The sequence below is a fragment of the Rhodococcus sp. T7 genome, assembly GCF_009872365.1.
Taxonomy (GTDB): domain Bacteria; phylum Actinomycetota; class Actinomycetes; order Mycobacteriales; family Mycobacteriaceae; genus Rhodococcus_F.
On the sequence record NZ_WXYH01000143.1, the window covers coordinates 1 to 97,117 of the forward strand.

89 protein-coding genes and 3 pseudogenes are annotated in these 97,117 nt (G+C 67.5%); 38 read left to right on the forward strand and 54 right to left on the reverse strand.

All coding sequences use genetic code 11. The features are described 5' to 3' along the window. Nucleotides 1-269 (reverse strand): helix-turn-helix domain-containing protein (locus MLGJGCBP_RS16065; protein ID WP_160096823.1); only part of this gene is annotated, 269 nt, incomplete at its 3' end. Nucleotides 270-677: 408 nt separating this feature from the next. On the opposite strand from MLGJGCBP_RS16065, the gene MLGJGCBP_RS16070 reads away from it, so the two are divergent. Further along, entirely contained in the window at nt 678-1,289 is a 612-nt protein-coding gene (locus MLGJGCBP_RS16070) for a GAF and ANTAR domain-containing protein (protein WP_236581126.1), read from the forward strand. Nucleotides 1,290-1,364: 75 nt separating this feature from the next. On the opposite strand, the gene MLGJGCBP_RS16075 is transcribed toward MLGJGCBP_RS16070, so the two are convergent. Beyond that, a complete protein-coding gene (locus tag MLGJGCBP_RS16075) occupies nt 1,365-3,503 on the reverse strand; it encodes a catalase (RefSeq protein WP_160096827.1) in 2,139 nt (712 codons plus the stop codon). 241 nt (nt 3,504-3,744) lie between these two features. Between MLGJGCBP_RS16075 and MLGJGCBP_RS16080 the strand changes: the two genes are divergently transcribed. From MLGJGCBP_RS16080 to MLGJGCBP_RS16105, 6 genes are all read left to right on the forward strand, one after another. Then, nucleotides 3,745-4,194 carry a hypothetical protein gene (locus MLGJGCBP_RS16080; protein ID WP_160096829.1) on the forward strand — a complete coding sequence of 150 codons (450 nt, stop codon included), beginning with the start codon at nt 3,745-3,747 and terminating at the stop codon, nt 4,192-4,194. Between the two features lie 344 nt (nt 4,195-4,538). Continuing rightward, a complete protein-coding gene (locus MLGJGCBP_RS16085) occupies nt 4,539-5,591 on the forward strand; it encodes a glycosyltransferase family 1 protein (protein WP_160096831.1) in 1,053 nt (350 codons plus the stop codon). After that, entirely contained in the window at nt 5,588-6,706 is a 1,119-nt protein-coding gene (locus MLGJGCBP_RS16090) for a glycosyltransferase (RefSeq protein WP_160096833.1), read from the forward strand. The genes MLGJGCBP_RS16085 and MLGJGCBP_RS16090 overlap by 4 nt, the downstream gene beginning before the upstream one ends. Then, nucleotides 6,703-7,707: a glycosyltransferase gene (locus MLGJGCBP_RS16095; RefSeq protein ID WP_160096835.1), complete on the forward strand. Its 1,005-nt coding sequence runs from the start codon at nt 6,703-6,705 to the stop codon at nt 7,705-7,707. Before MLGJGCBP_RS16090 ends, MLGJGCBP_RS16095 begins: the two co-directional genes overlap by 4 nt. Then, on the forward strand, nt 7,704-8,567 hold the full coding sequence (locus MLGJGCBP_RS16100) for a glycosyltransferase family 2 protein (protein ID WP_160096837.1): 864 nt from the start codon (nt 7,704-7,706) through the stop codon (nt 8,565-8,567). The genes MLGJGCBP_RS16095 and MLGJGCBP_RS16100 overlap by 4 nt, the downstream gene beginning before the upstream one ends. Nucleotides 8,568-8,602: 35 nt before the next feature. After that, the gene (locus MLGJGCBP_RS16105) at nt 8,603-9,274 is read left to right on the forward strand and encodes a hypothetical protein (RefSeq protein ID WP_160096958.1); all 672 of its coding nucleotides are present in this window, start codon (nt 8,603-8,605) and stop codon (nt 9,272-9,274) included. 12 nt (nt 9,275-9,286) lie between these two features. Here the strand turns inward: MLGJGCBP_RS16105 and MLGJGCBP_RS16110 are convergent, their stop codons facing one another. Together MLGJGCBP_RS16110 and MLGJGCBP_RS16115 are read right to left on the reverse strand one after the other, a co-directional pair. Further along, complete coding sequence (locus tag MLGJGCBP_RS16110; RefSeq protein ID WP_160096839.1) at nt 9,287-9,754, reverse strand: CinA family protein; 468 nt, start codon at nt 9,752-9,754, stop codon at nt 9,287-9,289. Between the two features lie 242 nt (nt 9,755-9,996). Next, nucleotides 9,997-11,154: a carboxylate-amine ligase gene (locus MLGJGCBP_RS16115; protein WP_160096841.1), complete on the reverse strand. Its 1,158-nt coding sequence runs from the start codon at nt 11,152-11,154 to the stop codon at nt 9,997-9,999. Between the two features lie 167 nt (nt 11,155-11,321). On the opposite strand from MLGJGCBP_RS16115, the gene MLGJGCBP_RS16120 reads away from it, so the two are divergent. After that, a complete protein-coding gene (locus tag MLGJGCBP_RS16120) occupies nt 11,322-12,134 on the forward strand; it encodes an SDR family NAD(P)-dependent oxidoreductase (protein WP_236581127.1) in 813 nt (270 codons plus the stop codon). A 17-nt stretch (nt 12,135-12,151) separates the two neighbouring features. Here MLGJGCBP_RS16120 and MLGJGCBP_RS16125 read toward each other — a convergent pair whose 3' ends face one another. Then, a complete protein-coding gene (locus MLGJGCBP_RS16125) occupies nt 12,152-13,210 on the reverse strand; it encodes a C45 family autoproteolytic acyltransferase/hydolase (protein WP_160096845.1) in 1,059 nt (352 codons plus the stop codon). A gap of 194 nt (nt 13,211-13,404) precedes the next feature. Between MLGJGCBP_RS16125 and MLGJGCBP_RS16130 the strand changes: the two genes are divergently transcribed. Beyond that, nucleotides 13,405-14,871 carry an aminotransferase class I/II-fold pyridoxal phosphate-dependent enzyme gene (locus MLGJGCBP_RS16130; protein WP_160096847.1) on the forward strand — a complete coding sequence of 489 codons (1,467 nt, stop codon included), beginning with the start codon at nt 13,405-13,407 and terminating at the stop codon, nt 14,869-14,871. A 2-nt stretch (nt 14,872-14,873) separates the two neighbouring features. Here the strand turns inward: MLGJGCBP_RS16130 and MLGJGCBP_RS16135 are convergent, their stop codons facing one another. Continuing rightward, entirely contained in the window at nt 14,874-15,983 is a 1,110-nt protein-coding gene (locus tag MLGJGCBP_RS16135; protein WP_236581128.1) for an NAD-dependent epimerase/dehydratase family protein, read from the reverse strand. Between the two features lie 38 nt (nt 15,984-16,021). Next, nucleotides 16,022-17,383: a cytochrome P450 gene (locus MLGJGCBP_RS16140; RefSeq protein ID WP_160096849.1), complete on the reverse strand. Its 1,362-nt coding sequence runs from the start codon at nt 17,381-17,383 to the stop codon at nt 16,022-16,024. 142 nt (nt 17,384-17,525) lie between these two features. Here MLGJGCBP_RS16140 and MLGJGCBP_RS53740 point away from each other — a divergent pair, with 142 nt between their 5' ends. Continuing rightward, entirely contained in the window at nt 17,526-18,992 is a 1,467-nt protein-coding gene (locus MLGJGCBP_RS53740; RefSeq protein WP_160096851.1) for an aminotransferase class I/II-fold pyridoxal phosphate-dependent enzyme, read from the forward strand. A 64-nt stretch (nt 18,993-19,056) separates the two neighbouring features. Here MLGJGCBP_RS53740 and MLGJGCBP_RS16150 read toward each other — a convergent pair whose 3' ends face one another. The 7 genes from MLGJGCBP_RS16150 to MLGJGCBP_RS16180 all read right to left on the reverse strand — a co-directional run bounded on the left by MLGJGCBP_RS16150 (nt 19,057) and on the right by MLGJGCBP_RS16180 (nt 25,368). Next, nucleotides 19,057-19,599: an STAS domain-containing protein gene (locus MLGJGCBP_RS16150; protein ID WP_236581129.1), complete on the reverse strand. Its 543-nt coding sequence runs from the start codon at nt 19,597-19,599 to the stop codon at nt 19,057-19,059. Between the two features lie 103 nt (nt 19,600-19,702). Continuing rightward, nucleotides 19,703-19,960: a DUF7218 family protein gene (locus tag MLGJGCBP_RS16155; RefSeq protein WP_087560625.1), complete on the reverse strand. Its 258-nt coding sequence runs from the start codon at nt 19,958-19,960 to the stop codon at nt 19,703-19,705. 210 nt (nt 19,961-20,170) lie between these two features. Beyond that, the gene (locus MLGJGCBP_RS16160; RefSeq protein ID WP_236581130.1) at nt 20,171-20,542 is read right to left on the reverse strand and encodes a type II toxin-antitoxin system VapC family toxin; all 372 of its coding nucleotides are present in this window, start codon (nt 20,540-20,542) and stop codon (nt 20,171-20,173) included. A 5-nt stretch (nt 20,543-20,547) separates the two neighbouring features. After that, a complete protein-coding gene (locus MLGJGCBP_RS16165) occupies nt 20,548-20,892 on the reverse strand; it encodes a type II toxin-antitoxin system Phd/YefM family antitoxin (RefSeq protein WP_236581131.1) in 345 nt (114 codons plus the stop codon). Nucleotides 20,893-21,122: 230 nt separating this feature from the next. Then, nucleotides 21,123-22,364, reverse strand: a complete 1,242-nt coding sequence (locus MLGJGCBP_RS16170; RefSeq protein WP_160096853.1) for a cation:proton antiporter — start codon at nt 22,362-22,364, stop codon at nt 21,123-21,125. Between the two features lie 128 nt (nt 22,365-22,492). Next, nucleotides 22,493-24,160: a 4Fe-4S binding protein gene (locus MLGJGCBP_RS16175; protein WP_160096854.1), complete on the reverse strand. Its 1,668-nt coding sequence runs from the start codon at nt 24,158-24,160 to the stop codon at nt 22,493-22,495. Between the two features lie 11 nt (nt 24,161-24,171). Next, nucleotides 24,172-25,368 (reverse strand): cytochrome P450, encoded by a 1,197-nt coding sequence (locus MLGJGCBP_RS16180; RefSeq protein WP_160096855.1) that lies wholly within the window; start codon nt 25,366-25,368, stop codon nt 24,172-24,174. 224 nt (nt 25,369-25,592) lie between these two features. Here MLGJGCBP_RS16180 and MLGJGCBP_RS16185 point away from each other — a divergent pair, with 224 nt between their 5' ends. The 4 genes from MLGJGCBP_RS16185 to MLGJGCBP_RS16205 all read left to right on the forward strand — a co-directional run bounded on the left by MLGJGCBP_RS16185 (nt 25,593) and on the right by MLGJGCBP_RS16205 (nt 29,566). Beyond that, nucleotides 25,593-26,588: an AraC family transcriptional regulator gene (locus MLGJGCBP_RS16185; RefSeq protein ID WP_160096856.1), complete on the forward strand. Its 996-nt coding sequence runs from the start codon at nt 25,593-25,595 to the stop codon at nt 26,586-26,588. Between the two features lie 84 nt (nt 26,589-26,672). Next, nucleotides 26,673-27,134 (forward strand): hypothetical protein, encoded by a 462-nt coding sequence (locus MLGJGCBP_RS16190; RefSeq protein ID WP_160096964.1) that lies wholly within the window; start codon nt 26,673-26,675, stop codon nt 27,132-27,134. Nucleotides 27,135-27,846: 712 nt separating this feature from the next. Continuing rightward, nucleotides 27,847-29,010 carry a Gfo/Idh/MocA family protein gene (locus tag MLGJGCBP_RS16200; protein WP_160096858.1) on the forward strand — a complete coding sequence of 388 codons (1,164 nt, stop codon included), beginning with the start codon at nt 27,847-27,849 and terminating at the stop codon, nt 29,008-29,010. Between the two features lie 85 nt (nt 29,011-29,095). Then, entirely contained in the window at nt 29,096-29,566 is a 471-nt protein-coding gene (locus tag MLGJGCBP_RS16205) for a DUF4440 domain-containing protein (RefSeq protein WP_160096860.1), read from the forward strand. Between the two features lie 56 nt (nt 29,567-29,622). Here MLGJGCBP_RS16205 and MLGJGCBP_RS16210 read toward each other — a convergent pair whose 3' ends face one another. Both MLGJGCBP_RS16210 and MLGJGCBP_RS16215 read right to left on the reverse strand, forming a co-directional pair. Continuing rightward, complete coding sequence (locus MLGJGCBP_RS16210; protein WP_160096862.1) at nt 29,623-31,029, reverse strand: guanine deaminase; 1,407 nt, start codon at nt 31,027-31,029, stop codon at nt 29,623-29,625. A 131-nt stretch (nt 31,030-31,160) separates the two neighbouring features. Beyond that, a complete protein-coding gene (locus MLGJGCBP_RS16215; RefSeq protein ID WP_160096864.1) occupies nt 31,161-31,928 on the reverse strand; it encodes a hypothetical protein in 768 nt (255 codons plus the stop codon). Nucleotides 31,929-32,070: 142 nt separating this feature from the next. On the opposite strand from MLGJGCBP_RS16215, the gene MLGJGCBP_RS16220 reads away from it, so the two are divergent. Continuing rightward, complete coding sequence (locus MLGJGCBP_RS16220) at nt 32,071-33,294, forward strand: cytochrome P450 (protein ID WP_160096866.1); 1,224 nt, start codon at nt 32,071-32,073, stop codon at nt 33,292-33,294. A gap of 9 nt (nt 33,295-33,303) precedes the next feature. Here the strand turns inward: MLGJGCBP_RS16220 and MLGJGCBP_RS51760 are convergent, their stop codons facing one another. From MLGJGCBP_RS51760 to MLGJGCBP_RS16245, 5 genes are all read right to left on the reverse strand, one after another. Further along, nucleotides 33,304-33,597, reverse strand: coding sequence for a hypothetical protein (locus tag MLGJGCBP_RS51760; protein ID WP_236581134.1), 294 nt, complete (start codon nt 33,595-33,597; stop codon nt 33,304-33,306). Nucleotides 33,598-33,891: 294 nt separating this feature from the next. Then, the gene (locus MLGJGCBP_RS16230) at nt 33,892-34,857 is read right to left on the reverse strand and encodes a sugar phosphate isomerase/epimerase family protein (protein ID WP_160096868.1); all 966 of its coding nucleotides are present in this window, start codon (nt 34,855-34,857) and stop codon (nt 33,892-33,894) included. A gap of 127 nt (nt 34,858-34,984) precedes the next feature. Next, nucleotides 34,985-35,449, reverse strand: a complete 465-nt coding sequence (locus tag MLGJGCBP_RS16235) for a nitroreductase family deazaflavin-dependent oxidoreductase (RefSeq protein ID WP_160096870.1) — start codon at nt 35,447-35,449, stop codon at nt 34,985-34,987. 165 nt (nt 35,450-35,614) lie between these two features. Beyond that, nucleotides 35,615-37,009, reverse strand: a complete 1,395-nt coding sequence (locus MLGJGCBP_RS16240) for an amidase (RefSeq protein WP_160096872.1) — start codon at nt 37,007-37,009, stop codon at nt 35,615-35,617. A 34-nt stretch (nt 37,010-37,043) separates the two neighbouring features. Continuing rightward, nucleotides 37,044-38,522, reverse strand: a complete 1,479-nt coding sequence (locus MLGJGCBP_RS16245; RefSeq protein ID WP_160096874.1) for an MFS transporter — start codon at nt 38,520-38,522, stop codon at nt 37,044-37,046. Nucleotides 38,523-38,655: 133 nt separating this feature from the next. Here MLGJGCBP_RS16245 and MLGJGCBP_RS16250 point away from each other — a divergent pair, with 133 nt between their 5' ends. Next, the gene (locus MLGJGCBP_RS16250; RefSeq protein WP_236581135.1) at nt 38,656-39,624 is read left to right on the forward strand and encodes an Lrp/AsnC family transcriptional regulator; all 969 of its coding nucleotides are present in this window, start codon (nt 38,656-38,658) and stop codon (nt 39,622-39,624) included. A 4-nt stretch (nt 39,625-39,628) separates the two neighbouring features. Here the strand turns inward: MLGJGCBP_RS16250 and MLGJGCBP_RS16255 are convergent, their stop codons facing one another. The 4 genes from MLGJGCBP_RS16255 to MLGJGCBP_RS16270 all read right to left on the reverse strand — a co-directional run bounded on the left by MLGJGCBP_RS16255 (nt 39,629) and on the right by MLGJGCBP_RS16270 (nt 41,846). After that, nucleotides 39,629-40,360 (reverse strand): alpha/beta fold hydrolase, encoded by a 732-nt coding sequence (locus MLGJGCBP_RS16255; protein WP_160096878.1) that lies wholly within the window; start codon nt 40,358-40,360, stop codon nt 39,629-39,631. Nucleotides 40,361-40,505: 145 nt separating this feature from the next. Continuing rightward, a complete protein-coding gene (locus tag MLGJGCBP_RS16260) occupies nt 40,506-40,796 on the reverse strand; it encodes a hypothetical protein (protein WP_160096880.1) in 291 nt (96 codons plus the stop codon). A 120-nt stretch (nt 40,797-40,916) separates the two neighbouring features. Continuing rightward, nucleotides 40,917-41,141: an anti-sigma factor family protein gene (locus tag MLGJGCBP_RS16265; protein WP_087562213.1), complete on the reverse strand. Its 225-nt coding sequence runs from the start codon at nt 41,139-41,141 to the stop codon at nt 40,917-40,919. Nucleotides 41,142-41,144: 3 nt separating this feature from the next. Further along, a complete protein-coding gene (locus tag MLGJGCBP_RS16270; protein WP_160096882.1) occupies nt 41,145-41,846 on the reverse strand; it encodes an RNA polymerase sigma factor in 702 nt (233 codons plus the stop codon). A gap of 201 nt (nt 41,847-42,047) precedes the next feature. On the opposite strand from MLGJGCBP_RS16270, the gene MLGJGCBP_RS50530 reads away from it, so the two are divergent. The 5 genes from MLGJGCBP_RS50530 (at nt 42,048) to MLGJGCBP_RS16290 (ending at nt 47,004) form a co-directional block, all read left to right on the forward strand. Continuing rightward, nucleotides 42,048-42,209, forward strand: a complete 162-nt coding sequence (locus MLGJGCBP_RS50530; RefSeq protein ID WP_179220503.1) for a hypothetical protein — start codon at nt 42,048-42,050, stop codon at nt 42,207-42,209. A gap of 33 nt (nt 42,210-42,242) precedes the next feature. After that, nucleotides 42,243-42,692: a helix-turn-helix transcriptional regulator gene (locus MLGJGCBP_RS16275; protein WP_160096884.1), complete on the forward strand. Its 450-nt coding sequence runs from the start codon at nt 42,243-42,245 to the stop codon at nt 42,690-42,692. 5 nt (nt 42,693-42,697) lie between these two features. Next, nucleotides 42,698-43,108 (forward strand): VOC family protein, encoded by a 411-nt coding sequence (locus tag MLGJGCBP_RS16280; protein ID WP_160096886.1) that lies wholly within the window; start codon nt 42,698-42,700, stop codon nt 43,106-43,108. A 79-nt stretch (nt 43,109-43,187) separates the two neighbouring features. Next, nucleotides 43,188-45,608: an ATP-binding cassette domain-containing protein gene (locus MLGJGCBP_RS16285; protein WP_160096888.1), complete on the forward strand. Its 2,421-nt coding sequence runs from the start codon at nt 43,188-43,190 to the stop codon at nt 45,606-45,608. A 193-nt stretch (nt 45,609-45,801) separates the two neighbouring features. Continuing rightward, on the forward strand, nt 45,802-47,004 hold the full coding sequence (locus tag MLGJGCBP_RS16290; RefSeq protein ID WP_160096890.1) for a serine hydrolase domain-containing protein: 1,203 nt from the start codon (nt 45,802-45,804) through the stop codon (nt 47,002-47,004). Here the strand turns inward: MLGJGCBP_RS16290 and MLGJGCBP_RS16295 are convergent. From MLGJGCBP_RS16295 to MLGJGCBP_RS16305, 3 genes and pseudogenes are all read right to left on the reverse strand, one after another. Beyond that, complete coding sequence (locus MLGJGCBP_RS16295) at nt 46,984-48,312, reverse strand: RNA polymerase sigma factor (protein WP_160096892.1); 1,329 nt, start codon at nt 48,310-48,312, stop codon at nt 46,984-46,986. The genes MLGJGCBP_RS16290 and MLGJGCBP_RS16295 overlap by 21 nt on opposite strands. Next, nucleotides 48,285-48,707 carry a YciI family protein gene (locus MLGJGCBP_RS16300; protein ID WP_160096894.1) on the reverse strand — a complete coding sequence of 141 codons (423 nt, stop codon included), beginning with the start codon at nt 48,705-48,707 and terminating at the stop codon, nt 48,285-48,287. Before MLGJGCBP_RS16300 ends, MLGJGCBP_RS16295 begins: the two co-directional genes overlap by 28 nt. A gap of 144 nt (nt 48,708-48,851) precedes the next feature. Continuing rightward, nucleotides 48,852-49,624 (reverse strand): annotated as a pseudogene (locus MLGJGCBP_RS16305) (SDR family NAD(P)-dependent oxidoreductase). A gap of 238 nt (nt 49,625-49,862) precedes the next feature. Between MLGJGCBP_RS16305 and MLGJGCBP_RS16310 the strand changes: the two are divergent. The 4 genes from MLGJGCBP_RS16310 (at nt 49,863) to MLGJGCBP_RS16325 (ending at nt 53,878) form a co-directional block, all read left to right on the forward strand. Beyond that, nucleotides 49,863-51,236, forward strand: a complete 1,374-nt coding sequence (locus tag MLGJGCBP_RS16310) for an MFS transporter (RefSeq protein WP_160096896.1) — start codon at nt 49,863-49,865, stop codon at nt 51,234-51,236. Further along, nucleotides 51,233-52,117 carry a transketolase gene (locus tag MLGJGCBP_RS16315; RefSeq protein ID WP_160096898.1) on the forward strand — a complete coding sequence of 295 codons (885 nt, stop codon included), beginning with the start codon at nt 51,233-51,235 and terminating at the stop codon, nt 52,115-52,117. The genes MLGJGCBP_RS16310 and MLGJGCBP_RS16315 overlap by 4 nt, the downstream gene beginning before the upstream one ends. Nucleotide 52,118: 1 nt before the next feature. Continuing rightward, nucleotides 52,119-53,111, forward strand: coding sequence for a transketolase family protein (locus tag MLGJGCBP_RS16320; protein ID WP_160096900.1), 993 nt, complete (start codon nt 52,119-52,121; stop codon nt 53,109-53,111). Between the two features lie 116 nt (nt 53,112-53,227). Further along, nucleotides 53,228-53,878, forward strand: coding sequence for a GntR family transcriptional regulator (locus MLGJGCBP_RS16325; RefSeq protein ID WP_160096902.1), 651 nt, complete (start codon nt 53,228-53,230; stop codon nt 53,876-53,878). A 56-nt stretch (nt 53,879-53,934) separates the two neighbouring features. On the opposite strand, the gene MLGJGCBP_RS16330 is transcribed toward MLGJGCBP_RS16325, so the two are convergent. Then, a complete protein-coding gene (locus MLGJGCBP_RS16330) occupies nt 53,935-55,035 on the reverse strand; it encodes a C45 family autoproteolytic acyltransferase/hydolase (protein ID WP_160096904.1) in 1,101 nt (366 codons plus the stop codon). Between the two features lie 49 nt (nt 55,036-55,084). Then, on the reverse strand, nt 55,085-56,515 hold the full coding sequence (locus tag MLGJGCBP_RS16335; RefSeq protein WP_160096906.1) for a purine-cytosine permease family protein: 1,431 nt from the start codon (nt 56,513-56,515) through the stop codon (nt 55,085-55,087). A 163-nt stretch (nt 56,516-56,678) separates the two neighbouring features. On the opposite strand from MLGJGCBP_RS16335, the gene MLGJGCBP_RS16340 reads away from it, so the two are divergent. Together MLGJGCBP_RS16340 and MLGJGCBP_RS16345 are read left to right on the forward strand one after the other, a co-directional pair. Beyond that, nucleotides 56,679-57,704 carry a LacI family DNA-binding transcriptional regulator gene (locus MLGJGCBP_RS16340; RefSeq protein WP_160096908.1) on the forward strand — a complete coding sequence of 342 codons (1,026 nt, stop codon included), beginning with the start codon at nt 56,679-56,681 and terminating at the stop codon, nt 57,702-57,704. Nucleotides 57,705-57,835: 131 nt separating this feature from the next. Continuing rightward, a complete protein-coding gene (locus MLGJGCBP_RS16345; RefSeq protein WP_160096910.1) occupies nt 57,836-61,090 on the forward strand; it encodes a protein kinase domain-containing protein in 3,255 nt (1,084 codons plus the stop codon). Here the strand turns inward: MLGJGCBP_RS16345 and MLGJGCBP_RS16350 are convergent. From MLGJGCBP_RS16350 to MLGJGCBP_RS16385, 8 genes and pseudogenes are all read right to left on the reverse strand, one after another. Beyond that, nucleotides 61,087-62,309: pseudogene (locus MLGJGCBP_RS16350) on the reverse strand (MFS transporter). The gene MLGJGCBP_RS16345 and the pseudogene MLGJGCBP_RS16350 sit on opposite strands and share 4 nt — an antisense overlap. A 111-nt stretch (nt 62,310-62,420) precedes the next feature. Then, a complete protein-coding gene (locus MLGJGCBP_RS16355) occupies nt 62,421-63,272 on the reverse strand; it encodes an amidohydrolase family protein (protein ID WP_160096912.1) in 852 nt (283 codons plus the stop codon). A 31-nt stretch (nt 63,273-63,303) separates the two neighbouring features. Next, nucleotides 63,304-64,284, reverse strand: coding sequence for a 4,5-dihydroxyphthalate decarboxylase (locus tag MLGJGCBP_RS16360; protein ID WP_160096914.1), 981 nt, complete (start codon nt 64,282-64,284; stop codon nt 63,304-63,306). A gap of 35 nt (nt 64,285-64,319) precedes the next feature. Next, nucleotides 64,320-65,201, reverse strand: a complete 882-nt coding sequence (locus MLGJGCBP_RS16365) for a hypothetical protein (RefSeq protein ID WP_160096916.1) — start codon at nt 65,199-65,201, stop codon at nt 64,320-64,322. A 43-nt stretch (nt 65,202-65,244) separates the two neighbouring features. Beyond that, on the reverse strand, nt 65,245-66,897 hold the full coding sequence (locus MLGJGCBP_RS16370; protein WP_160096918.1) for a thiamine pyrophosphate-binding protein: 1,653 nt from the start codon (nt 66,895-66,897) through the stop codon (nt 65,245-65,247). Further along, complete coding sequence (locus MLGJGCBP_RS16375; RefSeq protein ID WP_160096920.1) at nt 66,894-67,952, reverse strand: amidohydrolase family protein; 1,059 nt, start codon at nt 67,950-67,952, stop codon at nt 66,894-66,896. The genes MLGJGCBP_RS16370 and MLGJGCBP_RS16375 overlap by 4 nt, the downstream gene beginning before the upstream one ends. A 30-nt stretch (nt 67,953-67,982) precedes the next feature. Then, a complete protein-coding gene (locus MLGJGCBP_RS16380) occupies nt 67,983-68,837 on the reverse strand; it encodes an HpcH/HpaI aldolase family protein (RefSeq protein WP_087555248.1) in 855 nt (284 codons plus the stop codon). Then, nucleotides 68,821-69,393, reverse strand: coding sequence for an SRPBCC family protein (locus MLGJGCBP_RS16385; RefSeq protein ID WP_124391920.1), 573 nt, complete (start codon nt 69,391-69,393; stop codon nt 68,821-68,823). Before MLGJGCBP_RS16385 ends, MLGJGCBP_RS16380 begins: the two co-directional genes overlap by 17 nt. Nucleotides 69,394-69,979: 586 nt before the next feature. Here MLGJGCBP_RS16385 and MLGJGCBP_RS16390 point away from each other — a divergent pair. The 5 genes from MLGJGCBP_RS16390 to MLGJGCBP_RS16410 all read left to right on the forward strand — a co-directional run bounded on the left by MLGJGCBP_RS16390 (nt 69,980) and on the right by MLGJGCBP_RS16410 (nt 75,897). After that, nucleotides 69,980-70,885 (forward strand): hypothetical protein, encoded by a 906-nt coding sequence (locus MLGJGCBP_RS16390; RefSeq protein WP_160096921.1) that lies wholly within the window; start codon nt 69,980-69,982, stop codon nt 70,883-70,885. 54 nt (nt 70,886-70,939) lie between these two features. Next, a complete protein-coding gene (locus MLGJGCBP_RS16395; protein ID WP_087555251.1) occupies nt 70,940-71,824 on the forward strand; it encodes an amidohydrolase family protein in 885 nt (294 codons plus the stop codon). A gap of 5 nt (nt 71,825-71,829) precedes the next feature. Next, nucleotides 71,830-72,891, forward strand: coding sequence for an ABC transporter substrate-binding protein (locus MLGJGCBP_RS16400; RefSeq protein ID WP_236581136.1), 1,062 nt, complete (start codon nt 71,830-71,832; stop codon nt 72,889-72,891). Between the two features lie 72 nt (nt 72,892-72,963). Next, a complete protein-coding gene (locus MLGJGCBP_RS16405; protein WP_160096924.1) occupies nt 72,964-74,736 on the forward strand; it encodes an ABC transporter permease in 1,773 nt (590 codons plus the stop codon). 12 nt (nt 74,737-74,748) lie between these two features. Further along, a complete protein-coding gene (locus MLGJGCBP_RS16410) occupies nt 74,749-75,897 on the forward strand; it encodes an ABC transporter ATP-binding protein (RefSeq protein ID WP_236581137.1) in 1,149 nt (382 codons plus the stop codon). Between the two features lie 87 nt (nt 75,898-75,984). On the opposite strand, the gene rox is transcribed toward MLGJGCBP_RS16410, so the two are convergent. The 6 genes from rox to MLGJGCBP_RS16440 form a co-directional block, all read right to left on the reverse strand. Beyond that, nucleotides 75,985-77,424: a rifampin monooxygenase gene (gene rox / locus MLGJGCBP_RS16415; protein WP_160096928.1), complete on the reverse strand. Its 1,440-nt coding sequence runs from the start codon at nt 77,422-77,424 to the stop codon at nt 75,985-75,987. Between the two features lie 10 nt (nt 77,425-77,434). Next, nucleotides 77,435-78,154, reverse strand: coding sequence for a GntR family transcriptional regulator (locus MLGJGCBP_RS16420; RefSeq protein ID WP_160096930.1), 720 nt, complete (start codon nt 78,152-78,154; stop codon nt 77,435-77,437). Nucleotides 78,155-78,406: 252 nt separating this feature from the next. Then, nucleotides 78,407-78,931 (reverse strand): flavin reductase family protein, encoded by a 525-nt coding sequence (locus tag MLGJGCBP_RS16425; protein ID WP_160096932.1) that lies wholly within the window; start codon nt 78,929-78,931, stop codon nt 78,407-78,409. A gap of 7 nt (nt 78,932-78,938) precedes the next feature. After that, a complete protein-coding gene (locus tag MLGJGCBP_RS16430) occupies nt 78,939-79,286 on the reverse strand; it encodes a cupin domain-containing protein (protein ID WP_160096934.1) in 348 nt (115 codons plus the stop codon). Nucleotides 79,287-79,292: 6 nt separating this feature from the next. Continuing rightward, nucleotides 79,293-80,750, reverse strand: coding sequence for a pyrrole-2-carboxylate monooxygenase subunit (locus MLGJGCBP_RS16435; protein WP_160096936.1), 1,458 nt, complete (start codon nt 80,748-80,750; stop codon nt 79,293-79,295). A gap of 96 nt (nt 80,751-80,846) precedes the next feature. Beyond that, nucleotides 80,847-82,214, reverse strand: coding sequence for an MFS transporter (locus tag MLGJGCBP_RS16440; protein ID WP_160096938.1), 1,368 nt, complete (start codon nt 82,212-82,214; stop codon nt 80,847-80,849). Between the two features lie 469 nt (nt 82,215-82,683). Between MLGJGCBP_RS16440 and MLGJGCBP_RS16445 the strand changes: the two are divergent. Then, a pseudogene (locus MLGJGCBP_RS16445) lies at nt 82,684-84,152 on the forward strand (amidohydrolase). A 9-nt stretch (nt 84,153-84,161) separates the two neighbouring features. On the opposite strand, the gene MLGJGCBP_RS16450 reads toward MLGJGCBP_RS16445, so the two are convergent. Further along, nucleotides 84,162-84,791: a TetR/AcrR family transcriptional regulator gene (locus MLGJGCBP_RS16450; RefSeq protein WP_087555262.1), complete on the reverse strand. Its 630-nt coding sequence runs from the start codon at nt 84,789-84,791 to the stop codon at nt 84,162-84,164. 161 nt (nt 84,792-84,952) lie between these two features. Here MLGJGCBP_RS16450 and MLGJGCBP_RS16455 point away from each other — a divergent pair, with 161 nt between their 5' ends. Together MLGJGCBP_RS16455 and MLGJGCBP_RS16460 are read left to right on the forward strand one after the other, a co-directional pair. Continuing rightward, nucleotides 84,953-86,515 (forward strand): APC family permease, encoded by a 1,563-nt coding sequence (locus tag MLGJGCBP_RS16455; RefSeq protein WP_236581138.1) that lies wholly within the window; start codon nt 84,953-84,955, stop codon nt 86,513-86,515. Between the two features lie 140 nt (nt 86,516-86,655). Further along, nucleotides 86,656-87,279 (forward strand): nucleoside/nucleotide kinase family protein, encoded by a 624-nt coding sequence (locus tag MLGJGCBP_RS16460; protein ID WP_160096940.1) that lies wholly within the window; start codon nt 86,656-86,658, stop codon nt 87,277-87,279. 16 nt (nt 87,280-87,295) lie between these two features. Here MLGJGCBP_RS16460 and MLGJGCBP_RS16465 read toward each other — a convergent pair whose 3' ends face one another. From MLGJGCBP_RS16465 to MLGJGCBP_RS16480, 4 genes are read right to left on the reverse strand one after another with little or no spacing between them, the layout of a single operon-like run. Further along, nucleotides 87,296-88,297 carry a Gfo/Idh/MocA family protein gene (locus tag MLGJGCBP_RS16465; RefSeq protein WP_087555267.1) on the reverse strand — a complete coding sequence of 334 codons (1,002 nt, stop codon included), beginning with the start codon at nt 88,295-88,297 and terminating at the stop codon, nt 87,296-87,298. Nucleotide 88,298: 1 nt separating this feature from the next. Next, complete coding sequence (locus MLGJGCBP_RS16470; RefSeq protein ID WP_160096942.1) at nt 88,299-89,483, reverse strand: Gfo/Idh/MocA family protein; 1,185 nt, start codon at nt 89,481-89,483, stop codon at nt 88,299-88,301. An 8-nt stretch (nt 89,484-89,491) separates the two neighbouring features. Further along, nucleotides 89,492-89,851, reverse strand: coding sequence for a universal stress protein (locus MLGJGCBP_RS16475; protein ID WP_124391936.1), 360 nt, complete (start codon nt 89,849-89,851; stop codon nt 89,492-89,494). 36 nt (nt 89,852-89,887) lie between these two features. Then, the gene (locus MLGJGCBP_RS16480) at nt 89,888-91,330 is read right to left on the reverse strand and encodes a sugar porter family MFS transporter (protein WP_160096944.1); all 1,443 of its coding nucleotides are present in this window, start codon (nt 91,328-91,330) and stop codon (nt 89,888-89,890) included. A 153-nt stretch (nt 91,331-91,483) separates the two neighbouring features. Here MLGJGCBP_RS16480 and MLGJGCBP_RS16485 point away from each other — a divergent pair, with 153 nt between their 5' ends. Further along, the gene (locus MLGJGCBP_RS16485) at nt 91,484-92,119 is read left to right on the forward strand and encodes a TetR/AcrR family transcriptional regulator (RefSeq protein WP_160096946.1); all 636 of its coding nucleotides are present in this window, start codon (nt 91,484-91,486) and stop codon (nt 92,117-92,119) included. Then, nucleotides 92,119-92,781: an enoyl-CoA hydratase-related protein gene (locus tag MLGJGCBP_RS16490; protein ID WP_160096948.1), complete on the forward strand. Its 663-nt coding sequence runs from the start codon at nt 92,119-92,121 to the stop codon at nt 92,779-92,781. Before MLGJGCBP_RS16485 ends, MLGJGCBP_RS16490 begins: the two co-directional genes overlap by 1 nt. Nucleotides 92,782-92,817: 36 nt before the next feature. Here the strand turns inward: MLGJGCBP_RS16490 and MLGJGCBP_RS16495 are convergent, their stop codons facing one another. From MLGJGCBP_RS16495 to MLGJGCBP_RS16505, 3 genes are read right to left on the reverse strand one after another with little or no spacing between them, the layout of a single operon-like run. Further along, nucleotides 92,818-94,017 (reverse strand): acetyl-CoA C-acetyltransferase, encoded by a 1,200-nt coding sequence (locus tag MLGJGCBP_RS16495; protein WP_160096950.1) that lies wholly within the window; start codon nt 94,015-94,017, stop codon nt 92,818-92,820. A gap of 32 nt (nt 94,018-94,049) precedes the next feature. Then, on the reverse strand, nt 94,050-94,712 hold the full coding sequence (locus tag MLGJGCBP_RS16500; RefSeq protein WP_160096952.1) for a 3-oxoacid CoA-transferase subunit B: 663 nt from the start codon (nt 94,710-94,712) through the stop codon (nt 94,050-94,052). Further along, nucleotides 94,709-95,476 carry a CoA transferase subunit A gene (locus MLGJGCBP_RS16505; protein ID WP_160096954.1) on the reverse strand — a complete coding sequence of 256 codons (768 nt, stop codon included), beginning with the start codon at nt 95,474-95,476 and terminating at the stop codon, nt 94,709-94,711. Before MLGJGCBP_RS16505 ends, MLGJGCBP_RS16500 begins: the two co-directional genes overlap by 4 nt. Nucleotides 95,477-95,674: 198 nt before the next feature. Here MLGJGCBP_RS16505 and MLGJGCBP_RS16510 point away from each other — a divergent pair, with 198 nt between their 5' ends. After that, a complete protein-coding gene (locus MLGJGCBP_RS16510) occupies nt 95,675-96,457 on the forward strand; it encodes an IclR family transcriptional regulator (protein WP_072949581.1) in 783 nt (260 codons plus the stop codon). A gap of 18 nt (nt 96,458-96,475) precedes the next feature. Here MLGJGCBP_RS16510 and MLGJGCBP_RS16515 read toward each other — a convergent pair whose 3' ends face one another. Both MLGJGCBP_RS16515 and MLGJGCBP_RS16520 read right to left on the reverse strand, forming a co-directional pair. After that, the gene (locus MLGJGCBP_RS16515) at nt 96,476-96,712 is read right to left on the reverse strand and encodes a hypothetical protein (protein ID WP_160096956.1); all 237 of its coding nucleotides are present in this window, start codon (nt 96,710-96,712) and stop codon (nt 96,476-96,478) included. Beyond that, nucleotides 96,699-96,938 (reverse strand): DUF6400 family protein, encoded by a 240-nt coding sequence (locus tag MLGJGCBP_RS16520; RefSeq protein WP_087555278.1) that lies wholly within the window; start codon nt 96,936-96,938, stop codon nt 96,699-96,701. Before MLGJGCBP_RS16520 ends, MLGJGCBP_RS16515 begins: the two co-directional genes overlap by 14 nt. Nucleotides 96,939-97,117: the final 179 nt, after the last annotated feature.

Here is a 97,117-nt window from a genome sequence, read left to right on the forward strand (position 1 = left end):
TGCAATTGCCGCAGCGATTCCTGCAACGGCCCCTTCGACGGCTCCGCCAACCACGCGGTCTCGGCATCGCGCTTCCATCCGGTGAGCATCGTCGAGGTGTCGCTGTACGTGATCCGGCGTTGCTCCTGCGACCAGGCCCGCGTCCGCTCCGCCAATGCCCGGTTGTAGACATACCGGGTGCTCCCGAACGTCCGCGCGAGCTGTTCCGCCTGCACCGCAGTCGGATAGAAACGGTACTTGAACGCCCGCTTCACCACCCTCCCCACCATGACCCAGACCATAACCCCACAGTCCGACAAATCCAGATCGGCTATCCCGGCCCTGAAGGACCGGGTTTGCGCCGAAAGACTCACGGATCAAAATGCCTTCCGCCACCGACAGCGTGTGCCGTCCGTCCATCGCACGATCTTCACCATCTCGACCATGCCGGGTGATCGGATCGGGCTGGGGCAATGTCGTCATGGGTTCCATCTCCGTGATGTCGTTCCGGTCTTGATTGCGGATCGGGAGTACGACCACTCCTGGATTACCCGCGCTTGACGTCGATCACACGAATCCCACTTGGTTTGGGCAGGCTTGAACGTCCTGATCTTGCCGGTGGGCGAATATGCTGTGCAGAGGGTGTGGGGGCGTAGTGTTCGAGGTGAGGCGCAATGCGCCTGCGGTGGTTTCTACGCGTGGCCGAGTCTGGCCGCAAGTGTCGGCGTGCTGAGGGCGCCGACAGCGCGGACATCCTCACCATCACCGGGCGAGGGAAGTACGACTCGTTCGCCCCGACGTCGGCTCTACCCGCCGAGCTGGATTCAGTGCAGGCACAGTTTGGTGAGGGACCGTGTGTCGATGCGGCCGCGGACGGGTCGGTCACCCGCAGCGACGACCTGGAAAACGAGCGGCGGTGGCCTCAGTTCACCCGCGAGGCCGTCCGGTCCGGAGTACGAAGCATCGTGTCGTTCCGGCTCTACACCCACTCCCATGTTGCCGGTGCACTGAATGTGTTGGCGATGAAGGCGCACGCTTTCGGCGACGAGGCGGTCACCGTCGGGGAGGTCCTGGCAGCGCACGCCGCAATCGCCGTCACCTCCGGTCAGCGGGAAACACAGCTTCGTTCGGCGCTGGTCAACCGCGATCTGATCGGGCAGGCGAAGGGGATGCTGATGGAACGGTTCTCCGTCGGTGCGGATCAGGCGTTCGAGATACTCGTGAAACTGTCCCAGACCTCGAACACTCCGGTCGCGGCGATCGCGGCGATCGCGGCGAAGGTGGTCGGTCTCGGGCCGGACCGGCGTTGAGACAATCCTCGGGTTGCCGGCCCGGCGCGGCATCTGTCAGATGTCAGCACCTCGGGTGCACGCATCCCTGCGCTGTCATGTGAGCCGTTCCCAAACCCGGTGGGACTTCATCAGCGCAGTGATGCCGTCGAACAGGGCAGATGCGTCGTCGGCGATCACGATGCCGGGGGCGTCGGCCGGAATTCCGGCCGCTTCGAGGGGTCCGCGACCCGCGGCCCACCCCCCGATCGCCTTGCAGTGCCGGAACGCTTCCGTCAGCAGCACCTGCACCCGCGGGTCCGACGTCGGAGACGCGACGACGACGGCGTCGAACTCCACCGACCGCATCGTGAGGAACGTTCGGGACACCGGCACGGCGGCTTTGCCCGATCCCAGTTCGCCACCGTGCGGTCCGACGACGAGCGGAACCATGCTGTTCTTGCCGATCTTCTCGACGAGGTCGCCGACTTCGGACAGATCGGCGGAGTCGTCGGCGACGATGCCGATGATCCTGCCGTCCAGGGGCCACTCGGCGCCGACCTGCGACAGCGCCGGGCTGGGCGTCGGCGCGACGTCGTACGCGACGGTCGGCTCCGGTGCCGGAAGACCGAGGCCCTCGGCGACCGTCGCACACAGGCCGGGGTCGATATTCGCGATGACCCCGAGGGCGCGCTCCTTGATGACCTGCTCGTAGCACTTGCCCAGCTCGAACGTGTAGGCCTGGGCAACGTGGGCCTGTTCGACGGCGCTGAGACTGGCGTAGAACAGTCGGGCCTGCGAGAAGTGATCGTCGTAGCTGGCGGGCGCGCCCCGCAGCTTCGTCGATTCCGGCATCGGCACCGGCACCTCGACGAACGCCGTGTCGGCCCCGGCCAGGAACGGGCAACCGGCGTCGAGGGAGTTCGGCCGGTACGGCGCCACCCCGGGATGGACCCCGTTCTGGTGCATGCCGTCGCGCAGCATGTCGTTGACCTCCGCGTGTGGCCGGTTGATCGGGATCTGCCCGAAGTTGGGTCCGCCGAGCCGGCTGATCTGGGTGTCCAGGTACGAGAACAGCCGTGCCTGCAGCAGCGGGTCGTCGGTGACATCGATCCCCGGGACGAGGTGCCCGGGGTGGAACGCCACCTGCTCCGTCTCGGCGAAGAAGTTCGTCGGGTTCGCGTCCAGCGTCATCAGCCCGATCGGCTGCACCGGCGCCAGTTCCTCGGGCACGATCTTCGTCGGATCGAGCAGGTCGATCCCCTCGAACATCTGCTCCGGGGTGTCGGGGAACGCCTGGATACCCAGCTCCCACTGCGGGTAGGCACCGGACTCGATCGCGTCGGCGAGGTCGCGGCGGTGATAGTCGGGGTCCATGCCGTTGACGATCTGCGCTTCCTCCCACACCAGGGAGTGCACACCCAGTTTAGGCTTCCAGTGGAACTTCACGAGTGAACTTTCGCCCGCCGCGTTCACCATCCGGAAGGTGTTGACGCCGAAGCCCTCCATCATCCGATACGAGCGCGGGATGCCCCGATCGGACATGTTCCACAACGTGTGCGCCGTCGCCTCGGTGTGCAGGGACACGAAGTCCCAGAAGGTGTCGTGCGCACTCTGTGCCTGCGGGATCTCGCGGTCCGGGTGCGGTTTGCCGGCATGGATGATGTCGGGAAACTTGATGCCGTCCTGGATGAAGAACACCGGAATGTTGTTTCCCACCAGGTCGAAGGTGCCTTCGCCGGTGTAGAACTTGGTCGCGAATCCACGGGTGTCGCGGACGGCGTCGGCCGACCCCCGGGAGCCGAGAACGGTGGAGAACCGGACGAAGACCGGCGTCTCGACGTCCTTGGCGAGGAACGCCGCCTTGCTGACGGGTTCGGCGGAACCATACGCACGGAAGATGCCGTGGGCGGCCGCGCCCCGTGCGTGCACCACCCGCTCCGGAATCCGCTCGTGATCGAAGTGCGTGATCTTTTCGCGTAGGTGGTGGTCCTGCAGCAGGGTCGGTCCCCGCTCACCGGCCTTGAGCGAGTGGTCGGTGTCGTAGAGTCGCGCACCCTGCGCCGTGGTGAGGCGCTCACCCTTCTGGCCGCGGGCCGTGTCCGGCCCCTCGACGGGTTGCCCAGTCGCGGTCCGCAGTTCGGGCGCCCGCTGGTCGGACTTCGGCGGCAACGGCTCGGTGGGCTCGGTGGGCTCGGCGAGCGCCGGAGTACCGGACCCCGGAGTTCCGGGAATGGGCGGGTTCTTCTTGGACACGACGAAGCTCCTCGCTGAAATATCGATGGGATGGGCGCCAACATTGCTGTACGGTCTGCTCTTCCCGGAGTGCCCAGATGTTCGAAAACCGAATCACGCTCCACGGGGAGCGCGACACTCGACTTGTCCCGACTTCGAGACGCTGTTTCGCATTCGCGTCCCTGGGCATAGCTAATGCAGAGGTCACACCCCGAACAATCCGAGAGTCCGGCGTTCTGGTGCGTCGGTAAGGAGAGAAATCATGGGTACCGAACCAGGCAAGCAACTGCACGAGGAACCACAGTCCGAACGCGGACCCCAGGGATCGCGGGATGCGGGTCCGGATCAGGCCGGCGCAAACGAGGCGGGGCGCGAGGCCGGGTCGCTGGATCAGGAAGAAGTCACCTCCACCGCCGAGGAGGGCACGAACCCCGCGCCCGCCGGCGGCTCGTTGCCTCCCGGCGACGCGAAGCCACCGATCCCGCCGTACGAAGGCCGGACGACGAGCACCCAGGAGGGGCGCCCGGAGCGCGACGAGCATGTCGACACCGGCGGCACGCAGTCACCGAAACCCGAGGAGACCCCACGTGGCGCGGTCGCGTCACCGGCGGAGGAGAAGCCTGCCGCTCAAACCGCCGAGACCGAGGGCAGCGACTCCGGGGTGGGGCCCGCGCACCAGGGAGGCGTCGGTAGGGCCGAAGACAAGAAGTGACGAGCGTTCGAATGGCCCTGCAGTGCAGACCGGTTCGGTGGTCCATCGCTTGAGAAAGCGTTCTGCCGGGTACTCGTGCCCCGTGGAGATCATTGGAATCCTGATTCTGGTCAGCGTTATCGCGTACGTCGCGCTCAAGAGGCGGGGCGGGAGGAAGTCGTCGGGGAACGGCTGAACCGCCCCTCGCCTCTGCTGGCGCCGATGCTGCCAATCGAGAGCGGCATCGAAATATTCTGATTGGTAGCAAGTCCGGTTGCCGGCAGTGTCCGGCCGCGCTGTTCCGTGTGGATTCTCCGGACAGAAGAACCGTCTCGTCGACGCTTCGTGTCGGAAAGGATGTGCGCATGATCCGGGTCGCCTCGGTGCCGGCGTCGCATGTATACGTTCGACATCTCGCGGATCCCGACGGGACTGATCAGGTCGTCCGCCTTCCGGACCCCGTGCCGGCCGATGGGCGCAAGGTGCCGGGTGGATGGTGGCCTCCGATGATGCTGGACCCGATGTGGATCAGTCGGCACCACCACGAATTCGACGTCTTTCACATCCATTTCGGTTTCGATGCCATCGCCCCGGCCGAGATGAAGGACGTTCTGCACGAACTGTCTGTGCATCGAATTCCCTTGGTGTACACCGTGCACGATCTGCGTAATCCCCACCAACCCGACCCTGAACCGCATCTCGAACTGCTCGACGTGCTGGTTCCCGCCGCCACCGCCGCCGTCACCCTGACCCCGGGTGCCGCATCGGTGATCGAATCGAACTGGGCTCGCGCTGCGACGGTGCTCCCCCATCCGCATGTGGTCGGGCGCGAGCTGATCGACCGACCCCGGCACCGCACCGCGGAATTCGTGGTGGGCGTGCATGTGAAAAGCCTCCGCGCCAACATGGATCCGTTCCCGATAGTCGATGTGCTGGCCGGCGTGGTTTCCCAGCTCGAGGGCGCCCGACTGCGAATCAACGTCCACAGCGAGATCTTCGATCCGGCGAACCACTGGTACGCCCCGGAAGCGGGTATTCGTCTCGTGCGCTACGGAGATCGGAAGGACGTCGACGTCCTTGTTCACCGGTACTTCTCGGACGAGCAACTGTGGGACTACCTGTCGTCGCTGTCGGTGTCGGTGCTGCCGTACCGCTTCGGCACCCATTCGGGTTGGCTGGAGGCCTGCTACGACCTCGGGACGGCGGTGGCAGCGCCGAGCTGCGGCTTCTACGGGGAGCAACAAGACTGTGCAGTCTTCGGATTCGACGAACAGCATTTCGATGCGGAGTCGTTGAAACGCTGCATCCGGGCGCTCTACGACGCCGAACCGAAACGGGCGACCGCGACCGAACGCGAATCACAGCGGCGCCAACTGGCCCGCGCGCATTACGCCATCTACGAGGAAGCCCTCTCGTGAGCGGCACACCGCTGCGGATCGCCCTCGTGGCGTCGTGCCGATTTCCGATCCGGCAGCCCTTCGCCGGCGGCCTCGAATCGCACGTGTGGTGGCTGGCACGCAGTCTGTCTGCGGACGGGCACCGGGTGACATTGTTCGCCGGTCCGGGCTCGGATCCGGGACTCGGCTGTGCCCAGCTCGAGGTCCGGACGCTCGAGGTCAGCGCAGCCGCCCGAGCGGACGCGTCCATGCCGCCCCTCGAGTTCATGGCAGAACATCATGCGTACCTGCAGCTGATGATCGATCTCGCCGGCCCGTTAGCGGGAGAATTCGACGTGGTGCACAACCACAGCCTGCACTACCTGCCCGTGGCCATGGCGGCGACGGTGCCCGCACCCATCCTGTGCACGCTCCACACACCACCGACCCCGTGGCTCGAGTCGGCCATCGCCGTCGGCTCCGGACGTGGGGCGCATTTCGCTGCGGTGAGCGGACACACCGCCGACGCGTGGCGGCATGTCGTCGGCGACATCGATGTCATCCCCAACGGCGTCGACCTCGCCGGCTGGCCGGCAGGCGACGGAGGGCGACGCCTGATCTGGTTCGGCCGTCTGGTGCCGGAAAAGGGTGCTCACCTGGCGATCACGGCCGCGAGGCGGGCGGGGTTGCCGCTCGTGCTGGCCGGTCCGATCAGCGATCCGGACTACTTCGCGCGGTCGATCAGGCCCCGTCTCGGATCCGACGTCACATATCTGGGTCATCTCGCGCAGCCGGCGCTGGCGGCGGCGATCGGCAGTTCCGCAGCGGCACTGGTAACACCGTTGTGGGACGAGCCCTACGGCCTGGTGGTGGCCGAGGCGCTCGCGTGTGGCACGCCGGTCGCCGCGTTCGCGCGGGGTGGGATTCCGGAAGTGCTCACCCCCGACTGCGGCCGGTTGGTACCACCCGACGACCTCGACGCCTTGGTTCGCGCAATTCCGGAGACGGTCGTGCTCTCTCGTTCGGCGGCGCGCGACCGAGCCCGGGAACGTTGTTCCGAACGCGTCATGGTCGATGCATACGTGGACACGTATCGGCGACTGACGCACGCGCACGGAATCGGGAAGACGCTGCGACACAATGGGGTGATGCTGTGATCGGGTACTACATTCATCACCACGGGCAGGGGCACCGCGCGCGGGCGAAGAGTATCTGCTCCGCTCTGACCACGCCCGTCACCGCACTGACGTCGGCGCCGCAACCGGACGCAGAGTGCTTCGCCGACGTCGTCTGCCTGGTCCGCGACGACGACGGCGACACGGCCGAGAATCCGACCGCCAACGGCGTCCTGCACTGGGCGCCCGCGCTGGATCGGGGTTTGGCGTCGCGGATGGGTCAGGTGGTCCACTGGATCGACACCGTCCGGCCGAGTCTGCTGGTGGTGGACGTGTCGGTGGAAGTGACGGTGTTGGCCCGGCTTCTGGGCGTGCCGGTCGTGGTCGTGGCGATGCCGGGAGACCGAACCGATCCTGCTCATCACCTCGGGTATCAGCTCGCCGAGCACATCATCGCAGCATGGCCGCAGGAGATGTACGACCCGTTGTGGCTCAGAGAATTTGCGGACAAGACGACCTTCGTCGGTGGGATCAGCCGGTTCGACGGCCGCCCAACCGATGACGGCCCTTCAGCGGGGCGCCCCCGGGTGCTGGTGCTCAGCGGTACCGGCGGTTCGAATCTGTCGATGGACGACATCCGGTTGTGCGCCAACCAGCACCGGGGATATCGGTGGCAGGCGCTCGGCGTCCCGGGTGCACCCTGGGTGGACGACCCCTGGCCGCAGTTGAGGACTGCCGACGTCGTCGTCTCGCACGCCGGTCAGAACGCGGTCGCCGATGTCGCCGCCGCCGGACGCCCGGCGATCATCATTCCCCAACCCCGCCCGTTCGGCGAACAGCACGCCACTGCGGCGGCGCTGGCAGCCAACGAGCTCGCCGTGTCGGTACCGCGTTGGCCGTCCCTGACCGAGTGGCCGCACCTGATCGAGGCCGCCACGACCGTGGGTGGTCACCGCTGGCCACGCTGGCAGACCGCAGGTGCGGCCGGGCGCGCGGCAGCGGTCATCGACAGCCTGGCCAAACGAATCGAGGCCTCGCGATGAGGACTGCGGTGGTCACGATCGCCGCCCACCGTGACACCCATCTGAGGCTTCAGCTGCGGTCCCTCGAACGAAGCACATCGGTTCCGAACGCGCATGTGGTCGTGGCGATCGGCGACCCCGCAGTGGCAGACGTGGTGTCGGCCGAGGGCAGCACCGCTGCGGTCCTGTGGATCGAGCACGATCGCGGACCACTGCCCCTGGCGCGCGCCCGGAATGCCGGTGCCGCAGCAGCCCTGGCCGCAGGAGCGGAGCTGTTGATTTTCCTCGACGTGGACTGCATTGCGGGACCCATGATGATCCGCCGGTACGCCGACGTGGCTCGCCGGCAGTGCCATCGCAGCGCTCTCCTGTGCGGTCCGGTCACCTATCTGCCGCCCCCCGCCCCGGGAGGATACGACCTCGACCACGTCCACGAAGCTCGTCGTCCTCACTCTGCTCGGCCGGCGCCCCCCGCCGGGACTGTAGTGCCGGGTGCGGACTACGACCTGTTCTGGTCGTTGTCCTTCGCCGTCACCGCCGATACGTGGAATCGGATCGGGGGATTTTGCACCGACTACACGGGGTACGGCGGTGAAGACACCGATTTCGCCTACACCGCCGCAGCCGCGGGCGTGGGCCTGCGCTGGGTCGGTGGTGCCGACGCATTCCACCAGTACCATCCGGTGTCCGACCCGCCCGTCGAGCATCTCCGCGACATTCTCGTCAATTCCCGACTGTTTCAACGCCGTTGGGGTCGATGGCCGATGCAGGGCTGGCTGCGGGCGTTCGAGGATCGAGGATTGATCACCTACGATCCCGCGCAAGGGTACCGGCTCCGATCGACGGACAGTGGCCACGAATACGAGGGGCGGGCGTTGTGAACCTGACCGGACACATCGGCGGTGCGGCAAGGGCCGTGTTCGTCCGCGCACCGTTTCAGGTCGCCGCGGCACTGCGAGGCGGCGTCAGGGTCTTTCATCCGCGTGGCCTGGTGGCAACGGGGCATGTCGAACTGGACTCGCCCTGGTGGACACTGCCGACGGGAAGACGGATCGAAGTGACGGCGAGGATGTCCGGAGGAGTGGGAACGCCGTCGGCCGTACCCGACGTGCTCGGGCTGGCGTTGAAAATCCCGCTCGATCCGCCCGATACGGAGTGGGATCTTCTACTGGCCAGCTCGGGGACCTCCGCAGTGACTCGGATGCTCCCACTACCCGCCCGGCAGTGGCGTAGCGCCCGCTACAGCAGTCTGATGCCGTATTCGTCGGGCGCGTCGGACACCCGGTGGGTCCTCGCGGTCCCGGTCGGCCGGCATCCGGAATCGACCTCACTGGCCCCGTTGAGACGGTCCATCGCCGACACACCGTTGAGGTTTCGTCTGGACCTCGTCTCGATGACCGGGTCGGCCGTTCCGGCCGGGCAGGTGACGCTGACACAGGTACACGAGCGACCGGACGACGAACAACCGACGTTCGATCCGGTGCTGAACTGTCCACCGGGGCTGGCACTTCAGCCCGGATGGCTCGCCGGTGTGCGCGTCGGGGCGTACCGGGGAAGTCGCCGCGGCCGCAGCGGACGGCCGCGGTGAGAGTCCCTGCGCTTATCGCAACAGCGCGTCTTCGAGTAGAACGAGGGCGTGCATGGTGGTCGCGTCCACCACGTCGCCGGGGTCGCCGTCGAAGTGTCGCAGTTCGGCGCGAACCCGACCGTCGGTGAAGACCCCGAACCACACCGTCCCGGGCGGTTGTCCGTCCTGAGGTTGTGGTCCGCCTGCGCCGGTGACCGCCACTGCCAGATCAGCTCCGAGCAGATCGGCTACCGTCGACGCCATTGCTCGTGCGCTGGGTTCGCTGACGACCGGACCGTCGGGGACCCGCAGCAGTCCGTGTTTCACGGAACTGGCATAGGCCACGACGCTGCCTCGATACCACTCGGATGCGGACGGGGCGGCACCGAGAACGGAGGAAATTCTCCCGCCCGTCAGAGATTCTGCGGTGGCGATGGTGAGGTGCCGATCACGGGCTGCCGCAGCGATCCGTTCAGCACGCTCGTCGAACACGTTGCTCATCAAACTTCCACCTCTCGCTTCGAGCACGTCTCGTTACCGACTCATCCGGATTGTCAGCACTTTTGGGGCGGCCCCGCCGGCTCCGGTCTGAACCGGAGGGCCTGGTCGTCGTCGCGTCCGGACACGACGACGGCGTATGTGTCGAAATACCCCGGGGGGAGAGGGCGCAATCCGGGGCCTGCAACTGCTGGGGTGACCGATCCGTTCTCTCCGTCCCGTCAAGGTGATGCGGGAGAACATGATCAGCGTTCGCGTGGTGTCGGATGGCTCGCGAGGGTGGTCCGCCCGATCGTGTCGAGCAGGTCGTGCGGTGTGCCCGTACGGAAGGTGCGGCGCTGCCGGACGGCGCCGTTGCCGGAGGCGAGTACCGCTCGTACAGCCCGCTGTGTCGGTTGATAGTCTCCAGTGCGTTCGAGAGCGGGGCGGATGTGGTCCAGGAGGCGCAGAATCGGGTCCGTCGCCGGGACCAGATGACCGGTGATCGGGTCGATGCCCTGTCCGTCGATTCCGTCGCGGGCGGCGCGCCAGTACGCCGCCCGGAGCCGATGAGTATCCACCGGTGCGGCCGTGCTGCCCAGACGGATCGCGGTGAACGCCGTGGCGACCAGTCCGCGGATCAGAGTCGCCACCAGCACCGCGTCGTCGGCGGTCGCCGGTACATCGGCGACCCGAATTTCGATGGTCGGCAAATGCGCTGACAGGCGTACGTCCCAGTAGAGCATGGCAGTGTCGAGGATGGTTTCGTGCTCGAGCATCTCCGCCACGACCGCGTCGTAGTGGGTGGCCGAATCGAAATGGGGCGGCGGTCCGGCGCTCGGCCACCGCGACCACAGCACGTGCCGCCAGCTGGCGTAACCGGTGTCGCGGCCGCCGATGATGGGTGAGTTCGCGGCGAGAGCGAGTAGCGCGGGCAGCCACAGCCGCAGATAGTTGCATACGGCGGCACCGGTGTGCCGGTCGGGGACGCCGACGTGGACGTGGCATCCACAGATCACCTGCTCGCTCAGCTGTCCGAAGTGTTCGGCCAAACGCCGGTAACGCGCCACATCGGTGATCGACGATGGTGGTGGGCCCATTGGTGGGACGCCGGTAGCCAGAAGGCGGGCACCCACTTCGGTGGCCGCGGCGGCTGCGAGCCGACGGGTGCGGACCAGTTCCGCCCGGAGCTGGGAGATGCTGGTGCACGGCGGGGTCGCCGTCTCGATCTGGCAGGTCGACAGCTCCAACTGGAGGTCGATGCCGAGCTCCCGCCCGGCTTCGACGACGCGGGTATTGCCCGGGAAGGGGGCACCGGTGTCCGGGTCGATCAGGACGAATTCCTCTTCGACGCCGACGGTGGGACAGAGTTCGCAGTCGTCGAGTCGAAGGGGAGTTGGATCGACCCAGTCGATCGAGACCATGATGTCCTCCTCACGCCGGGAGCCGCGTCTGGATCGGGTGTGTTCGGCGAATGTCGTGTACCCCGAAGCACACTGGTCGATGCAGATACGCGGTGCGACCCGCGGTGTACGGGCGAGCTCCAGGGGTACTCGGATCGGCGGCGGCGGCTCCGACGAACGGCGGGAACGTGACCGAGGAATCGAACACCACACAGACACGACGGCCACTGGCCCTCGTCACCGGCGCCTCGCGCGGCATCGGTCTGGAACTGGCGAAGCTGTTCGCGCAGGACGGTTACGACCTCGTCGTGGTGGCGGACTCGGACACACTCGACTCCGCGGTGAGCGAACTCGCTTCGACGGGAGCCACAATCGTTCCGGTACGCGCTGACCTGAGGACCGAGAAGGGTGTCGAAGCGGTATACGCCGCCGTGGAAGAGGACGGCAGGCCCCTGGCTGCGGCCGCTCTCAATGCCGGCGTCGGACGCGGTGGTTCATTCGCCGACACTCCTCTGGCCGACACACTCGCCGTCATCGACCTCGATGTCCGCTCCACCGTGCACCTCGCCAAGTTGATCCTCGACGACATGACGCGGCAGGGCGAGGGAAAGGTCCTCTTCACGTCGTCCGTGGCTTCGACGATGCCCGGTCCCTACCACGCGGTGTACAACGCTTCGAAGTCGTTCGTCCAATCGTTCAGCGAAGCGTTACACAGCGAGCTGAAAGGCACAGCTGTCACCGTCACAGCGCTGATGCCGGGGCCGACGAATACCCATTTCTTCTCGCGGGCGGCACTGGACGACACGGCACTAGGGCAGGGCCCGAAGGATGATCCCGCCGAGGTCGCGAAACAGGGGTACGACGCGATGTGGCGTGGTGAACGAAAGGTGGTCGCTAGTTCGGTCCTCTCGAAGGTGATGGCCGCGCTCGACGCCGCCACACCCGACGCGGTCAAGGCGGCCGCCCACAAGGTCCTGGCGAGACCGGGATCGGGGCGGTAGCTCCATCCCCCGAGCCGCTATGGTGTCGGCTCGGCGTGCTGCCGGGGCGAGTGCCATCCCGGCTCGATCCAGGGTTGGCGGTCCGGTAGACCCAGGCAGAAGCGCGCTCTCGGTGGGAGGGTTCCGAGATCGAAGGCAACGGACCCGAAGGTCTTCGTCCGGCGGCCGTGCCGCGGTGTGACGCACAGGGGCGCGGTCCGGTCGGTGAGCAGCCGCTCGGCGTCGGTCAGATCGAGGACCGAGGTCACGTGTTCTTCGAGAAATTCGAGGCGAACTCGGGAATCGGTTGTCCGCCCGTCGCGCTCGAGTTCGTGAGCGGCATCCGGGTCGATGTCGCCGTTGGCCAGTGGGTGATTGGTGTGCAACAGAAGCGGCGAACCCGCGGGGCAACTGACGACGATCTCGGTGGCAGAACACTCGACGCCGTGGAGTCCGTGCGCATCTGCCACCGCATAGTGCTGTCCGCTCGCGTGTGAGATGCGGTGCAGGAAGTCGGCCGCTGCGGCACGAGAGGATTGGACGAGCGCGCCCCGGATCGCGGCGGCGACGGGCAGACCGGCACAACTGTGGTGCAGCATGCCGAGAGTATTGACGCAGACTCCGACACCGGCAGCGTTGATCCCGGTCAATCCGATCATTCCCGCCGAACTCAGTACCAGTGCTTCCGGCCCTGACTCCGGGAGGACGCGCAGAACGACCTGGGATCCATCCATGAACTCGGGAAGGTCCATATTCTGGGCGAGGATCACGCCACCCACGTCGGACCGTCCGAGGACGCTGCAACCCAGTTCCAGGTGCTCCCGGTGCACCCACCACTGCTCGTCCATGAAGTTGTACGCGAGGATCTCCGCGAACGGGACTCCTGCCGCCTCGGCGATGCCGCGCATCTCCTCGGCCAGGTCGGGCACGGCCGCCTCGATGGTGGCAAGCAGTCCCGTCGCGGCGAGGTGCTCGCGACTGCGAGCGCTCGTCGCGTTCCGCCACCGGTCCAGTGCAGTGTGGATCAATTCGCGGGCCTGCTCACCGTGAGCGAGGCCGCGGGCGCGTCCATCTCCTGCGCACTCGATGACCGTCATCACATCTCCACTCGGTCTGCACGATTGCCCTGTCCTAGAGCATTTCCGGGCGAGGAGCCACCGACGTGGCGGGTACCCACCGGCGTACGGTACGCCCGGCAGACGATGCGTGGGGCTCGACGGTGGAAGTGGACCGGCGCGTGCGGCCGGCACGGGGAGGTTCAGGGCCGCAAATCGGGGGGTACCCGTCGGGGATGGACCACTCGCAGGCACCGTTGTTGGACGCATTGGAGCAGTACCATCAGCTCGACCGATACGGATTTTCCCCACCGGGACATCGCCAGGGTCGCGGCGCAGACAGTCGGGTGACCAAGGTGCTCGGCATCGACCCGTTCCGTTCGGACGTCCTCGCTTCCGGCGGGCTGGACGACCGCCGATCCAGTAACGGCTACCTGTCCAGGGCCGAGCAACTGATGGCCGATGCGGTCAGGGCCGATCAGGCCTTCTTCTCGACCTGCGGCAGCTCACTGTCGGTGAAGACGGCGATGATGGCGGTCGCGGGTGACGACCCCGGCGGCCTGCTCGTGTCCCGCGACTCCCACAAATCCATCGTGGCGGGTTTGGTGTTCAGTGGTGTCACGCCCAGGTGGATCACCCCACGGTGGGACGAGGAGATGCACTTTTCGCATCCTCCGTCGCCGGACCAGGTACGGGCCATGTGGGAGAAGTACCCCGACGCCGCCGGTGCGCTGGTCGTCAGCCCCAGTCCGTACGGGACGTGCGCGGACCTCGAATCCATCGCACGGGTGTGCCACGAGCGGGGCAAGCCTCTGATCGTCGACGAAGCGTGGGGAGCGCACCTTCCCTTCCACGACGATCTGCCGACTTGGGCTATGGACGCCGGCGCCGACGTCTGCGTGGTCAGCGTCCACAAAATGGGTGCCGGCTTCGAGCAGGGATCGGTCTATCACCTGCAGGGTGACCTGGTCGACGGTACGCATCTGTCCCAGTGCGCGGACTTGTTGACGACCACCAGTCCGAACGTGATGCTCTACGCGGCCATGGACGGGTGGCGGCGGCAGATGGTCGAGCATGGCACGGACCTCCTCGGCCGCGCTCTCGCGCTCGCTGGCCGCACCCGGGAGAGGATTGCCGGCGTCGACGGACTGACCGTGCTCGAGGACCGGTTGCTCGGTGAGGAGGCCTCGCACGACCTCGACCGCTTGCAGATCCTCATCGACGTCAGCGAACTCGGTGTGTCCGGGTTCCAGTGCACCGACTGGATGCGTCAGCACTGCCACCTCGACGTCGGCATGCACGATCACCGCCGCATCGCGGCGACCTTGTCGATGGCCGACGACGACGACACCACGGACCGGCTCGTCACCGGCCTCGAGAACCTGGCACAGGCCGCGGCATCCTTCGATCGGCCACCACCGATCTCGTTGCCGAGTCCCGAAGAGCTGCAACTCGAGTCGGTGATGTCACCACGAGACGCGTTCTTCGGGTCGAGCGAGATGGTCGACGCAGACCGGGCAGCCGGACGCATCGCCGCCGAACCACTCACCCCGTATCCACCGGGCATTCCTGCCGTCGTGCCGGGAGAGCGACTCGACCGGCAGGTCGTCGACTATCTGCGCAGCGGCGTAGACGCCGGTATGGAGATTCCCGATGCCGCCGATGGAACGCTCCGGCAAATCCGTGTGGTCATCGAATCCTGAGGCTACGGCAGTTTACGCCTGGTCACGGGCCCGGACGTCAGGAGTTTTCGTAGCTTCCCGATGGGGGACCGTTCGCCGAGGACGGCGCTCGTACTGTGCGACCGGCCCTCCATCCCCACAACGAGTTCGCGGATCACCGCCTCGGCGGTGTGGTGCGGGCGCCAGTCGAGCACGGTGTGGGCACGGGAACAATCCACCAGTGGGGTGGCGTAGGCGAGATCGATCCAACCCTGGTGGACAGGCGAAAGATGCAGCGTCCACGCAAGGTTGGCGACAACACGCAACGCCGCGGACGGCACGTGGACGAGATGGGCGTCGAAGGCCTCCCCGACATCCGACGCGGTCAGTGGTTCGTCCGCCGCGATGTTGAACGCCCCGGGCGCACGCCGGGCAAGCGCTTTCATCACTGCGTCGGCGACGTCGTCCGTGTGGACGACAGGAAGTGTCAGCGAACGGTCGAGCGGGAGGACCGGCAGCATCGGTATCCGCCGGGTCAGACTGCGCGGCACGAAACTCGGTGCCGCGTACCGCAGGAGAGCGGTGGCCTCGTCGTGCTGTGCGATCAGACCGGGACGGAGCCGGGTGACGGTGAGAGGCGCGTGTCCGTCAGTCGCAGATGCGGTTTCGACCTCGTCGAGGACGTCTTCCTCGGCAACTTTGTCGACGCTGTAGATCGATCCCGGCATGCCCCGACGGGGCCTCTGTTCGGTCACGCGTTCGCCGTAGGCGCCGGGGGAGTACACCGCCGCCGAGGAGAGGTGGACCAGGTGGTGCACCCGGGCGTCCCGTGCCGCTTCCGCGACCGCCCGCGTTCCGTCAACTGCCGTGCGTCTCAGATAATTGCGATCTCGGGCCGGTTGAAACGCGATCGCCAGGTGGACCACGGCATCCGCATCCTCGAACAGCGGCACGAGTTCCCTGTACGCATCACCTCCTGCCAGGTCGATCTCGTGCCAATCCGCATACTCGTAGGGTGGCGTGCAAGGCGGCGTTCGGCGGGCGATAGCGGTCACCGTGGTCGCGGGTTCCTGGGCGGCGAAGAGACGGAGGAGCGCGGTGCCGACGTTGCCACTGGCGCCGGTGATCACGACCTTGCGCGGTGCGTGTGCCAACTATCTGTCCCTTCCGGCCGAACCGGTTGTCGGTGACCTCATCGGACGGAAAATTCGAGTCCGAAATTGTTCAACGTGGCAGGGAGCGGCCGGTCGGGATCGGGCGAGATGCGCGAGGTGACAGCGAAGTCGGCGCGGGTGAAGAGGTTCGCGAGGACCGTACTGGTCACCAGCAAGACGACGTTGCGCCCGGGACAGGTCGTGGGTCCGGCGCTGAACGGAACGAGGCCGCGATACTGTTCCGCCCGCCCGTCGATCCATATCTCCGGTTCGAACCGGTCGGCGAACGGGAACGCCAGCCGGTCCCGGTGGAACGCGGGTGCCAGGATGACAAACGCGCTACCGGCCGGAATCGTATACCGGCCGTGGTCGTCTTCCCATTCCGTCGGAGCCAGCGAATCGCGAAGGATGGCCGGGGTGGTCGGCCAGAGCCTTGTGCTGTCGAGGATGCACCCCCGCAGGTATTCGTAGGGTTGCGGTTCGCCGAGGGTCGAGGGTTCGATCCGCTCGAATGCTTTCGTGCGGTGTCGCGGGTGCGTCGCGAGCAGTGCCATCGTGCGGATGGTGACCATGCCGGCGGCGTCGAATGCGAACAACCAATGCGGGATTTGGCCGACGGGGTCGATCGGTGCATTCGCGGGGACCTCCCGCAGAGCGCCCGCGAGACTCTCGGCGGGTGCCGATTCGACGTACCGCTGCAGCCGCTGAGTGAACCTGTCTCGTAGCGCGTGCCGGATCGGATGCGCGAATGACCAATTGCCGTTCGAGCGGAGCGTCCACAACTGATCGGTCAGTTCGTGATCGTCTCGTGCGGACGCCCCCAGCACGACACTTCGCACGATCCGCCACCACCAGCGTGTGAACGTGGCGGCGTCGAGGGTGCCTGCCGCGCGGGCCGAACGCAGCAACTCTTCGGATTCGGCACGAATCAGTTCAGTGATCGGGCCTGCCAGGTGGTGCATCGGCTGCCCGGTGTCCAGCGCCTGCTCGTTCACGTCCCGGCGGCGATCCCGAAGCGCACCCCGGGAGATGAGGACCCCGTCGGGTTGGAACGGGCTCAGTGCAGCCACCTTTTCGCGATTCGCCGCGGTGAAGAGGTCGGCCTCGGTGCGCAGCACGGTGTCGACGTCCTCGGCCGTCAGAACCACGGCGATGTCCCGGCCGAATACACGGAACGGCAGCGGGCCGTCGCCGTACCGCTCTCGGAGTGCGGGTATCTGTCGCACTGCACCTGCATCGGCTTGTAACCGCTCGAGCAGCCCCATGACGGGACGGCGCCGCGCGATGGCTCCGGCCGCGACGAACGGCAGTACCGACTGACCGAACAGGCGGGCCACATCGGTCGTCGCGGCGCGACGCTGCCGAGCGGATGTGGCAGGTCCCGTGGCAGTCAGCGTCATCGAAACCTCCGGTGTGATGTGCGTCCACGGGCGAGCCGGTCCCGCCCTCGTCACGGCCGTCTACCCACGGCTGTGGACGGGAAACAACGAGCACTCGGTCGGCGCCGGTTGATTTCGAGCGGTGCCGGGGTAAAGAACCTGTATGGATCAGTCGGAAGCACCGCTCTTGGACGCAGTGGCGGATTATCACCGCCGAGACAGGTACGGATTCACCCCACCGGGTCACCGGCAGGGGCGAGGCACCGACGAACGGGTGACCCAGGTGCTGGGTCCGGACCCGTTCCGGTCCGACGTGCTGGCTTCGTTCGGACTCGACGACCGAAACTCGAGTAACGGGTATCTCGCGCGTGCCGAGCAGTTGATGGCCGATGCGGTCGGCGCCGACAAGGTGTTCTTTTCCACGTGCGGCAGTTCCCTGTCGGTGAAAGCCGCGATGATGGCCGTGGCCGGGAACGATCCCGGTGGTCTGCTGGTCGGCCGGGACTCGCACAAGTCGATCGTCGCGGGCCTGATCTTCAGCGGGGTCACACCACGCTGGATCGCGCCGCGGTGGGACGCGGACATGCACTTCTCGCATCCGCCGTCACCCCGGCAGGTGCAGCAGGCGTGGGAGGAGCATCCCGACGCGGCCGGTGCCGTCGTGGTCAGTCCCAGTCCGTACGGCACCTGCGCCGACATCGCGGCTATTGCCGAGGTGTGCCACGACCGGGGTAAGCCGTTGATCATCGACGAAGCGTGGGGTGCGCATCTGCCCTTTCACGACGAGCTTCCGACGTGGGCGATGGACGCCGGGGCGGACTTATGTGTGGTGAGTGTCCACAAGATGGGTGCCGGATTCGAGCAGGGATCGGTCCTGCACGTGCAGGGAGATCTCGTCGACAGCGCACATCTGTTCGCCTGCGCCGACCTGCTCATGACGACGAGCCCGAATGTGATGGTCTATTCGGCTATCGACGGATGGCGCCGGCAGATGGTCGAGCGCGGCGCGGACCTGCTCGGCTCGGCATTGCGGCTGGCGCGGCGCACCCGTGCGCGCATCGACGACATCGATGGATTGCAGGTTCTCGAAGACCGGCTGCTGGGCAAGGAAGCGTCCCACGATCTCGACCGGTTGCAGGTTCTGATCGATGTCAGTGAAACCGGTGCCTCCGGGTACCAATGTGCGGACTGGCTACGCGAACACTGTGAGCTCGACGTGGGCTTGACCGATCACCGACGTATCCTGGCGACGATGTCGATGGCCGACGACGACGCAACCACCGACCGCCTCGTGGCTTCGCTGTCCCTCCTCGCGCGTGCCACGGAATCGTTCGAACCGGCTCCGCGCATCGATCTTCCGACGCCGGACGAGCTGCAACTCGAATCGGTCATGTCTCCGGGTGAGGCGTTCTTCGGATCGGCGGAGATGGTCGACGCCGACAAGGCGGCCGGACGCATCGCCGCCGAACAACTCACCCCCTACCCGCCGGGGATACCGGCAGTCGTGCCCGGTGAACGCCTCGACGCGGCCGTCGTCGACTACCTGTGCAGCGCCCGCCACGCGGGTATGGCCATACCGGATGCCACCGATGCGAGCCTGAAGACATTCCGAGTCGTCGCGAGTCGCTGAACGGGCGAAGTGCTTTGCACCGCAATCTGTATCGAGCTCTGGGATAGGTGGCCGACCGTCAGGATCACGCCGTGTCCACCGCGTCTGGACGTACAACGGAAGGCAGTGCATCGAGAGAGCAGTGCATCGAACGCGGCCCGTCGAGGGTGGGGAACGTCGGTTCGTGGCCTGTGGTGTCGGCGGAAGAGTGCACGAATGCTGCATGGAATGCTTCGGCGACGGTATCGAAGCAGCGCACCGTCGTACCGATTCCAATTCGGTCGAGGGTCGAGTGCAGCCGGGGCGGGGCGGCGACCGTGAGGCGGCAGCGCTGCTCGGTCATCCGGCCGGCCGCATGATCGAGTGCAGCCAGCCCGGCACATCCGATGAACGGAACGTGCAGCAGATCGACGACCGCACTGTGGCCGGTGAGCACCGCCTCGGCGAGACACGCGCTCAGCACCGGTGCGGTAAGGGCGTCGACGTCACCGCGCACCCGGATCACACCCGGGCCGCCCGTGGGTTCATCGATCTCGATGCGGAAGCCGGAGGGACCGGCGCCGCCCCACATGTCGGTACGCGGCCGCGCTGATCCTGACGAATCGGAGACAGAGCGGAAATAGGCCATGGGTTCCTCCCGGCGGCGGGACTACCTACCGGGCTGTGCTCTCAACCTCTGAGCAAAAAGATAGCGCGCTTTCGCATGGAAGAAAACCCCTGCGTACGAGGCATCAATGATTGCGGAGCGCGTCGATCAACTCACCCTTCCGTTTCGACGAATACCCCGACAAACCGACCTCTTTCGCCTTTTTCTTCAACTCGTCGACAGTCCAGTCCTCGTACGACGACGACTTGCCGCCTTTACGGCCGGTGCCGGACCGACCACGATTGGCGGCCGAGTTCGCAATTCGTGCGGCCTTCTCCTTCGACGCGCCATCCTTGCGAACTTCCTTGTACACCTTCTCGTCCTTGATCGACGACCGTGGCACGGTGATCCCTCCTTGCTGCGATTGCTCGTTTGCGGGACACGAGGCTCGGCGGCACCGGCTCTCGGGCTGAACCGGCGCAGCCTCGGCGCCGCTGGTGTTCCGGAACGCCACGGCACCTATCACTCCGATTACCCTCACGATTCCGGCGTAACCCGGAAGGATCACCGGATGCCTGTAGTGTGACTGCGATTCCACGGCCGCAGGGGATCGTCAGATGGTGTCGACCACGACTAGGTGTTCGATGCCGCGAAGATCGTCCGCGTTGCGGGTGAGGAGTCGGGCGTTGTTCGCGTGCGCGGTGGCTGCGATCATCAGATCAAGGGCCCGGGGATGAGGTTTGCGGCCATATGCTCGCACGGCGGCGGCAAGCTGCCCGTAACTTCGAGCGACACCCGCGTCGACAGGGAGGGGTTCGAACTTGCGTTCCACGGCGATCAGCCGCTGCAACCGCTGAGCTCGCTGGTCCGCCGTGGTGGCGACCAGGAGCCCGAAGTGCAGTTCCGCCAGGCTCACAGCACTGATCGCGACCTCCCCGTCAATGGGTGGGACATCGCTCGAGATCAGAATGCTCGTGTCGAGCACCGTCCTCACCGCGAAACCCAGGGGTCCGCGATCGGGTCGTCGATCAGGCGGCGGTCGGTCTCCCACGTTGGGTCGGTATCCGTCCGAAAGATATCGGCGACCTCATCGAAGGCGCACCACGTCTTCCGCCCGGCAGGGCCGAGGAGCGCGCTCGGCCGGCCGGCGACCGTGATCAGCATCGTCTCCCCGGCTTCGGCACGTTTGACGTAGTCACTGGCATGCTGGCGCAGTTCTTTCAGCCCGAGACTCTCCATGCCCGATAGTAGCACTAATGCTACCCTGCGGTTATCCAAGCTCGTCGGAATACCACCCTGCAGTCCACTGTTGAAGGGACTGACAGTGGCGCTCATACCCCGGGTACCACACCAGAAAAGTCGCCGCGAGCGACCACTTGCCGAGAGGCGATATGGCGTCACTGTCACCCGCGACCGGGTAAGACCTACATTGCGTAGCGTTCCCGGAGCGGATGAGGGGCCGCTGACATCGGGGAAGGTGCCGGCGGCCTTCCTCTGTCTGCCCCAGCCGGACGGTTGCGTTGTTGCTAGCCGCCGTCGTCCACGCCTGGGCGGATGTCATACGGTCACTCCCCGGACGCTTCGATGTGGAGGGTCTCCGGCCGTGGATGCTCTCGGAACCACGCTGCGTAACGATCGGCGAGCGGTGCGGCGGTGAGTCCATGGACGAGGACCGAGGCGCCGATGGTGACCAGCGCGGTCGTCATCAGCAGGTTTTCGTGCGGGAGTTCGCCCGACTCCTCGACGATGAGGACCACGAAGACGATGGTGGCGAGCCCGCGCGGGCCGAACCAGCCGAGAAAGGCGATGGTCGGCACCCGTGCGTGCAAGCCGATCAGGGAGAGCGCCACCGGCACCATCCGCACGACGGTCAGGCTGAGCGCCGCGTAGACGAGCACCTGCCACGACAGGTGACCGAGCGCGGGACCGAGCAGCACCGCACCGAAGACGATGAAGGTCACCGCGTTGAAAAGATCGCCGGACTCCTCGATCAAGTGCGAGAGCTCGCCCCCCGCCCGCCGTCGAATGGCACCGAAGGCGAGGCCACCGACGAACGCCGCGATGAAACCAGACCCGCCGAGCGGAACGGCGATCGTGTAGGCCAGCACGGCGGCGGCGACCGGGACGATCTGGATCCACAGCGGGTCGATCGCACCGCGCCGGCCGGCGACGACCACGATTGCTGCCGCGACCGCCCCGGCGCCGAGGCCGGCGAGGATGCCGTAGCCGATCTGCTCGGCGACCAGGAGCGCGGCGGAGCCACCACCGATCGCCCCCGATTCGGCGTGGGCGATCGCGAGGACGATCAGGAACAGTGGCACACAGATGCCGTCGTTGAGTCCGCTCTCGACGTTGAGAGCTTGCCGCACCCGCGTCGGTAGAGCGGGCAGCGTCACGACCGCCTGTCCGAGCGCCGCGTCGGTCGGCGCCAGGATCACCGCCAGCAGCAACGCCTCCGGCCAGCCGAAATCGTCGAACACGAGCACCGCGGCGCCGAAGCCCGCGGCGATGGTCAGCGGCAGGCCGAATCCGAGAAGTCGTGCCGGGAGCGCGATCTCGGGACGGAGTGCGGTCAGGTCGACGTTCGACGCGTCGGTGAAGAGCACGAGCGCGAGCGTCACCTCGGCGAGCAGTTTGATGGTCTCGTCCGTGACGTCCACCTCGATCAGGCCCACCCCTTCCGCTCCCAGCGCGAGCCCACCCGCCGTGAAAGCGATCGACGCCGTGAGAGGGGTACCCGCAACTTTCCGGGAGATCGCGGCGAAGGCCAGCAGCATCGCGGCGATTGCCGGTATTGCCCAAGTCATCGCGTGAACGGCTGGGTCATGACCTTTGGCTCCTCATCGGTCTCGTGCATCCAGCCAAGCACGACGGACCCGCGGTCACCATGGTTTGACCGGATCGCTGCACCGGTCCGGCCGTGACGGCCGATCTACTACCGAGCCGGGACGGCGGAGCGTCCGATCGCCCGTAGTTCACCGTGGTCGACGACCTTGACCCTCGGACGTCCGGAGCGGCGCCCCGCGGCCAGTTCGTGTTCGTCGATGGCCTGCGCTCCGGTGAATCCGAATGTGACGGGCAGTAGTTCGTCGAGTCCGTCCAGTGTGTCCGGCGGAGTGCGCAGCCTGCCGTGCGCGAAGTCGTCGAGGATGGAGTCGACGGTCTCGTTCGCGCATCGCTTGTTGGTGCCGATGACTCCGGACGGACCGCGCTTGATCCAGCCTGTGGTGTAGGTGCCCGCGACCGGTGTGCCGTCCGCGGGATCCAGTACCCGTCCGGCGTCGTTGGGGATGACACCACGGGCGTCGTCGAACGGAACGCCGGGGATCGCGGTGCCGCGGTAGCCCACTGCCCGCAGGACCATGCCGCAGAGGAGTGTCTCGGTATGCTCGCCGGATGTGCCGCGTCCAATGTTTCGGTGCAGCAGTCGAATTCCCTCCACCCGGGTGTCTCCGACGATCTCCTGCGGCGAGGTGAAGAACCGCAGCGACACCCGGCGTTCGGAATGGGCGGGAGCACTGGCGAGTTCACGCAGAATCGACAGCTTGAGGTCGCGGCCGAACTGGTGATGCGCGGAGGGAAGGTCGTCGAGCGCCAGTGCGTCGAGTTGCTCGGGATCGACGACGACGTCGATGCCCGTGCCCGACGACAACCCCAGCAACTCGGGGGAAGTGAACGCGGCGTCCTCGGGTCCCCTTCGGGCGCAGATTACGACCTCGCGGACCTTCGAGTGCCGGAGAGCGTCGAGGGCGTGATCGGCGATGTCGGTGTGCGCCAGATCCTCGGGATCCGAGGTGAGGACTCGGGCCACGTCGAGTGCGACGTTGCCGTTGCCGATGACCACCACAGTTTCGTGCGACAGGTCGAATGTGCGGTCGGCGAAGTCCGGGTGTCCGTTGAACCAGGCCACGAACTCCGATGCCGAGGCGCTGTTGGCCAGGTCCTCGCCGGGGATGCCGAGTTGTCGGCCGTCGACGGCGCCGACCGCGTACACGACGGCGTGATACCGGCGCAGCAACTCGGCATGGGTGATGTCGCGGCCCACCTCGACGTCGAAGAAGACGCGCAGCCCGTCGCGTCCCATCGTGCGGGCGAACGACTCCTGGACCTGCTTGGTCTTCTGATGGTCCGGTGCGACACCGAATCGCACGAGACCGCCGGGTGTGCAGAGGCGTTCGAACATGTCCACCCGCACGTCGACGTCGGTTCGGCCCAGCATCGCCTCGGCCGTGTAGTGACCGGCGGCGCCGGCGCCGATGACGGCGACCCGCAACGGTTCCCCGCCATCGGTGTGCGACACGATGCGCTGGGCCGCACCCTCCGGGGCGTCGATGTCCGCGGCGGACCCGGTCGCCGCGAAGTAGTCCGCGTTGATCTGCTCGAAGCGGGCCATCTCGGGGGTGAGGTCGATGTCCGCGACGATCGCCCCGACGGGGCACACGTCGACACAGGCGCCGCAGTCGATGCAGACATCGGGATCGATGTACAGCATTTCGGTGGTGCCGTAGTTCGGATCGTCCGGTGTGGGGCGGATGCACTCCACCGGGCAGACCGGTACGCACGCGGCGTCGTTGCAGCAGTTCTGGGTGATGACATGCGGCATGGTGGTAGTCCTCAGGGTTGGACGGGGAACGTCGCGAGACCGCGCACCCAGTAGGACGGCATCCACTCGACGCTGTCGTTGACCGGGCGCAGATTCGGCATCCGCTCGAGAGCCCTCGTGAGGGCGGTGCCGCACATCATCTTTCCGAGTAGCGCGCCGATGCAGTAGTGGGTCCCGAGACCCAGCGCGAGGTGCCGGCTCGTCCCCTTGCGAGTGATATCGAAACGGTCGGGAGCATCGAAGACGGTCTCGTCCCGGTTTGCCGAACCGATGTAGGACAGCACGATCGCGTCGGCCGGAATCGTGGAGCCGTGGAGTTCGATGTCCCGGGTCGCGGTCCGACTCAGGAAGTGCACGGGTGAGTAGAAGCGGAACGTCTCGTCGATCACGGCATCGGCCGCGGCCGGATCCGCGCGCAGCGCCGCCATCGCCTCGGGATTCTCGAAGCACAGATGCAGCGCCGAGCTGATCAGGTGCGACGGGGTCTCCGAGCCGCCGAACTGCAGCAGGAACGCCAGGCTCAGGATCTCGTCCGCGGTGAGCGCCTGCTGGTCCTCCTCCGCCTGCACCAGCGCCGACACCAGGTCGTCGCCGGGATTCCTGCGCCGGTAGGCGATGAGGTCGGTGAAGTACTCGCGGAGCTCGGTCACGCTCGTCTGGATCTGATCCAGATCCTCCTGTGGCAGGACGCTGCGGCTCGGTGCCCTCAGCAGGTCCATCGTCCAGCGCTTGAACTCGTTGCGCGCGATGGCGGGGTCGGCGCCGAGGATCTTCGCGGTGACGTTGACCGGAACATGGGCGGCGTAGTCGTGGACGAAATCGAACTCGCCGCCCTTGCCCTGAACCTCGTCCAGCAGGTCGTCGACGAGCACCCGGATGTCACCCTCCATCTTCCGGATCGTCTTCGGCAGGAAGGCCTTGTTCGCGAGCTTCCGCAGGCGGGTGTGGTCCGGAGGATCCATGGCGATGAGCGAGGGAACCTCCGGGACGGGGTCGTATTCGCCCAGCGTGTTGGCGATCCAATCCTTCGACGAGTACAGGTCGGGGCGTTTGAGGGTCTCGACCACGTCGTCGTACCGGAACAGGGCCCACACGTCGAGCGGCTCGATGTAGTGCAGGGGAGCAGTTTCCCGCATCGCGCTGTAGTAGCCGTAGGGATTCTGCTGGTAATCCGAGTCGAGCGGATTGAAAGAGAGCGTGCCGGTCATTGTTCGTCTCCGTCGAGAGGCTGCGGTGGGCTGCGCAACTGTTCGCTGCACTGAGACAACGCTATGGCCGACGTGATGGGGGTCACTAGCCGTCGAGCGTCGCACAGTGTCCACAAAACGCCGGTCGGCGCGAGACTTCACGCGGACATATTTGTATATAATGTTCGACCTCTGCGGTATGGTGGTGACCCACGACACACACTCAGTACACAACGAGGATCGAGATGCCCGAGGCAGGACACGAGGGTCCGGTGCGCATTCACACCGCAGACCTCGACATCGCGCGTGAGCGCACGTCCACCACGTTCAGCCAGGTCGAAGTGCAGTTCGCCGGCGAAAGTGACCTCGACTTTCACCTCGACATCGCGCGATCGCCCCGGCTGACCCTCGCGCGCATGGGGTACGGAGACGCCGCGACCGCGTTCGGGCCTCCCATGGAGTGCTGCTACCACATTAACCTCCCCATGGCCGGCGCCGTCACCGCGGAACAGAACGGCGCCCGCCGAACATTCACCGGAGGTGCCGCCGGCATCGCCTTCCAGCCGAGAGCGCCGTTGAAAGTACAGTTGAGCGCCGGTTCGTGGCAGTACCACCTCAAACTCCCGAAGACACTGCTGGACGCGCACGCCGCGAAACTGGTCGGCCTACCGCCGAGCGACGACATCGAGTTCGACCTGACGTTCGACGTGACGAGCGCTCAGGGGCAGGCGCTCACCGCGACCATCGAGTTCCTGTACGGCGAATGTTGCAGGCCGGGAGGACTAGCCACCATCCCGAAGGCGTGCCACGAGATCGAATCCGCCCTCATGACCCAGCTCCTGACGACCGTCCCCAGCCAGTTGACCAAGGCGCTGCAACGCGAGCCCACGCATCTGCGGCGCGCGAAGATCCGTGAGGTCATCGAGTACGTCGACACTCACCCGGAGAACGAGATCACCACCGCGGACCTCGCCGTGATGGTGGACCTCAGCCCCCGCGCACTGCAGGCAGGGTTTCGGGATCTGGTGGGAATGTCGCCGACCGCCTACCTTCGCGGGGTTCGGCTCGACCGCGCACACCTCGAACTGATCTCCGGTGCATCCGTCACCGAAGTCGCGACGCGATGGGGGTTCTTTCACCTCAGCCGGTTCGCCGACCAGTACCGCAGCCGATTCGGCGCACTGCCGTCGGAGACAGCCCGCGGGGCACGGTCCCTCCCGGTCACCCGCGGATCGCGGTAGAGGATCTCCGACCGGCCGCACGATCGCGCTTTGCTGCAGGCATGCTTGCTGAGCGCCGACTTTAAAAGTAAATCGAAAGTATGTCTGGGTGAAGTGCCGTTCTCGGATATCCAGAACAAGGGGAAGGCGACGTTGTCGGCGTGGCAACGGTCGGGTGCGCGGCCGCTGCCGGTGACGCGGCGCGACGCCGAGGATCTGGTATTGATGACGGCGGTCAGGGCCGATCAAGAGCGTGAGGTGCTTGCCGCCGCGACGGCGATGGTCGACGCACTGCTGCATTCGGATGACGGTGCATTGGTCCGCAAGGTGGTGGCGGCGGCGTTCCCGTGGGTGAGCTACCTGTCGACCGAAGAGGTCGCCGGCTTCGTCGACGAACTGATCGCGTCGTTGCGGGCCGGCTCGTCGCTCGATAATCCGGCTCCGCCGGCCCGCACGATCGAGGCGTGGCGACATACGGCGGAGGTGTATGCCGATCCGGAGCTCGCTCGGATTCTGTCGACGCCGTCCGAAGGTGACTTCGGTGCTTTGCCGGTGCCCGAGCTGTGAGCCCGAAGCGGGGTGAGCGGGTCGCCCCGCCTGCCGCGGGGGAGGTCTGGGATCTGAGATTCGCGACCAGCGAGGCGGCGAAGGGGTGGGACGAGCTGCGCCGGCAGGCCCCGGCGAATGCGTTGGTCCGTACAGGTCGGTCCTGTATCGCATTCGCGAATCGACGAAAGGACACCGAAATGGCTTGGTCGACAACGCCGCAGGGGCTTCTTCTCGCCGCTGGTCATGCGAATCAATTCACTTTCTCCTTCGGGGACATCTGGAAGGGGCCGCAATTGGCGACGGCGAAACTCGATGCCAGTCAGGGTGGCGGTGGCACGAAGGTCCCGGTGACGCAGTGGCAGGGCACCGCCAATGACCCGGTGTTCGGCAGGAATCACCGATGGTTCTCGCTTCGCGCCTCGGAAGGGCAAGTGTTGCATAATCTCTCCGTTTCCGGACCGTCAGGGGACGAGATGTTCGAGTCGCTCGATCAGTGCGTGGTTCGGGTCGACGCCGGCGTCCCGACGTTGGTGCGACGCGCGGACGCATAGCCGTCGAGGAAGTCAGGGGGAACGCTGGTCCGGGGCCGGCGGTCCCTTGCCTGCGCCCGGCGAAAACCCATCAAATTCCCCTCGAGGGCCACTTTGTCCGCACAAACGATTGACTTCGCTCCCGGCGCACAGCAGTGTCGTAGAGACACCCGCCGCACCGAGTAGTTCCGGAGTCGACCTTGACCAACGTCCACCCCACCGAGATCGCAGTTGCAGTGGCCGGATTCGGCTGGATGGGCCGAGTGCACACCAACGCGTATCTGCGGCAGCGCCACCACTTCCCGGAAGTGCCCGCGATCCGAATGGCCGCCGTCGCCGACGAGGTACCCGGCCGTGCCGAGGAAGCCGCCGCCCAGTTCGGGTTCGGCGCAGCGCTGACGGACTGGCGCGACATCGCCGCGGACGAGAACATCGACGCCGTCAGCATCACCGCACCGAATTTCCTGCACCGCGAGATCGGCGTCGCGATGGCCGAGGCGGGCAAACACATCTGGATAGAGAAGCCGGTTGGGCTGTCGTCCGATGACGCGAAGGCTGTTGCTGCCGCTGTCGAGAAGGCCGGCGTCCAGTCGACCGTCGGGTTCAACTACCGGCACGCACCTGCCGTCGCGATGGCTCACGATCTCATCGCCTCGGGCGAACTGGGCACCATCACGCATTCGCGGTTCCGCTTCCTCAGCGACTACGCCGCACATCCGGACGGCGCGCTGAGCTGGCGTTACGAGAACGCGCGCGGTGGGTCGGGTGTGCTGGGCGATCTCGCCTCCCACGGCGTCGACCTGGTCCGGTACCTGCTCGGGGACATCGACGCCGTAGTGGCCGACACTGCCGTCTTCATCCCGCAGCGCGCCGTCCCGACGGGGGCCACCAGCGGGCATGCGCGCGCCACCGGCGGCAAGTTGGGAGCGGTGGAGAACGACGACTTCGTCAGCGCGCTGATCCGCCTTGCATCGGGCGGACGGGTGACACTGGACGCCAGCCGCGTGGCCGTCGGCGAGCAGAACAACTACGGGTTCGAGATCCACGGCACGAAAGGTGCGGTGTACTGGGACTTCCGCCGAATGAACGAACTCGGCACGAGTCTCGGCAGCAGGTATCAAGACCAGCCGGTCACGACGGTCTGGGTGGGGCCCGGCGCCGGAGCCTACGCGCGCTTCCAGCCGGGTTCCGCGTCCTCGATGAGCTACGACGACCTCAAGGTCATCGAGGGAAACAACTTCATCGCTTCGATCGTCGACGGAAAGCCCCAGGGCGCAACGATCGCCGACGCCGTCGCCGCGGCCGAAACCCTCGACGCCATCACCGCATCGGTCGCTTCGGGTGCGTGGGTCGGGGTGCGCTGATCCGGTCCGCGTCATATGGTCGCGGAGTTACGCTTGATCGGTTGGCGGGTCGTTCCCGTACGCGCCTTTCTCCGCGGAGGTTGGTATGAACACCAAACCGTTCGGCACAGGCATAGCGGTTCTCGCGTTGGCAATTTCGGTGGTCTCGTGTTCATCGGACAGTACGTCCGCAAGCGAGGACAGTTGCGTCCGCGCGAGTGACAGTGAGTTGGATGCGCTTTTCACGAGCTGGAACGATGCACTGGTGTCCGGCGACGCGAGCAGGGTTGCCGCGCTGTACCGTCCGGACGCGATACTGCTGCCGACTCTGTCGGTGCCCATCGCCGACACTCCGGAGAAGATAACGGAGTACTTCGTCAACCTGATCAAGGCCGATCCCACGGCCCGGATGGAAGAAAGCTACAAGTATTCGGACTGCAACCTCGCCTACAACGTGGGTCGCTGGGTCATCAACGCCAACGGTCAGGACGTGGCGGCGAGGGTCACGTGGGTGTACCGGTACGAAGACGGAAAGTGGTTGATCGCCAACCATCATTCGTCGGTGAACCCCGGCTGAACCCGGCTGAACACCGCGGTGGTGGCCGGCCCGCGAGGTCGGCCACCACCGTCGGTCTAGGACGACTTGGCGCGTTTGCCCGCGACGTACACTTCGGTGATGGACGTCTCACGGATCCCCATGAGCAGCGCGAACAGGGTCTGATCGCGAGCGAGCTCGGGATCGGCCGACCGAAAGCCGTTGCGCAGCAATCCGTCGAGCGCCGGTGTGCCCGACGGGTCGACGACGACGAAGTCGGCTTCCTTCCCGGTGTCGAAGTTGCCGAACCGGTTCTCCATGTCCAGGGCCCGGGCGCCGCCGAGGGTGCCGACGAACAGCATCTCGGCGGGGTGCATCGACACCCCGTCGTCACCGGCCTCGGTGATGTGCACCTTGAACGCGTCGCCGAGCACCCGCGGGATCAGCCATTCGTCACCGCCGCCGTAATCGCTTCCCACAGAGATGGTGACACCCGACGCGACCGTGCGCTTCCACGGCATCGTTCCGGATCCCAGGAACAGCTGCGAGATCGGACAGTGCGAGACCGACGTACCGGTCTCGGCCATCCGCTCGAGTTCGACGTCCTGGCAGTGCACGCAGTGCGCGAGGATGGTGCGCCGGCCCAGCAGACTCTTTCCGCCGACCGCCGAGCCGGGCAGGAACTTCCCGTCGTAGGTGTCCAGGTACGAGTTCACCTGGTACGTCTCCTTGGTCGAGTCGACCTCGCCGGTGCCGGGGCGGTTGTTCTCGTTGAGATGCGAGTGCACATACACCCCGCGGTCCCGCACCTCGTCGTAGAGTTCCCCGAGATTCTTCAGGGTTTCCGGCGTCACCGACAGTGAGAACCGCGGGATGATCGCCACATGCAGCAGTGCGGTGTCGACGTCGCCGGTGTCGGCGCCGTGCCACTTCTCGATCTCCTCGCGGGTGAGCCGGATGGCGTCCTCCTCGGACGTCATCAGCGGCTGAGCGGTTTCGTCACCGACGGTTTGAATTCCGCGGCCACTGACGATGCGCAGGCCGGCCTTCTGCGTCTCGGTGAACAGCGCGTCCTGTGCATGCGGAAACGCCGAACCGAACACCATGGCGGCCGTCGTGCCCGCGGAGATGCGCCGGTTGGTGAACTCGACGGCCGCCTGCTGCGCGAACTCCGGGTCGGCGAATTTCGCCTCCGACGGGAACATGCACAGGGTCAGCCACTCCAGAAGTTGCCCGCCGCCGTAGGAGTCGCCGGCGTAGGTCTGGGGGAAATGGACGTGGGTGTCGACGAACCCGGGCAGCAGAAACCCTGGCCGGTGGTCGTGTACGGTGCCGGACTCGTATTCGGACGGGATCTCGGCGCGGTCACCGCAGAACACGATTCGCCCACCGTCGTCCAGCACCAGGGCGCCGTCGGGTATCGAAACGAGGGCGGCCGCGGCTTCGGTCACTTTCGGTGCGCCGGCGATGTGGAAGATGTGTCCGAGGTGGAGGTGCGTGGCCATGCGTGAACTCCCGTCGAGTGGTAACGGATCATGCGATGAGATAAAAGCCCACACTTACAATGCCACCGATCAGACCCGGATCGCGGCCGAACAGACCAAGCCGTTTGCGTTGGATTCTGCGCGTCCGGCGGTCAGCGAGCGTCGACGAATCGGCGGATGACCTTGTCCCATCCCAGCGACTCGAGGAGTTCCGCGGCGGCCGCCCGCGAGGTGAGTGGCCGAAGAGCGTCTATGTCGAGGTCGCCGCTGGTACCCAGGACGTCGTCGAGGCGCAGGCAGTCGACGTATCCGTGGTCGGACCAGGGTTCCACGTGCCCGTCCCAGTCCGCGACGTCGGCGTATGGACCGCCGAGTCGTAGCTTCCCGCTGCGGTGGATCATCACGTACCGGGGCACCACCTGCATCGTCTCGTCCGCGGTGGCGAGGGTCGCCTCGGGGTCGGCAGCGGGATCCGCGCCCGCGAGCCGACGGTCGTAGGAGGCGGTCTTGACCGTTGCGACCTCGACCAGCGCCCGCACGTAGATCCACCGTGCCCGTTCGATCGAGCCCGCCCACGCCGTTTCCTCGTCGGCGCAGGAGAACACATTCTCGGCGGGGGTCCGGATCAGCAGCCGCGTCCCCACCCGCTCGTGGTCGACGACCAGGTCGCCGTCGACGAGGAACTCGCCGTCGTACTCGCGGACCCCGGTGATCGTCGCGACCGCGAGCACCTCGTCGTCGGGTGCGGTGACGAACAGTTCACGTTCGGAGAAGACAGTCTCGGCGTCGCCGGGAAAGGGGCCGCGACCTCGGGTGAAGGCGTCCTGCTGGGTCAAGCCGGCCCGGAACCCTGCTTCTGGCATCGCCAACGGATGATCGCGCAACTCTCGCAGGTCGCCGAGTCGAACCCTCAACGTCACAGGTCGTCCTCCCCGTTCATCTCCGGCGCACCGGAGGCCGAATCTAAGATCATAGCCGTTGACCTGCGGTGATGCCTTACCTGCGCAACCGCTGCTCGCCCAGTAGGGTCGCAGTGTCTGTTCGACCGACCGAGGGGGACCGGTGACGGGTTCTGCGTCCGAAACAATCATCTCGCCTGCCACACGCGTGTTCTGGGACCGCAGCTTCGCGGATCGTCGCGCACTGTTCGCGGGGCTTCGCCGGCGTTCGCCGATCGAGTTCCACACCGAAACAGCCGGTCCGGGCTTCTGGTCGGTCGTCGGTTACGACGACGTGGTGGCGGTGAGCCGGAACCCGGAGGTCTTTTCCTCCGCCAAGGGCTTCACCATCGACGACGTCCCCGTCGAGATCCTCGAATTCGCCATGTCGATGATCGCGATGGACAACCCCCGGCACCAGCATCTGCGGGGCATCGTGCAATCGGCGTTCACTGCGGCGTCGGTGCGGGGCATCGCCGAGCGGGTGCGCGGTTACGCCCGGCAGATCGCCGCCGACCTGCCCCGGAACACGGTGTTCGACTTCGTCCCCGAGGTCGCGACCCGGTTGCCGGTGCAGGTGATCTGCGAGCTGCTCGGGATCCCGGAGAGCGACCGGCCGATGATCCTGGCGGCGGCGGCCGACGTCGTTTCCGGAGGTGGGGATCAGGAGTTCGTCACCGCCCCCGGCGGCGCGGCCGGTCTCGGCCAGATCTACGGGTACGCCCTGGAAATGGGCGAGAAACGTAAGGCGGACCCCGGCGACGATCTAACGTCCCGCCTGGTGTCGACGATGGTCGACGGGGAGACCCTCACGCCGGCGGAGTTCGGGTCGTTCGTCATCCTGCTGATCACGGCGGGTTTCGAGACGACCCGGCAAGCGCTGGCGTGGGCGCTGCACCTGCTCGGCGAGCACCCCGGCCAGAAGGAATTGCTGCTCGCCGATTTCCCCGGCCACATCGACAACACGATCGACGAGGTGATCCGCTTCGCGTCTCCGGTGCCCTACATGCGGCGCACCGCGACCGTAGACACCGAACTCGGCGGCGCCCACATCGCGGCCGGGGACAAGGTCGTCATGTGGTACCTGTCCGCCAACCACGACGAACGTGTCTTCGACGATCCGGACCGGTTCGACATCACTCGCCCGAACGCGGGCAAGCAACTCGGTTTCGGTGCGAAAGACATCCACCACTGCCTGGGCGTGAACCTCGCGAAGCTGGAACTGCGGGTCATGCTCGAGGAATTGTTCACCGCCCACCCCACCATCCACGCGGTGGGCGAGCCGGAGTTGCTGCTCTCCGCGTTCGTCAGCGGTATCGCGTCACTGCCGGCCAGGACGGGCGCCTGACGGCGATGTTCACGCAGGCCGGCGACCGGAAATCATCACGAGCGGCATGTCGGTGATGCGGGCTACGTGCGCGTCGTCGAGCTCGAGCCGGCTCGCCAGGTCCCGAGCCTCGTCGAGACTGATGGAGCGCCCGGCGATCCAGGTGTGGAAGATCGCGAGGTTGACGGCACCGAGGCAACGCGGTGCCTTGTAGTCCTCGACGAACTTCTCGGCGTCCTCGAAACTCGTGCTGCGGTCCGCCGCCGTCGAAGCTGTGCACGTCGGGGCGCTGGTCGGCGAGGTACTTGGTGAACAGCGCCCCACCCGATCCGACGTCCAGAACGCGCGCGTTCGGTGGGAGATGCGGCAGGAAGTACTCGTCGATGACGCTGCGGGAGCGGTAGACGGCCGGTGCCACGATGGTCTCGTACATCCAGGCGTGCGCCGGGGTGTAGATCGCGGTGATGGGGTCGAACGGTGCCAGCGGCATGGTCGCGCTCCTAGGTATCCCGGGTCCCACGGCGTCCGACCCTGTGCGGGTCGACTTTCCGCGCCGTTGTCGCTCATAGATTAAGGGTTACCCGGCGTACACGCTGGTCCATCTATACGGTTGTCCACTTATACGCGGGCCGGTGTCCAGTCGGGGGTTTCGGTGAGCACGACCTGCTTCAGCAGATCGGCCGCCCGGCCGACGCCCTCGGTCGAACTGACGAGCGCGTCCTCGTGCTCGATGTTGATCGTGCCGTCGTAGCCGACGGAGCGGAGGTTGTACACGAAGTCGGCCCAGAACTGCTGCCCGTCCGGATGTCCCAGGCCGAGGGTGACGTAGTTCCATGCGCGGTCGTGCGGGGTGGTGATCGGCACGGTGTCGAGCAGCCCGTCGTTCTCGGCGTTCCACCGGTTGATCCGGATGTCCTTGGCGTGGACGTGGAAGATGGACTCGCCGAGGGATCTGATGACGGCGGGGATGTCCGCGCCCATCCACATGAGGTGCGAGGGGTCGAGATTGGCGCCGACGACGTCGGCCCCGGCGCTGTCGATCAGCCGGTGCAGAGTCGACACGTTGTGGACGAGTTGGGCGCCGCAGGCTTCGACGGCAAGACGCACGTTGGCGTCGCGCGCGTATGCGGCGAGTTCCTTCCAGTAGGGGATCGCCACCTCCTGCCACTGGTAGGCGAGGATGTCCAGGTTCTCCGGTGGCCAGGACGTGGTGATCCAATTGGGTGACGAGTCACCCTCGGCGCCCGGCAATCCCGACATGAGGACGACTGTCGGGACTCCGAGTGCACTGGCCGCCGTGATGGTGTCGCGGACGACTTCGGACTGCCGGTCCCCGGTGACGGGGTGAAGTTGGTTGCCGTTGGCGGTGAGGGCGCTGAGCGTCAGCCCGCGCGAGGTGATCTTGCCGAGGAACTCCTCCCGCGCCCCTTCGGACAACACCAGGGCCGGCAGATCCGCGTGTGGACTCTCCGACCAGTTTCCCGTGGCGACCTCGACGGACGACAGTCCGTGGGTGCACGCCAGGTCCAGTGCGGCTTCGAAGGGCAGATGGCTGACGGAGTCAGTGAGTAGTCCGATTTTCACCGCTGTGCACTTCCTGTCGGGGAGACGTCGTACACAACTAGTACGTTCTAGTCAAAACTTTGTCAAGACATATGCACCTGTCTGGGGCCGCGACGGCACCCAGGGTTTCCGGGTGCCGGGCGCGACGTCACCGCGCGACGAGCCGGATGACCGGGTACTGCCGATCGGATTTGCTCTGATACTTCGCGATGCGGGGCTGGGCGGCGGCGATGCGCTGCCAGGCCTGCTCCCGGTCGGCGCCCCCGAGCTGCTGCGGGACCACGGGTGTGGCGTCGTTGCCGGGCAATTCGATCGACACCTCGCCGGGATGCGCCATCAGGTTGGCGTGCCAGTCGGGATTCTGGCTCCCCCCGCCCGACGCGACGACCAGCCGGGCGTCGTCACCGTCGGCGAACCACGCCAGGGGTGACTGCCGCGGCTGACCGCTCCGACTGCCGACGGTGTTGAGGATCAGCACGTCCATGCCCATGAACTGGCCGTGGCCGCGCCGGATCTTGCGGTTCATGCGGGCGTTCATCTTCCGCTGCATCCACCGTGAAAACGCACCCGGCGTACCCGGCTTGCGCTTGCCTGCTTGGTTGTTCGTCGTCATGCGCTCTCTCCCATCGGTCCAGCCGTCGTGTTCTGGCACCGACGCTACGGGCGGTCCGGGGAGCGGCACTTCTCGATTCCTGATCGATCCGAGACGGGCACTCGGACGAGTGCCCGTCTCGCCACCTACCGCAGCGTCGGTGAGGAAGTCCAACGCCGATCGTGATCAGTCGAGGGAATTCCACTGCGGTGTCGCCTCGGGGCCGCGGTGTGCCTCGTACCACGCGGCGACCCGGAGAACGGTCAGGTCCTGCCTGCGATCGGCGGCGATCTGCAGGCCGATCGGCCTTCCGTCTTTCGAGAAGCCGCAGTTGATCGACGCGGCGGGGGTGCCCGCGGCGTTGAACGCGGACGTGAAGTTCGCCGGGCCTGCGAATTCGGTCATCATCCGGCTCTCCGCCGGTCCGGCGAGGATGCCGGCGGTGGGGGACAGGATGGCGTCGTACCGTCCGAGCATGTTCACGGTCTCCTGTACGAACGGCCCGATCGAGTCGTACGCCTGGATGAGCTCGAGGGAGGACAGCGAGTCGATGCTCGAAACCGCGGCGACCATCTCCGGATCGGCCCGGCCGAGATCGTCGACGATGTTCTTGTCGTTCATCTGCGCCCACAGGTGCGCGGTGAAGAACGGCATGAATCCGGTGCTCAGGTAGTCCCGGGACAGATACGGCTCGACGGCCTCCACCTGCGCGCCCGCTGCCTCGAACACGGCGACGGCCCGGCGTATCGCGGCGACGATCTCGGGGTCGGCGGTCTTGCCCTCCACCGGGCCGAAATTGACGCCGAGACGCAGCCCACGAATGTCGACGTCCAGGTCGGTCCAGTCGATCGATTCGTCGGGGAGCGAGCTGTGGTCGCGGGAATCGGGGTGGGCGATGAGCGCCATCGTGTGGGCGGCGTCGCGAACGGTGCGGGTGATCGGGCCCGCGCAACGACCGAGGTAGGTGTCGTTGATCGGGACGCGCCCGTAGGACGGTTTGAAGCCGAACGCGGCGTTCATCGCCGCGGGGATGCGGATCGACCCGCCGATGTCGGTTCCGATGTTGACCGGCGCGTAGCCGAGCGCGGCGGCGACGGCCGCACCGGAGGACGAGCCGCCCGTGTTCCAGGCGGGATTCCAGGCGTTGCGGGCGATGCCGTGCCGGGACGACACCCCGGAGCCGAGCCCACTGAAATCGGGCATGCTGGTGCTGGCGACGACCACCGCACCCGCCTCCTGCAGGCGGTCGACGACCGGTGAGTTCTCCGTCGCGATCACCGGTTCCCGCGCGGCGGTTCCGTACGACTGCGGCAGACCGGCTTTCGCGGTGTTCTCCTTGATGGTCACCGGGATTCCGTCCAGCGGGCCCAGTGCGGCGCCGCTGTGCCACCGCTCACCGCTGCGCTCGGCGGACTCGCGGGCTTCGTCGGTGTCGATCACATAGACCGCGCGGTGCGTGTCGTCCTTGGCTGCGATGCGCGCGATGGTCGACTCCAGTGCGTCGAGCGGTGTCAATGATCCTGCGGCGAAGGCGTCGTTCAGTTCGGCGACGCTGCGTCCGGCGATGGTCTGGTCGGGCATGGGTATTTCCTCTCGTTCGGATGACGTGACGTGATCAGGCGGGGGCCGGCTCGTTCTCGCCGGCAGGCAGTGCGGTGGTCTCGGACGCGGTCCGCGTGCGGCGCGAATCGAGGAACGGGGACAGGACGGCGATGACGATGCAGAGGGCGGCGCTGATCGCCCAGACGGTGGCGTACGAGGTGAACGACGAGATCGAACTCGTCTTCTCACCGACGGTCACCGACGTGACCAGTGACGACATCAGCAGGGCGAACATCGCGCCTGCGATCGATCCCGCGCCCGTTCGGGAGCTGTTGTAGATGCCGGAGGCGATTCCGACCGAGTCCTCGGGAGCGCGGCCGACGATGATCGCAGGTACGACGCCGGTGAGCGTTCCGACGCCGAAGCCCAACAGGAACAACCAGATCGAGAAGGCGAGCACGCCGTCGTGGGAGACGATCATCGCCGTGTACGCGGCGGCGCTGACGAGGGCGCCGAATGCGACCGCGTAACGGGGTGTCAGTGCGCGAGCGATCCGGTCGCTGATCGTCGAGGCGATGAAGGCGCCGGTGGCGGTGATCGACAGCAGGAGGCCCGCGATCGTGGCCGACACACCCAGGCCGTATCCGTACGCGTTCGGGTCGGCCCGCGAGAACAGCGAGATGGGTGCCTGGGAACCGAACGACTGGGCTCCGAGCAGTGCGGCGATGAGCATCGGGAGAACCAGGCGCCCCTTGGTCAGGACGCGAAAGTCGATGAGGGGATTGATTGTTCGATTCTCGACCACCGCGAACGCGGCCAGGGTGGCCGCACCGCCGGCGACGAGGACGATGATCAGGGGGCTTCCCCACCCGATGGCGTTGCCGTTGGACACCCCTCCCAGGACCATCAGCAGACCGGCGGACAGCAGTGCCGCCCCGGCCCAGTCGATTCGCCCCGCACTGCGAACGGTCGTCTCCCGCACCAGGAAATGGGCGACGGGAACACACAGCGCCAGCATGACTCCGGGAACCAGCAGCACCACCGTCAAGTTGTCGATTCGGCTCATGAACCAGCCGGCGACGAAACCGCCGACGATCACACCACCGGTGAGTGCCCCGATCAGGTGGCCGATGTTGCGCCCCGCCCGGTCGGGAGCGCGGTGCCGGACGATGGCGAATTCCAAGGGTAGGAAGGCGATCAGCGGGGCCTGCAGGGCGCGGCCCACGAGAAGCACCGCGAACGACGGAGCGAACGCGACGACGAAGGATCCCACGGCCACCGCCGCCGCGGACGCCACGAGCATCCTGCGGTGGCCGTACATGTCACCGAGCTTGGCGATGATCGGGACGCAGGCCACCGATGCGAGCAGGAAGATCGCGTTCACCCAGTTCAGCGCTGCCGCGGAGGTCCCGTGTTCTTGTCCGATGCTCGTGAGGAGCGGGGGATACCACCCCTGCAGCAGACCGCTGCCGAACTCCATGACGATCAGAAAACCGACGGCCGCGGACGTTCCGGTGGTCCGCCTGGTGCCGGTGTGTGGCGCAGTGCTCATATGTTCCTCCAGCAGAAACCGTGTGGTGGCCGTATCCTCAGCTGGATTGAAATCCGATAGGTAAAATGTCAGGAATTGATGCAAAGTGACGTCACCGAATCAGGATTCTCTGCGAAGAGACGCCGATCTACGGTTGATTCACGCACTGCAACTCGAGCCGCGGGCCTCGTGGACCGAGCTCGGTAGGGCTCTCTCGACCGATCCGGTTGCGCTCGCCCGGCGCTGGGCCAGGATCACCGAAGAGGGGCTCGCGTGGATCAGCGGGCAGCGGCGTCACTTTCCCGCCGTGGCCGTCGTCGAGATCGAATGCGCGCAAGGAAAGGCTGCGGAGACCGCATTTCTGCTCGCCGACGAAGAAATCGTGCGCACCATCGATCACACGTCCGGTGGGCGTGATCTCGTCGCCGTGGTCGCGGCGCCGCACCTGGAGTCACTGTCGGCGTTCGTCATCGACCGGCTGGGGGATCAGCGTCTGATCACCCACGCCCGTACGCACCTGGTCACCGAGATGCTCGTGGAGGGCAGTGTCTGGAGGTTGAACGCACTCTCCGACGACGAGGCCCGGCGGATCCCTGCGGCGAAAGCACCGCGGCCGCGTGCGGCCCGGCAGGTTGCCGCCGACCTTCAGGAAGTCATCATCCGCGCGTTGTACCGCGACGGCCGGACCCCGGCCGGCGACATCGCCGCGAAGGCCGGCGTCAGCACGCAGCGAGTTGCCGACGCCATCGCCACAATGCGTCACTCGGACGACCTCGTGATCCGCGCAGATGTCGCGCGCAGTTACACCGGGTGGCCGATCAACGCCTGGTACTTCGTGCAGGTGCCTGCGTCGTCCATCGACCGGCTTCGGTCGACGCTGTCCCGGCTCGCGGAAGTCCGGCTCGCGGTGACCACCGCGAGCCGGTACAACCTCGTCATGACCCTGTGGGTGCGAGACCTGGCCGACGTCAACCGATTCGAAGCACTACTCGAGAAAGTCCTCGCCGGCGCCCGCATCGCCGACCGCGCCGTCGTCATCCGGCCGGCAGTGCACTCGGGGCGCCTGTTGGATGCCCGAGGATTCGTCACCGGGCTGTCCAAACTGCACGATGACCCGGTCTAGGAAGTCACCCGGCCGCGGCCTCGACGAGGGCGGCGGCGAGCGGCTCGGGTTGGGTGAACTGGCATTCGTGGCTTCCGGGGGTGTGGATCACGGGCGCGCCGGGCAGGCGTTCGGGGAATCTTGGTGCCCAACCGAATTCGCCGGGCGGCAACGCGAGGTCGTCTTCGGAGAGCACGTAGCTGGAGGGTAGTTGCAGTCGTTCCCACTCGTCGAGATCCAGCGCTTCGCTCATGGTGTAGAACGGCTGGCTTTCGAGAAGGGGATGGACGAGCCTCTGCGTCTCGGGTGTTGCGTCCTGCATGAAGGTGGCGCTGAACACCTCGAATGGGAAAGTCACCGAGTTGTCCGTCGAGGCGGCCGCCAATGCCCGGAACATGTCGGCGTAGGCGGGTGGGCACAGATCGAGCAATGATTCACCGGTGCGGGGCACGAACGCGCTCCAGTAGACCAGGCGTGAGATTCGCGTTGCGAGTCGCACGGACGCGCCCGAGACGGGGAAGCCGCCCCAGCTGTGGCCGACGAGGACGATGTCGGTGAGATCCCGCTTCCGGACGTAGTCGACCAGGTAGTCGACGGAGTCGGTAAGGCGGACTTCGGCCTTGTCGTCCCCCGCACCGAGGCCGGGCAGCGTCGGCATGAACACTCGATGCCCCTGTGCCCGTAGGTATTTGGATACTGGACTCCAGGTCCACCCGGCGTGGCAGGCGCCGTGGACGAGAACGAAGGTCTTGGGCATGGTGTCGGCTGTCTCCTGTGTGGGTTGGTGCGAATCAGAGTCGTACATCTCCCACGTTCGGGAAGGGGCGCCGGCTCTGTGACCACCCGCACACTATGACCGCCATTAGGTTACAGTCAATACCTGTAATGCAAATACCAGGGCGTCAGGTGAGCGGGATGGTCCAGACGATTGCGGGCATGTCCTCGGCCCTGCGCTCCTGCCGTTGGTCGCGCTGGCGGTCGCGGGTCCGGTCGTCGTTGCCGCCGGGGATGTCGCGGCCGGTGTCGGGGGCGGCCACTGCGACTACCGAGTGGTCGGCTACCGGGGTAACCGCACCCGCGGCGCCGATGGGAAGGACGCCGAGAGCGGCCGCGGCCACCACGACGGTGACGATCCGCTTCCGCAGCGAGCCGCGGTGGGTGCGTCGTGCGTCCTGGTGCGAATGTGCGTTCATGGTCTGAATTCCTGTCCGAGTGCCGCGAACCCAGCGTTCACAGCTAGTCGAACGGTGTCCGCGAGGACGCGAAACGTTACGCCCTGTCGGACTTTATTTTTTGCGGGAATTCCGCCGTCTCTAGCGCCACTCCCGGAACGCGTCGAGCAGGCGGTCGCGCAGCGTCGGATCGAGTTCCTCCGGGGGCAGCGTGCCGAGGGTGTGCACCGTCTGCTCGATCTGCTCCAGATACGTGGCGCAACCCGCGCATTCGCCGAGATGCGTCTCGAATCGGGCCCGGGCGTCGGGATCCATGTCGTCCTCGAGGTACGCCGTGACCAGTTCGACGAGGTCCTGGCAGTCCATGTCTCACGCTCCCGTTCCGAGATAGTCCTCGAGGGCCTGACGCACGTGTGCGCGACCCCGGTGCAGCAGTACCCGCTGATTCGCCGCGGTGATCGACAGCATCGCGGACACTTCCGCGGCGTCGTAGCCGAGGACGTCGCGCAGGACCACCACGATTCGCTGACGGTCGGGGAGTTGCTCGAGTTCGCGGCTCGCGACGTCGAGGACCTCCGCACCGAGGACCGAACCCTCGGGGGACTCCGGCCAGCTGGTCGGCGGCGTCGCCCAATGGTGTGGATACTCCGGGGCGGACCTCGGCAGGAACCGAGCCGGGTCCACGGTGGGGCTGCCCGTGAAGGCGGCCAGTTCGGCGTCGGAATCGTGCCGGTCCCGCACACCCCGCTTCTTGGCGATGTTGACGAGGATCCGGAACAACCAGGTTCGGAGCGTCGAGCGGCCCTCGAATCGGTCGATGCCCTGGAGCACGGCGATCCAGGTTTCCTGGACGACGTCCTCCGCGACCTCGGCGCTGGCCACATAACCCCGCGCCACCCGCAGCATCATCGGCGTGTGCCGGTCGACCAGTTCGGCGAAAGCCGACTCGTCCCGCGCCCGCAACGAGTCGACGAGGCGCTGCTCGTACGAGGTGTCGATCTCCGTCATCCGCCCCTCCTCGGCGATCGAGGTGCTCCGGAAGCGTGGCCGCGTGAGACGGCCGGATGACATACAACCTTACTGACCTCGGCCGCAGCCGTCGATCGGTCCGCGTCCGATCGTGTGGTGGGTAGGGCCGAACGGCCCTGTCTTGACCGCACGGTGCGGGGAAGACTCGATTCGGAGGGGTGGTGGCGGTCCGCGGCGATCGGCAACGGTCGCTGCGGCCCGGGTCCCCACCCACCCGACCCGGCAATCCCGAAAGGGCGGCGCATGAACGTTCGGCGAACTCCGCAGGCGCGTTCGGAAAGCTACTGGGAGGAACTCGGCTCGACGGAAGCCCGTCACGTCGGCGGCGCCGAACGCGACCGGCTCCCGGCGGCGCACGAACACGTCTCGCTCGTCGACCACTGCCGAGCCGACCCACGAGGGTAGGCAACTGTCGCTCGACGTGGCACGATTTCGTACGTGTCCAGCAGCCCTGCCCCGGCGCACTACCTGCGCGACCTCGCGCGGCTGCGCCGCGTCCGCGACCGGATCGACCGGGAATACGCACAACCGCTGGACGTGGACGCGCTCGCTCGCGGCGTGAACATGTCGTCCGGGCACCTCAGCCGCCAGTTCCGGCTCGCCTACGGTGAGTCGCCGTACTCGTACCTGATGACGCGACGCATCGAACGTGCCATGGCGCTGCTGCGTCGCGGCGACCTCAGCGTCACCGAGGTCTGTTTCGAGGTCGGCTGCGCATCTCTCGGCACCTTCAGCACGCGCTTCACCGAGTTGGTCGGCGTCCCGCCCAGCACCTACAAGCGTGACGCCGAGCAGGCGACGGCCGGCATCCCGTCGTGCGTCGCGAAACAGGTCACCAGACCGATCAGGAATAGAGAAGCGCCGGTCGCCGAGCCACACTTATCGTGATGGTCATGGACATCACCATTCACCAGACCTACCTCCCGCAGGACGATCCGGACGCCGCGCTGAGCTTCTATCGCGACATCCTCGGCTTCGAGGTGCGCAACGACGTCGGATACAACGGGCTGCGGTGGATCACCGTCGGCCCCGTCGGTCAGCCCGGCACGTCCATCGTCCTGCACCCGCCCGCCGCCGACCCCGGGATCACCGACGAGGAGCGCCGGACCATCGTCGAGATGATGGCCAAGGGCACCTACGCCGCCATCAACCTGGCGACCAAGGACCTCGACAGCACCTTCGAAAAACTGCAGGCCGGCGACGTCGAAGTGGTCCAGGAGCCGACCGACCAGCCGTACGGGGTCCGCGACTGCGCCTTCCGCGACCCCGCGGGCAACATGGTCCGCATCCAAGAGTTGCGCTGAGTGCGAGCAACGCCGAGTTCGAGCAAGTCGACCCGACGGAGACCGTGAACGCGGCTCCGCCCGAACAGATGGAGACACGATGAGCCCGGCCACGAAGACGGAGACGACGGGGCGAGCGAGGGGACGGGAAGCCGCGGAGTCGCCTGAGCTGCATCTTGCCGACAGTCACGACCTGATCCGCGTGCACGGTGCGCGCGAGAACAACCTCAAGGACATCAGCGTCGAATTGCCGAAGCGCCGGCTGACGGTGTTCACCGGAGTGTCCGGCTCGGGGAAGAGTTCGCTGGTGTTCGCCACGATCGCCGCGGAGTCGCAGCGGATGATCAACGAGACGTACAGCGCGTTCGTGCAGGGGTTCATGCCGACGCTGGCCCGACCCGACGTCGACGTGCTCGACGGGCTGACCACGGCGATCATCGTCGACCAGGAGCGGATGGGTTCGAACCCCCGCTCGACCGTCGGCACCGCCACCGACGCCAACGCGATGCTGCGGATCCTGTTCAGCCGCCTGGGGAAGCCGCACATCGGTTCACCGCAGGCGTTCTCGTTCAACGTCGCATCGATCTCCGGCGCGGGCGCGGTCACCATCGAACGCGGGGGCCAGCAGACGAAGGAGCGGCGGAGTTTCAGCATCACCGGCGGCATGTGTCCGCGGTGCGAGGGCCGGGGATCGGTCACCGATTTCGACCTGACGGCGCTGTACGACGACAGCAAGTCGCTGAACGAGGGTGCGCTCACGATTCCCGGCTACAGCATGGAGGGCTGGTACGGCCGAATCTACCGCGGCTGCGGCTTCTTCGACCCGGACAAGCCGATCGCGAAGTTCACCAAGAAGCAGTTGCAGGACCTGCTGTACAAGGAGCCGACCAAGATCAAGGTCGAGGGTGTCAACATCACGTTCGAGGGTCTGATCCCGAAGATCCAGAAGTCGTTCCTGGCCAAGGACGTCGACGCGATGCAGCCGCACATCCGCGCGTTCGTGGAGCGGGCGATCACGTTCGCCACCTGCCCCGACTGCGACGGCACCCGGCTCAGCGAGGGTGCGCGCTCGTCGAAGATCAAGGGGAAGAACATCGCCGACGTCTGCTCGATGCAGATCAGCGATCTCGCAGACTGGGTGCGCGGCCTGAAGGAACCGTCGGTGGCGCCGCTGCTCACCGGGCTGCAGCACCTCCTCGACTCGTTCACGGAAATCGGTCTCGGCTACCTCTCGCTCGACCGGCCGTCGGGCACGCTGTCCGGCGGAGAGGCGCAGCGCACGAAGATGATCCGTCACCTCGGCTCTTCGCTCACCGATGTCACGTACGTCTTCGACGAGCCGACCATCGGCCTGCACCCGCACGACATTCAGCGGATGAACGGTCTGCTGTTGCAGTTGCGCGACAAGGGCAACACGGTGCTGGTCGTCGAGCACAAGCCGGAGGCGATCGTGATCGCCGACCACGTCGTCGATCTCGGGCCGCGCGCTGGAACCGAGGGCGGCGAGGTGGTGTTCGAGGGCACCGTCGAGGGTCTGCGGGCCAGTGACACGATCACCGGGCGGCACCTGGACGACCGCGCGACGCTGAAGTCGTCCGTCCGCGAATCGTCGGGGGCGCTGGAGGTGCGCGGCGCGGACACCCACAACCTGTGCGGCGTCGACGTCGACATCCCGCTCGGCATGCTGGTGGTCGTGACCGGGGTGGCGGGCTCGGGCAAGAGTTCGCTGATCCACGGTTCGGTGTCGGACCGGGACGGCGTGGTGGCGATCGACCAGGGCGCCATCAAGGGGTCGCGGCGCAGCAACCCGGCCACGTACACCGGACTGCTCGAACCGATCCGTAAGGCGTTCGCGAAGGCCAACGGTGTGAAGCCGGCGCTCTTCAGCTCCAACTCCGAGGGCGCCTGCCCCACGTGCAACGGCGCCGGCGTCATCTACACGGACCTCGGTGTGATGGCCACCGTCGAATCCCCGTGCGAGGAATGCGAGGGCAAGCGGTTCCAGGCCGAGGTGCTGGAGTACAAACTCGGCGGCCGGAACATCGCCGAAGTGCTCGCCATGCCGGTGGCCGAGGCCGAGGAATTCTTCGGCGCCGGCGAGGCACGGATCCCGGCGGCGCACAAGATTCTGCAGCGGCTCGCCGACGTCGGACTCGGCTACCTCAGCCTCGGGCAGCCGCTCACCACGCTGTCCGGCGGCGAACGGCAGCGGCTCAAACTGGCCACCGCCATGGCCGACAAGGGCGAGATCTACGTCCTCGACGAGCCGACCACCGGCCTCCACCTCGCCGACGTCGAACAGTTGCTCGGCCTGCTCGACCGGCTCGTCGACTCCGGCAAGTCGGTCATCGTCATCGAGCATCACCAGGCGGTCATGGCGCACGCCGACTGGATCATCGACCTCGGCCCGGGCGCCGGCCACGACGGCGGCCGGATCGTCTTCGAGGGCAGGCCGGAAGATCTGGTGGCCGCAGGCTCCACCCTCACCGGCGAGCACCTCGCGGCGTACGTCGGCTCCTGACACCACGGTGTCGGCCCCCGGTTTCCCACGGCAGCCGGGGGCCTTTCCGTGTGCCGGTCGCGGCGCGACTGTGACGCCCGCCACCGGATAGTGCCGAACCGAGACGTGCCCTGCCGAACAGAGACGTCACCACCCTCCCGCCGGTCCTAGCGTCACTTTCGGCCAGTGACCACAGACATGACAGGAGAGTGGAATGTCCGATCTCGATGCCGCGCTCGGCAAGGTTCTCGACGACGTCACCGCGGACGGGGCGCCACGGGTGCCCGGAGTGGTGGCGATGCTGACCGACCGCGACCGGACGGTGTTCGAGGGTGCGGCCGGCGTGCGGTCCGTCGCCGACGGCGAACCGATGACCACCGACACCGTGTTCGCGATCTTCTCCACGACCAAGGCGATCACCGGGACCACGGTGCTGCAGTGCGTCGAGGAGGGTCTGCTCGACCTCGATGCGCCCGCCCGCGAGTACGTTCCGGAACTCGGCGACATCCAGGTCATCGAGGGATTCGACGACCACGGCGACCCGGTGCTGCGGGCCCCGAAACGCGACATCACCACCCGGATGCTGTTGCTGCACACCGCCGGATTCGGATACGCCTTCTTCGACGAGACCTACAACCGGCTGGGGGTGGAACACGACCAGCCCAGCGTGATCACGGCGAGCAGGGCGTCGCTGAAGACGCCGTTGCTGTTCGATCCGGGCACCAAGTGGCAGTACGGGACGAACATCGACTGGGCCGGTCAGGTGGTCGAGGCGATCCGCGGCAAGCGGCTCGGTGAGGTGATGGCCGAGCGGGTGTTCGCGCCGCTCGGTATGCACGACACGTCGTTCGCCCTCACCGGGTCGATGGCGGCGCGGCGAGCGACGATCCATCAGCGGGAGGAGGACGGCCGGCTGACCCCACTGGATCTGGTGCTCCCGCAGGACCCGGAAGTCCACATGGGCGGGCACGGCCTGTACTCGACGGTCGGCGACTACCTGAAGTTCCTGCGGATGTGGCTGAACGACGGCGACGCGCCCGGCGGGCGAGTGCTACGGGCCGACACGGTGCAGGCGGCCGTGTGCAACGGTCTGGAGGGTCAAGAGGTCGGGATGCTGCCCGCCGTGATTCCGGCTCTCACGAACGACGCCGAATTCTTTCCGGGACAGCGTAAGTCGTGGGCGTACACGTTCATGGTGAACGAGGAGGACGCACCGACCGGCCGTCCCAAGGGGTCGCTCGGGTGGGCGGGGCTCGCCAACTCGTACTACTGGATCGATCGCCGCACCGGAATTGCCGGGTACTGGGCCACGCAGATCCTGCCGTTCGCCGACCCCGTCTCGTTCGGCGGCTACCTGGACTTCGAGACCACGGCCTACCGTCACGCCCCGGTCGCGTCACCCGTCCAGGTCGGATAGCTTCCGTTCGAGCACGGTCCGCTCACGCTCGTTGCCGCACAGTTTCAGGGCGGCCTCGAGTTCGGTCCGTGCCTCGTCGGTGCGTCCCAGGCGGGTGAGCAGTTCGCCGCGAACGCCGGGCAGCAGGTGCGAGTTCGACAGCGCCTGCGCGGCCACCAGCTCGTCCACGATCGGCAGCGCCGCGGCCGGTCCCTGGGCCATGGACACCGCCACCGCCCGGTTGAGGTCGACCACCGGTGACGGCGCGAGCCTGCCCAGCGCCTCGTAGACGAGGACGATCCGTTCCCAGTTCGTCGCGTCGACCGACCGTGCGACGGCATGGCATTCGGCGATCGCCGCCTGCAGGCCGTAGGCGCCCAGGCCCCGGCCGACCTGTCCGGCGCGGGCGAGGGCGGCGCGTCCGCGCCGGATCGCGGAACGGTCCCAGCGGCGGCGGTCCTGTTGTTCGAGCAGCACCGGCTCGCCGTCCGGCCCCGTGCGGGCCGGGAACCGCGCCGCGGTCAGCTCGAGCAGCGCGAGCAGGCCGTGGACCTCGGGCTCGTCGGGTACGAGCCGGGTCAGCACCCGGGCGAGGCGCTGCGCCTCGCTCGCCAGGTCGAGGCGGATCAGGTCGTCGCCGGAGCTGGCCGACGACCCTTCCGTGAAGATCAGGTAGATGACGCTCAGCACCGAGCCGAGCCGCTCGGTCCGCTCCCCGGCGGGCGGCACCTCGAACGGCACCCGGGCGGCGCCGAGCGTCTTCTTCGCACGGGTGATCCGGGCCTGCACGGTCGCGGTCGGGACGAGGAACACCTTCGCGATCTCGTCGCTCGTCAGACCGCCGACCACCCGCAGCGTGAGCGCCACCCGCGCCTCCCGCGACAACACGGGGTGGCAGGAGATGAACATCAACGCGAGGATGTCGTCGTCGATCTGGTCCGGGTCCCACAGCACGTCGCCGGTGCCGCGGCCCGGATCGGCGGGCGCGGGACCCGAGACGGCGCCGCCCTCGCCCAGTTCGTGGGCGAGGACGGCGTACCGCTCGTCGAGGGCGGCGCGCCTGCGGAACGCGTCGATCGCGCGGCGGCGGCCGACGGTGAGCAACCATCCCGCCGGGTTGTTGGGGATGCCGTCGCGTGGCCAGCTCACGAGCGCTTCCGCCAGCGCCTCCTGACCGAGATCCTCGGCCAACGCGAAATCGCCGGTGTACCGGGCGAGCGCGCCGACGATCCGCGCCGACTCGATCCGCCAGACGGCGGCGACGGCCTCACGCCCGGTGTGGCCGCCGCCCGCCGACCCACTCAGAGCTGGCCGGTCTCTTCGCGCCACGCCCGCTCCTTCTGGATCCATTCGTTGTCCTGCGGAAACTCGTCGATCGTGGTGACCCTGCGGATCTCCGCCTTCGCCCCGGGACCGGCCATCGGGGCACGCTTGGCCCACTCCACGGCCTCCTCCTTCGACGCCACGTTGAGCATCCAGAAGCCGCCGAACAACTCCTTCGTCTCACCGTAGGGGCCGTCGGTCACCACCGGCGTCTCGGAGGAGTAGTCGACCACGACACCCGATTCGGGGTCGGGGTCCAGGCCCTCGGCGGCGAGCAGCACGCCCGCCCGGATCATCTCGTCGTTGAACTTGCCCATCGCGTCCATGATCTCGCCGAAATCGGCGTCCTGGAACGCGGCGAAGGTTTCGTCCGTGGCGCGCATGATCAGCATGTACTTCATGGTTCGTCTCCTTGGATGTCGGGGCCCTCTTGGACCTTCTCATCCTCAGGTCGAACGGGGAGCGTCATGAATCGACACACCTGGAAAAAATCTTCACGTGAGTGGCAAAGAGTGTTCCGCCACTCCTTGCCACTCACGTGCCGGTCAGTGGAGGTGGCTGCCGCCGTTGATGTCGACGGTGGTGCCGGTGAGGTACGCGGCGTCCTGGGAGGACAGGAAGGTGATCACCGCGGCCACCTCGGTGGTGGTCGCGACCCGGCCGAGGGGAATGTCGCGGCAGAGCGCGGCCTCCTGTTCGGCGGTGCTGCCGACCCGGATGCTGGTGTCGACCGCTCCCGGGGTGACGGCGTTGACGGTGACCCCGCTGTCGCCCAGTTCCCGCGCGAGGGACTTGGTGAAGCCGAGAACCGCGGCCTTCGCCGACGAGTACGGCACCTTCCCGAAGACGCCGCCGCCGCGCTGGGCGGAGACCGACGACATGTTCACGATGCGTCCCCACCCGTTGTCGATCATTGCGGGCAGGAAGGCGCGGGTGACCAGGTAAGTGCCGGTGGCGTTGACCGCCATCACCTTGTTCCACAGTTCGAGCGTGGTCTCGAGGAACGGCACCGGTGAGGTGATGCCGGCGATGTTCGCGAGCGCCCCACGGCCGGCAGGTTTCGTCCGGCGACCTCGGCGGCGACGGCGTCGTGTGCCCGCTGGACCGACTGCTCGTCGGCGACGTCGATGTCGCGACCGAACGCGGGGACACCGAACTCGTTCCCGATCTCGGCGGCGACCTTCGCGGACTTCTCACCGTCGAGGTCGAGAACGACGATCGCCCAGCCCTCTTCTGCATAGCGGCGGGCGGTGGCGAGACCGATACCGCGCTCGGAGGTGGCGCCGGTGACGACGGCGGTGCGCTGGATGGACGACATGATCGCTCCTCGTGTAGCTGGGATCGCGGGTCCCGGCCTGCGGTGGAGTGCAGGAAGCCGGTCGACGACGCGGGGGGTGACTGCCACCACAGTAAGTCGATCAACTGTTAACAGTCAACTGTCGGCGGATAACGGTTGACATATCGACGTGGCTCGGATCACACTGTGAACACCGCACTGTTGACAGTCAACAAATCGGCGGCAATCGTAGAAACCGGCAGCCCGAAGAGGAGTCCCCATGAGTACCGAAACACTCAGGATGCGAGGTCCTGTCCATGGCACGAAGGACGCCAGGCGCGTAGCAATCGGCTCCTCCGTGGGTGCCGTTATCGAGACCTACGACTTCATCGGGTTCGGCACCGCCGCCGCGCTCTACTTCGGTACCGCCTTCTTTCCCGGCGCCGACCCGGTCACCGGGACGCTTGCGGCGTTCGCGACGCTCGGTGTCGGCTTCGCAGCGCGCCCGCTCGGCGGCGTGCTCGGTGGGCACCTCGGCGACAAGCTGGGTCGCAAGCCGGTGCTGGTGGCGTCGCTGATCGCGATGGGTCTCGCGACGTTCGCGATCGGCCTTCTCCCGACCTACTCACAGGTGGGACTGATCGCGCCGGTGCTGCTGGTGCTGGTCCGCGTCATCCAGGGTCTCGCGTTCGGCGCCGAGTGGGGCGGCGCGATCCTGATGAGCTACGAGCACGCCCCCTGGAAGTCGAAGGGGAAGTTCACCGGCATCGTGCAGGCCGGCTTCCCCGTCGGACTGCTGCTGGCGAATCTGGTGTTCCTGTTCAGCGTGCACCTCGGCGGCGACTGGGCGTGGCGGGTGCCGTTCCTCGCCAGCATCGTCCTGGTGATGGTCGGGCTGATCATCCGGTCGAAGGTGCCCGAGTCGCCGGTCTTCGAGGACGTCAAGAACGAGGGCGACATCGTCAAGTCGCCGGTTCTCGAATCGATCAAGTACGACTGGCGGAACATCCTGCGCGGCATCGGCCTTCGAGTCGCCGAGACCGCGGGTTACGCGGTGTCGATCACGTACATGATCTCGTACCTGCACAACCAGGGTCTCGCCGGAAAGTCCGAAACCCTCGTCGCCCTGTGCATCGCGTCCGCGATCGGCATCTTCGCCACCGTCGCCTGGGCCCGGCTCACCGACCGCATCGGACGACGCCCCCTGTACATCGCGTCCTGCGCCTTTGCGGCACTGTTCGGAATTCCGATGTTCCTCCTGGTCAACACGGGCCTGTTCATCCTGATCGTCGCAACCATCGTCATCTCCTACGCCGTCTGCCAGAACTCGCTGGCGGGTGCGCAGGGCGCGTGGTTCCCCGAACTGTTCGACGCCTCGCGCCGAGCGTCGGGAGCGTCTCTCGCCTACCAGATCTCGGCGATGGTCTCCGGCTTCACGCCCTTCGTCACCACGCTGCTGTTCGTCTCCTTCGGCTGGTGGGGCCCCGCGGTGCTGTTCATCACGTACGCCCTGATCGGACTCTGGGCGGCATTGATCACCCGGGAGACCTGGGGACCCACCGAACGTCGCCTCGCCGCCGAAGCCGCAGCGCGCGCCGATTCCAAAAGCGCCGACACCACGCACACGATCCGCAAGGAAAAGGAACTCCTGTGACCATCACAACTGCCACCGCGGCCGAAGACACGACCACTGAAGCGGCGCGCATCGAGGCCGTCGAACAGTTCGCATACCGCATGCGGCACAACGTCATCGACATGGGCGAGGAACAGGGCCAGGGGTACGTCGGGCAGGCGCTCGGGGCCGCCGACATCTTCGCCACCGTCTACGCCGACCGACTGCGTTACCGCGCCGACGATCCCGCGTGGGAAGGCCGCGACCGGTTCCTGCTCTCCACCGGCCACTACGCGATCGGCCTCTACGCCGCACTCGCCGAGGCCGGAATCATCCCCCGCAGCGAACTGGAAACCTACGGCGCCGACGACTCCCGGCTGCCGATGTCGGCGATGTCCACGTACACCCCCGGCATGGAGATCTCGGGCGGCTCCCTCGGGCACGGCCTGACCATCGCGGTCGGCATGGCCCTCGGACTGCGTCACCAGAATTCCACCGCCCGCGTCTACAACTTCCTCTCCGACGGCGAACTCGACGAGGGCTCGACGTGGGAGGCGGCGATGGGCGCGCACCACCACCGGCTCGGCAACCTCACCGCGATGGTCGACATCAACGCGCTGCAGGCCGACGGCGCCACGTCGACGGTGCTGAGCACCGAACCCGTGCACGACAAGTGGGCCGCCTGCGGCTGGCACGTCGAACGTGTCGACGGCAACGACGTCACCGCACTGGTGCGTGCGTTCGACCGCGCGGCCGCCGAATCCGACGGCAAGCCGTCGATCATTCTCTGCGACACCCGCGTCGGGAAGGGCGTGCCCCTGCTCGAGACCCGGGAGAAGGCGCACTTCATGCGCATCGACGAACACGAGTGGCAGATCTGCCGCGACCAGCTCACCGCCGGCTTCGACCACAAGGACGCCTGACATGACCACCGCCAGCAAGCCGAAGCTCAAGACCTCGGCCATGATCGCCTCGTTCGTCGACGAGGGACAGAAGACCGCGTCCGCCCCGTTCGGGCATGCCCTCACACAGGCTGCCCGGGAGAACGACAAGATCGTCGGGCTGTCTGCCGACCTCGCCAAGTACACGGACATGCACATCTTCGCGCAGGAGTTCCCCGACCGGTTCTTCCAGATGGGGATGGCCGAGCAACTCCTGCTCGGGGCCGCCGCCGGGATGGCCGAAATCGGGCTGGTGCCGTTCGCGTCCACGTACTCGGTGTTCGCGGCGCGCCGCGCCTACGACTTCCTGTGCCTCGACATCGCCGAACCCAACCTCAACGTCAACATCATCGGCGGACTCCCCGGCCTGACCACCGGATACGGGCCCAGTCATCAGGCGACCGAGGACATGGCCATCTTCCGCGGGATTCCCAACCTCACCATCGTCGACCCGTGCGACTCCATCGACATCGAGCAGGCCGTCCCGCAACTCGCCGCGTCCGACGGTCCCACGTACCTGCGGCTGCTGCGAGGGAAGGTCGCGACCGTGCTCGACGAGTACGACTACACGTTCGAGCTGGGCAAGGCCAAGGTGCTCCGCGGCGGCAACGACGTCGTCTTCGTCACCAGCGGGCTGATGACGATGCGCGCGCTGCAGGCCGCCGATCGGCTGGCCGGGCACAACGTCGACGTGGCCGTCGTGCACACGCCGACGATCAAACCGTTCGACGCCGCGACCGTCCTGGCCGAGATCGACACCGACCGCCTGGTGGTCACCCTTGAGAACCACACCGTGATCGGCGGACTCTTCGAAACCGTGGCGTCCGCCGTCGTCACGGCCGGACTCGGCAAGCGCATCGTGCCGATCGCCCTCCCGGACGAGTTCCTCGACGCCGGCGCACTTCCCACCCTGCACGAGCGGTACGGCCTGAGCACCGACCGGATCGTCGCCAAGGTGCTGGGCGAACTGGCATGACCTGCACGTACGGCCCGCACCGCGGGTCGGGGGGTGGGGGCCGTACGATGGCTGTCAACAGATTTCTGTCAACAGATCGCTGTCGACAGTTGATCGCCGACCCCACGGAGGCACCCATGGCCGGACAACCCGCCGCACTGCTCGGACTGGAGAAGACCAGCCTCCGCCAGCAGGCCGTCGCCGCCCTGCGGGTCGCGATCACCAGCGGGGAACTGGCGCCGAGCAGCCCGCTGGTGGAGACGGAACTGTCCGAGATGCTGCAGATCAGCCGCGGGACGCTCCGTGAGGCGATGCGGCAACTCCAGCAAGAGGGCCTGATCTCCGCCGGCGCGCGGGGGCGCCTGTACGTGCGGCACCTCGATTCCAAGGAGATCCGCGACATCTTCGCCGTCCGCGCCGCCCTCGAGGCACTGGCGGTCCGGGAACTCGCCGGCCTGGCCGACCGCACCACCGCCATCGCGGAACTGCGCGCGGCCCTCGACGTCATGGACACCGCGGTCCTCGAGGCCCGCATCGAGGCCGACCTGAATTTCCACCGCACCATGTGTTCGCTGACCGGCAACGACACACTCCTGCACTCCTGGATCTCCCTCGAAGGGTCCATCCGGATGTCGATCATGTTCGCCGGCCTCGACCGCGCCGTCGGCAACATGGACGTCGGCCGGCACAGTGCCATCGTCGACGCCATCGAAACCGGCGACGCCGACGAGGCGGCCAAAGCGATTCAGGCTCACATGGACTGGGCCTCCGCGAATCTGGTTGCCTGACCCCCACGTGAGTGGCAAAGAGTACGGGAACACTCTTTGCCACTCACGTGCCCGGGTCACGTGAAGGGCGTAGCGGCGGCGTCGAGGGTCGTCCACGGCCGTCGGCGGGCGTCGATCGGCGTGCCGGCGAGGATGCGGGCACGCCGGTGTTCGGGTTCGAGCAGCACCGTCGACAGGGTGGCCCAGCGCTGACCGAAGACCGCGTCCGGCGCGGGGACGCAGCACAGCTGGGGCTGTCCGGGGTCGGAGTACAGGTATTCGACGAGGTGATCGGCGACGGCCGGTGCCGCGTACCGCTGCTGCCGGGAGGCGATCAGCCCGTAGCGGTCCTGCGAGTCGGGCTCGTACAGGCCGGCCTTCTCGCGGGCGGCGTTGACCGGGTCGAGAAAGTGGTTGGTGTGCGTCAGGTACCCGTCGGTCGGGTGCAGGGCGGCGACGCCGACGGGGCTGACCTCGGCGCAGGCGACGGTGTCGGGGTCGATCAGCGTCAGCGCGCCCGAGGTCGCGATCGGCGCCGAGCGCAGCAGATCGAGGGCCTCGCCGACGGTTCCGGCTTCACCGAGGACCGCCGCCGACAAGATGTGCACGGGCACCCCCGCCGGTGCGTCGTCGCGGTGGCCGAGGATGTTGAAGAACACGCCGAGACCGGCGCTGTTCACCCCGATCTTGCCGAGGATGCCGTGCTCGGTCAGCCCGACGTAGGCGTGGGAGGTTCCGCGCACCTGATGGGTGTGCCAGTACGGGTCGAGTTCCTGATGCCAGTCCCAGGTTTGGATCCCGAACGGCGCCGACGCCCGATCCGCGGGTGCGTAGGCGATGGTGGAACACTCGCCGGGGCGGGTCGCGGTGGCCTGGGACAGGATCTCCGTGCGGCCGTTCAACGCCATCACGTGCCAGGGTTCGAGCCCGGCGCCGGCAGCGATGCCCTCGATCTCCTCGAGGTACCGGGGGCCCCACGCCCCCAGGACATCCGCGAGACGGTGGGCGCTGTCGCGGGTCCGGTTCTCGCTCACCCCGACCGTATCGAACAGGCGCAGATACAGTTCCACGGATGCGGGGAGGTCGGTGCGCAGCTGGGTGCCGCGGGCGAAACCGCGTTCGCGCGACCGGGTGTCGTCGACGCAGACGTGAGGGCGGGCAGCGGTGAATTCGGTCATGGTCGTCCTAGTTATCCAGATGGTGTGAATAAAGCTGTGGAGCAATTGATCACGGGCGCGTTCGGTATGAGCGCATCAGCACGACGTACAGCGCCGCGGAGACGAGCAACCCGACCGGCAGTGAGAGGTCCACGCCGCCGACCGCGTTCGCGACGGGTCCGGTGAAGACGGGGGCGGCGACGCAGAGCGCGGCCGCGGCGATGCCGGTGAAGACGGCGACCGTTCCTGCCCAATTGATCCCGCCGCTGTACCAGTAGGGGCTGCTGCTGGTTTCGTCGCCGAGTCCGAGGCCGTCGTAGCGGTTGCGGCGCCACAGGACGTCGGCGACGTAGACGGCCATCACGGGACCCATCACGGTCACGACGAGCTGCATCATGTTGCTGACGGTGTCGAGGAAATTGGAGACGAGCAGGGCGTACAGCGTCATGGCGACGCCCATCGAGCCGTCGAGGAGGACGCTGCGCGAGCGGCGCAGGCGCAGCCCGACCGACTGCAGCGCGAGCCCGGAACTGTAGGCGGTCATCGCGTTGTTGGCGATGGTGCCGACGATGACGGCGAGCAGGAAGATCGGCGTGAACCACGACGGCAGGACGGCCTCGAGCGCGCTCTGCGGGTCGGCCATGTCGAGTCCGGTGCCCGCGAGTGCGCCGAGTGCGGTGAACAACACGCTGGGGACGAACGCGCCGAGCGCGGTCCAGACGGTGACCGACACCGGCGACGTGGTCGCAGGCAGGTAGCGGGCGAAGTCCGCGCTGTTGGTGTACGACAGCGGGGCCGACGCCACGATGGACACACCCGCGGCCACCGTCGCCCACAGTCCGATCCCGTGGAGCGCCTCCGCCGGCTGGTAACCCCAGTCGGCATTCCCGACGACGTAGCCGGCCATCACCACGAAGATCAGGATCAGCACGACGGCCAGCGGCTGGTAGAGCCGCACAATCGTCGCGTGCCCGTACACGCCGATGGCCAGCGTGGCGGCGGCGATCGCCAGGATGACGACGACCTTCACCGGGGTGGTCGCTTGGATGCCGAACCGTTCGAGGAGCCGGAACGCCGTGTACGACGCGGCCGCCCAGTTCAGCGCCAGGTAGCAGACGCTGATGAACCAGCTGGTCACGAGGATGTTCACCCGGTTGCCGCGGATGCCGAAGATCGCCCGGGTGATCACCTCGCTGGGTGTGCCTGACGCCGGTCCGCTGGCGGCGACGATCCCGGTGAGGATCGAGAACAGGTTGCCGACGACGATCACCGCGAGCGCCTGCCAGAACGACAGGCCCATCAGGATCAGTGCGCCGCCGACGACCAGGGCCAGGTAGCTCACGTTGGGCGCCGCCCACACGGCGAACAGGTCCCGGGCGCGGCCGTGCCGCTCGCTGTCCGGGATGAAGTCGATGCCGTGCGTCTCCACCTGCCCGGCACGGTCGGCGGGCGGCGTCGGGTCGGGTTTCACCCCGCGGGAGTCTGCTCGAGTCGATGCCATGGGGTCCTCCGGGTAGATGAGCACGGATGTGTGCGGCTGGTGGCGCAATCGCCGATCTGGCGTGACCCGGGTCACCGTACGGAACCAAATCGATTTGGACAAGAGAGTCGTGCGCAATTTACAAATCGATTTGGTGCAGGTCGGGTATTGGTAGCCTGAACCGGTGACGGAGAAGCGATCGCGGCCCACCATCGCCGACGTGGCACGGCACGCCGGGGTGTCGACCACCACGGTGTCGCACACGTTCAGCGGCAAAGGGGTCGTCGCCGCCGCGACGCGGGAGCGGGTCCGCGCGACCGCGAAGTCCCTGGGCTACCGGCCCGACGTCGTGGCGAGGGGACTGCGGAGCAACCGCCTGGGCATCCTCGCCCTCGTGCTCCGGCCCCTCGAGACGCTGGATTCTTCGCTCCCCGAGGGCGTCGACTACTTCCTGCGGTTCGCGGGTTCGGCGGCGCTGGCCGCGATGGATTTCGGCTACGGACTCATGCTGGTGTCGGACCCGACGCGTGAAGAGTCACCGGCCGCCGCCCTCGCCTGCGACGGGTTCCTGATCACGGAACCCGTCACCGACGACCCCCTCATCGAGATGCTTCTCGGGGAAGGCGTGCCGTTCCTGTCCGTCGGCAAGGATCCGGCGCGGGCCGCGTACGACAACTGGATCGACACCGACACCGAACTCATGACCGACCTGGTGCTGCGGCACCTCGACGACGCAGGGGCGACACGAGTGGCCCTCGTCGCCGGAACCGACCCCAACTCGTGGAACCTCGGCGCCGAGGCCGCCTACCGCGCCTGGGCGGCGGTGCGCGGTCAGGACCCGATGGTCGTCCACCGGCCCGAGACCACCGGGGAGTCCGGTGGCCGCGACGCCGCCGACGAACTCTTCGACCGCAGCGACCCGCCCGACGCGGTGTACTGCCTCACCGGCAGGCACGCGGCCGGCGTGCTCACGCGAGTCCGGGAACGCGGACTCGACGTTCCCGGCGACGTCCAGATCGTCGGCGGCTCCGACTCGGAGCACACCCGATCCGCGACGCCCCCCATCACCTCGGTGGACCTGCAACCCGAATTCCTTGCCCGCGTTGCCGTCACACAGCTCGTCAACCGCCTCGACAACCTCGACCGGCCCGTGCCGCCGGGGAAACTCCACGGACGCCTCATCGTGCGGAACTCCACCCGGACGCCCTGATTCGACGGATGGCAGCGATATCCTTGTGGGCACGCCATCGAGAGGCGAGTCCACGGTTGTATCTGCGCTCCGGTCGTGCCGTCGGAACCAGCGCGCGGCAGCACGAGCCGACGGGGTGAGTGGTCCGTCCGATGGGTGAAGGTGATCCGCTCGACACGCAGCGGTACGTCGTCCCCGTCGTGGCGTCGGAGCTGAGTGCGGCCGGTTTCGACGACGCAGAGGAGATCGGGCGCGGCGGTTTCGGCGTCGTCTACCGATGTGCCCAGGCAGACCTCGATCGCACGGTGGCGGTGAAGGTGCTCACTGTCGATCTCGACGAGGAGAACCGGGCCCGGTTCTTCCGGGAGCAGCGGGCGATGGGCCGGCTCACCGGTCACCCGAACATCGTGGGCGTATTGCAGGTCGGCGCCACCGACAGCGGTGTTCCGTACATCGTGATGCCGTATCACCCGCACGGGTCGCTGGAGGCCCGGGTCCGCACGGACGGTCCCCTCGAACTGGACGAGGTGTTGCGGCTGGGGGTGAAGATGGCCGGCGCGGTGGAGACGGCGCATCGGCTGGGGATCCTGCACCGCGACGTCAAACCCGCGAACATTCTGCTCTCCGATTACGGCGAACCGGAGTTGACGGACTTCGGCATCGCCCACATCAGCGGCGGTTTCGAGACCGCGACCGGGGCAGTCACCGGGTCGCCCGCCTACACCGCACCGGAGGTCCTCCAAGGCGACCCGCCGAGCCCGGCCGCCGACGTCTACGGCCTCGGGGCCACGCTGTTCAGCGCCCTGACCGGCCACGCCGCATTCGAACGCCGCAGCGGCGAGCAGGTGGTCGCGCAGTTCCTGCGGATCACCACCCAACCCGTGCCGGACCTGCGGGAGCACGGAATTCCCGACGACGTCTCCGACGTGATCGCCCGGGCGATGTCCCGCACTCCCGGCGAACGTCCGGCGACGGCCGCCGACTTAGGCGAGGAACTGCGGCGGATCCAACTCGATCGCGGTCTTTCCGTCGACGACATGGCCCTCCGCACGGAACCCGACGCACAGGTCCACGACCGAGGGCACGGACCGCGCGGCACCACACCATCGAGCAGTGTGACGGGACACCTCCTACTGGAGCTGACGAGTTTCGTCGGCCGCAGGCACGAGCTCACCGAGGCGAAGAACCTGCTCGCCGGGTCGCGGCTGGTGACGTTGACCGGAATCGGCGGCGTCGGCAAGACCCGGCTGGCAATGCGGGTCGCCGCGGCCGTGCAGCGCGAGTACGACGACGGAGTCCGGCTGGTCGAGTTGGGCGAACTACGCGACGGGTCCACGCTGGTCGACGCGGTGGCCGCCGCGGTGGGGGTGCGGGACCATTCGTCGCGGCCGCTGCGCGACGTGCTGATCGAGTTCCTCGCCTCCAGGGAACTGCTGCTGGTCCTCGACAACTGCGAGCACCTGGTGGACGCGGTGGCGGGGCTGACCGAGACGCTCTTGCAGGTGTGCCCGGCGCTGCGGGTCCTGGCGACCAGCCGCGAATCCCTCGGCATCGGCGGGGAAGCGGTGCTGCAGGTGCCGCCGTTAGCCGTGCCGGAGCCCGACCGGAAGCCGTCGCTGCGGGGATTGCCCAAATACGACGCGGTGACCCTGTTCGCCGAACGCGCCGCCGCCGCGGTTCCCGGATTTGCGCTGACCGAGGACAACGCGGCGGCGGTGGCCGGGATCTGCCACCGCCTCGACGGGTTGCCGTTGCCGATCGAACTGGCCGCCGCCCGGTTGCGGGCGATGTCGCCCGAGCAGATCCTCGAGCGGCTGACCGACCGCTACACACTCCTGACCCGCGGCAGCCGCGGCGCGCCGACGCGGCAGCAGACCCTGCGGTTGTCCATCGACTGGAGTTTCGAACTGTGCACCGCCCGTGAGCAACTGATATGGGGACGGCTGGCGGTGTTCGCCGGCAGCGTCGAACTCGATGCCGCCGAGCAGGTCTGCGGCGACGGACTGGGTCCGGACGAGCTGCTGGACACGCTGACCTCCCTGGTGGAGAAGTCGATCCTGATCCGGGAGGGGCACGGGCCGGTGGTGCGGTTCCGGATGCTCGAGACCCTCCGCGCGTACGGCTACGAGAAACTCGGGCAGACCGGCGAGACCGTGACTTTGCGTCGCCGTCACCGGGATTGGTACGAGGCGCTGGCGCTGGGGGCGGAGGCCGAGTGGATCAGCGCCCGGCAGTTGGACTGGATCGCCCGCCTGAAGCGGGAGCAACCGAACCTCCGTGAGGCGCTGGAGTTCTGCCTCGACGACGATCCCGCCGCCGGCCTGCGCACCTCCTCCGCACTCCGCTGGTTCTGGACCTCCCAGGGTCTCTACAGCGAGGGGCGGCGCTGGTTCTCCGACCTACTGGCCCGCTACCCCGGAGAACCGACGGTCGACCGGATCAGGGCGCTGTACTGCGCCAGCGTGATGGCCAACGTGCAGGGCGATCTCGAGTCCGGGGCCGCACTCGTGGCGGAGGCCCGGAACCTCACCGCGCACACGAGCGACCCCACGATGCGCGCGTTCGTCTCCTTCGCCGACGGAACGCTGGCCCTCTACAGTGGGGACCTCCCAGACGCATGCACGCACCTCGAAACTGCACTCGCGGAGTTCAGCACACGCAGGGATCGCACACTGGAGACGAACGTGCTCTATCTTCTCGGGTTGGCCTACGGACTGTCCGGCCAGACCGAGCGAGCCGTCGAACGACACGAGCGGGTCCTCGCGATCACGGAAAAGTACGGCGAGAAGATGTACCGATCGCATTCGCTGTGGGCCTTGGGAATTGCGGTGTGGCGACAGGGCGCCGCCGATCGCGCAGTGCGGTTCCTCGAGGAATCGCTGGAGCTGTCGCGGCAGGTGCACAGCCCCCGCTTCGCCGCAGCGGCCGTCGAAGCTCTGGCCTGGATCGCGTGTGAGAGACGAGACCCGACTCGGGCCGCGGTGCTGATGGGAGCCGCGCAGTGGCTGGCGAGGTCGGTGGGCAGTGCCGCGGTGATCCATTCCGATCTGATTGTCTACCAGACGGAATTCGCCGAGAGGGCCCGGCAGGAACTCGGGGACAAAGCGTTCGCGGCGGCCCACCGCAAGGGTGAACAGCTCGGCTTCGACGCGGCCATCGCCTACGCCTTCCACGAAGCGCAGCCCGGCACCTCCACACCGGCCACCGACGCGCCGACGCGACTGACCAAAAGGGAACGCCAAGTCGCCGACCTCATCGCCGAAGGCCTGACCAATCAGGCCATCGCCGACCGCCTGGTGATCTCACCGCGCACCGCCCAGGGCCACGTGGAGCACATCCTGGCCAAGCTGGGTTTCACCTCCCGCACCCAGGTCGCGGCCTGGGTCGTGGAGCAGGCGCACGACTAGAGTCGGCTGCCGGGGTTTCTCAGACACAGCGCGCCGGTAGCTGCGGCGATCAGGCAGGCGACCGCCCCGAGAAGCAGTCCCGCGCGGCCGCCCCACTGCTCGCACACCCATCCGGTGATGGGCCCGCCGACCGCGGTGGATCCGATGAATGCCATGCCGAACAGGGCCATGACCCGTCCGCGTTTGTCCGGTGCGGCCGCGAGTTGCAGTGTGCTGTTCGTCGTCGAGTTGAACGCGACACTGCATGCTCCGACGCAGGCCATGACGACCAGCATGACCCACAGATTGGGGGCGGCGGCAGCGACGAGGAGAACGGCTCCGAACGCCGTCGCACTGATGACGAGCGGCCCGGTTCCGGTCCGGCCCCAGGTTGCGACGGCGAGCCCGCTCACGACGGATCCCGCTCCCATCGCGGCGGTGATGAAGCCGTATGCGCCCGGTCCGGCGTCGAGGGTCTGGTCGGCGATCACCGGCAGGACCACGGGGAATTCGAGGGCGAAACAACCGACCAGCGCCATCATGGTCAGCGGTACGGTCAGTTCCGAGGACTGCCGGACGTACGCGAGGCCTTCGCGGAGCTGACCGCGAGCCCGGGTCGTCGGCGGGGACGGATTGAGCTGCGAGACATCGAGGATGAGCAGGGAGATCACGACCGCAACGAAACTCGCGGCGTTGAGAAGGAAACACAGACCGACACCGCCGGCGGCGATGACGAGTCCGGCGACGGCGGGACCGACCATGCGGGCCGTGGAGGTGAGCACCGATTGCAGGCTGACGGCGTTGCGCAGTTGCTCGGCCCCGACCATCTCGAGCAGAAACGATTGGCGCGTCGGCGTTTCGAAGCACTGGTTCAGGCCGAGCACGAGCGCGAGAACGTAGACGTGCCAGAGGTGGACCGTCCCGGTGACGGTGAGGATTCCGAGGGCCAGTGCCTGCATCCCCATCAGGGTTGCAGGGCGATCATCAGGCGCCGCTTGTCGACCCGATCGGCAACGACGCCGCCATACGGGGCGACGAGGAGCATCGGCACGGTCTGCAACGCCATCACCGCACCGATTGCGGTGGCGGAGCCGGAAAGTTCGAGGACGAGCCACGATTGGGCGATGGTCTGCATCCACTTGCCGGCCTGCGAGATCGTCTGGCCGGTGATGTAACGGCGGAAGTTGGTGGTGCGCAGTGACGCGAAGGTTTGTCCGCGGAGGCCGGAGAGGACGGTCATCGGCGTGGTTTCCTCCCTTCCATCGGCGATCCTGGACATGCCGGTCGGCCGGGTGTTCGGCTCGAAGGAACCGAACACCCGGCAGGACCCGCGGTTTCTCGCGAGAAGTACCTATCCGGCCAGGCCGGGGTACAGCCGTCGTGCCGTGCCCGCGAAGATTTCCCGGCGTTCGGGCTCGGGAACCTCGGCCAGCACCTCCTGCGCGAGGGCGACGAGTTCGGGCAGCGACTTTTCCGCGGCGGGAAGGTTCGAGCCCCACGCGATCCGGTTCGCTCCGAAACTTTCGAGCACCGGATCGAGGAAACCTGCGGCCTTCGTGCCTGCGTCGTGCAGGCGTTCGAGGTTGCGGTGGGTCAGCTTGAGGTGCAGGGCGGGGTGAACGGCCAACTCCGCCACCGTCTCACCGGCATCGGTGGGTGAGGCGGCGATGTCGGGGTACCCCATGTGGTCGAGCAGCACGCGGACCTTCGGGAACCGGCGCAACAGCAGGTGCAGTTGCTCGGTCGCCGGACCGAGCCGCATCTGCAGGCACACTGTGACGCCGAGTTCGGTGGCCTTGTCCCAGAAGGGATACGTCTCCGGCGCGGCGAACCACTCGCCCTGGGTGGGTACCGTGCTGCCGCTGGTGAACAGCCGGACTCCGGCGAGGCCGGTTTCGCCGACCGCCGACTCCAGGTTGTCGGCGGCGTCCGGCCGCAACGGATCCACCGTGCCCACCACGATGAACCGGTCCGGCCGCTGCGCCCGGCTGTCGAGGACGTAGGAGTTGTCGTAGCCGTAGGCGGTTGTCGCCTGTACCAGTACGGCCTGGCCGATCCCGGCTTCGTCCATGCGCTCGACCATGCCGTCGGCGGTGACCGGGCGGGTGGTCGCCCAACTTGACTGGGTTCCGCCGATCGGGGCCCGGGGGTAGCGGGTCACGTCGTCGGAGATGATGTGGCAGTGGGTGTCGACGATGTCCAAGGTCTGCACCTTTCTCGTTCGGTGGGCTGGCTCAGGCGTCCGGGTAGTCGCCCTTGGCGAACACCTGGTGGGGATCGGTGGAGAAGTCCGGGTCGAGGAGACCCTGGTCCCGGGAGTACTTCACGAGCGCGCGCACACTCGCGTCGTTGGCATCGAGACCGTAGGGGATCGGATCGCTCTGGATCTGCTTGGCCTGCTCGCCCAGTCGCGGCAGCGCCGACCACTGCGGATCGGCCTCGATCTGACGGCGCTTGCTCTCGGCGAATGCGGCGTACAGGGCGGTGGGCAACCCCGGGTCGCGGTCGACGAGTTCGCTGCGGATCGCGATCACCGAGTGCAGCGGATAGATCCCGGTGCGCAGATACCAGTCGGTGGCGAGCACCTCGTGGTCGGGGAACAGCGGGTACGGCCCGTCCTCGACCGCGGGTTGCTCGGCCGCCGCCGACCACCCGGCTCGCGGCGCCCCCGCGCGTCCGGTGCCGGCGTTGCCGCTGAATGCGGCGTCGATCTCGCCTGCCCGCAGCAACTCGCCGAGCGAGCGGCCGTCGGTGACGCGTTCGACGTTCGCGGGGGCACGGCCTTCGATGTGGTCGTCGTCGTCCACGACCCACTGCACGGTGTCGATGTCGAGGCCGTACTCGTCGCGCAGGATGCCGCGCATCCACACCCCGGTGGTCACCGTGTACGCGCGGACACCGATCCGCTTACCTCTGAGGTCGGCGGGGAAGCGGATTCCCGACGCCGAACCGCACTGCACGTCGGCGTGGTGGAAGCGGCGGTTGAGGAAGACGGGGATACCGGTGAGCGGAACCCCGGCCTGCAACGCCATCAGATAGGAGGTCGGCGCGAGTTCGCACACGTCGAACTCGAGATCGCGGATCATCCGGCGGTATGCGCCGATGATCGGGCTGACCTCGACCGGCTTCACCTCGTAGCCGTTCACCGGGACGTCGCCGCCCAGCAGGGCCTGCACGTGCTGGTAGTCGCCGAGTGCGACCGAGAGCGTGTTCATGTTCAGCCTTTCGTATTCCAGAAGGAGCGAGTGGTTCAGCCGCCGAGCCGGGACGCGGTCACCCCGAGCGCGGCGCAGGTGCGATCGACCAGTTCGTCGAACTCGACGCGGCGCGGCAGCACCCCCTGCTCGTAGGCGTAGCGGGCGGCGTCGGTGACGGGCCCGCGCAGCCCGTCGAACCCGACGGGGCTCAGGTTCACCGGACCCGCTGCGGGAGCGGCGGTCGCGGCGGCCTCGGCCAGCGCGTCGTACACCGCGAGTACGGCCTTCGGGTCCTCGTCGGCGGCCGCCGCGCTGAACCCCACCACGTGGTTGATCGGGGCGAAACCCTTGCGCGCGGCCCATTCGGCGGCGACCGCGAGCGCGTTGGGAATGGCGGTGCGGATCCGGTCGTCGGAGGGCAGTTCGTTGCCCATGATCCCGTAGTCGAGCCGGCCTTCGAGGAAGTCGGCCTGCAGTCTGGCGCCCTCGGGGGCGCGCTCGACCCACTCCGGGTCGGTGGCCCCGTCGACGTGCCCGCCCTCGTACGTGTGCCAGTTCACTTCGGACAGATCGAGGCCGTACTGCTCGCTGAGGAACCCGCGCAGCCACACCCCGGTGGTCTGGCTCCACGAGCGCACGCCGACGCTCCGGCCCCGCACACCTTCGACGCCCAGTTCGCCCAGAGTCACCAGGGTCTGATGCTGGTACCGGCCGAGCATGGTGATCGGCAGCAGCGCCACCGGCTTGTCGTACGCGGCCGCCTGCAGCAGCGTCACCACGGCCAGCTCGCACACATCCGCCGACGCGTCGTTCACGAAACCGCGCGATGCCTTGTGCACCGGCCGGATGTCGACACGCTCGGGCGTGGCACCGGCGGCCGCGGCCCCCTCGACGGCCACGGCAGCGAGATCGTCTCTGCCCAATACGATTTTCATTGACGAGTCCTCGTTTCGTTGGTCGTGAACAGTCCCCGCGCGGTCATACGTCCTCGCCGTACTGCATGCGCCGGTAGGGCACGCTGAGCACGTCGCGGGTGATGCGCACGTCGATCACGGTGGGCCGGGGGTTCCGGACGTACTCGGCCAGCGCGGCGCGCAGTTCGTCGGTCGTGCGGACGGTGGCGCCGCCGCCGCCGAGTGCCTTCCCGACCGTGCCCAGTTCGGGGGTGGGGATGACGGCGAGCTCGGGGTCGAGACCCTTGGCCTTCGCCTTGTGGTACTCCGCGCCGAGGCCTTCGTCGTTCATGACGACCACGAGCACCGGAAGCCCGTAGCGGCAAGCGGTCTCGAACTCCGACAGGTGCATCAGGAAGCTCGCGTCGCCTTCGACCACGAACGTCGGCTTGCCACCGTTGGCGACGACGGTGCCGATGGTCAGCAACGGGGCCTGGCCGATGGCACCGAACATGCCGTAGTTCGAGGTGATCTCGCGGGACCGCTGGAAGAGCATGGTGCCGAAGTCCGTCTGGTGTCCGCTGCCGAGCACCAGCCCGATCTCGCCGGGAAGTTCGGCGTCGAGCACCGAGATCGCCTCGCGCGGGTCGAGCAGGCCCGGCTGACTGCGGAACTCGGCGGGGTCGATCAGCGGGGCCGTGAGCCGGCCGTGCACCTCGGGGGTGTGGAAGCCTTCCATCTCGACACCGCGAACCCCCAGCGCGCCCGACAGAGCATCGAGGGCGGTGACCGCGTCGGCCTGCATGTAGCAGTCGGCGACCTGACCGTTGCCCATCACCAGGTGTGGCGCCGTGTCGATCTGGATGAACCGGGCCTCGGGGAACAGGTATCCGCTCTCGATGGTGTAGTGGTTGAGGCTCGCGCCCACCGACACCACGCAGTCGGCCTCCTGCAGCAGCTCCATCGCGAGCCTGCTGCCGAACAGTCCCGCGATCCCCACGTGGTACTCGGTGTCGCCGCTGAGCCAGTTCTTGGCCTGCAGCGTCGTGGCGAGTAGGGCCCCGGTGCGACGCTGAAGCGCGAGGATCTGCTCGCCTGCCTCCGCGTTGCGGGCGCCCCGACCGGCGACGATCACGACTCGTTTGCTCGCCCCGATGATTTCGCACGCCTGCTGGATCCGGTCCGGGTGCGGGAGCAGCTTCGGGGCCCGGAGCAACTCGGTGGACGGGACGTACGGCATGTCGTCCTCGAACTCCTGCAGCTGCACGTCGAACGGGGCGCTGATCATCACCGGCCGGGACTGGGTGCGGGCAAGGTAGAAGGCTCGCTGCACCACTTCTGCGGCCGACTCGGCCTTGGTCACCTGAAGGAACTCGCACTCGATCGCGGCGGCGAACCGGCGCTGGTCGAGGTACTGCACGGCGCCCTCGTCACCCAGCGGCGTCTCCCCGCAGAACGCGACCAGCGGGATGCGCGCACGGCTCGCCACGATCATCGACGTGGCCAGCTGCGCGGTACCGGGCCCGCTCGTCGTCGTCACGATGCCGGGTCGGCCGGATGCGCGGGCGTACCCGTGCGCCATGCTCAGTCCCGCACCTTCGTGACGCACCTCGTACAGGCGCGTCCCACGGGTGGCCAGGGCATTCATCCAGTGCATGTTGGCGTCGCCCATCATGCCGAACACATCCGTGGTGCCCTCGGCGGCGAACGCTGCTGCGAGCGCTTCGTAGACCTTCACTGCGCGACCTCTTCTTGCTTGTGGTGGTTCCGGACGTGGCTCGCGAGGCGCGGGAACACCTTCAGCGCGTTGCCGCCATAGATCGCCTGCCGATCGGCGTCGCTGATGGAGTCGATGGAGTCCAGCAGCGCCTTGGTGTCGTCGAAGCGGCGCCCGGTCTCCGGGTCGACGCCGCGGACGGCGCCGATCATCTCGGAGGCGAAGAGCACGTTCTCGGCAGGGATGATGTCGGTGAGCAGTTCGAGGCCCCGCTTGTGGTAGACGCAGGTGTCGAAGAAGACGTTGCGCAGCAACGATTCCTCCAGTGGCGGCCTGCCCTGGTCCTGCATCATCCCGCGGTAGCGGCCCCAGTGGTAGGGCACCGCGCCGCCGCCGTGCGGCAGGATCAGCCGCAGCGTCGGGAAGTCGGTGAACAGGTCCGACTGGCACAGCTGCATGAAGGCGGCGGTGTCGCCGTTGAGGTAGTGCGCGCAGGTGCCCTGGATCGCGGGGTTACGCGACATCGCGACGTGAATCATCGCGGGCACGTCCAGTTCCACCATCTTCTCGTAGAGCGGGTAGTAGATCCGGTCGGTCAGAGGCGGCGCCTGCCAGTACCCGTCGGAGGGGTCCGGGTTGAGGAGGCAGCCTACGAATCCGAGTTCTTCGACGCAGCGCTCGAGTTCCGCGGCAGAGTTCTGGATGGACGAGGCCAGCGCGTCGCCGGGCGACTGCGGGAGCTGGCACACCGCGGCGAAACGATCGGGGAACAGGCCGCACACCCGGGCGATGAGGTCGTTGCTGACCTGCGACCAGACCAGGCTGGTCTGCTCGTCGCCGTAGTGGTGGGCCATCTTTCCCGCGCCGGGGGAGAAGACCGTCAGGTCGGTGCCGCGTTCGATCTGGAGCTTCAGTTGCCCCTGTTCGATTGCGGTCTTGATCTCTTCGTCGCTGATGTGCAACGTCTCGGGTGAGACTCGCGCGCCCGAATCCTCGAACGCCTTGATCTGGCGCTCGCGCCACTGTCCGAGCGCGGGCGGCGCGGTGGTGAAGTGGCCGTGACAGTCGATGATCATGAAGGTTTTTCTCCAGGTGAGTGTTCGGGGTCAGGAGCGACCGGTGAGTTTGCGGCCCAGTTCCAGGCCGGGATAGCTGCGCACCGGCGCGGACATGAGGAAGCGGTAGCCCTCTTCGAGCACCTGCTCGACGTTGCTCGGGGTCACGTGCGGATGGCCGACCACGACGTCGTGGTCGTGACAGATCTTCACGATCCGGCTCCTGGCCTCGACCATCAGCGGGTGGTCGAGTTGACGGGGCACGCCCAGTTCCTGGCTGAGATCACCCTCGCCGATGAGGATGAGACCGATTCCGGGCACCTGTTCGAGGATCGCCGGGAGGTTCTCGATGCCCAGCTGGTCCTCGATCTGGATCACGACGAGGATCTCGCCGTCCGGGGCGAGCGGCCACACGTCGGCCTTCGCGTAGTACTCGTCGTTCGACAGGCCCCAGTACCGTGCGGCGGCGGCAGGCGCGTCACCGCGCAGGCCCGGCGGGTCGAACCGGTCCTCGCCCGGCAGACGGGGGTACCGGCAGGCCGCGACCGCGTTGCGCGCCTCCTCGACCCGGCTGATGTGCGGCCACACGATTCCGTACGCCCCGAGGTCGAGAGCCTGCTTCGCATGCCACTGGCCGTGTTCGGCGCCGTTGACGGGAATCCGGATCAGCGGGGTGGGCGACGGGGCGAGCGTGCCCGATTCGAATATCCGTCGCCGGTTGAGCAGGTACTGCAGGCTGTCCCGCAACGTCGTTGCGTCCCAGGGCTTGTGCTCGGCCTCGAACACCAGACCGTCGTAGTCGCTGGTCGCGAAGTCCAGCGCTGCCGCCGGCTCGGGAGCAGCGAACGCCGCGAAGGCGTGCTGCCCCGATTCCAGCGCACCGATCACACTATTGAGTCTTGCCACTTGCCACTCCGCTCTGCTCGCTCTGTCGCTTGTGAATGGTCCTGAGCCACCAGGCGCGCACGCGGGCCCACACGGTCGGCCGGCTGGGCGCAGGCACGACCGCCGTGTCCCCGGCGCACCGGCGCACCAGTTCGTCCGTGAAGTCGTTGGTCATCCGGGACACCACGGCCCCGGCACCCGCTTCGATCACCGACGCGAGCTTGCCCGCGAGGGCCACCTCGCCGGTCACCTGCACCCGTGCGCCGCCCGCGTGGTCCTCGGTGATCCGGAAGTTCGCGTGCGCGGTGAACCGCGTCGCGCCCTGCCCGTCCCGTCCACGCGCCGAAAGTCGTCCCTCCCAGGCGGGCTCGTCCAGCTCCAGCGACATCCGGGCGCCGAACCGCACCCGGATCGCGCTGAATTTCACGACCAGCGTGCCGTCGAACGAGCCGTCGTCGTGGAACTGGCCGAGTTCGGCACCGTTGATGCACGACACCACCTCGGTGGGGTCGGAAATGACTTCCCACACCCGCCCCGGTGGTGCGGGTACGGCGATTGCTTCGTCGATCTTTATCACAACTGTGTCCTCGCTTGACGATCGTGAACAGCCACCACAGACCACTGTGGCGCTTCGGGGAAACTCGCGAGACTCGATCAGCGAGCTGGTGTCGGAGGGCGTGCCCTCGCCGGCAGCGAGCAGGCCGGTCGCCAGATGGCTCTGGCATCATCCGAGTCTCCCCGGTCGGCTCTCAGATTGTTTAACAACTTTCTGCCGTCAGACTAGCAGCGGAATGCGGCGAACAGCAAGAACTTGTTTTCCCGACCGCGGATTGCCTACCAAGCCCAGCTCGGACCGGGTCATCTTGTAGAACAATCGTGAACCGAGGGCGAATTGTCCCAGCGTGATCGTGCCGCCGCACGCGAACCCGGTGCCGCCACCGCCCGCTTCGACCCGGCTTCCGCAAAATTGTTAGACGATCCGAGCCTAAAAGGCTTGTAATGGGCGTCACTCCCGCGTAAATTGAGCGAAACCGTAAGACAAAACCGATATTCACTCATCGGTCGAATGACGGCATCGGCGCACTGACACCAGTGCACTCCCCGGGTTCGGAGGCACACCACATGCACTCCCCGGGTTCGGACGCAACAGAGGAGTTGTATTCATGTCCACAACCTTGTCCATCGCGGCGAAGTCCTACCCGCACACGGCGTTCCTCGCCGAACCCGGATTCAGCGTCGAGGGGCATCCCGTCGAGCTCGCGGCAGCGGATCCGATCTACAAGGCGTTCGCTCCCATGGTGCGTGAGCTCCGGTACGACTTCAGCGAATTGGCCATCGCCACCTATCTGCAGGCCCGCGAGGCCGGCGCCCCGATCGCGCTCCTGCCGGTGGTGCTCAGCGGCGACTTCCACCACCACTCCCTGACCCGCTGGCCCGGTTCGGCCGAGATCAACCCCGCGGACCTGGCAGGCAAGCGGGTCGCGGTCCGGGCCTACAGCCAGACGACCGGCCTGTGGGTGCGCGGAATCCTGCACGAGGAGTTCGGCGTCGACGCCAAGGAAGTCACCTGGGTGACCACCGAGGAGCCGCACGTCGCCGGCTATGTCGAGCCGCCGAACGTCGAGCGCACGACGGGCAAGGTCCTGGATGTGCTCGAGCGTGGCGACGTCGTGGCCGCCGTCCTCGGCCCGCCGGCGCTCGACGGCGCGCAGGGGCCGCTGGTGCCGATCATCCCCAACTGGCGGGAGGCCGAGGAGGCATGGGGCGCCCGGCACAAGACGGTGCCGATCAACCACGTGCTCACCGTCCGGCGTGACCTCCTCGAGGCCGAGCCCCGCACGGTAGCGGCGCTCTACCAGGCTTTCGGAGACCGGATCGAGGCACGCAAGGCCGCCGAAACCGAGCCCGGACCCCGCGTGCGCGCCCTGCGCTTCGGAGTGACGGACGAGCTCGTCGCCGGTCTGCAGATCGCGATCGACTACGCGTTGCAGCAGAACGTCATCCGCACGCCCGTGACGGTGGCCGAACTCCTCGACGACTTCACCCGGCACCTCGGCGACCTCGCCTGAGCGCGCCCGCCCGCCACTTTCCGCCCGCTACCACCAACCAGTCGTGAGGTACTGATGTTCAGCGTCGACACACACACCCACATCATCTCGCCCGACACCGATGCCTACCCCGCAGATCCGCTCGGCGGACACCGGTCCACCTGGTCCCAGGAACGGCCCACCGACATCGACGGCCTGCTGCGGGCCGCCGACGCCGCCGACGTCGACCACCTGGTCGTCGTCCAGGCCTCCACGGTCTACGGATTCGACAACAGCTACGTAGCCGACCAGCTCACACGGCACCCCGACCGCCTCAGCGGGGTGTGCTCGGTGGATTTCCTCTCCCCGAAGGTGGTCGACGACCTCCACCACTGGATCGACGAGCGCGGCTTCTCGGGGGTCCGCATCCGTGCCGCGGACGGGACGACCGCCGTCCCGACTCCCGGCCGCGGACTCGACGACGAGCGCATGGCGCCGGTCTGGCAGTTCCTGTCCGACCGCCGGGTGCCGGTCTGCATCCAGATGCACGCCCAGCACGCTCCGATCCTCGGTGGGCTCCTCCAGCAGTATCCGGGACTCACCGCGATCCTCGACCACGCGGGCCGACCGCAACTGGACTCCGCGCCGTATCCGAGCGCGGACGGAGTTCCCCAGCTCAGCGAGACAGGCCGCGTGTTCATCAAGATCACGCCGCCGGCCGTACTCCGCGCGCAGCGCGAGAGCGGATCCGCGGCACCGCTGGTCCGCACGCTGATCGAAGAGTTCGGGGCGGCCCACGTCATGTGGGGTTCGAACTTCCCCGCCTCGGCCGGATCGTTGTCCGAACTGGCCGACCTCATCAAGGAGCAACTGCCGTCACTCGACGCCACGGACCTGGAGTCGATCGCGGGCGGCACCGCCGGCCGGCTGTACGGGCTCTCCCAGGGCAGCTCCGTCACCACCGCCGCGAAGGAATGTTGATCGCTATGAAGCGCTTTCGGCGCAGGCTCTGCATGGCCTCGGTCATGGCAGTCGCCGTCGTCCTGACCGCCTGCGGCGGTCCGCCGCCCGTTCCGGACACCAAGAATCTGGACGAGCTGTACCAGGCGGCCAAGGCCGAAGGGGAGGTCGTGTGGTTCGCCCCGAAGCCGGAGGCTCAGATGAAGCCGGCCATCGAGGCGTTCGAGAAGAAGTACCCGGGGATCGAGGTCAGGTACACGAACAAGAAGGCTCCGGATCTGGTCACCCAGCTCAATGTGGAGCAGGCAGCCGACCGGGTGACGTTCGACGTGTCCAACGCAGGTGGGCTCACGGTCCTGCCGTCGCAGTCCATGGCGGCGAAGGTCGACTGGGCATCCTACGAGGTGCCCAGCGACCAGATCTTCGCCGACGACTTCGTCTATGTGTGGGCGGTACCGAAGGTCTGGGCCTACAACACCGACGCCCTGGCCCCGAACGATGTGCCCTCGAGTTGGGACGACCTGCTCGATCCGCAATGGAACGGCGGAAAACTCAGCGTCGAGTCCCGCGGGTCCTTCATGACCGTGTGGGCCCAGGACCCGACCCTCGGCGCCGACGCCGGTCTCGACTACGCGTCCCGGCTGGCCGAGCTGAAACCCCACTACACCGAAAACACGACGCAGGCCCACACACTCGTCGTGTCCGGTCAGACTCCGGTCGGCACCGACCTCATCAACCTCGTGCTGGAGGACGAGTCGAAGGGCGCGCCGGTCGCCGTCGCACCGGTGGGCCCCACCAACGCCAACAAGTCGTACCTGTTCGTGGCCGACGGCGCCCCGCACCCGGCGGCGGGTCGCCTGCTCACCGCCTTCCTCGCCTCCGACGAGGGCCAGTCGGCACTGGTCGACACGTACAACTCGGTCATCCCCACCAACACGGACTGCACCGACGCCGCCACGAACCGTGTCATCGGCGCCCTGTGCGCCGCAGGCGTCGAATGGTTCAGCGAAACCGACATCGCGCAGTACGAGCAGTTCTCAGATTTCTTCCCCGAGGTCGAAGAAGCCTTGGGTACCAACGTCAACTGACGGCCCCCGCCGCCGCACCGCTGCCCGTGACGGGCGGCAAACTCTATCCCCTCACCCTTGGAGACTTCAGCGATGCAGTCCGGCACCCAGCTCTCCACCGGCGTACGCCCTCGACCCGACGACGTACGCCCTCAGCCCGCCGACATACACCACCCCAAGCGCCGGGACCGCGTCCTGGTCGGCGTCAACATCGCCATCGGCGCGATCGTCGCCTATCTCATGCTCTTCCCCCTGGGCATGCTGCTGTTCAGCAGCCTCAAGGACAGCGAGACCAAGCTGCCCTTCCAGGTTTCCGGGTTCACGCTCGACAACTTCACCGCGATCTTCTCCTCGGAACGCCTGGTCGACGTCGCGCTCAACTCGTTCATCTTCGTGGTCGGCACCGTGTCGCTGGCATTGGTCGTCAGCGTCAGCCTGGCCTACCTGTTCGAGCGAACCGACATTCCGGGACGCCGCTTCCTCGCACCGAGCACGCTGGCCCCCATGGCCGTGCCCGCCACGGTCATGGCGGTGGCCTGGGTCCTGGCGGCCAACCCCACCAACGGCCCGATCGCCATCGTCCTCGAGCGGGTCTTCGGGCTCTCGATCGACATCTACTCGCTGCCGGGCATGATCCTGGTGGCCGGCATCTTCGGTGTCCCCGGCATGTACATCATGCTCGCGCCGACGTTCGCCCGGCTCAACCTCGAATTCGAGGAGGCCGCGGCCACGTCGGGTGCAGGCTGGTGGACGCGAACCCGCAAAGTGGTTCTGCCGCTGACGATGCCGGGGATCTCCGCGGCCAGCATGCTGCTCGTCGTCATCGCGCTCGAGGAGTTCGCGATCCCCGCCATTCTCGGCATGCCGGACCAGATCTTCGTGTTCAGCAGTCTCATCCAGGCATCCCTGCAGCCGCCGTCGGGTCTTGCCAACTACGGCCAGGCCAGCGCCTACGGCATCATGCTGGTCCTGCTGTCCCTCGTGATGATCGCCGTCTACCGGCGTCAGACCCGTGAGTCCCACCGATTCCAGGTGGTGAGCGGCAAGGGGTACCGGTCCACACCGGTGCGGCTGGGACGGTGGCGCATCCCGGTTGCCGGCATCGTCACGTTCTACGTACTGGTCGCGATCATCGTGCCCATCCTGACCCTGGTCTGGACGAGCCTGACCCCGTACCTGCAGCCGATCAACTTCGACAACCTGGGTGCGCTCAGCCTCGCCAACTACGGCGCGATCTTCACCAACCCGAACCTGACGCACGCGGTCGTCAACACCCTGGTGATCAGCCTGGTCACGGCGACGCTCACCGCCGGGTTCGCCCTGTGGCTGGCGCTGGCCTCGACCCGCGCCGGACGCCTCGGCAGGGGCCTGTTCGATCTGTCCTTCCTGGTCTTCGCGATCCCCAGCGTCGTGCTCGGCATGGCGGTGCTGTTCCTCTACCTGTACCTGCCGATCCCGATCTACGGCACGATCTGGATCATCATCATCGCGTTCACCACCCGGTACATCCCGCGCGGATCACGCATGATCCAGACGGCACTGTTGCAACTCGACAAGGGACTCGAAGAGGTGGGACGCGTGAGCGGTGCGTCCAACGCCGTCGTGCTGCGCCGGGTGGTCTTCCCGCTCGTCGCTCCCGCGGTGTCGAGCACGTGGCTGTGGGTGTTCGCCAACTCGCTGGGCGAACTTCCGATCGCGCTGCTGCTGTCCAGTTCCGACAACCGCACCGTCGTGGTGCTGCTGTGGGACATGATCGGTGAAAGCGCGAACTATCCCGAGGCCAGCGCCCTCGCGGTCCTCCTGCTCGCCCTGTCCGCCGTCTCCGTCTGGTGGGTCAACCGCCGTGGCTTCCAACAACACATCTGAGGTGCCGTGAACATGAAAACCCTCGTTGGTTCCGACCATTCCGTGCAGATCTCCGGCCTGCAGAAACAGTTCACCCGCCCACACAGCGGCGAGGTGACCCGCGTCATCGACGATGTCAGCTTCTCCGTGCCGCAGAACAGCTTCTTCACCCTGCTGGGGCCCAGTGGGTGCGGCAAGACGACCACCCTCCGCTGCCTCGCCGGGCTGGAGACCGCCGACAGCGGCGAGATCTGGATGAACGGCCAGGCCGTCTTCTCCGCCGCCGCGGGGCGCGACGTTTCGCCGGACGTCCGGCCGATCGCGATGGTGCCGCAGTCCTACGGGATCTGGCCGCACATGAAGGTGTTCGACAACGCCGCGTTTCCCCTGCAGTACGGCCGGAAGACGTACCCGCGCGCCGAGCGGGAGCGTCGCGTCCGGACGATGCTCGAACAGGTCGGCCTGTCGGAGTACGCCGACCGCTGGTCCACCCAGCTCAGCGGCGGCCAGCAGCAGCGGCTGGCGCTGGCCCGCGCTCTGCTGTGCGAACCGGAGGTCCTGCTGCTGGACGAGCCACTGTCCAACCTGGATGCGAAGCTGCGCTCACAGCTGCGCGCCGAGTTGCGGTCGTTCCAGCAGAAGTTCGGTGTCACCACCATCTACGTCACGCACGACCAGGGTGAAGCCCTGGCGATGTCCGACACGATCGTCGTCATGAACCGCGGGCGGGTCGAACAGATCGGATCACCGAGCGAGATCTACGACTCGCCGGCGACGCGGTTCGTGGCCGACTTCGTCGGCAGCGCCAACCTCATCCCCGGAGTGCTCGACCGGCCGGCGGGCTCCGGCGACCGAGTCGTCGACGCCAAGACGACCGTCGGGGTGGTGCGGTGTGAGCGTTTCACCACGCCACCCACCCCGACTGCCGCCGGCCAGGAAATGTTCGTGTGCATCCGGCCCGAAAACATCCGCATCATCCCCGAAGATCGGGAAACCCACGGCCCCAACCGGTTCCCGGGACGAATCGTGACCACGGAGTATCTCGGCGACCGCCAGGAGATGGTCGTCACCGTCGGGGACGTGTCGCTCCGCGCGCACGCCGACGCGCACCTGCGGGCTCACCCGGGCGACGACGTGACCGTTGTCCTGGACCCGGCATGGACGGTCGCGCTGTGGTCGTGACCGCCGGGCGCGAGCGTGCGGCCGGCCTGTTGTTCTGAGTAGGCCGAGGACCTCCTCACGAAACGAGGAGGTCCTCACCGCCAGTGCTCAGCTGACGGGCGCGCCGAACCACCGCGACAGTTGCTTGTCGAGTCCCGCCTGGTCGTCGCCGGCCCAGGCCACGTGGCCGTCCGGTCGGAGTAACACAGCCGGCACGCCCACCTCGGCGCCGGCATCGACGACGGAGTCGACCCGATCCGCCCAGCCGTCGACCGAGAGCCGGCCGGTCCGGTCGAGCAGCAGTCCACGGCCGCGGTGCATCTGCTCGTACAGGCGCCCGCGCCCCAGGCCGATGTCCCGGAGCCGCTTGCCGAGCAGTTCGTGCCCGTCGCCGAAGTCGTAGCGGACCCCGATGGCGGTGATCTTTTCCATCAGATATCGGTTCACGACCTCGAAGTCCATCAGCTCCGTCACCAGACGGCGAACGGCCCGGGGGCCAGGCTCGGTGGACATGAGCTCGCTCTGCGCGCGGGTGTTGTTCAGAACGTCGGCGCCCACCGGGTGCCGTTCGGAGTGGTAGCTGTCCAGCAGATCGACCGGCGCCCAGCCGTTGATCTCGGCGGCCAGTTTCCAGCCCAGGTTGAAGGCGTCCTGGATTCCGAGGTTGAGACCCTGTCCTCCCAGCGGCGGGTGCACGTGCGCGGCGTCGCCGGCCAGGAACGCTCGTCCGACCCGGTAGCGCTCGGCCTGACGGGTGGCGTCGCCGAAGCGGGAGAGCCAGCGTGGTGAGTGGACGCCGAAGTCGGTGCCGGCGAACGTTCTCAGCTGCCGCTTCACCTCCTCGAGCGTCGGGAGGACCGTGCTGTCCTCGGTGACCTTCTCGGCGGGGACGACGACCCCGTACAGGCCGTTCCCGGCGGGACCGACGCCGAACCCCTTGTGGGTCTTGCGGACCTCCGCCACGATGGCAGCCAGTTCGTCCGGCGGAGTGGTCACCTCCATCTCGCCCCGCAGCCACTCGACCTTCGCGGGTTCGCCGGGGAAGCCGACGCCGAGCAGCTTGCGGACGGTGCTGCGGCCGCCGTCGCAGCCGACGAGGAAGCGGGCATGCACCTGCGTGCCGAGCGACCCTGACTCCGCCAGTTCCACGGTCACCCCGTCGGAGTCCTGGCTCAGGCCGACCAGTTCGCTGCCGCGCCGGATGTCGGCTCCGAGTTCGGCGGCGTGCTCGGCCAGCAGGCGGTCGGTGACCGGCTGGGGGATGCCGAGGATGTAGGCGTGCGCGGTGTCCGGATGTTCGGGCCACGGTTTGTCGATGCCGGCGAAGCGACCGCCGCCCGGGTACTGCTTGCCCTGCTCGAGGAACCGTTCGAGCAGCCCGCGCTGATCGAGGATCTCGATGCTGCGCACGTGCAGGCCGAGCGAACGGACCTGTTCGGTCGGCTCGACCTCCTTCTCCAGCACCAGCACGTCCACACCGTGCAGCCGCAATTCGGCGGCCAGCATCATGCCGGTCGGTCCGCCGCCGGCGATGATCACATCAGTCATGAAGCCCCGTTCATCCTTTCCGCGGGTCCAGCTGGTCGTCCGGCGTCGGGAAGTTCAGCTGAAGTGCTCGCCGGGCCGACGACAGGTGATGCCGCATCGCCGCGGCGGCGGACTCCGGGTTGTGCGTGACGATTGCAGCGAGGATGGCCTCGTGCTCCCGGACGGAGTCGGTGCGCGGGTTCGCGCGACGGTCGGCGTCGCGGTACTGCTGCACGACGAGCGGATAGAGCAGGCTGTCGACGAACCTGGTGAGGGTGGCCTGCCGTGCCGCCTGCTTGACCTGTTCGTGAAACTTGCGGTTGAGGTTCCAGTATTCCTCGCGCCCACCCGGTACCTGCAAGTCCCACATGCGTTTACAGGTCTCGGTCATCGCGGCGATGTCCGCCTCGGTGGCGCGTTCGGCGGCCTTCGCTGCCAGCGCCGACTCCAGGACCGCGCGGGTCTCGAGAATTTCGATCGCCTCGTCCACCGAGAACGAGCGGGTGCGAGCGCTCCGGTTCGCCTCGGTGGTGACGTAGCCCTCCTGCGCGAGGCGGGCCAGCACCGAGCGGATCGTCCCGCGTGAAACCTGGAGTTGGGTGGTGAGTCCCGACTCGGTGAGGCGGGAGTCCGGTTCGTAGTGACCGGAGAGGATCAGGGCGCGCAGGTCGTGATACGCCTGCAGCGTCCGGTTGGCGCCCGCATCGGGACCGCCCTCGTTGTCCGGGTCTGCGCCCGCAGCTAGCACCATCGTGTGTCACCTGACTCGCCGGGAGGAGTGAGCATCGTCATCATCGGAGCCTCACCCGTCATGTTGTACAACAACATCGAATGTATCGTGTCGAGCGCACGTTGCGAACGCGGTTCGGGGGCATGAAAATCTTCCCTTCCTGAGGCGATCAGGTCCGTGCTGATGTGCACTATTGTTGCACAATTTCACTGCAACGCCGATCGCCGGCGCACCTCGAGTGATGCGCCGGCGAGCACGTGCGCGTCGGGCCGATCAGAACAACCAGGGGACCTCGTCGTGACCGAAGTCGTGGAAGTCGCCGAACCGCCCCGAATAGAACACCAGGCCGGTGCCTTCGCGGCAGCGCATGTCGGTGACCTCGCCGTAGAAGACGCGGTGGTCGCCGATGTCGTGGGCGCTGTGCACCCGGCATTCGAGTTGGGCCAGAGCGTCTTTGATCAGCGGCAGGCCCGAGCGGCTGCGATCGCAGGGCAGGTCGTCGAATCGGGCACCGCCGCGGGTGGCGAACCGCCGGGCGAGTGCTTCCTGACGGGAGCCGAGGATCGAGACGGCGAACGAGCCCGCGGCTTCCACGGCCGCGGTGGTGCGGGAGCCGTGGGTGAGCGAGACGAGCAGGATCGCCGGGTCCAGGCTGATCGAGGTCAGGGAGCTGATCGTCATGGCACTGGGGTCGCCGTCGCCGTCGTCGGCGCTGACGACGGCGACCCCGGTGGTGAACCGGCCCATGCTGCGCCGCATGTCCGTGGGGGTGGGGGCGTGGAATGCCGGAAGGGTCATCGCGGGCCTACTTACCGTGGTACCGGACTTCGAAGGTGACGACGCCCTCGTCCGTGCTCCAGGGACCGTGGGGCATGCCGGGCGGCCGGCACGCGTACGTTCCGGCGGTGAACGTCTCGCCGAGGGTGAGGTCGGTGAACGATCCTTCGAGGATGTAGACCTCCTCCCAGAAGTCGTGTTTCTGCACGCCCATGGGAGTGGAGTCGGCGCCGGGTTCGTAGCGCAGGATCCGGGTGGCGACGTTGCCTTCGGGGTCCTTGGCGAGGATGCGTTCGGTGATCTGCGGATCGTCACCCGGACACACGGTCCACTCGACGTCGGTGACCGGGAAGAATTCGAATTCGGGCTTGGCCATGAGGGTTTACTCGCTTTCCGCTTTGTAGCCGTCGGTGAACTGCTGCACCGCCGCGACGGCGCTGTCGTAGTCGTAGTTGCGGTACGTGTACGCGCCCTTCACCACGAAGGGGGCGCCGGCGTAAAACATTTCGTACTGCTGGTGCCGTCCGGCGAATTCGGAGCCGATGATGTCCCAGGCCAGTTTGAACAGTTTGATGCGTTCCTCGGACGGCACCCCGGGCGACTGGACGTAGTGTTCGATGTCGCGGGACGTCACCGGGCTGGTGAGATCCTTGACGCTCGACGGGAGTTGCAGCACGCCGCCGCCGACGAGGTCGCGCAGGATCGCGATCACCCGCGGGTAGATCTCCGACTGCAGGCCCATCGACCCGTACAGGGCCTGCCTGCCCGGCAACCACATTCCCGCCGAATCCGGCTCGGCGGTGTATTCGGCGGCCAGCACCGCGGACCGGACCCCGCTGACGAGTGCGGCGAGTTCGCCGAGCTTCTCCTGCACGCTGGGGATCTTGTCGACGCCGTTGACCTGGGTGACCCGACGTGCGACGCCGGCGATGAAATCCAGTTTCGTCGCGAACCGGATCTGCGCCTGCCAGTTGCCGAGAACGTGTGCGCCCGTCTCGAAGAACTGCCTGCGGACACCCGTGGTGTCGCGGTCGACGAACACCCGATCCCACGGAACGAGGACGTCGTCGAAGACGAGGAGCGAGTCGGGCTCGTCGTAGCGGCAGGTCAGGGGGTAGTCGAACGAACTCGTCGCGGCCGGGATGTACGGGCGCCGGACGTACTGCTTGAGACCGGGGGCGTTGGCGGGGACGACGAAGCCGACGGCGAAGTCCGTGTCGTCCGGGCCGAGCGGCTTGATGCACGAGACGAAGATTTCGTCGGCGATGGCGCCGCCGGTGGCCAGCATCTGCGAACCGCGGATGACCAGACCCTCCGGGGTCTCCTCGACCACGCCGGCCTGCAGGTATTCGCCCTCCCAGCCCGACGCAGTCGTCGCCCGCGAGACCTGCGGCGGGATGATCGCGTACGAGACGTAGAGGTTCTCGTGGAGCAGGCGCCGGTACAACGCGGAGACGTTCGCCCCGAAATCGTGGGCGCCCTCGGCCTCGAACACCTCGGGATGCGCCGCGAACGCGGCGAGGAACGTCCCCACGTGGTCGGGGCTGCGGCCGATCCAGCCGTGCGTGTGCCGCGCCCACCGTTCGATCGCTTCCCGCCGCTGCGCGAGTTCCTCCCGCGACCGCGGAATCGAGAACACCCGATTGGCCGGGCTCCCGGTTTCGGGCGCGACGTACTGCATGCCGTTCGCCTCGTCCGCGGCGAGATCGAACATCTCGGCCATCGTCCGGGTCACGGGAGCGAAGGCCGGATGGGTGGTGACGTCGTCGATCTGCTCCCCGTCGACGAGCACGACTCGCCCGTCGTTCAGGGAGGCCAGGTAGTCGACTCCGGTGCGCATGTCAGTGTCCTTCGGTAGGTGTAGGTGTAGGTGTGGGTGAGGGTCCGGCCGTCGGGGCCAGGGCTGCCTTCATGGGCTTCCTTCGCGCCGAGAGAGTCAATTGATGACGGACGCAGGTGTTTCCGGCGTCCGGGACGTCGCCTCGTCGCCCACGGCCGCGAGATTCACGGACTGCGTTTCCCGCGCGAGGAGTGAGGCGATCAGGGAGATGACTCCCATGGCGGCGAGGTAGGCGCCGATGGCGTATCCGGTGCCGAACCGGGTGTAGAGCGCGATCGCGATGATCGGGGCCAGCGAACCGGCGAGGACCGACGCGAGGTTGTAGGCCAGCGAGACTCCGGAGTACCGGACCTCGGTGGGAAACAGTTCGGAGAAGAACGCGCCGATCACGGCGCTGTAGGCGGCGAAGATCAGCAGCCCCACCGCCACTGCGAGGGTGATCGCCGCCGGATTCTTCGTGTCCAGCAGGGCGAAGAACACGAATGCCCACACGATGGTGGCGGCGGACGCGCCGATGTAGATCGGTCGCCGGCCGATCCGGTCGGCGAGCACCGCGAACATCGGGATCGTCACCAGGGCAACGACCATGCCGATCATGACGGCGTTCAGTCCGGTGCTGCGGTCGAGTTCGAGGATCTGGGTGGTGTAGGTGATGACGAACAGCGAGAAGATGTAGAAGCCGGCGTTCTCGCCGAAGCGGGTGAAGGCCGCGAGAAGGATCTGGCGCCAGTGTCCGCGGACGGCCGCCGCGAGCGGCATTCCCGTCTTCTCGGCGGGCGCGGTGTCCCGGGACTGCTGGAACAGCGGGGTCTCCGCGACGTACAGCCGCAGCACCAGACCGATGATCACCAGTAGTGCCGACAGTCCGAAGGCGATCCGCCATCCCCAGGACAGGAATGCGTCTTCCGACAGCGTGGAACCGAGGACGGCGAGCACTCCGGCGGCCAGCAGATTGCCCAGCGGCGGACCGAGATTGGGCCACGCGGACCAGAACGCCCGCCTCGTCGAATCGCCGTGTTCGGAGACCAGCAGGACGGCGCCGCCCCACTCGCCGCCGAGTGCGAAGCCCTGCACCAGCCGCAGGAGCACCAGCATCAGCGGTGCGGCGACGCCGATGGATGCGTAGGTGGGCAGGAACGCGATGAGGAAGGTCGATATCCCCATGAACATCAGGCTGGCGATGAGGGTGGCACGCCGGCCCTTGACGTCCCCGTAGTGCCCGAGCACAGCCGCGCCGAGCGGTCGCGCCACGAATCCGACTGCGTAGGTGGCGAACGCGAGCATCGTGCCCACCAGGGGATCTTCGGTGGGGAAGAACAGCTTGTTGAACACCAGCGCCGCCGCGGTCCCGTACAGGAAGAAGTCGTACCACTCGACTGCGGTGCCTGCGAGGCTCGAACCTGCGATGACGGGCAGGCTGGTGTGTGGTCTGCGATTGATAGATTTGTCCTTGGCGGATGCCATAGTCGACTCCTAGGTCGAATCGTCGCTACGTGACGAGCTGCACGTCCGTGCGCCTACCTCCAAGTAGGCGACTCGAACGGTCGCGCAGATGGTGTTGCCTGGGCTCGGTGGTTGCTCCAACAGCCGCCGAGCCCGCTTTTTTCTTGCCTCCGTCCGACTGTGAAGCCGATCACCGCAGGCGGTGCACCAGTTGTATACGACCGGTCTACAATTCGCAAGAGGGCGCCGAACTCTCGAATTCCGCCCCGTGACCCGGCATCTCTTGACGTCGGCCCGTATACGACCTAGCTTAATCGAATCATATTCGATTAGTGAAGGAGCGGCCGTGGACGCCGAACTGCTGGTCGTCGGAGGCGCGGTGCGCACCGGTGATCCCGACCTACCCGTCAGCGACGCGCTCGCCGTGGCCGGCGGTCGCGTGGTCGCGCTGGGCGAGCGGGCCCGTGCCCTGCGGGCGAGCGGTACCGAGGTGATCGACCTGGGCGGCGGCGCGTTGTTGCCGTCGTTCGGGGACGGGCACGTCCACCCGCTGCTGGGCGGCCTCGGATTGCGCGGCGCCGCGATCCGCGACTGCGTCAGCATCGACGAGGTCCTCCGCGAGGTGCGATGCTGGGCGGACGAGAACCCCGGGGCCGGGTGCGTATTCGGCGACGGGGTGTCGCCGACGCTCGCGCCCGGCGGGCACTTCGAGGCGCGCTGGCTCGACAGCGTGGTTCCGGACCGGCCGGTGGTCCTGCGCACGATGGATCATCACACCGCCTGGGTCAACAGCGAGGCGCTGCGGCGGGCCGGACTGACGCGGGACACCCCGGATCCGGCCGGGGCGAGATCGTCCGGACCGCCGGCGGTGAGTTGCTCGGCACCCTGCGTGAATGGGGTGCGATCGATCCGGTTCTCGCGCTGGTGCCGCAGGTGACCTTCGACGTCCGGGTCGACGCGCTCGCGTCGGTGTCGAGAATGCTTGCCGCCGCCGGCATCACGTGGGTGCAGGATGCGTGGACCGAACTGGACGACGTCGACGTCTGGCTGACGGCTGCGGACCGCGGGCTACTCGCCACCCGAGCCAATCTCGCGTTCCGTGCCACTCCGGAGACCTGGGAGTCCGACCGCGAGGCATTCGCCGCGGCGCGGAAGCGGGTCGGAGAACGGGGCGGCGACACGGTAAGGGTGGGAACGGTCAAGTTCTTCGCCGACGGCGTGATCGAGGCAGGCACCGCGGCGCTGCTGGCGCCCTACACGGACTGTCCGCATTCCCACGGCATCAGCAACTGGACCACGGACGAACTGTGCCGGGCCGCGGCCGAGGTGGACCGGCTGGGATTCCAGATCCACATCCACGCCATCGGCGACGCGGGGGTGCGCATGGCGCTCGACGCGATCGAGTACGCCGACCGGTGCAACGGTCCGCGTGATCGGCGTGCCACCATCGCGCATCTGCAATTGGTCGACGGCGAAGACCTCGACCGGTTCACGTCTCTCGGGGTGGTCGCCAACTTCCAGCCGCTGTGGGCCCAACTCGACGCGCTGATGACGGAATTGACGATCCCGCGGATCGGCGCCGAGCGGAGCGCGAAGCAGTATCGGATCGGAACCCTCGCCGAGCGCGGCGCGCGGGTGGCCTTCGGCAGCGACTGGCCCATCACCGCCTACGAGCCGATCAAGGGCATCGCGACCGCGATCCACCGCCAGACACCGTCCGGCATCCCGTCGGAGGGATGGTTGCCGCGGGAGCGCGTCGGCCTCGAACGGGCCCTCTCCGCATATTCGGCGGGCGTCGCCCATCAGGGCTTCGAGGAGGACCTGTGGGGCCGGCTGCTGCCGGGAATGCGGGCCGACATGATCCAGCTGCCGGTCGATCCGTACGCCCTGACGTCCACGCAGGCGCTCGGCGACCTCACCGTGACCCGAACCTGGCTGGGCGGCAAGCGGGTTCACTGACGTTCGGGGCTACCGCCGCACCGCGCCGCGGTCCTGCAGGAGGGCGCGGAAGCCCGCCAGCAGCGCCGCCAGACCGAGTTCGAACGCCTGCTCGGCCCGTTCGGGGCCGCGGGGTGCGGCGGCGAGCGCCCGGGTCAGTGCATCGTCGGGCGTCGTCGCGTCCGCTTCGATCATGACCTCCGGCGCGGCCGCGTCGAGGGCGGCCCCGAGGAGAAAATTCTCCGCGGCGGTGATGACGGCCATGATGTGGTCGTCCGGGAAACCGGCGTCGCGCAGTCCGGCGGCCGCCGAGTGATACACCGAGAGCGAACCGGGATCGCGCACCGTCTCGGTGGCGAGGAGACGGATGGCCGTGGGGTGCCTGCTGAATGCTGCCCGATACGACCGGGCCCACTCGGACAGGGCCTCGTCCCACGGCAGGCGCTCGAACGACGATCCGTCGATTTCCCGGACGACGCGGTGGCGCACCAGTTCGACGACGGCCGCGCGGCCCTTGGCATGGTGATAGATCGACGACACCTGCACGTTCAGGTGCCGGGCCAGATCCGGCATCCGGAAGTCGCCGTCCCGATCGACCAGTTCGAGCGCCGCCTCCGCGATTCGTTCGCGGTCCAGGCGTGCGACGCGGGGTCTGCCCATCGCTGCACCCACCTTTCCAATCGAAATTCATTCGATTATGCCCTTGTGGCGCCGGTCACTACGTTCTAGTCTAATCGAAACACATTCGATTGTTCCTCGTCGCGTATCCGCGCCCTGGTTTCCTCGCCGTCGCGCCCCTGCCCGGACTGGAGAAGTTCCTCATGAAGAAAACCGCACCCGGACCCGCCTCCGGCGCGCAACTCGAGGGCGGCGCCCTCGGAACCGCCGGCATCGTGTTCTTCGTCGTCGCGGCCGCCGCGCCGTTGCTGGTGATGGCGGGCGTGGCGCCCCTGGCTCTGAACGTCGGGGGCATCGGGGCGCCCGGCGGGTACATCCTGGCCGGGCTCGCGCTGGGCGTGTTCGCGATCGGCTTCACCGCGATGAGCAAGTACATCCACAACGCGGGAGCGTTCTACTCGTACATCTCGCTCGGACTCGGCCCCCGATGGGGTCTGGCGGCCGCGGTCCTCGCCCTCGTGTCCTATAACGCCCTCGAGATCGGGATCTTCGGCGCCCTGGGGTATTTCACCCAGTCCACCACGGCGGATCTCGTCGGCCTTGACCTGCCGTGGGGACTGTGGTCGCTGATCGGTGTCGGGCTCATCTGGTTCCTCGGGTCGCGGTCGGTCCACGTCGGCGCGCGGTTCCTGATCCTGCTGCTGAGCGCCGAGACCGGGATCCTGGTGTTGCTCGCCGTCGCCGTCCTCCTTCGGGGCGGCGCCGAGGGCCTCACTTTCGAGTCCTTCGCTCCCGCCCACGTCTTCAGTCCCGGACTGGGCGGGGTGCTGACGTTGGCGTTCGCCGCGTTCATCGGGTTCGAAGCGACCGCCCTCTACCGGGAGGAGGCGAAGGACCCGTCCCGCACAATTCCCCGGGCGACGTACCTGGCGGTCGCGTTCCTCGGCCTCTTCTACGCCTTCATGGTGTGGATCATCATCCAGGCGTACGGGCCCGATCAGGCGCTCGCGCTCGCCGCCTCGGACCCCGCCGCGATGTACTTCGACGCGATCGAGAACTACGTCGGCGGCTCGGCGAGCACGCTCATGGAACTGCTGATCATCACGAGCATCCTCGCGAGCCTGCTCGCGTTCCACAACGCAATCACCCGCTACGCCTTCGCGTTGTCGCGCGAGCACGTACTGCCCCGGGTGCTCGGCAAACTGCACCCGGTCTACAAGTCGCCGTACGTGGCGAGCGCCGTGCAGAGCCTGCTCGCGGCGGTCGTGATCGCCGGGTTCGCGCTCGCAGGCGCCGACCCCTACCTCCAACTCCTGCTCTGGGTGAATTCGCCGGGCGTCGTGGGCATCGCCGTCCTCCAAGCCATGGCCGCCGCGGCCGTTCTCGCATTCTTCTGGCGGGATCGCCGCGGGCATTCGGTCTGGAGAGTGCGGGTTGCCCCCGCGGCCGCCCTCGCCATGTTGATGTACGCGACGTGGCTGATCGTGGCCAAGATGGACCTGCTCACCGCCGCCGGACCCGCCGTGAACACGATCCTCGTCGCCGTCACGCCGGTCAGCCTGATGATCGGGTTGGCGCTCGGCATGCGGCTCGCGCGACGCAACCCCGACCTCTACGCGCGGCTGGGCACCACCGACGTGGACGCCGAACCCGCGGTCCCGGCCGAGGAGCCGAGCAGTCCGCGCTCCGCAGGGCGGTCCGGTGGTCTACGGCATGGTCGCCCGGGACGTCGGAACGGTTTTCTGACCGAGGATTTCGATCGGTAACGAATCGTCCCCGGAATCGGATCGTCGTCCACCACCGGCCCCGGACAGATCCTCGTCACCGTGACCGCTCATCTCCCGGGCCTGTACGACGTGTACGGCACACCGAGCGTCGGCACGTTCTACGTGACACCGTAGAAGGCGTGGGCCGACTCGAGGAACTCGTCGCGCGCGCCCGGGCGCTCGCCGCGCCGGGCACGCGCCGCGTTCTCGGCATCGCGGGACCGCCGGGTTCGGGGAAGAGCACGGTGGCCGCGGCGGTGCTGGCAGGGTTGGGGTCGTCCGCGGTGGTCGTGCCGATGGACGGATTCCACCTGGCGGGTGCGGAACTTGCCCGCCTCGGCCGCGCCGGACGCAAGGGCGCACCGGACACCTTCGACGCCGCCGGGTACGTGGCGCTGCTGCGCAGGCTGCGGGAACCCGACGGCGAGACGGTGTACGCCCCGCAGTTCCACCGTGAGGTCGAGGAGTCGTACGCCGGGTCGATTGCCGTCCCGCCGGACGTTCCGCTGGTGATCACCGAGGGCAACTACCTCCTCCTCGACGAGGGACCGTGGTCGGCGGTGCGTGCCCTGCTCGACGAGGCGTGGTTCCTCGCCCCGGACGGGGACGAGCGCGTCGCCCGCCTCGTCGAGCGGCACGTCCGGTTCGGCAAGTCACCCGACGAGGCGCGAGAGTGGGTGCGGCGCAGCGACGAACGCAACGCCGCGTTAGTTGCGCCAGGCCGTGCCCGGGCCGACGTCGTCGTCTTCGGAGACCCGGTGTGACCCCGTGTGACCCGGTTCAGGCCGGGTACTCGATCGACTCCATGCGACCGCTGGTGAGCGAGCGGGTCGCGGCCTCGGCGATCGCCTGTGCCTTCAACGCCTCCGACAGGGTGGGTCCGATGGCGGCGCCGTTCTCCAGCGCGTCGACGAAGTGGTCGAGCGCGGTGCGGTAGCTGGCCCGGATCCTCTCGAACCATCCCGCGTGCATCCCGTCCTCGACCACGCGACCTGCGCTGTACCGGGAAACGGATCCGGCGCGCTGACGCCGCGCTTCGACCATGCCCGTGGAACCGAGCACCTCGATGCGTTCGTCGTAGCCGTAGCCGATCCGCCGCGTGCAGTCGATCTGGACGAGTGCGCCGCCGGGCAGACGCAGCGTGACGGCTGACGTGTCGACGTCGCCGTACTCGGCGAGGCGGGGTTCGGCCAGTGTGGAACCGGTCGCGAACACCGACTCGGGGTCGAGCCCGGAGATCCACCGCGCCAGGTCGAAGAAGTGGACGGTCTGGTCGCGCATCTGCCCGCCCGAGACGGCGATGTACTCGAGTGGCGGCATCGCCGGGCCGCGGCTGGTCATCTGGATCAGCTCGACCGAGCCGATCTCGCCGGACGCGACCACCCGCTGCAGTTCGGCGTAGTCGCGATCGAAGCGGCGGTTGAAATCGACCATCGCCCGCAGTGACCGGGAGTCGGCGAAGCGCACGATGTCGACGGCGTGGGCGAGGTCGAGATCGATGGGCTTTTCGCACAGGGCCGGGATTCCTGCCGTCGCCGCGGTGCGGAGGTGCTCGGCGTGGGTGTCGGTGGACGACGCGATGAAGACGGCGTCGATCGCCGTGGGATCGAAGACTTCCGCGAGATCGGTGGTCGCGCGGCTGCCGTGCCGCTTGGCGAGGTCCGTCGCGCGCGCGAAATCGATGTCGAAGACGAGCGCCAGGTCGACGTCGGGGTGCGCCGCGAGGTTGGCGCCGTGGACACCGCCGATGAACCCGGCTCCGATGAGGGCGAAACGCTGCATGTCAGATACCGACCTTTACGTGTGCGAAAGCGGGAACGACCCAGGCCGAGTCGGCAGCGTTGGAGGCGGCCGTCGCCTCGACGAACTGGACTCCGATCAGTCCGTCGCGTCCGGTGGGGAAGGACAGATCGCGGATTGTGGTGGGCTCGCCGTCGCGGCGGGCGCGGAGTTCGTCCGCGAGGTCGCGGTAGAAGTTCGCGAACGCCTCGAGGAAGCCCTCGGGGTGTCCCAGACCGGGACGGGTGAGCCGGGCGGCGTCCTCGGACAGGGTGCGCATTCCCTGCGCGAGGATCGTGGTGCCGCCGTCGAGGTCGCGGACCGTCAGGTGGTGCGGATCTTCGTGCCGCCATTCGATGCTCGCGGTGTCGCCGAAGACCCGGATGCGGAGGCCGTGCTCGTTTCCGGTGGCGGCCATGCTCGCCCACAGCGTCGCGGGTGCCCCGTTGGAGAGGGTGAGGCGCACCGTGGCGTTGTCGAACACCCGCCGTCCGGGGACGAGGGTGTCCAGTTCTGCCGACACCCTGGTCGCCTCGAGACCGGTGACGAAACGCAACAGCTGGAAGGCGTGGGTGCCGAGATCGCCGACTACGCTGGGGAATCCCGCGACGTGGGGGTCGGTGCGCCACCGCGCCTGCCGGTGTTCGCCGAGTTCCAGGGGTGTCGCCGCCCACCCGGACGCGTGTTCCACTGCCACGAACCGGATGCGCCCGAGGTCGCCGTCGCGCACCATCCGGGCCGCGTGCCGCACCATGGCGTACGCCGAATAGCAGTGCGGGACGGCCAGGAAGGCGCCGGACGACTCGGCGATCGCGACGAGTTCCGCGGCCGACTCCGAGTCGCGGGTGAGGGGCTTCTCGCACACCACCGAGATGCCTGCCTCCAGGAACGTGCGCGCGACGTCGAAGTGGCTGTCGTTCGGGGTGGTCACGGCCACCACGTCGACGCCGTCCTCGCGGGCGGATTCCCGTTCGGCCATCTCCCTGTAGTCGCGGTAGGTGCGCTCGGCCGGTACACCGAGGCTCTCTGCGATCTGCACCGACGACGCGGCGTCCCGCCCGAAGACCCCCGCCTGCAGGTCGTATCGATCGTCCAGACGCATCGCGTAGCGGTGGGTCTTGCCGATGTCGGCGCCCTGCCCGCCGCCGACCATGCCCGCGGACAGCCGCAGGCTTCCGTGCTTGCTCAACTCGGCTCCTACTGGGGGGTTTTGACTGCGAGAACCGGAATCGGGGACTGCAGGATGAGCCGTTGGCTCACGCTGCCGAGAAGGGCCTTGCCGACCGCGCTGCGGCGTTTGACCCCGATCACGAGGCGTTCGATGTCGGGTCGGTCGTCGATCAGGTCCAGCACGGCGGTGGCGGGATCGCGGTCGCCGCGGCCGATCCGGTCGAGGACGGTCACCCCGTCGTCCGCGAGGGTGTGCACCTCTTCGGGTTCGGTGAGGGAGAGGTTCACCACCAGCAGATCGGTGTCCAGCATCGCGGCTTCCTTCTTGCCGGCGAGGAGGGCGTGCGATCCTTCGGAGGTGTCGGTCACTGCGACGAGCACTGTCATGAAATCAACCTTTCAGGGGACTCGGTGCGGCACCGGTCACGAATACTCGCGCCGGAACTGCTCTTCGAGTTCCTCGAGGGAGCGGCCGCGGGTTTCCGGGACCTGGGTGGTGATGAACACGAGGGCCAGCACGCCGAGGCCCGCGAAGATGAAGAACGTGGCCGCGATCCCCAGTGCCGCCACGAGAGGCGGGAAGACGAGCGCGACCAGCGCATTCGCGATCCACAGCATGAAGATGCAGATGCCGATCGCGAAGCTGCGGATCTTCAGGGGGAAGATCTCCGACAGCATCAGCCACACCAGGGGGCCGATCGTGCCCTGCATCGAGAAGACGAACAGAACCACGAACACGAGGATGAAGTAGGCCTTCGCGGTGCCGTCGGGCAGCAGGAACGCCGACAGGCCGACGAGCAGGTGGAACGTGGTGGTGAGGACGAAACCGCCGATGAGCATCTTCCGCCGGTCGATCCGGTTGATCAGGGCGATACCGGTGAGGACGCCGAGCACGCTGAACAGTCCGTTGAGGGTGTTCGCGACAATGGCTGCGTTGGAGGAGAATCCGGCGTCGCCGAGCAGTTGGGTGCCGTAGTACATCACCGAGTTGATGCCGGTGGCCTGCTGGAACACGCCGAGTCCGACGCCGATGAAGATGAGGCGGCGGATCCACTTCACCGACAGGTCCGCGGGTCCGCCGGTCTGTGCGAGTTTCTCTTCCTCCGCGAGCGCCTGGACTTCTTCCAGTTCGGCGCGCGCCCGCTCCGGGGACCGGACCTGGAGGAGCACGGCAAGTGCTTCGTCGTGCCGATCCTGCGACATCAGCCAGCGCGGGCTCTCCGGCATCCTCAGCATTCCGGCGAACAGGACGATGGCCGGAGCGACGGCGATCAGGAGCATGAAGCGCCAGACACTCTCGTGCTCACCCCAGATGTTGAAGATGACGGCGTTGATCACGAATGCGGCGAACTGCCCGCACACGATCATGACTTCGTTGCGGGAGACCACGCTGCCGCGCCGTTCGACGGGGGAGATCTCGGCGAGATACACGGGCACCGTCGCGGATGCGCCGCCGACGGCGAGGCCGAGGATGAAGCGGAACAGCGCGAGGATCTCCCACGTGGGGGACAGCACGCAGCCGAGCGTGCCGATCATGAAGATGATCGCGAGTACCAGGATGTTGTGCCGGCGTCCGTACCGGTCGGACATCCGGCCGCCGATGAGGGCGCCTATCGCGGCGCCGAAGATCAGGATGCTCACCACCAGGCCCTCGGTGAACGAGGTGAGCTGGAGGTCTTCTTTGAGCGGTTCGAGTGCGCCGTTGATGACGCCGGTGTCGTATCCGAAGAGCAGGCCGCCGAAGGTGGCGACGACGGCGATGACGCCGAGCCTGTGCGAGTGCCGTCCAGGCGCGTCGGCGGGCAGGTGCTGGGCGGTAGTTCGGGTGAGATCGCTGGCCATGAACATCTCCTCGACGTATTCCATGTGCAGAACACGTAATGTGTTTATGTCCGGACAAAGCTAACCCATTGTGACTCGGGGCACAACGGCTGGCCGATCGTCGAACGGCTCCCGTGGCGCGAGGGGTCAGTACCTACCGACGAGTAATAGAACGCATGATCTGTTATCGTTCGCCGTATGCCCAGGCCACGAGTCCACGATCTCGACGCCGCGCTCGACACTGCCGAACGGCTGGCGGTCGAAGGCGGACCGAGCGCGGTCACGCTGCGGGCGGTCGCCGCCGCCACCGAGATGTCCAACGGCGCCATCTATCACGCATTCGGCTCCCGCGGAGGGCTTGTCGGACGCGCATGGTTGCGGGCGGCGCACCGATTTCTCGACCTGCAACAGGAATCGGCCGAGCACGCGCTGGAGCGGGGTCCCGTGGACGCCGTCGTCGCGGCCGCCGACACCCCGGCCGTCTTCGCCGAGAAGTTCCCGCAGTCGTCGCGACTTCTGCTCACTGTGCGGCGCGACGAACTGCTCGGATCCGACGTCCCCGAGAACGTCGCGGACGAGTTGGCGCGCCTCGACTCCGTCCTCGTCGAACTCTTCGTCCGGTTGGCGCAGGCGTTGTGGGGGCGCAGGGACGGTCGCGCGGTCGAAGTGATCGAAGCGTGCGTCGTCGGACTCCCCACCGGACTGCTGCTGCGCGCGCGGCGGAAACCGGACGACGCCATGCGCCGGCGCCTGGAGGCGGCGGTCCGCGCCGTCCTCGCACTCGACCCCCCGCCCCCGGGGAAACGTCACGACAGCACCACGAAAGGTTCCTGATGACCGCCACCCTGACCTACCGGGACAAGATCGCCGTGCTCGACCTCGGCGAAGACGAAAACCGTTTCTCCCCCGAGTGGCTCGACACCGTCGGTGGCCTCCTCGACGACGCGCACGAGCAGGGCGCGCAGGCCCTGGTCACCACGGCCACCGGAAAGTTCTACTCCAACGGCCTCGACCTGGACTGGCTGCTGGCCAACGGCGACCGCGCGGACTGGTACGTCGGGCGCGTGCAGGCCCTGTTCAGTCGAATTCTGACGCTGCCGCTGCCGACGGTGGCCGCCGTCAACGGGCACGCGTTCGGCGCCGGCGCCATGCTGGGAATCGCCCACGACTACCGGGTGATGCGGTCCGACCGTGGGTTCTACTGCTTCCCCGAGGTCGACATCCACATTCCGTTCACCCCGGGCATGGCGGCGCTGATCCAGGCCAAGCTGACGCCGCAGACCGCGATCACCGCCATGACCACCGGCCACCGGTACGGCGGCACCGAGGCGCACACGAGTGGGCTGGTCGACGGGACCGCGCCCGAAGGCGCGGTCCTCGACGCCGCCGTCGACCTGATCTCGCCGCTCGCGGGGAAGGACGCCGGCACGCTCGGTGCGATCAAGTCCACCATGTTCGCGCCGGCCGTCGCCGCGCTCGCCTCGGGCCGGTCGTGACCGGCTGACGCGAAACCTACTGGGCGAGAGTAGGGGTCATTCTCCCGGCACGTGGAGGATCAGGGCGTCGCCCTGTCCGCCGCCGCCGCACAGCGCGGCGGCGCCGGTTCCCCCGCCGCGTCGCTTCAGCTCGAGCGCGAGGTGCAGCACGACCCGTGCACCCGACGCGCCGAGCGGGTGACCGATGGCGATGGCGCCGCCGTTCACGTTGACCTTCGACGGGTCGATTCCGAGCTGCCGGGTCGATTCGATGCCGACGGCGGCGAACGCCTCGTTGATCTCGACGAGATCGAGGGCGGAGGCGTCGAGTCCCTCTCGGGCGCAGGCCTTGTCGATGGCGTTGGCGGGCTGCTGCTGGAGCGTCGAATCCGGCCCGGCGACGACGCCGTGGGCGCCGATCTCGGCGATCCATTCGAGTCCCAGTTCCTCGGCCCTGGCCTTGCTCATCACCACGACGGCCGCGGCGCCGTCGGAGATCTGCGACGCGGACCCCGCGGTGACGGTGCCGTCCTTGCTGAACGCGGGACGCAGCTTCGACAGCGATTCGGCGGTGGTGTCGGCGCGGATGCCCTCGTCCTCGGTGACGACGAGGGGCTCACCCCTGCGCTGCGGGATGGTGACGGGAACGACCTCGTCGTCGAAGAGGCCGTTCTTCCACGCGGCCGCGGCGCGCTGATGGGACGCGGCGGCGAAGGCGTCCTGCTCCTCGCGGCCGATCTTGTCGGTGTTCGCGTTCCGGGTCTCGGTGAGTGCGCCCATCGCCTGGTCGGTGAAGATGTCGTAGAGGCCGTCGTAGGCGAGGTGGTCGACGAGGGTGGTGTCGCCGTATTTGAAACCGCCCCGTGAACCCGGGAGCAGGTGCGGCGCCTGGGACATCGACTCCTGCCCACCGGCGACGACGACGTCGAACTCGCCGGCGCGGATCAGCTGGTCGGCGAGCGCGATGGCGTCGAGACCCGACAGGCACACCTTGTTGACGGTCACGGCGGGTACCGACATCGGGATGCCCGCGGCGACCGCGGCCTGCCGGGCCGGGATCTGACCGGCGCCGGCAGTGAGGACCTGCCCCATGATCACGTACTCCACCAGTTCCGGTGCCACCCCGGCCTTGTCGAGGGCACCCTTGATGGCGATGCCACCGAGGTCGGATCCGGAGAGGGTCGCGAGCGAACCCGTCAGCCGGCCGACGGGGGTCCGGGCCCCGGCGACGATGACGGACCTGGTGCGTGAAGTCATGGGTATGTCCTTGGTGTCGTGGCGAATGTCGGTCAGACGAGCGCGGATTCGCGGATCTCGAGGGGGGTTCCAGTGGCGGCGACGACGTCGTCGACGGTGACACCGGGGGCGACCTCACGCAGGGCGAGGGTGCCGTCGCCGACCACGTCGATGACGGCGAGGTTGGTGATGATGCGGTTGACGACGCCCTGGCCGGTGAGCGGCAGGGTGCAGGTGTCGATGATCTTGGGGTTGCCGTCCCGGTCGGTGTGCTCCATGAGGACGATGACGCGGCTCGCCCCGTGCACGAGGTCCATCGCGCCGCCCATGCCCTTGACCATCTTGCCGGGGACCATCCAGTTGGCGAGGTCGCCGGTGCGGGAAACCTGCATGCCACCGAGGACGGCGGTGTCGATGTGGCCGCCGCGGATCATGCCGAACGACAGCGCCGAATCGAAGAACGCGGCGCCGGCGTTGACGGTGACCGTTTCCTTGCCCGCGTTGATCAGGTCGGGGTCGACGTTGTCGTCGGTGGGGTAGGGGCCGGTGCCGAGGATCCCGTTCTCGGAATGCAGGGTGACGGTGACGTCGGTGCCGAGGTACCCGGGGATGAGCGTCGGCAGTCCGATGCCGAGGTTGACGTATTCGCCGTCGACCATCTCCGCGGCCGCGCGGGCGGCCATCTGGTCACGTGTCCATCCGTTGGTGCCGGTCATCGAGTGGCTCCTTCCGTGCTGCTGACTGTCCGCTTCTCGATCCGCTTGTTCTGGGGGCCGGTCTCGACGATGCGCTGAACGAAGACTCCGGGCAGGTGCACCTGGGCGGGATCGATGGTGCCCGCGGGGACGAGTTCCTCGACCTGCGCGATGGTCACCTTCCCGGCCATGGCCGCGAGGGGGTTGAAGTTCAGGGCGGTCTTGTCGAAGACCAGGTTGCCGGCGGTGTCGCCGCGCAGCGCGTGGACCAGGGCGAAGTCGGCGGTGATGCCGAGTTCGAGGACGTAGCGCTTGTCGCCGAACTGCCGGGTTTCCTTGGCGGGCGATGCGAGCGCGACGGAACCGTCGGCGGCGTAGCGCCACGGCAGGCCGCCGTCGGCGACCGGGCTGCCGACACCGGCGGGGGTGAAGAACGCGGGGATGCCCGCACCGCCGGCCCGGAGGCGTTCGGCCAGCGTGCCCTGCGGGGTGAGTTCCACCTCGAGCTCACCGGAGAGGTACTGGCGGGCGAATTCCTTGTTCTCACCGACGTACGACGCGGTGACACGGCGAATCTGGCGGGCGCCCAGCAGGATCCCGAGCCCGTGGTCGTCCACACCGCAGTTGTTGGAGAAGACCTCGAGGTTCCCGACACCCGAGTCGGCGAGCGCGCGGATCAGCGAGTCGGGGATTCCGCACAGGCCGAATCCGCCCACGGCGATCGTCGCGCCGTCGGACACGTCCGCGACAGCTTTTTCCGGGGTGTCGAACACTCTCGATCCCATGTGCATCCTTTCTTCTGGCCGCCGAACCCGGCGAAACCGCCTTCCCGCGACATTTCGTCCATCCAGTGGACGACCTCTGCGGCGGGCTTTGCTCCACTAAAAGGGGTCGCTTCATGCATTTCAAGGAGTTCGGACATGTTGCTCGCGGTCTGGACGTCGTGGACAAGAGCGTTCACTGAGTGGACGTATACTCCGGTCATGAACGAGGCGCAGCGGCCACAGGTCATCCACCGGGTGGGATCGATCCTGCGGGCCGTCGCGGCCCTCGAATCCTCGGGATCCTCGACGTCCGCCCTGGCGCGGGAGACGGGGCTCGCCCGCCCCACCGTGCATCGCCTCCTGGTCTCGCTGGCAGAGGAGGGACTGGTCGACCGCGACCTGAAGTCGGGCAAATGGTCGCTCGGACCCGAGCTGTACCTGCTCGGCTCGCTCGCCGCCAGCCGGTACGACATCACGGACCGCTCCCGTGACATCCTCCGCGATCTCGCCCGCGAGACCGGCGAAAGCGTGTTCCTGTCCGCTCGCCGCGGCGACGAAACGGTCTGCATTGCGAGCGAGGAGGGCAGCTTCCCGCTCCGCTCGCACGTGCTGCACATCGGTATCCGATTTCCGCTCGGGGTGGCGACGGCGGGGATGGTCATCCTGTCGCACCTGCCGGACCGCGAGATCGACGAGTACCTGGCGCGCGCGGACGTCACCGGCGAATGGGGGCCGCAGCACAGCCGGGAGAAGATCGCCGAGCGCATCGCGGAGACCCGCCTCAACGGCTACACCGTCAACCCCGGACTGCTCGTCGAGGGCAGTTGGGGGATGGGCGCCGCCGTCTTCGACACCCAGGGATCGCCCGCCTGGGCGCTGAGCATCACCGGGGTGGAGAGCCGGTTCCGTGAGGAACGACGCCGTGAGCTGGGAGAATTCCTCCTCCGTGAGGCACACCGGCTCACCCAGCTACTCGCCGACCGGCCGCGGAGCCGCGGCTGAATAGCGGTCGGGGCGCGCCTACGCGGCCTTCCGGCCCCGCCGCGGCCGCCCGTGGCGGGTGTCGATGCTCCACACGTGCGTGCAGTCGGGGCACTGCAGGTGCACGTGGGTTCCCTGATTGCTCAGCAGGTACTGCCAGTGCCGGTCGCAGTTGCGGCCGGACCCGCAGTCGCCGCAGGACGAGCCGTGGTCGCAGCCCGGACAGGGCAACCAGGCGCGACGGGAGAAGTCCGCGGTGGGATCAATCGGCAACACGGCCCACCGTCCGATCCGGGAGCACACCCGCCTGCACCAGTTCGTCGTAGATGCGCTGCTGCTCGGGGTCGAGCCCGGAGTACAGCATGTCGTACGCCCGCTCTTCCTCCGCCAGCACCGCGACAGGGTCCCAGTCCTCGCCGATCGCTTCGAGGACAGCGCTGCGCCGACGCGCTTCGTCCAGCGTGAGGTCGAGAGCGAACGAGAGTTCGGAGTCGCTACCCATGTGGTCACCTTCGTTTCGCAGTCGCCGACATCGAAGGGGCCAGGGTCACTCGAGGCGGCCCACGATCACAATGACCTGGATCACGTCGATCGAAAATGTTGCGTCGTGTTCACAACGACCGCGCCCCGTCGTCCGGGTGGACGACGGGGCGCGGGTGGTGCCGGTGGGTCAGGCCTGCA

What these genes read in the sequence shown, in the direction of transcription:
- MLGJGCBP_RS16440 (WP_160096938.1), bottom strand. Translation starts at nt 82,214, where the DNA reads ATGGCATCCGCCAAGGACAAATCTATCAATCGCAGACCACACACCAGC.
- MLGJGCBP_RS16405 (WP_160096924.1), top strand. Translation starts at nt 72,964, where the DNA reads ATGCAGTCCGGCACCCAGCTCTCCACCGGCGTACGCCCTCGACCCGAC.
- MLGJGCBP_RS16425 (WP_160096932.1), bottom strand. Translation starts at nt 78,931, where the DNA reads ATGACCCTTCCGGCATTCCACGCCCCCACCCCCACGGACATGCGGCGC.
- MLGJGCBP_RS16185 (WP_160096856.1), top strand. Translation starts at nt 25,593, where the DNA reads ATGCCCGAGGCAGGACACGAGGGTCCGGTGCGCATTCACACCGCAGAC.
- MLGJGCBP_RS16450 (WP_087555262.1), bottom strand. Translation starts at nt 84,791, where the DNA reads ATGGGCAGACCCCGCGTCGCACGCCTGGACCGCGAACGAATCGCGGAG.
- MLGJGCBP_RS16080 (WP_160096829.1), top strand. Translation starts at nt 3,745, where the DNA reads ATGGGTACCGAACCAGGCAAGCAACTGCACGAGGAACCACAGTCCGAA.
- MLGJGCBP_RS16395 (WP_087555251.1), top strand. Translation starts at nt 70,940, where the DNA reads ATGTTCAGCGTCGACACACACACCCACATCATCTCGCCCGACACCGAT.
- MLGJGCBP_RS16365 (WP_160096916.1), bottom strand. Translation starts at nt 65,201, where the DNA reads ATGAAAATCGTATTGGGCAGAGACGATCTCGCTGCCGTGGCCGTCGAG.
- MLGJGCBP_RS16330 (WP_160096904.1), bottom strand. Translation starts at nt 55,035, where the DNA reads ATGACCGAATTCACCGCTGCCCGCCCTCACGTCTGCGTCGACGACACC.
- MLGJGCBP_RS16495 (WP_160096950.1), bottom strand. Translation starts at nt 94,017, where the DNA reads ATGACTTCACGCACCAGGTCCGTCATCGTCGCCGGGGCCCGGACCCCC.
- MLGJGCBP_RS16360 (WP_160096914.1), bottom strand. Translation starts at nt 64,284, where the DNA reads ATGAACACGCTCTCGGTCGCACTCGGCGACTACCAGCACGTGCAGGCC.
- MLGJGCBP_RS16310 (WP_160096896.1), top strand. Translation starts at nt 49,863, where the DNA reads ATGAGTACCGAAACACTCAGGATGCGAGGTCCTGTCCATGGCACGAAG.
- MLGJGCBP_RS16475 (WP_124391936.1), bottom strand. Translation starts at nt 89,851, where the DNA reads ATGACAGTGCTCGTCGCAGTGACCGACACCTCCGAAGGATCGCACGCC.
- MLGJGCBP_RS16150 (WP_236581129.1), bottom strand. Translation starts at nt 19,599, where the DNA reads ATGGCCTATTTCCGCTCTGTCTCCGATTCGTCAGGATCAGCGCGGCCG.
- MLGJGCBP_RS16435 (WP_160096936.1), bottom strand. Translation starts at nt 80,750, where the DNA reads ATGCGCACCGGAGTCGACTACCTGGCCTCCCTGAACGACGGGCGAGTC.
- MLGJGCBP_RS16265 (WP_087562213.1), bottom strand. Translation starts at nt 41,141, where the DNA reads ATGGACTGCCAGGACCTCGTCGAACTGGTCACGGCGTACCTCGAGGAC.
- MLGJGCBP_RS16490 (WP_160096948.1), top strand. Translation starts at nt 92,119, where the DNA reads ATGACCGCCACCCTGACCTACCGGGACAAGATCGCCGTGCTCGACCTC.
- rox (WP_160096928.1), bottom strand. Translation starts at nt 77,424, where the DNA reads ATGACTGATGTGATCATCGCCGGCGGCGGACCGACCGGCATGATGCTG.
- MLGJGCBP_RS16375 (WP_160096920.1), bottom strand. Translation starts at nt 67,952, where the DNA reads ATGATCATCGACTGTCACGGCCACTTCACCACCGCGCCGCCCGCGCTC.
- MLGJGCBP_RS16335 (WP_160096906.1), bottom strand. Translation starts at nt 56,515, where the DNA reads ATGGCATCGACTCGAGCAGACTCCCGCGGGGTGAAACCCGACCCGACG.
- MLGJGCBP_RS16085 (WP_160096831.1), top strand. Translation starts at nt 4,539, where the DNA reads ATGATCCGGGTCGCCTCGGTGCCGGCGTCGCATGTATACGTTCGACAT.
- MLGJGCBP_RS16110 (WP_160096839.1), bottom strand. Translation starts at nt 9,754, where the DNA reads ATGAGCAACGTGTTCGACGAGCGTGCTGAACGGATCGCTGCGGCAGCC.
- MLGJGCBP_RS16500 (WP_160096952.1), bottom strand. Translation starts at nt 94,712, where the DNA reads ATGACCGGCACCAACGGATGGACACGTGACCAGATGGCCGCCCGCGCG.
- MLGJGCBP_RS16100 (WP_160096837.1), top strand. Translation starts at nt 7,704, where the DNA reads ATGAGGACTGCGGTGGTCACGATCGCCGCCCACCGTGACACCCATCTG.
- MLGJGCBP_RS16205 (WP_160096860.1), top strand. Translation starts at nt 29,096, where the DNA reads ATGAACACCAAACCGTTCGGCACAGGCATAGCGGTTCTCGCGTTGGCA.
- MLGJGCBP_RS16210 (WP_160096862.1), bottom strand. Translation starts at nt 31,029, where the DNA reads ATGGCCACGCACCTCCACCTCGGACACATCTTCCACATCGCCGGCGCA.
- MLGJGCBP_RS16400 (WP_236581136.1), top strand. Translation starts at nt 71,830, where the DNA reads ATGAAGCGCTTTCGGCGCAGGCTCTGCATGGCCTCGGTCATGGCAGTC.
- MLGJGCBP_RS16180 (WP_160096855.1), bottom strand. Translation starts at nt 25,368, where the DNA reads ATGACCGGCACGCTCTCTTTCAATCCGCTCGACTCGGATTACCAGCAG.
- MLGJGCBP_RS16245 (WP_160096874.1), bottom strand. Translation starts at nt 38,522, where the DNA reads ATGAGCACTGCGCCACACACCGGCACCAGGCGGACCACCGGAACGTCC.
- MLGJGCBP_RS16390 (WP_160096921.1), top strand. Translation starts at nt 69,980, where the DNA reads ATGTCCACAACCTTGTCCATCGCGGCGAAGTCCTACCCGCACACGGCG.
- MLGJGCBP_RS16170 (WP_160096853.1), bottom strand. Translation starts at nt 22,364, where the DNA reads ATGACTTGGGCAATACCGGCAATCGCCGCGATGCTGCTGGCCTTCGCC.
- MLGJGCBP_RS16410 (WP_236581137.1), top strand. Translation starts at nt 74,749, where the DNA reads ATGAAAACCCTCGTTGGTTCCGACCATTCCGTGCAGATCTCCGGCCTG.
- MLGJGCBP_RS16165 (WP_236581131.1), bottom strand. Translation starts at nt 20,892, where the DNA reads ATGAGCGCCACTGTCAGTCCCTTCAACAGTGGACTGCAGGGTGGTATT.
- MLGJGCBP_RS16345 (WP_160096910.1), top strand. Translation starts at nt 57,836, where the DNA reads ATGGGTGAAGGTGATCCGCTCGACACGCAGCGGTACGTCGTCCCCGTC.
- MLGJGCBP_RS16270 (WP_160096882.1), bottom strand. Translation starts at nt 41,846, where the DNA reads ATGTCATCCGGCCGTCTCACGCGGCCACGCTTCCGGAGCACCTCGATC.
- MLGJGCBP_RS16280 (WP_160096886.1), top strand. Translation starts at nt 42,698, where the DNA reads ATGGACATCACCATTCACCAGACCTACCTCCCGCAGGACGATCCGGAC.
- MLGJGCBP_RS16505 (WP_160096954.1), bottom strand. Translation starts at nt 95,476, where the DNA reads ATGGGATCGAGAGTGTTCGACACCCCGGAAAAAGCTGTCGCGGACGTG.
- MLGJGCBP_RS16125 (WP_160096845.1), bottom strand. Translation starts at nt 13,210, where the DNA reads ATGACGGTCATCGAGTGCGCAGGAGATGGACGCGCCCGCGGCCTCGCT.
- MLGJGCBP_RS16285 (WP_160096888.1), top strand. Translation starts at nt 43,188, where the DNA reads ATGAGCCCGGCCACGAAGACGGAGACGACGGGGCGAGCGAGGGGACGG.
- MLGJGCBP_RS16255 (WP_160096878.1), bottom strand. Translation starts at nt 40,360, where the DNA reads ATGCCCAAGACCTTCGTTCTCGTCCACGGCGCCTGCCACGCCGGGTGG.
- MLGJGCBP_RS16140 (WP_160096849.1), bottom strand. Translation starts at nt 17,383, where the DNA reads ATGACGCTGACTGCCACGGGACCTGCCACATCCGCTCGGCAGCGTCGC.
- MLGJGCBP_RS16115 (WP_160096841.1), bottom strand. Translation starts at nt 11,154, where the DNA reads ATGGTCTCGATCGACTGGGTCGATCCAACTCCCCTTCGACTCGACGAC.
- MLGJGCBP_RS16130 (WP_160096847.1), top strand. Translation starts at nt 13,405, where the DNA reads ATGGACCACTCGCAGGCACCGTTGTTGGACGCATTGGAGCAGTACCAT.
- MLGJGCBP_RS16455 (WP_236581138.1), top strand. Translation starts at nt 84,953, where the DNA reads ATGAAGAAAACCGCACCCGGACCCGCCTCCGGCGCGCAACTCGAGGGC.
- MLGJGCBP_RS16480 (WP_160096944.1), bottom strand. Translation starts at nt 91,330, where the DNA reads ATGGAATACGTCGAGGAGATGTTCATGGCCAGCGATCTCACCCGAACT.
- MLGJGCBP_RS16290 (WP_160096890.1), top strand. Translation starts at nt 45,802, where the DNA reads ATGTCCGATCTCGATGCCGCGCTCGGCAAGGTTCTCGACGACGTCACC.
- MLGJGCBP_RS16510 (WP_072949581.1), top strand. Translation starts at nt 95,675, where the DNA reads ATGAACGAGGCGCAGCGGCCACAGGTCATCCACCGGGTGGGATCGATC.
- MLGJGCBP_RS16235 (WP_160096870.1), bottom strand. Translation starts at nt 35,449, where the DNA reads ATGACGACGAACAACCAAGCAGGCAAGCGCAAGCCGGGTACGCCGGGT.
- MLGJGCBP_RS16485 (WP_160096946.1), top strand. Translation starts at nt 91,484, where the DNA reads ATGCCCAGGCCACGAGTCCACGATCTCGACGCCGCGCTCGACACTGCC.
- MLGJGCBP_RS16430 (WP_160096934.1), bottom strand. Translation starts at nt 79,286, where the DNA reads ATGGCCAAGCCCGAATTCGAATTCTTCCCGGTCACCGACGTCGAGTGG.
- MLGJGCBP_RS16175 (WP_160096854.1), bottom strand. Translation starts at nt 24,160, where the DNA reads ATGCCGCATGTCATCACCCAGAACTGCTGCAACGACGCCGCGTGCGTA.
- MLGJGCBP_RS16240 (WP_160096872.1), bottom strand. Translation starts at nt 37,009, where the DNA reads ATGCCCGACCAGACCATCGCCGGACGCAGCGTCGCCGAACTGAACGAC.
- MLGJGCBP_RS16260 (WP_160096880.1), bottom strand. Translation starts at nt 40,796, where the DNA reads ATGAACGCACATTCGCACCAGGACGCACGACGCACCCACCGCGGCTCG.
- MLGJGCBP_RS53740 (WP_160096851.1), top strand. Translation starts at nt 17,526, where the DNA reads ATGGATCAGTCGGAAGCACCGCTCTTGGACGCAGTGGCGGATTATCAC.
- MLGJGCBP_RS16325 (WP_160096902.1), top strand. Translation starts at nt 53,228, where the DNA reads ATGGCCGGACAACCCGCCGCACTGCTCGGACTGGAGAAGACCAGCCTC.
- MLGJGCBP_RS16320 (WP_160096900.1), top strand. Translation starts at nt 52,119, where the DNA reads ATGACCACCGCCAGCAAGCCGAAGCTCAAGACCTCGGCCATGATCGCC.
- MLGJGCBP_RS16520 (WP_087555278.1), bottom strand. Translation starts at nt 96,938, where the DNA reads ATGGGTAGCGACTCCGAACTCTCGTTCGCTCTCGACCTCACGCTGGAC.
- MLGJGCBP_RS50530 (WP_179220503.1), top strand. Translation starts at nt 42,048, where the DNA reads ATGAACGTTCGGCGAACTCCGCAGGCGCGTTCGGAAAGCTACTGGGAG.
- MLGJGCBP_RS16420 (WP_160096930.1), bottom strand. Translation starts at nt 78,154, where the DNA reads ATGGTGCTAGCTGCGGGCGCAGACCCGGACAACGAGGGCGGTCCCGAT.
- MLGJGCBP_RS16465 (WP_087555267.1), bottom strand. Translation starts at nt 88,297, where the DNA reads ATGCAGCGTTTCGCCCTCATCGGAGCCGGGTTCATCGGCGGTGTCCAC.
- MLGJGCBP_RS16300 (WP_160096894.1), bottom strand. Translation starts at nt 48,707, where the DNA reads ATGAAGTACATGCTGATCATGCGCGCCACGGACGAAACCTTCGCCGCG.